This window comes from Burkholderia sp. 4NA327C6 (assembly GCF_005502655.1).
Lineage (GTDB): Bacteria > Pseudomonadota > Gammaproteobacteria > Burkholderiales > Burkholderiaceae > Burkholderia > Burkholderia contaminans.
On sequence record NZ_SCNZ01000005.1, the window covers coordinates 1 to 115,343 of the forward strand.

Annotated in this window: 90 protein-coding genes and 2 pseudogenes (1 of these 92 running past the window's edge); 52 read left to right on the forward strand and 40 right to left on the reverse strand. The window is 67.8% G+C overall.

Translation table 11 applies throughout. The features are described 5' to 3' along the window. On the reverse strand, positions 1–211 hold a 211-nt coding region (locus tag FFS49_RS06630; protein ID WP_171026727.1), incomplete at its 3' end, for an HPr family phosphocarrier protein. A 124-nt stretch (positions 212–335) separates the two neighbouring features. On the opposite strand from FFS49_RS06630, the gene FFS49_RS06635 reads away from it, so the two are divergent. The 3 genes from FFS49_RS06635 to FFS49_RS06645 are packed head-to-tail and all read left to right on the forward strand — an operon-like array spanning position 336 to position 1,799. Then, a complete protein-coding gene (locus FFS49_RS06635; RefSeq protein WP_137909721.1) occupies positions 336–578 on the forward strand; it encodes a hypothetical protein in 243 nt (80 codons plus the stop codon). Beyond that, positions 575–919: a zinc ribbon domain-containing protein YjdM gene (locus FFS49_RS06640; RefSeq protein ID WP_039371651.1), complete on the forward strand. Its 345-nt coding sequence runs from the start codon at positions 575–577 to the stop codon at positions 917–919. The genes FFS49_RS06635 and FFS49_RS06640 overlap by 4 nt, the downstream gene beginning before the upstream one ends. Before the next feature lie 43 nt (positions 920–962). Next, on the forward strand, positions 963–1,799 hold the full coding sequence (locus tag FFS49_RS06645; RefSeq protein ID WP_105816994.1) for a spermidine synthase: 837 nt from the start codon (positions 963–965) through the stop codon (positions 1,797–1,799). Positions 1,800–1,845: 46 nt separating this feature from the next. Here FFS49_RS06645 and FFS49_RS06650 read toward each other — a convergent pair whose 3' ends face one another. Both FFS49_RS06650 and FFS49_RS06655 read right to left on the reverse strand, forming a co-directional pair. Continuing rightward, on the reverse strand, positions 1,846–2,031 hold the full coding sequence (locus FFS49_RS06650) for a ribbon-helix-helix protein, CopG family (RefSeq protein ID WP_021158209.1): 186 nt from the start codon (positions 2,029–2,031) through the stop codon (positions 1,846–1,848). Between the two features lie 87 nt (positions 2,032–2,118). Next, the gene (locus tag FFS49_RS06655; RefSeq protein ID WP_039371660.1) at positions 2,119–2,877 is read right to left on the reverse strand and encodes a YoaK family protein; all 759 of its coding nucleotides are present in this window, start codon (positions 2,875–2,877) and stop codon (positions 2,119–2,121) included. 257 nt (positions 2,878–3,134) lie between these two features. Here FFS49_RS06655 and FFS49_RS06660 point away from each other — a divergent pair, with 257 nt between their 5' ends. From FFS49_RS06660 to FFS49_RS06670, 3 genes are all read left to right on the forward strand, one after another. Further along, positions 3,135–3,485: a hypothetical protein gene (locus FFS49_RS06660; protein ID WP_027792574.1), complete on the forward strand. Its 351-nt coding sequence runs from the start codon at positions 3,135–3,137 to the stop codon at positions 3,483–3,485. Next, positions 3,482–3,694: a twin transmembrane helix small protein gene (locus FFS49_RS06665; RefSeq protein WP_006489184.1), complete on the forward strand. Its 213-nt coding sequence runs from the start codon at positions 3,482–3,484 to the stop codon at positions 3,692–3,694. The genes FFS49_RS06660 and FFS49_RS06665 overlap by 4 nt, the downstream gene beginning before the upstream one ends. Before the next feature lie 272 nt (positions 3,695–3,966). Next, complete coding sequence (locus FFS49_RS06670; protein ID WP_105816995.1) at positions 3,967–5,409, forward strand: sensor histidine kinase; 1,443 nt, start codon at positions 3,967–3,969, stop codon at positions 5,407–5,409. Between the two features lie 13 nt (positions 5,410–5,422). Here the strand turns inward: FFS49_RS06670 and FFS49_RS06675 are convergent, their stop codons facing one another. Further along, positions 5,423–5,896 (reverse strand): thioesterase family protein, encoded by a 474-nt coding sequence (locus FFS49_RS06675; protein WP_039371669.1) that lies wholly within the window; start codon positions 5,894–5,896, stop codon positions 5,423–5,425. 231 nt (positions 5,897–6,127) lie between these two features. Here FFS49_RS06675 and FFS49_RS06680 point away from each other — a divergent pair, with 231 nt between their 5' ends. Further along, entirely contained in the window at positions 6,128–7,066 is a 939-nt protein-coding gene (locus tag FFS49_RS06680) for a response regulator (protein WP_071336134.1), read from the forward strand. 324 nt (positions 7,067–7,390) lie between these two features. On the opposite strand, the gene FFS49_RS06685 is transcribed toward FFS49_RS06680, so the two are convergent. Then, positions 7,391–8,311 (reverse strand): AraC family transcriptional regulator, encoded by a 921-nt coding sequence (locus FFS49_RS06685; protein ID WP_171026728.1) that lies wholly within the window; start codon positions 8,309–8,311, stop codon positions 7,391–7,393. 139 nt (positions 8,312–8,450) lie between these two features. On the opposite strand from FFS49_RS06685, the gene FFS49_RS06690 reads away from it, so the two are divergent. The 8 genes from FFS49_RS06690 (at position 8,451) to FFS49_RS06725 (ending at position 18,002) form a co-directional block, all read left to right on the forward strand. Then, positions 8,451–9,416 (forward strand): SDR family NAD(P)-dependent oxidoreductase, encoded by a 966-nt coding sequence (locus FFS49_RS06690; RefSeq protein ID WP_105816997.1) that lies wholly within the window; start codon positions 8,451–8,453, stop codon positions 9,414–9,416. Positions 9,417–9,842: 426 nt separating this feature from the next. Continuing rightward, positions 9,843–11,084, forward strand: a complete 1,242-nt coding sequence (locus FFS49_RS06695; RefSeq protein WP_105816999.1) for a hypothetical protein — start codon at positions 9,843–9,845, stop codon at positions 11,082–11,084. 171 nt (positions 11,085–11,255) lie between these two features. After that, complete coding sequence (locus tag FFS49_RS06700; protein WP_105817000.1) at positions 11,256–12,185, forward strand: TauD/TfdA family dioxygenase; 930 nt, start codon at positions 11,256–11,258, stop codon at positions 12,183–12,185. A gap of 49 nt (positions 12,186–12,234) precedes the next feature. Continuing rightward, positions 12,235–13,266 carry an ABC transporter substrate-binding protein gene (locus FFS49_RS06705; protein ID WP_105817001.1) on the forward strand — a complete coding sequence of 344 codons (1,032 nt, stop codon included), beginning with the start codon at positions 12,235–12,237 and terminating at the stop codon, positions 13,264–13,266. A gap of 64 nt (positions 13,267–13,330) precedes the next feature. Then, positions 13,331–14,320 carry an ABC transporter ATP-binding protein gene (locus FFS49_RS06710; protein ID WP_105817002.1) on the forward strand — a complete coding sequence of 330 codons (990 nt, stop codon included), beginning with the start codon at positions 13,331–13,333 and terminating at the stop codon, positions 14,318–14,320. Next, positions 14,317–15,204 (forward strand): ABC transporter permease, encoded by an 888-nt coding sequence (locus tag FFS49_RS06715; protein WP_105817003.1) that lies wholly within the window; start codon positions 14,317–14,319, stop codon positions 15,202–15,204. The genes FFS49_RS06710 and FFS49_RS06715 overlap by 4 nt, the downstream gene beginning before the upstream one ends. Before the next feature lie 167 nt (positions 15,205–15,371). Next, positions 15,372–16,589: an acyl-CoA dehydrogenase family protein gene (locus FFS49_RS06720; protein WP_105817004.1), complete on the forward strand. Its 1,218-nt coding sequence runs from the start codon at positions 15,372–15,374 to the stop codon at positions 16,587–16,589. A gap of 42 nt (positions 16,590–16,631) precedes the next feature. After that, on the forward strand, positions 16,632–18,002 hold the full coding sequence (locus FFS49_RS06725; protein WP_105817005.1) for an LLM class flavin-dependent oxidoreductase: 1,371 nt from the start codon (positions 16,632–16,634) through the stop codon (positions 18,000–18,002). A 2-nt stretch (positions 18,003–18,004) separates the two neighbouring features. Here the strand turns inward: FFS49_RS06725 and FFS49_RS06730 are convergent, their stop codons facing one another. The 4 genes from FFS49_RS06730 to FFS49_RS06745 form a co-directional block, all read right to left on the reverse strand. Continuing rightward, entirely contained in the window at positions 18,005–19,192 is a 1,188-nt protein-coding gene (locus tag FFS49_RS06730; RefSeq protein WP_071336126.1) for an LLM class flavin-dependent oxidoreductase, read from the reverse strand. Between the two features lie 109 nt (positions 19,193–19,301). Beyond that, complete coding sequence (locus FFS49_RS06735) at positions 19,302–19,826, reverse strand: cytochrome c (RefSeq protein ID WP_105817006.1); 525 nt, start codon at positions 19,824–19,826, stop codon at positions 19,302–19,304. Further along, positions 19,819–21,093, reverse strand: coding sequence for a sulfite dehydrogenase (soxC, locus tag FFS49_RS06740; RefSeq protein ID WP_105817007.1), 1,275 nt, complete (start codon positions 21,091–21,093; stop codon positions 19,819–19,821). The genes FFS49_RS06735 and soxC overlap by 8 nt, the downstream gene beginning before the upstream one ends. 143 nt (positions 21,094–21,236) lie before the next feature. Then, a complete protein-coding gene (locus FFS49_RS06745) occupies positions 21,237–22,421 on the reverse strand; it encodes a porin (RefSeq protein WP_039371708.1) in 1,185 nt (394 codons plus the stop codon). A 483-nt stretch (positions 22,422–22,904) separates the two neighbouring features. On the opposite strand from FFS49_RS06745, the gene FFS49_RS06755 reads away from it, so the two are divergent. Both FFS49_RS06755 and FFS49_RS06760 read left to right on the forward strand, forming a co-directional pair. Beyond that, positions 22,905–23,249 (forward strand): DUF3088 domain-containing protein, encoded by a 345-nt coding sequence (locus FFS49_RS06755; protein ID WP_046546845.1) that lies wholly within the window; start codon positions 22,905–22,907, stop codon positions 23,247–23,249. 46 nt (positions 23,250–23,295) lie between these two features. Then, on the forward strand, positions 23,296–24,294 hold the full coding sequence (locus FFS49_RS06760) for an ABC transporter substrate-binding protein (RefSeq protein WP_105817008.1): 999 nt from the start codon (positions 23,296–23,298) through the stop codon (positions 24,292–24,294). A 133-nt stretch (positions 24,295–24,427) separates the two neighbouring features. Here the strand turns inward: FFS49_RS06760 and FFS49_RS06765 are convergent, their stop codons facing one another. Beyond that, complete coding sequence (locus FFS49_RS06765) at positions 24,428–24,748, reverse strand: hypothetical protein (protein WP_039371720.1); 321 nt, start codon at positions 24,746–24,748, stop codon at positions 24,428–24,430. Between the two features lie 517 nt (positions 24,749–25,265). Between FFS49_RS06765 and FFS49_RS06770 the strand changes: the two genes are divergently transcribed. Beyond that, positions 25,266–26,387, forward strand: coding sequence for a DUF2827 domain-containing protein (locus tag FFS49_RS06770; protein WP_105817009.1), 1,122 nt, complete (start codon positions 25,266–25,268; stop codon positions 26,385–26,387). A 276-nt stretch (positions 26,388–26,663) separates the two neighbouring features. On the opposite strand, the gene FFS49_RS06775 is transcribed toward FFS49_RS06770, so the two are convergent. Both FFS49_RS06775 and FFS49_RS06780 read right to left on the reverse strand, forming a co-directional pair. After that, entirely contained in the window at positions 26,664–29,141 is a 2,478-nt protein-coding gene (locus FFS49_RS06775; protein WP_105817010.1) for a xanthine dehydrogenase family protein molybdopterin-binding subunit, read from the reverse strand. A 21-nt stretch (positions 29,142–29,162) separates the two neighbouring features. Continuing rightward, entirely contained in the window at positions 29,163–29,621 is a 459-nt protein-coding gene (locus FFS49_RS06780; protein WP_105817152.1) for a (2Fe-2S)-binding protein, read from the reverse strand. 736 nt (positions 29,622–30,357) lie between these two features. On the opposite strand from FFS49_RS06780, the gene FFS49_RS06785 reads away from it, so the two are divergent. The 3 genes and pseudogenes from FFS49_RS06785 to FFS49_RS06795 all read left to right on the forward strand — a co-directional run. Further along, positions 30,358–40,521 carry an autotransporter-associated beta strand repeat-containing protein gene (locus FFS49_RS06785; RefSeq protein ID WP_137950999.1) on the forward strand — a complete coding sequence of 3,388 codons (10,164 nt, stop codon included), beginning with the start codon at positions 30,358–30,360 and terminating at the stop codon, positions 40,519–40,521. Between the two features lie 294 nt (positions 40,522–40,815). Further along, positions 40,816–43,728 carry a hypothetical protein gene (locus tag FFS49_RS42895; RefSeq protein ID WP_105817153.1) on the forward strand — a complete coding sequence of 971 codons (2,913 nt, stop codon included), beginning with the start codon at positions 40,816–40,818 and terminating at the stop codon, positions 43,726–43,728. Between the two features lie 324 nt (positions 43,729–44,052). Then, positions 44,053–44,205: pseudogene (locus FFS49_RS06795) on the forward strand (ISNCY family transposase); the annotation flags it as partial. Positions 44,206–44,228: 23 nt separating this feature from the next. Here FFS49_RS06795 and FFS49_RS06800 read toward each other — a convergent pair. From FFS49_RS06800 to FFS49_RS06895, 20 genes are all read right to left on the reverse strand, one after another. Continuing rightward, positions 44,229–45,572 (reverse strand): LLM class flavin-dependent oxidoreductase, encoded by a 1,344-nt coding sequence (locus FFS49_RS06800; protein WP_105817012.1) that lies wholly within the window; start codon positions 45,570–45,572, stop codon positions 44,229–44,231. A gap of 141 nt (positions 45,573–45,713) precedes the next feature. Then, positions 45,714–46,145, reverse strand: coding sequence for a biopolymer transporter ExbD (locus FFS49_RS06805; protein ID WP_105817013.1), 432 nt, complete (start codon positions 46,143–46,145; stop codon positions 45,714–45,716). A gap of 12 nt (positions 46,146–46,157) precedes the next feature. Continuing rightward, complete coding sequence (locus FFS49_RS06810) at positions 46,158–46,580, reverse strand: biopolymer transporter ExbD (protein WP_039371790.1); 423 nt, start codon at positions 46,578–46,580, stop codon at positions 46,158–46,160. A gap of 12 nt (positions 46,581–46,592) precedes the next feature. Beyond that, positions 46,593–47,519 carry a MotA/TolQ/ExbB proton channel family protein gene (locus FFS49_RS06815; RefSeq protein WP_039371793.1) on the reverse strand — a complete coding sequence of 309 codons (927 nt, stop codon included), beginning with the start codon at positions 47,517–47,519 and terminating at the stop codon, positions 46,593–46,595. A 69-nt stretch (positions 47,520–47,588) separates the two neighbouring features. Further along, positions 47,589–48,284, reverse strand: a complete 696-nt coding sequence (locus tag FFS49_RS06820) for an energy transducer TonB (RefSeq protein WP_039371796.1) — start codon at positions 48,282–48,284, stop codon at positions 47,589–47,591. A gap of 162 nt (positions 48,285–48,446) precedes the next feature. Next, complete coding sequence (locus FFS49_RS06825; RefSeq protein WP_105817154.1) at positions 48,447–49,487, reverse strand: LLM class flavin-dependent oxidoreductase; 1,041 nt, start codon at positions 49,485–49,487, stop codon at positions 48,447–48,449. Positions 49,488–49,575: 88 nt separating this feature from the next. After that, positions 49,576–51,387 carry an amino acid ABC transporter permease/ATP-binding protein gene (locus FFS49_RS42900; protein ID WP_105817014.1) on the reverse strand — a complete coding sequence of 604 codons (1,812 nt, stop codon included), beginning with the start codon at positions 51,385–51,387 and terminating at the stop codon, positions 49,576–49,578. Beyond that, positions 51,387–52,709 carry an LLM class flavin-dependent oxidoreductase gene (locus tag FFS49_RS06835; RefSeq protein ID WP_039372021.1) on the reverse strand — a complete coding sequence of 441 codons (1,323 nt, stop codon included), beginning with the start codon at positions 52,707–52,709 and terminating at the stop codon, positions 51,387–51,389. The genes FFS49_RS42900 and FFS49_RS06835 overlap by 1 nt, the downstream gene beginning before the upstream one ends. Before the next feature lie 43 nt (positions 52,710–52,752). Next, positions 52,753–53,754, reverse strand: a complete 1,002-nt coding sequence (locus FFS49_RS06840; protein ID WP_105817015.1) for an LLM class flavin-dependent oxidoreductase — start codon at positions 53,752–53,754, stop codon at positions 52,753–52,755. A gap of 151 nt (positions 53,755–53,905) precedes the next feature. Then, positions 53,906–56,383: a TonB-dependent receptor gene (locus tag FFS49_RS06845; RefSeq protein WP_039371802.1), complete on the reverse strand. Its 2,478-nt coding sequence runs from the start codon at positions 56,381–56,383 to the stop codon at positions 53,906–53,908. A 118-nt stretch (positions 56,384–56,501) separates the two neighbouring features. Beyond that, positions 56,502–57,443 carry an ABC transporter substrate-binding protein gene (locus FFS49_RS06850; protein ID WP_105817016.1) on the reverse strand — a complete coding sequence of 314 codons (942 nt, stop codon included), beginning with the start codon at positions 57,441–57,443 and terminating at the stop codon, positions 56,502–56,504. Positions 57,444–57,473: 30 nt separating this feature from the next. Further along, complete coding sequence (locus FFS49_RS06855; RefSeq protein ID WP_171026730.1) at positions 57,474–58,031, reverse strand: GNAT family N-acetyltransferase; 558 nt, start codon at positions 58,029–58,031, stop codon at positions 57,474–57,476. 218 nt (positions 58,032–58,249) lie between these two features. Further along, the gene (locus FFS49_RS06860) at positions 58,250–59,782 is read right to left on the reverse strand and encodes an MFS transporter (protein WP_105817018.1); all 1,533 of its coding nucleotides are present in this window, start codon (positions 59,780–59,782) and stop codon (positions 58,250–58,252) included. Between the two features lie 4 nt (positions 59,783–59,786). Beyond that, on the reverse strand, positions 59,787–60,332 hold the full coding sequence (locus FFS49_RS06865) for a GNAT family N-acetyltransferase (protein ID WP_105817019.1): 546 nt from the start codon (positions 60,330–60,332) through the stop codon (positions 59,787–59,789). A gap of 78 nt (positions 60,333–60,410) precedes the next feature. Further along, a complete protein-coding gene (locus FFS49_RS06870; RefSeq protein WP_105817020.1) occupies positions 60,411–61,295 on the reverse strand; it encodes an alpha/beta fold hydrolase in 885 nt (294 codons plus the stop codon). After that, positions 61,292–62,989: an ABC transporter ATP-binding protein gene (locus FFS49_RS06875; protein WP_105817021.1), complete on the reverse strand. Its 1,698-nt coding sequence runs from the start codon at positions 62,987–62,989 to the stop codon at positions 61,292–61,294. Before FFS49_RS06875 ends, FFS49_RS06870 begins: the two co-directional genes overlap by 4 nt. After that, positions 62,986–63,816 carry an ABC transporter permease gene (locus FFS49_RS06880; RefSeq protein ID WP_039371818.1) on the reverse strand — a complete coding sequence of 277 codons (831 nt, stop codon included), beginning with the start codon at positions 63,814–63,816 and terminating at the stop codon, positions 62,986–62,988. The genes FFS49_RS06875 and FFS49_RS06880 overlap by 4 nt, the downstream gene beginning before the upstream one ends. Next, positions 63,813–64,814, reverse strand: a complete 1,002-nt coding sequence (locus FFS49_RS06885; protein WP_105817022.1) for an ABC transporter permease — start codon at positions 64,812–64,814, stop codon at positions 63,813–63,815. Before FFS49_RS06885 ends, FFS49_RS06880 begins: the two co-directional genes overlap by 4 nt. A gap of 4 nt (positions 64,815–64,818) precedes the next feature. After that, positions 64,819–66,447, reverse strand: coding sequence for an ABC transporter substrate-binding protein (locus FFS49_RS06890; RefSeq protein WP_223274278.1), 1,629 nt, complete (start codon positions 66,445–66,447; stop codon positions 64,819–64,821). Then, positions 66,447–67,688, reverse strand: coding sequence for an SfnB family sulfur acquisition oxidoreductase (locus tag FFS49_RS06895; RefSeq protein WP_105817023.1), 1,242 nt, complete (start codon positions 67,686–67,688; stop codon positions 66,447–66,449). Before FFS49_RS06895 ends, FFS49_RS06890 begins: the two co-directional genes overlap by 1 nt. Between FFS49_RS06895 and FFS49_RS06900 the strand changes: the two genes are divergently transcribed. From FFS49_RS06900 to FFS49_RS06930, 7 genes are read left to right on the forward strand one after another with little or no spacing between them, the layout of a single operon-like run. Further along, positions 67,687–68,037 carry a hypothetical protein gene (locus tag FFS49_RS06900; protein ID WP_137909722.1) on the forward strand — a complete coding sequence of 117 codons (351 nt, stop codon included), beginning with the start codon at positions 67,687–67,689 and terminating at the stop codon, positions 68,035–68,037. The two genes, FFS49_RS06895 and FFS49_RS06900, sit on opposite strands and share 2 nt — an antisense overlap. A gap of 38 nt (positions 68,038–68,075) precedes the next feature. Next, positions 68,076–70,433, forward strand: a complete 2,358-nt coding sequence (locus tag FFS49_RS06905) for a TonB-dependent receptor (RefSeq protein ID WP_137909723.1) — start codon at positions 68,076–68,078, stop codon at positions 70,431–70,433. Between the two features lie 13 nt (positions 70,434–70,446). After that, entirely contained in the window at positions 70,447–71,820 is a 1,374-nt protein-coding gene (locus FFS49_RS06910) for an LLM class flavin-dependent oxidoreductase (protein WP_105817026.1), read from the forward strand. Next, complete coding sequence (locus tag FFS49_RS06915) at positions 71,817–72,839, forward strand: LLM class flavin-dependent oxidoreductase (RefSeq protein ID WP_039371834.1); 1,023 nt, start codon at positions 71,817–71,819, stop codon at positions 72,837–72,839. Before FFS49_RS06910 ends, FFS49_RS06915 begins: the two co-directional genes overlap by 4 nt. Then, positions 72,836–73,891 carry an LLM class flavin-dependent oxidoreductase gene (locus FFS49_RS06920; RefSeq protein ID WP_046197104.1) on the forward strand — a complete coding sequence of 352 codons (1,056 nt, stop codon included), beginning with the start codon at positions 72,836–72,838 and terminating at the stop codon, positions 73,889–73,891. The genes FFS49_RS06915 and FFS49_RS06920 overlap by 4 nt, the downstream gene beginning before the upstream one ends. Then, the gene (locus tag FFS49_RS06925; protein WP_105817027.1) at positions 73,888–74,640 is read left to right on the forward strand and encodes an LLM class flavin-dependent oxidoreductase; all 753 of its coding nucleotides are present in this window, start codon (positions 73,888–73,890) and stop codon (positions 74,638–74,640) included. The genes FFS49_RS06920 and FFS49_RS06925 overlap by 4 nt, the downstream gene beginning before the upstream one ends. Beyond that, entirely contained in the window at positions 74,637–75,746 is a 1,110-nt protein-coding gene (locus FFS49_RS06930; RefSeq protein WP_137909724.1) for an LLM class flavin-dependent oxidoreductase, read from the forward strand. The genes FFS49_RS06925 and FFS49_RS06930 overlap by 4 nt, the downstream gene beginning before the upstream one ends. 88 nt (positions 75,747–75,834) lie before the next feature. Here FFS49_RS06930 and FFS49_RS06935 read toward each other — a convergent pair whose 3' ends face one another. The 3 genes from FFS49_RS06935 to FFS49_RS42905 all read right to left on the reverse strand — a co-directional run bounded on the left by FFS49_RS06935 (position 75,835) and on the right by FFS49_RS42905 (position 78,244). Further along, positions 75,835–76,923 carry a sigma-54 dependent transcriptional regulator gene (locus FFS49_RS06935; RefSeq protein ID WP_039371841.1) on the reverse strand — a complete coding sequence of 363 codons (1,089 nt, stop codon included), beginning with the start codon at positions 76,921–76,923 and terminating at the stop codon, positions 75,835–75,837. Positions 76,924–77,186: 263 nt separating this feature from the next. Next, positions 77,187–78,104, reverse strand: coding sequence for an AEC family transporter (locus tag FFS49_RS06940; RefSeq protein WP_105817029.1), 918 nt, complete (start codon positions 78,102–78,104; stop codon positions 77,187–77,189). 14 nt (positions 78,105–78,118) lie between these two features. Continuing rightward, positions 78,119–78,244 (reverse strand): hypothetical protein, encoded by a 126-nt coding sequence (locus tag FFS49_RS42905; RefSeq protein WP_258181723.1) that lies wholly within the window; start codon positions 78,242–78,244, stop codon positions 78,119–78,121. A 201-nt stretch (positions 78,245–78,445) separates the two neighbouring features. Between FFS49_RS42905 and FFS49_RS06945 the strand changes: the two genes are divergently transcribed. From FFS49_RS06945 to FFS49_RS06960, 4 genes are read left to right on the forward strand one after another with little or no spacing between them, the layout of a single operon-like run. After that, entirely contained in the window at positions 78,446–79,399 is a 954-nt protein-coding gene (locus FFS49_RS06945; protein ID WP_171026731.1) for a transporter substrate-binding domain-containing protein, read from the forward strand. Beyond that, complete coding sequence (locus FFS49_RS06950; protein ID WP_071336033.1) at positions 79,396–80,130, forward strand: amino acid ABC transporter permease; 735 nt, start codon at positions 79,396–79,398, stop codon at positions 80,128–80,130. The genes FFS49_RS06945 and FFS49_RS06950 overlap by 4 nt, the downstream gene beginning before the upstream one ends. Beyond that, complete coding sequence (locus tag FFS49_RS06955; protein WP_105817031.1) at positions 80,120–80,905, forward strand: amino acid ABC transporter permease; 786 nt, start codon at positions 80,120–80,122, stop codon at positions 80,903–80,905. Before FFS49_RS06950 ends, FFS49_RS06955 begins: the two co-directional genes overlap by 11 nt. Further along, complete coding sequence (locus tag FFS49_RS06960) at positions 80,892–81,731, forward strand: amino acid ABC transporter ATP-binding protein (protein WP_105817032.1); 840 nt, start codon at positions 80,892–80,894, stop codon at positions 81,729–81,731. The genes FFS49_RS06955 and FFS49_RS06960 overlap by 14 nt, the downstream gene beginning before the upstream one ends. 1 nt (position 81,732) lies before the next feature. Here FFS49_RS06960 and FFS49_RS06965 read toward each other — a convergent pair whose 3' ends face one another. The 3 genes from FFS49_RS06965 to FFS49_RS06975 all read right to left on the reverse strand — a co-directional run bounded on the left by FFS49_RS06965 (position 81,733) and on the right by FFS49_RS06975 (position 85,561). Then, a complete protein-coding gene (locus FFS49_RS06965; protein ID WP_071336325.1) occupies positions 81,733–83,064 on the reverse strand; it encodes an LLM class flavin-dependent oxidoreductase in 1,332 nt (443 codons plus the stop codon). Beyond that, positions 83,061–84,416 carry an MmgE/PrpD family protein gene (locus tag FFS49_RS06970; RefSeq protein ID WP_105817033.1) on the reverse strand — a complete coding sequence of 452 codons (1,356 nt, stop codon included), beginning with the start codon at positions 84,414–84,416 and terminating at the stop codon, positions 83,061–83,063. Before FFS49_RS06970 ends, FFS49_RS06965 begins: the two co-directional genes overlap by 4 nt. 359 nt (positions 84,417–84,775) lie before the next feature. Continuing rightward, positions 84,776–85,561 (reverse strand): GntR family transcriptional regulator, encoded by a 786-nt coding sequence (locus tag FFS49_RS06975; protein ID WP_105817034.1) that lies wholly within the window; start codon positions 85,559–85,561, stop codon positions 84,776–84,778. Between the two features lie 165 nt (positions 85,562–85,726). Here FFS49_RS06975 and FFS49_RS06980 point away from each other — a divergent pair, with 165 nt between their 5' ends. The 3 genes and pseudogenes from FFS49_RS06980 to FFS49_RS06990 all read left to right on the forward strand — a co-directional run. Beyond that, positions 85,727–87,289 carry a DASS family sodium-coupled anion symporter gene (locus FFS49_RS06980; protein WP_226285421.1) on the forward strand — a complete coding sequence of 521 codons (1,563 nt, stop codon included), beginning with the start codon at positions 85,727–85,729 and terminating at the stop codon, positions 87,287–87,289. Positions 87,290–87,328: 39 nt separating this feature from the next. Then, a complete protein-coding gene (locus FFS49_RS06985; protein ID WP_105817036.1) occupies positions 87,329–89,737 on the forward strand; it encodes a hypothetical protein in 2,409 nt (802 codons plus the stop codon). 251 nt (positions 89,738–89,988) lie between these two features. Beyond that, positions 89,989–90,246: pseudogene (locus FFS49_RS06990) on the forward strand (ISNCY family transposase); the annotation flags it as partial. 69 nt (positions 90,247–90,315) lie between these two features. On the opposite strand, the gene FFS49_RS06995 reads toward FFS49_RS06990, so the two are convergent. Beyond that, positions 90,316–91,014, reverse strand: a complete 699-nt coding sequence (locus FFS49_RS06995; protein WP_105817037.1) for a TetR/AcrR family transcriptional regulator — start codon at positions 91,012–91,014, stop codon at positions 90,316–90,318. Positions 91,015–91,508: 494 nt separating this feature from the next. On the opposite strand from FFS49_RS06995, the gene FFS49_RS07005 reads away from it, so the two are divergent. The 15 genes from FFS49_RS07005 (at position 91,509) to FFS49_RS07075 (ending at position 111,918) form a co-directional block, all read left to right on the forward strand. Continuing rightward, positions 91,509–92,675, forward strand: a complete 1,167-nt coding sequence (locus FFS49_RS07005; protein WP_105817039.1) for an efflux RND transporter periplasmic adaptor subunit — start codon at positions 91,509–91,511, stop codon at positions 92,673–92,675. Then, a complete protein-coding gene (locus tag FFS49_RS07010; RefSeq protein ID WP_105817040.1) occupies positions 92,672–95,842 on the forward strand; it encodes an efflux RND transporter permease subunit in 3,171 nt (1,056 codons plus the stop codon). Before FFS49_RS07005 ends, FFS49_RS07010 begins: the two co-directional genes overlap by 4 nt. Next, entirely contained in the window at positions 95,842–97,308 is a 1,467-nt protein-coding gene (locus FFS49_RS07015) for an efflux transporter outer membrane subunit (RefSeq protein WP_137951000.1), read from the forward strand. The genes FFS49_RS07010 and FFS49_RS07015 overlap by 1 nt, the downstream gene beginning before the upstream one ends. A 133-nt stretch (positions 97,309–97,441) precedes the next feature. Then, positions 97,442–98,812, forward strand: coding sequence for a paraquat-inducible protein A (locus tag FFS49_RS07020; protein ID WP_105817041.1), 1,371 nt, complete (start codon positions 97,442–97,444; stop codon positions 98,810–98,812). Positions 98,813–98,852: 40 nt separating this feature from the next. Next, complete coding sequence (locus tag FFS49_RS07025; RefSeq protein ID WP_105817042.1) at positions 98,853–100,448, forward strand: MlaD family protein; 1,596 nt, start codon at positions 98,853–98,855, stop codon at positions 100,446–100,448. Beyond that, positions 100,445–101,146 carry a PqiC family protein gene (locus FFS49_RS07030; RefSeq protein ID WP_105817043.1) on the forward strand — a complete coding sequence of 234 codons (702 nt, stop codon included), beginning with the start codon at positions 100,445–100,447 and terminating at the stop codon, positions 101,144–101,146. The genes FFS49_RS07025 and FFS49_RS07030 overlap by 4 nt, the downstream gene beginning before the upstream one ends. Then, positions 101,143–101,883 carry a TetR/AcrR family transcriptional regulator gene (locus FFS49_RS07035; RefSeq protein WP_249362355.1) on the forward strand — a complete coding sequence of 247 codons (741 nt, stop codon included), beginning with the start codon at positions 101,143–101,145 and terminating at the stop codon, positions 101,881–101,883. The genes FFS49_RS07030 and FFS49_RS07035 overlap by 4 nt, the downstream gene beginning before the upstream one ends. A gap of 77 nt (positions 101,884–101,960) precedes the next feature. Then, complete coding sequence (locus tag FFS49_RS07040; RefSeq protein WP_105817045.1) at positions 101,961–102,722, forward strand: response regulator transcription factor; 762 nt, start codon at positions 101,961–101,963, stop codon at positions 102,720–102,722. Positions 102,723–102,886: 164 nt separating this feature from the next. Further along, positions 102,887–104,581, forward strand: coding sequence for an ATP-binding protein (locus tag FFS49_RS07045; RefSeq protein WP_171026732.1), 1,695 nt, complete (start codon positions 102,887–102,889; stop codon positions 104,579–104,581). A gap of 159 nt (positions 104,582–104,740) precedes the next feature. Then, positions 104,741–106,156 (forward strand): cytochrome ubiquinol oxidase subunit I, encoded by a 1,416-nt coding sequence (locus FFS49_RS07050; protein ID WP_039371896.1) that lies wholly within the window; start codon positions 104,741–104,743, stop codon positions 106,154–106,156. Between the two features lie 11 nt (positions 106,157–106,167). Next, on the forward strand, positions 106,168–107,148 hold the full coding sequence (gene cydB, locus FFS49_RS07055) for a cytochrome d ubiquinol oxidase subunit II (protein WP_198113178.1): 981 nt from the start codon (positions 106,168–106,170) through the stop codon (positions 107,146–107,148). Between the two features lie 39 nt (positions 107,149–107,187). After that, on the forward strand, positions 107,188–107,931 hold the full coding sequence (locus tag FFS49_RS07060; protein WP_039371897.1) for a (Fe-S)-binding protein: 744 nt from the start codon (positions 107,188–107,190) through the stop codon (positions 107,929–107,931). Then, the gene (locus FFS49_RS07065) at positions 107,928–109,301 is read left to right on the forward strand and encodes a lactate utilization protein B (RefSeq protein WP_039371899.1); all 1,374 of its coding nucleotides are present in this window, start codon (positions 107,928–107,930) and stop codon (positions 109,299–109,301) included. Before FFS49_RS07060 ends, FFS49_RS07065 begins: the two co-directional genes overlap by 4 nt. Continuing rightward, positions 109,298–109,897: an LUD domain-containing protein gene (locus FFS49_RS07070; RefSeq protein ID WP_105817047.1), complete on the forward strand. Its 600-nt coding sequence runs from the start codon at positions 109,298–109,300 to the stop codon at positions 109,895–109,897. Before FFS49_RS07065 ends, FFS49_RS07070 begins: the two co-directional genes overlap by 4 nt. A gap of 14 nt (positions 109,898–109,911) precedes the next feature. Continuing rightward, entirely contained in the window at positions 109,912–111,918 is a 2,007-nt protein-coding gene (locus FFS49_RS07075; protein WP_105817048.1) for an FUSC family protein, read from the forward strand. A 212-nt stretch (positions 111,919–112,130) separates the two neighbouring features. Here FFS49_RS07075 and FFS49_RS07080 read toward each other — a convergent pair whose 3' ends face one another. Further along, entirely contained in the window at positions 112,131–112,895 is a 765-nt protein-coding gene (locus FFS49_RS07080) for a TetR/AcrR family transcriptional regulator (RefSeq protein ID WP_105817049.1), read from the reverse strand. 208 nt (positions 112,896–113,103) lie between these two features. On the opposite strand from FFS49_RS07080, the gene FFS49_RS07085 reads away from it, so the two are divergent. Together FFS49_RS07085 and FFS49_RS07090 are read left to right on the forward strand one after the other, a co-directional pair. Next, positions 113,104–114,723: a bifunctional 3-(3-hydroxy-phenyl)propionate/3-hydroxycinnamic acid hydroxylase gene (locus FFS49_RS07085; protein WP_224755662.1), complete on the forward strand. Its 1,620-nt coding sequence runs from the start codon at positions 113,104–113,106 to the stop codon at positions 114,721–114,723. 12 nt (positions 114,724–114,735) lie between these two features. Continuing rightward, positions 114,736–115,343: the 5' portion of a VOC family protein gene (locus tag FFS49_RS07090; protein WP_071336017.1), read on the forward strand. The gene runs 463 nt beyond the window's last position; 608 of the gene's 1,071 nt are visible here — the first part of the coding sequence; the start codon lies at positions 114,736–114,738; its stop codon lies off the right edge, out of view.

The window sequence follows — 115,343 nt, forward strand, 5'->3', positions numbered from 1 at the left end:
GGCCGGTGGCCAGCACCTGTGCGGACGTGCCGCCGTGCACCTGCAGCGCCGCGACGGCGGCGCTGTCCTTCGCATCGCTGCTGATCCCGTTCGCGATCAGCAGGATGTCGCTTGCGAAGCCGCGCGCCGCATCGACGGCTGCTTCTCGTGCGGCGTAGCCGCGGTTGCGGTTCCACGCGGCGCCGATTTCAACGTACACAACGGTTGCCACGATGTCGGAGAGCCTCTGGACGGAACGTCGGGATCGGTGTGCGGCGCCGTGCCGGCGGTGTGCCAGGCACGCGAGAAATGCACTTTTTCGCATGACTCCGGAAAGCCTGCAGCGCAGCCGGGGCATGGATATCCTGCGCGCATGTGCCGGCATTCTCGGCGAAACGGGCTACAAGTCCGGCGAACGGCGTGAAAACGCTGATTATAATACAACAACCAAGACATGTGTATTGCATTATAATGCCGTGTGCGCCGAAGGCGGGCCGCCGATCCGTCGGCGCGTGCCTTCAGGCCGGCCGGGCCGCGCTGCCAGCGCGCCCGGCCTTTTTATCGACGACTCAACTCCCCCTGAATGGAAGCTGCAATGAACGCCGCCCCCGCCTGCCCGCAATGCGCGATGGACAACACTTACCCCGACGGCACGCTGACCGTATGCGCGGACTGCGGCCATGAATGGTCGGCCGGCGCCGGCGCCGAAACGGGCGACGAACCGGCGGGCGACGTCGTCAAGGACGCCAACGGCAACGTGCTGTCGGATGGCGACTCGGTCGTGCTGATCAAGGATTTGCGTGTGAAGGGCTCGTCGATCACGCTTAAGATGGGCACCAAGGTCAAGAGCATCCGGCTCGTCGGCGGCGACCACGAGGTCGACTGCAAGACCGACATGGGCGGCTTCATGCTGAAGGCCTGCTACCTGAAGAAAGTCTGAGCGCGCACGCTCCAATCCACCGTCAGCAATCGACTGCCCGTTCATGGCCGAGGATCGAATTTCCTACGACGCGTTCATCAGGTTCCTGGCGACGCCGCTGAACGACGGCCGGCCGTTCGTGCTGGAGACGCAGCACGCGCTGTCGCTGCATTTCGACCATCTCGGCACGCAGAGCTTCATGTCGCTGCGGGATCCGGGCCGGCTCGAGCTCGGCTATACGCGCGTGATGATGGGCTTTCTGCTGCTGCAGCCCGAGCCCGCCCACATCTGCATGCTCGGGCTCGGCGGCGGTTCGCTGGCGAAGTACTGCTACCGGCACTTGCCCGGTGCGACGATCGACGCGGTCGAGATCAACCCGGACGTGATCGCGCTGCGTGACGTTTTCCGGATCCCCGCTGACGACGGCCGGTTCACGGTGGTGTGCGCCGACGGCGCGGATCATCTGGAACGGGCGGATGTCAGGACGGACGTGATCCTGCATGACGCGTTCGTCGCCGACGGCATGCGGGGCCGCTGTACGGGCGCCGCATTCCTCGCCGCATGTCACGCGCGCCTGAGCGAAAACGGCGTGCTGGCCATCAACTTCATGGACGACGATCCGGCGCTGCCCGAGCATCTCGAGCAGTTGCGAGCGATATTCGGTGTGTCGTATACGCTGGTGCCGTGCGGCGACGACAACAACTTCATCGCGTTCGCATGGAAGGGCGGCAACCGGCTGCCGTCGCTACGCATCCTGCTCGAACGCGCACTTGCGTGCGCACGGGCCGGCGAGCTCAAGCTGGCGGCAACGGCGAGGCGGATGAAGGCCGGGGAGGGCGTTGACCCGCAACGGCTGCTGATGCGTGCGCAGCCGCATGCGCGATGGGAAATCGGCGCGTAGCCGGCATGAGGGCGCCGCTGCCGGCGCGGGCCCCGTACGGCCACGCTTATTTCACGCGTTTGCCGAGCGCGCTCTTGGTCTTGTACGTCACGCCGTGGCGGTCGAGATACTCGCGGATCAGTTGCCGCACGACTTGCGAAGGCGTGAGGTCCTGCTCTGCGCAGAGCATCTCGAAGGCTTCTTTTTTCGCGGGGTCGATCAGGACGGTCAGGCGGGCGGTTTTCGTTTCCATTGCGAGGCGAGGGTGGTCGGTATGTTAATCAAATTATAATCGATCTGCCTTCGGCACCACCGCCGAAAGCGCTCTCCCGGTGCGCGATCAGCGCCTGCTGCGGATCAAGACGAGCAGGTCGTCGATCACCGGTACGATCGCGAGCGTGACGAGTACCGCGGCGAGCGGCACGGTCGATACGTAGCCGACATGCTTGAAGCCGATCGCGCCGGCCAGGCCGCCGATGAAGAACGACGCGAGCATCGTCGCGTGAATCCGCAGTTTCGAGCGGTTGGCGATGACCGCATGCGCGTCGACGTCGACTGCCGACCGGTTCCAGTAGAACAGCTTCCCGAGCTCGATGCCGAGGTCGGTCACGATGCCGGTCATGTGCGTCGTGCGGATCTCCGCGCCCGACAGCTTCGTGATCGTCGCGTTCTGCAGCCCCATGATGAAGCACAGCAGCGTCACGGTCACCGGCACGAAGAAGGTTTCCCACAGCGCGAGGTGGCTGCCGAGCAGCCCGAACAGGAGCAGCAGCGCGGCCTCGACCAGCAGCGGCAGCATGAACTGGCTGTGCAGCCCGCGGCGGCGGCCCCAGTTGACGAGGATCGCCGAGCAACTGGCGCCGATCAGGAACGATCCGAGCGAACTGATGCCGGCCAGCGCGAGCGGCACGTCGCCGAGCGCCATCTGGTCGGCGATCGCCGACACGATGCCGCTCATGTGCGACGTATATTGCTTGACCGCGAGGTAGCCGCCGGCATTGGCCGCGCCGGCGACGAACGCCAGCGAGAACCCGAGCTGACGGTTCGCGGTCGCGCTGCGGTGTTTTCCCGTCAGGTTTCGAAAGTACTGCGCTGGCATAGGGGCTCAGGGGTTTCGCTCAATCGCCGCGGATCGCGGGCACGGACATGACGACCGGCACCGGACTGCAGGGCGGGCACGCCGCCTGCGTACAGGTGCCGGGTCTCGAATCATGTGATGAACATGATAATGCCATTATCATACTCTGTTAGTCGAATAGGGCATTCAGTACAATGTCACCCGACGCGGCCGGCCTGCGGCTTCGCTGCCGCACGGCCGCGCCGACCGCCTTCGCGATCACTTCTGCCCACCGTTTCATGACCCCGATCAAGTTCATTCTGCGCTACACGGCGATCCCGTTCACGGCCATCGTGGCCGTGGTGATCTGGACTGTCATACCATCGTCGAAAGAGATCGATGCGAGACAATATGCGGCGCTGTCGCGCGCGTACGCGAGTTTCCCGCTGCCGTTCCGGCGCGAGATCTCGGAAACGATGGACCACGGCCGGATCAACGACCGGCGCTACCAGGCGCTCGTGCGCGATTCGCTGGGCAATGGCGTCGCGCTGGACTGGCCGGCGTCGGGCGTCGGCGCGCTCGCCGACGAGCGGCAAAAACTGGCCGAACTGATTCAGGCCGATTCCGATCTTCAAGGGCATCACCAATGAAAACTCTGCTGGTTTCCGTGGCATTCGCGATGATCATCGCGAGCCTGATCTTCGCGCTGTACTTCATGAATCACGACCGCGGCAAATCCAAGCGGATGGCATGGTCGCTCGCGGCACGCGTCGGGCTGTCGGTCACGCTGTTCCTGTCGCTGCTGATCGCTTACAAGCTGGGCTGGATCGAGCCGACCGGGTTGCCGATCGGGCGGTGAAAAGCGAACGCCTCGTTGCATGCGGGGCGTTTGCACAAATGCGAGTTCGGCTCTCCAATCGAGCTATTGTGATAAGAAAACTTATCGTAATGGCGCGATCTGCATGATCAAAATCGGGTTTCGCACAACGCGCGCAACGATGGTGATGCGCGGAGGCCCCGTGGACAAACCCGCCGCGCTCGCTCGCCTGCCGCGGCGTGCTACTCTCGCGAATGGCACCGGCCAGGACAGTTCAGTGGTGCGCGACCAGTAAACATTGTGGATTCACGCATATGTACTCGATCTTGCCTGCGTTTGTCTCTGCGTTGTTTCTCGGGTTTGGCCTCTACGTGCTGGCCACCAAGGGCCTCACGCGGGTATCCGTCCCGTTCGCCTTGATGTGCGCGACGACCTTCGTCTGGCAGGGAACGTGGGCCTTCCTGTTCCAGACGACCGACGCGGACGTCGCCAACGTGTTGGTCAAGGCTGGCTATCTGTTCATCCTTTTTCTGCCGACGACCTTCTATCATTTCGTGACGGAGGTCGTGTCGCGTCGGGGCGAGCGGCCGTTCATATTCGCGTCCTACGGACTCTGCGTCCTGCTGGCCGTGCTGCTGGTCACGAGCAACGCAGTCGTCGATGGATTCCGCCCGCATTTCTTTGGCCCGTATCCCAACGCGGGCCCACTGCATCCGTTGCACGTCGTGCAGACGGTACTCCTGGTCGTCCGCAGCGGTTGGCTCCTGATCGACGCAAGACGCGAGGGGCGGGCGCGCGACGTCCGGCAGTTGCTCACGCAATGTCTCGTCAGCCTCGGCCTCTACTCGCTCGCGGCGACCGACTATGCGGTGAACTACGGCGTCGAGTTCTATCCGGTGGGGGTGCTGTTTATCGCGATCAGCCTCGGGATTCTCGCGACGTCGATCGTCCGCTACGGCCTGATGGGCCCCTATCTGCTGGCCGCGACGGTCGCGCACGAAGTGGCCACGCCGCTGGCGGCGATCGGCCTGCACGCGGACGAGCTGCGCACCGTCCTGCCGGTGCTGCTGCGCGGGTATCGGCTGGCAGTGGAGCACCGGTTGTGCGCCGACGGTTTGTATCCGGGGCAGCTGGAGCGGCTACCGGCGCTCGCGTCGTCGATCCGGCGCCAGGTCGACACCACGAGTACGGTGGTCGAGATGTCCCTGGCGTCCTTTACGCTGGACCGACTCGATCGCCACAGCTTCGCGGCCTATCCGATACGGGCCTGTGTCGACGCCGCCGTGGATCGCTTTCCCTTCCGTCCGGGTGAGCGGGACCGCGTGTCGGTCGACGCGATCGATACGGACATCCAGTTTTTCGGATCCGACTCGCTCGTGATCTTCGTCATCTTCAATCTGCTGAAAAACGCCCTGTACGCGATCCATGCAAACGGCCGTGGGCAGATCGAGATCGACGCGCATCGCAGCAACGGTTACTGCGTGATGCGTTTCAGCGATACGGGCCCGGGCATCGCCCCCGATGTGCTCCCTCAAATCTTCGACGCCTTTTTCTCGACCAAGTCGCACGGGCGCGGCGCCGGCATGGGCCTGAGTTTTTGCCGCCGCGCATGTGAAGCGCTCGGTGGCACCATCACGTGTGAATCCGTCCCCGGCGTGCGGACCACGTTCACGATTCGGCTGCCGGAGCCCGGAGCGCCGGCGGACCATGCATTGCGCGATCCGCCGGCGCTCCCCCGGCGCTATCGCATCGGGTAGGTCGGTCTCACGTTCAGTTCGCGGCGGACGGCAGGATCAGTTCATACGCCTTGACCCGCTCGATGATGCCCGGCGGAAACCGGCGGATCCGCTTGTCGGGACCGGCAAACACGATTTGCTGATACCCCAGCGACACCTGCCGGCCGTCAACGTAGAAGCGAAACAGCAGGTAGGCCGAACATTGCCGGACCTCGAACGTATTGAGAAAGCAATCCACACGTTGGAACGGAAACGTCTCGTGGATGTATTCCTGATGCGCGCGCTTCGTCACGAATGCGCCGCCTGCCGCCATCAGGTTGTTGTGGATGCATTCGTGAAACCAGCGTTCACGGCACACGCCCTGCCATTCGAAATAGCGTGCGAAATAGGTATTCATGAAAGCATTGGAATCCTTGAGGTAAATGTCGACCACGTGGTGGAAGGTTTTCTCGGACAGATGTGCCGTTTCGTTGGAAAGGACGTGAAGAATCGCGTCTCGCGTCAACATGGATAACTCCTTGAATCGCTACTGGCGGTAGCTGCGCATTCCTTCAACGAGAAGGAATGGCCCGATTCTCCCCGTGCAATTCTGCTGCGCGGCGCGTTTGAAACGTGCAGAATTCACGGATGCGGATCAGTTGATGTGCGTCTCGTTTTCACCGGATAATTGCGGCGATAATCATTCGCGGTAAAGCGTCTCCGATACCGTTTCTTTTTCTGCTGATTTATCGAGACTCATATGCAACCCTTTGTTAGGCAGCCGGTGCTCTATCCCGTGTCCGTGGTATTTGTCGACGACAATCCGGATTTCCTGCAGGCGCTGCGGGGCGCATTTCCGGACGAACGCCTGAACCACTTCTTTACGCACCCCCAGGCGGCGCTCGACTTCGTGTCGTCGCGTGACACGGAGATGCCACCAACGGCCGCGGACTATTTCGGTGCGGAGAAAACAGGCGGGAATGCGATCGGCGAGGATGCGCTCGCCGATCCTGCCCGATTCGAGGCGGTGGGCGCGGTAGTCGTCGATTATTCGATGCCGGAGGTCGACGGCATCCAGTTTCTGACCTCCATCCGCAACGCGAACTGCACGAAAATCCTGCTCACCGGCATCGCCGACGAGCGCGAGGCGGTGGCCGCGTTCAACGCGGGGCTGATCGATTGCTATCTGAAGAAAACCGACGTCGAGATGGCGCGCAAGCTGGCCACCGCGCTGGACGACGCGAAACGCAAGTGCTGCGCGGCCCGCGGGCACATCAGCCTGCACGAGGCGGGGGCGACCTACCAGGATCCCCGGATCGTCAAACTGATCGACGAGGTGGCCGCGCGGGAAGGCATCGTCGAATACTACTGGCGCCCCAATCAGGACGCGGTGCTGATGTTCGATGCCGCCGGCGCGCCAAGTGTATTTCTCGCCTGGAGCGAAGAGGACTGGGCGTTTCACTGCGATATCGTGTCCGACGCGGGCGGACCGGCCGAATTGCGCCAAGGCATGGAAGCGCGCCGCATCATGCCGCTGTTCTGGCCATCGCAGGCCTATCGGCCGGGCCTCGCGGACATTCGCTGCGCGGCCCCGCTACCCGTTCCGGGATGGCACGGCACGTCTTACAGCTGGATCCGTCTGGATGATCCGGCCGCCGAGCGCGATCTGCCTACATTGGCAAAATGGCGTCACGCGTAAAAGCGCATCCGCCCATTTCCGGACGGAAAGGATCGGCGAGGCGGTACTGTCGTCGACCCGGCAGCCACTCGAATTGGAACAATCCCTGTCAATGTTGACAGTTATCAGCGGCGCGGGATTTTGTTCCAATTACACCTTGTTCCGAGGGCCGCCCACTTTTCCAATATTCCAATAGACGGCACATCCATTCAGTGCAGACCGTTGACCGACGGTCTGCACGCGCTTTCAATATCGATCGATTGTCGATCTGATATTGTCATCACGTTTCCCAAAAACTGCAGCGACAAACGATCCGCACATTTCCGACGGGTTTTCAACGGCCTGCTAACCGCGGGATTCGCTCGCAAAGTCATGGCGATACGCGCGGGGAGAGCAGCCCACGATGCGCTTGAAAGCATGTCCGAACGCGCTATCCGAGTCGTAGCCGAGCATCTGTGCGATCGCCGATATCGACGCGTTCGAGCGTCGTAGTTCCCGCATCGCGAGCTGCACGCGCCAGCGCAGGACGTACTCGAGCGGCCCGAATCCCAGCCGCCGCTTGAAATGCAGCGCGAACGTCGAACGCGATACGTGGCAGCAGGTCGCGAGTTCGTCGACGGTCCAGCGTCGCGCGGGCTCCGCATGAATGGCGACAAGTGCCGTGCTCACCCGGGAATCCGAGAACCCGGCAAGCCACCCGACATCACTGCTCGCGCCGTCGTCCACGTAGCGCCGCAGGATCTCGACCAGCATCATGTGACCGAGATGCCGAACCATCAACGATGCCCCTGGCGATGGCTTGCCGAATTCATGCGCGAGCCGCTGGAGCGCCCAGCGCAGCACCGCCGCCTGCTCGGAGTCCCCGCTCACGACGACTACGGGCGGCAGGCTGCCCAGCAGCAGCGGCATGCCTTCCTCGTACGAGAAGCGGCCACCGATCAGGAAGCAGTTCACCGGGGCGCCATGGTGCGCGATACCGCGTTCGACGTTCCGGTACACGTCGGCGGCAGGCACCGGCGTAACCGATGGATCGCTCGCCAGCCGGAATGCCCGCGGCGAGGCGAGCAGGAAGCAGTCTCCCGTGCGCAACTGGATGGGCGGTCCGGCGCCGTCGACGCTCAGCCAGCAGCTTCCTTCGACAACCGCATTGAACTTGATGCCCTCGGGCGGCGGAATGGCAACCGCCCACGCGCCGCCTGCTTTCAGGCCGGTGAAATACGAATCGCGCGTTTCCAGCAGCGACAGCACTTCCGATAGAGGATCCACGCTCACGCTCCGGACGATCTCGCCGAAAAACCGGATTCTATTGCATTCACAGTCCGGGGGCATCGCCGGAAAATGAATTCGTGCAGTGACGCGGCCGACAGGCGGGCGCGTGCTTCACGCATCGTTCCAGGAGCCTTCAATGACGAGCAGGCAACACCCCCTTCATTCCGGATTCGGCGCTGCATCGACGGCAAGCGACGTACTGGCCGATCTCGACCTTCATGGCAAGACCGCGATCGTCACGGGCGGCCATTCGGGTCTCGGCCTGGAAACGACGCGCGCACTGGCGGAAGCCGGTGCGACCGTCATCGTCGGCGCACGGAGCGTCGATGCCGCGCGCGAAGCAACGCGTGGCGTCGCCGGTGTGGAGGTTGCGGCGCTCGACCTCGCCGATCTCGCGAGCGTGGCCGCGTTCGCGGCGCGGTTCGTCGACGCGCACCGCGACGTGGACATCGTCATCAACAGCGCGGGCGTCATGGCGTGCCCGGAGACGCGGGTCGGCGATGGCCGCGAAGCGCAGATGGCCGTCAACCATCTTGGGCACTACGCGCTCGTCAACGGACTGTGGCCCGTGCTCGCGCAGGGTGACGGCGCCCGCGTGGTCGCGGTGTCGTCGCTTGGGCACCGGCTGTCACCGATTCGCTGGGATGACGTCCATTTCGCACACGGCTACGACAAATGGCTGGCGTACGGGCAGTCGAAGACCGCGAACGCGCTGTTCGCGGTTCAGCTCGACGCGCTCGGCGCCCCGTTTGGCGTACGCGCCTATTCGCTGCATCCGGGCAAGATCGCGACACCGCTGCAGCGTCACCTGACACGCGACGAGATGATGGCTCAGGGCTGGGTGGACGAGCACGGCGTGCCGATCGATCCGACCTTCAAGACGCCTGCCCAAGGGGCGGCAACCCAGGTCTGGGCGGCAACGTCGCCGCGCGTTGCCGGGATCGGCGGGGTCTATTGCGAGGATTGCGACATCGCGGTTGTCACGGAGGGAAACGAGGAGTCGGGCGTGCGGCCGCATGCGATCGATCCGGAGCAGGCGGTGCGTCTGTGGGCGTGGTCCGCGGAGGTGACAGGGATCGATGCCTTTGCGGCGCGCTGTTGATGCCCGGGCGCTCTTGCTGGAGTGCATGGGCATCGGCGGCGACAGCGCGTTCGAGTTCGTCGAGCAGAAGCCGTTGCATGCTGCCCTGTTCGTGCTCCGAGAGCAGCGTGAGCGCGCCGGCCGTGCCGGAGCGGTAGCTTTTGGCACGCAGGCCACGCGATACAGCTCGACCGGAATCCGGATGCAACGACGCGCTCAGGTTGTCGCCCGCAACCTGACAACGCCCATTCTGCGGGCCGGTACCGTCGACTCGCGATTCGTCTCCCGGCCCGGGTGGGCTTGAAGCCTTGCATGACAGACATCACCGGCTGGCCTGTGCAGCACGCGAATGTCATGAACGGGCCGGGTCGGCGCACGTCCGCATGGTTAGAATGACCGCCGCACCTCCGTTCATTCCGTGGCCCGTCACCGGGCCGGCACGAGCCCATGACCTTGCAAGAACTCGAAAAACTGATGCGGCGCCTGTTCGAGGATGAGAGCCTCGACATCGTCGGCGATACCGGCTACAGCCTTTCCTTCCTCGTGCCCTGCAAGGTCCGGGACGTGAAAGCCGCGCTGCAGGCACGCACCGGCCCGGCCGGGTGGGACGGCGAGGCAGTGCACTGGTTCTACCGGTGCGACGACGAGGACTGGGCGCTGTACCTGCGCTCGGTCCCGCATGCGGTGTACTGCATCGCATCCGTGCAGTCGCTGCATGCGCGCCACATGCAGCAGGTCGAGGAGGCGTCGAAGGTCACGCCGGAACAGCAGGCCCTCTACGACGCGGAGGAAGCGCAGCGCCGCGAGGCGGCTGCAGCACGGCGCCTGCGCGATACGCGCAACGAGCCGCTCGCGCCGCTCGGCGGGCCGTTCCATAGCGATGGCGAACGTGTCTGGGCGCGCACCGGCAGCGGGGATCAGTATTGCGCGCTCAACAATTTCGATCTCGCCAGCTTCCGGCACCTGGTCGACAACTTTGCCGTCGATGCATCGGGGCTGCGCTACTACGCGGCCGGCGCCGCGTTCAGCTACGACCACGCAGGCGAAGGCCTCATTGCCGACGGCGATGCCGCCACGCTGGAATCCGTGGGCGGCGACTGGTACCGCGATGCCCGGCAGGCTTACTACTTCGAGCGCGACCCTTACGATCCCGATCGCGGCCAATGCCATCTGACCGTCGTCAAGGCCGACGTAGCCACCCTGACGCACATCGGCGGCGCGTACGCGCGGGATGCGAAGCACCTGTTCTGCGCCGGCGTGCGCAAGCGCGGCATCGACGATCCGGCCGGCGTGGTCGGCCTCGGGTACCGGTACGCACGGCTCGGCGCGCAGATTCTTTACGACGGCAAGGTCGTGGACAAGCCCGGGCGGGTCGATGTCGAGACCGCGCGCGGCGTCTTTCACGACATGCTGATCGACGCCAGCGGGCACGTATTGTGGGGCAAGAACTACCGCAAGCCGTTGCCGGGAATCGACCCCGGAAGCCTGCGCTTCCTGAACTGGGCCTTCGCGGTCGACGACCAGCGCGTGTACTACCGGACGAACACGAACCTGGCCGTGTGCAAAGGCATCGACCGCGCGAGCGTGGAAGCCGTGCCGCCGCTACGCATCCGCGACAAGAATGGGCTGGTCGACATCCGGTATCCGGAAGGCGCCGTGCACGTATCCGACCCTTCGACGGAGTCGTGACAGCGGCCGCGACCGGCCGTTTTCGCACGAGAGCCTGCCGCCCGCTACTGCGTCGTATGCGGGAGCAGCGATCTTTATCAGCGCAGCAGATAAACGTATCGGAATCGCTTCGTTGACGCCATCCGGCACGCACTCGTAGATTCGCTTTTTGACCGAATCTGGGGCCGTGCCGTGACGACTACCGCCATCCGCGACGACGCATCGCTTTCCGCCGGGCATCCGCCCGCATCGCGGCCGCGCGTTGCGGCGCAGCACTTCGACATCGTGCCGTTCGATGCACCGCTCGGCGCCGAAGTGATCGGCCTCGACCTGTCGCAACCGCTCGGCGCCGACGATTTCGCGCGCATTCATCGCGCGCATCTCGATCACCACGTGCTGGTGTTTCGCGACCAGCGCATCACGCCGGACGAGCACATCGCGTTCAGCCGCCGCTTCGGCCCGCTGCAGATCCACGTGCTGCACCAGTTCGCGCTGGCCGGCCATCCGGAGGTGCTGATCGTGTCGAACATCGTCGAGAACGGCAAACCGGTCGGGCTCGGCGATGCGGGCCATTTCTGGCATTCCGACCTGTCGTACAAGGAAAAACCAAGCCTCGGCTCGCTGCTGCATGCGCAGGAGCTGCCGCCCGAAGGCGGCGACACGCTGTTCGCGAACATGCATCTCGCGTGGGACACGCTGCCCGCGCACCTGCGCCGCGCGGTGGAAGGGCGGCGCGCCGAGCATACGTATCTCGCACGCTATGCGGAGCTGCAGGCGCGCAGTCCATGGCGGCCGAACCTGTCGCCCGAGCAGATCGCGCAGGTTGCCGCGGTCGTGCATCCGGTCGTGCGCACGCATCCGGAAACGGGCCGCAAGGCGCTGTTCGTCAGCGAGCATTTCACGACGCGCATCGTCGGGCTGCCCGACGACGAAAGCCGCGCGCTGCTCGACGAGCTGTTCGCACACAGCGTGCGTGCCGAGCATGTGTACCGGCACCAGTGGCGCGAGCACGATCTCGTGTTCTGGGACAACCGTTCGCTGATGCATCTCGCCGCCGGCACGCCCGACCACCTGCGCCGCAAGCTGTACCGCACGACGATCGAAGGCGACGCGCCTTTCTGAGCCACGTGCCGCCGCGTCAATCTTCCGCCCCATCCTGACTGGAGTTCCGATGTCGTTTTCGTTTTTGCCGGCGCGCCGCGCGCTGGCGGCCACCCTGACCGCGGCGCTCGCGTTCGCCGGCGCAGTCGCCCCGCAAGCCGCGCACGCGGAAGGCCGCATCCGCATCGCCGAGCAGTTCGGCGTCGTCTACCTGATGCTGAACGTCGCGCGCGACCAGCAGTTGATCGAAAAGGAAGGGCGCAAGGCCGGCCTCGACATCAAGGTCGACTGGGTGCGGCTGTCGGGCGGCGCGGCCGTGAACGACGCGCTGTTGTCCGGCGCGGTCGACATCGCGGGCGCGGGCGTCGGGCCGCTGCTGACCGTGTGGGACCGCACGCGCGGCCGGCAGAACGTGAAGGGCGTCGCGTCGCTCGGCAATTTCCCGTACTACCTCGTCAGCAGCAATCCGAACGTGAAGACGATCGCCGACCTGAGCGCGAAGGACCGCATCGCGGTGCCGGCGGTCGGTGTGTCGGTGCAGTCGCGCGTGCTGCAGTACGCGGCCGCGAAGCAGTGGGGCGACAAGCAGTTCGACAAGCTCGATGCGCTCACGCAGGCGATTCCGCATCCGGACGCGACGGCCGCCATTCTGGCGAACAGCAGCGTGATTACCGGCCACTTCGGCAATCCGCCGTTTCAGGAGCAGGAACTCGCCGGCAACCCGAATGCGCACATCGTGCTGAATTCCTATGACGTGCTCGGCGGCCCGAGCTCCGCGACGGTGCTGTATGCCACCGAGAAATTCCGCGACGACAACCCGAAGACCTATCGCGCATTCGTTGCCGCGCTGGCCGATGCCGCGCGGCAGATCGCGGCCGATCCCGAGCGCGCGGCCGATACCTATATCCGCGTGAACGCATCGAAGATCGATCGCGCGCTGCTGCTGAAGATCCTGCGCAATCCGCAGGTGCAGTTCAAGACCGCGCCGCAGAACACGCTCGCGCTCGCGCAGTTCATGCATCGCACCGGCGCGATCCGCAACGAACCGAAGTCGTGGCGCGACTACTTCTTCGACGATCCGGCGACGGCCGGCGGCAGTTGACCGGAGCCGCTTCGACGCCGCAATCGACGCTTATGCGTCGGCGCGGTTTCGATATGTGGAATCGATGGTTGGTCCGCGACAGGGCTGGCCGCATGCTGATGCTTTACCCGCAAGAGATTCGATCGTGAACGCCACTTCTCCCCGAACCTGGCTGCCGCCGTATGCGGCACGCGGCGGCGCGGCGCCTGCCGCCCACCCCGTGCCCGACGCGCCGGTCGCCGGCCGGCCCGCGCCGGATGCCGCGCAGGCCGGCGCGCACAGTGAACGCCTGCTCGCGATCGACCGCGTGAACCTCGAATACCGCAGCGGCGCGCGGATCGTGCGCGCGACCCACCAGGTCAGCTTCGACGTGTACGGCAGCGACCGCTTCGTGCTGCTCGGCCCGTCGGGATGCGGAAAGTCGACGCTGCTGAAGGCGATTGCCGGCTTCATCGAGCCCGTATCGGGTTCGATCGCGCTCGACGGTCGGCCGGTGCGCGGGCCGGGGCCTGACCGCGTCGTGGTGTTCCAGGAATTCGACCAGTTGCCGCCGTGGAAGACGGTCGTCGAAAACGTCGCGTTTCCGTTGCGTGCCGCCGCAAAGTTGTCACGCACCGAAGCAAGGGAGCGCGCGCTGCATTATCTCGACAAGGTCGGGTTGAGCGGGTTCGCCGACGCCTATCCGCACACGCTGTCGGGCGGCATGAAGCAGCGCGTCGCGATCGCGCGCGCACTGGCGATGCAGCCGCGCGTGCTGCTGATGGACGAGCCGTTCGCCGCGCTCGACGCACTGACGCGCCGCAAGATGCAAGAGGAACTGCTGCGCCTGTGGGACGAGTTCCGCTTCACGCTGCTGTTCGTCACGCATTCGATCGAGGAAGCGCTCGTCGTCGGCAACCGGATCCTGCTGCTGTCGCCCCATCCGGGCCGCGTGCGTGCGGAACTCAACAGCCACGAGCATTCGCTCGACGACGTCGACACCGGCGACTTCCGCGACAACGTCGCGCGGATCCATCGCCTGCTGTTCGATACCGACACGACCAGCGCCCCAACGACGGAGGAAGCCGCATCATGAGCACGATCGATCCGGCCCTGCCGCCGCTACCGCCCGTGCGTGCCGAATACGAACGCACGCTCGACGCAGTGCCCGACGCCGAACGTGCCGTGCCGGCTCCGCTGTGGCGTCGCGTCGCCGGTGCGGGATGGTTTCGGCGCAGCGTCATCGCACTCGTGCTGATTGCCGGATGGGAGATCATCGCGCGCATCGTCGCGAACGATCTGCTCGTGCCGACCTTCGGCGCGACGCTGGCCGCGTTCGTGCAGGGCATCGAATCGGGCGAACTGCTGGTGAAGACGGGCATCTCGCTGTCGGTGCTGCTGCGCGGCTACGCGCTGGGCGTGTTCTTCGCATTTGCGCTGACGTCGCTCGCGGTGTCGACGCGCATCGGCCGCGACCTGCTGGCGATGCTGACGTCGATGTTCAATCCGCTGCCGTCGATCGCGTTGCTGCCGATTGCACTGCTGTGGTTCGGGCTCGGCACCGGCAGCCTGCTGTTCGTGCTCGTGCACGCGGTGCTGTGGCCGCTCGCGCTCAGCATGTATACAGGCTTTGCGGGCGTGCCGGCCACGCTGAAGATGGCGGGGCGCAACTACGGCCTCACGGGCCTGCGCCAGATCGCGCTGATCCTCGTGCCGGCCGCACTGCCGTCGATCCTGTCGGGCCTGCGCGTCGGCTGGGCATTTGCGTGGCGAACGCTGATCGCGGCCGAGCTGGTATTCGGTGCGAGCGCGGGCCAGGGCGGGCTCGGCTGGTACATCTTCCAGAACCGCAACGAGCTGTATACGGATCGCGTGTTCGCAGGCCTCGCGGCCGTCATCGTGATCGGCCTGCTCGTCGAGAACCTCGTGTTCGACACGCTCGAACGCGTGACCGTGCGGCGCTGGGGCATCCAGCATTGACGTAACCGCACGCGGCAATTCCCGGCGCACGCATAACGTAAGCTGAAATCGGCTTTTCACGCGCGCCGGGTGCGTCCCTATACTTTGCGATGCTGCGCACGCGGCGGTTCGCGAATGCCGCGATCGCGCGACGCAGCGTCCGATCTTCTCGAACAAGGACCTGCCGAATGACTGCCCGTGATGCCGTCGATCCGCGCGACGCGTTGCGCGACGCGCTTGCCGCGCTACCCGATCTCGCGAACGCGATCGGGCAGGATGCCGCGCAACGCGAGGCGCGTCGCGAACTGCCGTTCGAGGGTTTCGTGATCTTCCGGCGTTCCGCGCTGGGCGTGCTGCGGATTCCGGTCGCACGCGGCGGCCTCGGCGGCACGCTGGTCGACCTGTTCGACACGATCGCAACGCTGGCCGCCGCCGATTCGAATCTCGCGCACGCGCTGCGGATCCACTACGACCAGATCGAGACGCTGCGGCTTTCGCCGCGCACGCCGTTCAACGATGTGCAGCTCGAGCGCGCGCTGGCCGGTGCGATCTTCGGCGGCGCGTCGACCGAGCGCGGCACGTCGCGGCCCGGCGAGAACACCACGGTACTGCGCCGGGACGGCGATCACTATCGCGTGACGGGCCGCAAATACTATTCGACCGGCACCGCGTTTGCCGATTTCGCGCGCATCAACGTGGAGACCGAGCAGGGCGACGCGGTCGCCTTGATCATTCCCGTCACGCGCGACGGCGTGCAGGTGCTCGACGACTGGGACGGCATGGGCCAGCGCATGACCGCGAGCGGCAGCCTGTTGCTGAACGACGTGCAGGTGTTCGCGGATGAAGTAGCCGCGCGCGACGGCTCGACGCTCGTCGGCCGCCATTGCGGCGCGCTGCGGCAGCTGCATCTCGTCGCGACAGGCGCGGGCATCGTGCGCAACGTGGTTGCCGATGCGCGTCGCTACGTGCTCGCGCACGGCCGCCCGGTGCTGCACAGCCCGGCGCCGACCGCGCGCGACGATCATTTCATCCAGCAGGTCGTCGGCGAGCTGTCCGCGCACAGTCATGCAATCGATGCGCTCGTCCGCGAAAACGCGCGGGCGCTCGACCGTTCCGCCGACGCGATCGAAGCCGGCGATGCCGATGCGCATGCGCTGGTGCTCGACAGCGCACTCGCGACGGCACGCACGCAGCTCATCGTCAGCAAGCTGGCGCTGCATGCGGCGGAGCGGCTGTTCGAAGTCGGCGGCGCGTCGGCGACGGCGCGCGAACACAACCTCGACCGGCACTGGCGCAACCTGCGCACGATCTTCAGTCATAACCCGTTGCTGCACAAGGCACGCGTGATCGGCGACTACGAGCTGAACGGCGTGACGACGCACCTGACCGAAGGCCGCGTGTTCTGACCCGGCCGCGCGCGCGGCCCTCTTTACCGGAAACCCCTCCCGATGACGACCCGCACCGGACACCTGCATCTCGGCGCATTCCTGTACCCGACCGGCCATCACATCGCCGCGTGGCGTCATCCCGATTCGCAGGCCGACGCGGGCGTCGACTTCGGCCACTACGTGCGGCTCGCGCAGGCAGCCGAGGCCGCGAAGTTCGATCTCGTGTTCCTTGCCGACGGCGTCGGCACGCGCGGCGACGACGTCGAGTTCCTGAGCCGCACCGCGCACAGCTACGTCGCGCAGTTCGAGCCGCTGACGCTGCTGTCGGCGCTCGCGGCCGTCACCGAGCGGATCGGCCTCGTCGGCACCGCGTCGACGAGTTTCAACGAGCCGTTTCACATCGCGCGCAAGTTCGCTTCGCTCGACCACATCAGCGGCGGCCGCGCGGGCTGGAACCTCGTCACGTCGTCGAGTGCGCACGAGGCGCGCAACTTCAATCGCGACGCGCATTTCGATCATGCCGAACGCTATGCGCGCGCGGAGGAATTCGCGGATGTCGTGCGCGGCCTGTGGGATAGCTGGGACGACGATGCGTTCGTGCGCGATCGCGCATCGGGCCGTTTCTTCGATCCCCGCAAGCGCCACGTCCTCGACCATCGCGGCCGCTTCTTCCAGGTGCGCGGGCCCTTGAACGTCGCGCGGCCGCCGCAGGGACACCCGGTCGTCGTGCAGGCAGGCTCGTCGCCGGCCGGTACGCGGCTGGCCGCGCGCACGGCCGAGGTGATCTTCACCGCGCAGCAGACGCTCGACGACGCGGTCGCGTTTTATGCGGACGTGAAGGGCCAGCTCGCGGCGTTCGGCCGCGACCCCGATACGCTGAAGATCATGCCTGGCGTGTTTCCGGTGGTGGGCCGTACCGAAAGCGAAGCGAAGGAGAAATTCGACGCGCTGCAGTCGTTGATCGACCCGGCGGTCGGGCTCGCGCTCGTATCCGGCCTCACCGGCGGGTTCGACCTGTCCGCCTATCCGCTCGACGGCCCGATTCCGCCGCTGCCGGAGACCAACGCCAGCAAGAGCCGGCAGGCGCTGACGATCGAGCTCGCGCGCCGCGAGAACCTGACGATTCGCGAACTCTACTTGCGCGTTGCGGGTGCGCGCGGCCACTGGCAGCTCGTCGGCACGCCGGAGCAGATCGTCGACCAGCTCGAGGAGCGGTTCGTGCATTACGGCGCGGACGGCTACAACGTGATGGCGCCGACGTTGCCCGGCGGCCTCGACGATTTCATCGCGCTGGTGCTGCCCGAGTTGCGCCGCCGCGGGCTGTTTCGCCACGACTATGCCGGCCGTACGCTGCGCGAGCATCTGGGGCTGCGGCGGCCCGTGCGCCACGCCACCGCCGCTCACGCCGCTTACGCCGAAACTGCCGCCTGACGTCAGCGCCGCAAGCCGGCGTCGCGCAGCAGCGGAAGCACGCGCTCGCCGAAGAAGTCGAGATCGGGCTTGAAGTCGTAGAAGCTCAGCTGGATGCCGTCGATGCCCGCGCGGTGCAAGCGCACGATCGTATCGGCGACTTCCTCGGGCGAGCCCGTGATCGAGATATTGCCGCCGATCGCGCGCGAAGCCGCCTGCGAGCGCTGGTCGAAGCCGCCGCGCCACGCATGCGCATCGCTGTCGAAGCGATGAAAGCTGCCTTCATCCGCATGCGCGACGATTGCGTCGCGGTACGCGCGTGCTTCGGCCGCCGTTTCGCGGCAGATCACGAGCGGGTTGAGCAGCGTGCGGATCGCCCGGCCGCGGGCCGCGGCCGCCGCCTTCACACGCGCGGTATGCGCGGGCAGTGCATCGATCGCGCGTTCGGCGTCGGGGCCGGCCGGGCTCGTGACGAACACGATGTCCGAATAGCGTGCCGCGAAGTCGATGCCCGCGTCGGACCCGGTCGCGTTGATCAGCAGCGGGCGGCCGTAGCGCGGCTTCGGCGTCACGAAGGCTCCGCCCAGCCGCCAGCTCGACAGTTCGGGCGTGTAGCTGAAATTGTCCGGTTGCGCCCACAGCTGCTGGACCGCATCGACGAACTCGGCGGCCATTTCGTAGCGCCGGTCGTGTTCGATCCGGTTCCAGCCGAACATCTCGTGCTCGATCGCGCGGTGGCCGGTCACGACGTTGATGCCCCAGCGCCCGCGCGAGATGTGATCGAGCGTCGCGGTGAACTTCGCGAAATGCAGCGGATGCCATGGGCCGTAGAGCACGTGGCTCGTCGCGACGAGGATGATCCGTTCGGTACGCGCGGTCAGCGCGGCCAGCGTCATGAACGAGTCGAGCGCGTGGCCGTCGAACACGCCGCCGTAGCCGCCTTTCGGCAGCCACTGCGACAGCGCGAACACGAGATCGAAGCCGAGCGCCTCCGCGCGCGCGACCAGGTCGGCGTTGTAGTCGAAGGTCCAGTCGGTCGTGCGCGGCAGCGTCGACGCGCTCCAGCCGCCGGCCTGGATCGGCAGGAACAGCCCGAGCATCAGCGGCTGCGCGAGGACGCGCGACACCGGGCTGTCGGGGAAATCCGCCGGCGAGCGGACGTCGACGAACGGCGACGGCGCGACCGGAGCGGCGAGGGAGGTGTCGCTCATGATAGGTTCCTTGCGGATTGGGCACGTACCGGGCCACGACGGCGCGCACGGGCGGCGGCGAATCGCGCGGGTGCCGTGCACGACGGGCCTGCGAGTGGATCGAGCGGCGTCATAGCGTGCCGGGCCTCGGATCGGGCACGAAACCTTCGCGATTCGGCATCCGCACGCGTGGCAGCGTGCGCGAGTCGAGCCGTGCATCGCCGGGCACGATGCCGTTCAGATGGAGCACGTACGCGGTGACCGCATAGACGTCGTCCGCGCTCAGCGATTGCGGTGCGTTGTACGGCATCGCGCGGCGGATGTAGTCGAACAGCGTCGTCGCATACGGCCAGTAGCTGCCGACCGTCTTTTTCGGCTTGGCGCTCGCGAGCGAGCCGATGCCGCCGACGAGCGGATCGCCGACGCCGCCTTCGCCGCCGGCGCCGTGGCACATCGCGCATTTGTCCGCGAACACGTGAGCGCCGCGCGCGACCGTGCCTGCGCCGGGCGGCAGGCCGCTGCCGTCTGGCGCGATGTCGATGTCCCACGCGGCAAGCGCGGCACGGTCGACCGGCTGGCCGAGACCGTAGCCCGCGCCGAATGCGCTCGGAACCAGCAGGGATGCGGCGAGCAGGCAGGCAAGCGGCTTACGCATTGCGCACCTCGCCGTCCGCGCCGACGCGCCAGTTCTGGATGCCGTTGTAGTGGTACTGCGAGTTGACGCCGCGCACGGCGACGAGCGCCTCGCGGGTCGGCTGCACATAGCCGGTGTCGTCGGTGGCGCGGCTTTGCAGGTCGGCCGGCTCGCCGTTCCAGATCCAGTCGGCTTCGAAGCGCGTCAGCGCGCGATCGCGCACGTCGCCCGTGAGTCGCGCGGGCCGCCACGTGCGGCCGCCGTCGGTCGAGACGTCGACCGCGCGAATCCGGCCGCGTCCCGACCACGCGTAGCCGCCGATCGGGTAATAGCCGTGCGCGGTGAGCCGATGGCCGGCCGACGGCCGCGTGATGACCGACTTCGCATCCATCTCGAACACGAACTGGCGCGCGCAGCCGCCGGGCAGCAGGTTCGTGTATTTCGACGTTTCCTCGCGCGTCATCTCCGGCGCGCGCACCAGCTTCAGCCGCCGCAGCCACTTGATGTTCGTGTTGCCTTCGAAACCCGGCACGATCAGCCGCACCGGATAGCCGTTCTCGGGGCGCAGCCGTTCGCCGTTCTGCGCATAGACGACGAGCGCGCGCTCGAGGATCCGGTCGAGCGGCAGGCTGCGTGTCATCGCCGCGCCGTCGGCGCCTTCGGCAAGCAGCCAGCGTGCGTCAGGCTCGATGCCGGTTTCGTCGAGCAGCGTCGACAGCCGGACACCCGTCCATTCGCAGCACGACAGCAGCCCGTGCGTGAACTGAACGGGCAGCCCGCTCGGGCCGTTCCATTCGCTGCCGGTGTTGCCCGAGCATTCGAGGAAGTGGATCCGCGATTCGGACGGAAAGCGCAGCAGGTCATCGATCGTGAACACGCGCGGCTCGCGCACGAGGCCGTGCACGACGATGCGATGACGCTGCGCATCGATCTCGGGCACGCCCGCGTGATGACGCTCGTAGACGAGGCCGTTCGGCGTGATGTCGCCGAACAGGTCGGCGAGCGGCGTCATCGACGAGCCGGAGCCGGGCAACGCCGGCGTACGGGCGCTGCGGCGGATCACGTCGCGCTCGTGCGGCCCCGGCATGCCGTAGGGCGGCGACAGCAGCGGCGCGCCCGGACCGCGGGTCCATGGCGGCACGTCGAGCGCAGAGAGCGGGGCGAGCGGCTGGCTCGCCAGCGCGCCGCCGGCAGGCAGCATCGCTGCCGCCCAGCCGCCGGCGAGCCGGCGCAGTGCTGCGCGCCGGCCGCTGCGCGGTGGGCGGGGCGGGAAACGGGAGTCGGTCATGGTCGAACGCGTATCGCGCGCCGGGGCAGCGCGCGGGGAAACGCCCATTCTCGGCAACCGGACCCGGCGCGGCAAACAACGATTCCCGCTTTGCTTATCGCACCCCGCCGCCGCACGCCGCGCCGCGCCCGATGCGCGCACCGTCAGAACTTCACGCGCAGCCCGCTGACGAACGCGACCTGGCGGTTCGTCGACGAAGCACTCCCGATGTTCGAGATCGCCGCGATCCTGCGATAGCCGCCCGCCGTCGCCGTGCTCGGATCGCCGGCCGCGAGCTGGTAGATGCCGGACAGGTAGATATCCGTACGCTTCGACAACGCGTAGTCGAACCCGAGCGTGAACTGGTGCCAGCGCGGCTTCAGCGTCTGGCCGCCGGTGCCCGGCAGGCCGCTCGCGCGCCCGTCGGTGAACGTGTAGACACCGATCAGCGTGGCAGCCGGCGTGATCTGGTAACGCGCGTTCACGTCGTAGTTGTTGAACTTGCGTGACGAACGGTCGAGATAGTCGAGCTGCGTGTGGCTCCACGCGAAGCCCAGCGTCGTACGGCCGAGCGCGTAGTTCGCGCCCACCACGCCGATCTGCTGCTTGAGCACGCCGCCGTTCAGCCCGTAGAAGAATCCGCCGCTGTAATCGTTGCCGGTGGTGGAGGTCGCACCGCCCACCGCGCCGCTCGTATTCGACGTCGAATTCGGATGATTGATGCGGACATAGCCGGCGCCCACCGACAACGGGCCGTTCACGTAGTTCGCCGACGCGCCCCACGCGTTGTTGTTCGAGAACCCGGTGCCCGCGCCACCGTTGGCCTGGTTGCTGAACGCATAGAGCAGGTCGGCCGTGAAGCCGGCGATCGTGTCGCTGCGGAACTTCACCGCGTTGTTCAGGCGGAAGCTCTGGTTCATGTTGTCGTTGTCGCCCACGTGCGTGGCCGGCGACCAGAAGCCGGACCCCGAGTACTGCGCAACGAGGTCGGTGATCGGCTCGTACTGGCGGCCGAAGGTCAGCGTGCCGAGCCCCTTGCTGGCCAGGCCCACGTATGCGGAGCGGCCGAACAGGCGGCCGCCCTGGCCGAGCCCGCCGTCGCTCGGCCGGAACCCGCTTTCGAGCGTGAAGACCGCCTGCAGCCCGCCGCCGAGATCTTCCACGCCTTTCAAGCCCCAGCGGCTGCCGCTCAGCTTGCCGCTCGTCTGCTGGATGTTGCTTGCGCCACCCTGGTTGTTCGTATAAGCGAAACCGGCATCGACGACGCCGTACAACGTGACCGAACTCTGCGCATGCGCGCTGACCGAACCGATCGAAACCAAACCCAGGACTACCGATTTTCTGATCATGACTATCCTCTTTTTTATGGGTACATCTGCGAGGATCACGATCCTATTGATGACGGCGGTGCCGGCGAACGGTCGATCCGTGGTTTGCAAATCGCTGCGCGGCCGATTTGCAATAGGCGTTGCCGCAAGCCCTGCATGTGCGCCGCGATCGCGTCCGGCACCCATGCTGCGGCGAACGTATCGCGCGAACGGCGAACGTCGGGCACCGGATACACGCGGGCGCCGTCATATCGATCGCTGAAATCGTTCGATGTGCGCAATACCTGCGTCCCGGCGCGCGATGTTTTTACGCAACGCCCGCTGTGCGGCGGGCGCCCGATGCGCTACGCGCGGCCGCATATCGATTCCGCAAAACGTTGGTAGGGCCGTGCGACGCGTGACGGTAGAGTCGGGCATCCGGCCTCGGGCCGGCATGCTCCGGGAACAGAAGGGCGCCCAAGCGCATTCATCCCGGCTGAACAACGAACACGGGAGCTGTCTGTCATGAGTCGCGATGTGCTGTTTCTGCTGGAACCGGGCTTTGCCGATCCGAAGCATCCGGGCCAGCGCTTCGTCTGCCCGCATGGATTGTCGATCGAGGGGCTGCTGGCGAGCGCGCCCGATCGGGCGGGTCGAATCGACGTGAAACGTGTCGGCTTCGAGCGGCCGCGGCACGCGGTGATCGACGCGCTCGACGATGCGCACCAGGGGCTGCCGGTCCTCGTGCTCGGCCGCGACCAGCCGGCGCCGGACGACGCACAGACGCTCGGCGACGTGCGCTTCGTCACCGACGCGCGCCGCATCCTCGAACTGCTGGCCGAACGCCACGGATTTCCGGTGCTGCATTGACGCGGCGATTTTCACTTCCCGTTTGATCGACCGACAGGAGCATCCGATGTCGTCAATTTCGGCGGCGCGTCGCCGTTTGCTGTTTGCCGGCGCCGCGGTGGCGGCGGCGCCCTGGGCCGCGAAGATCGCGTTCGCCACGCCCGCTGCCAACACCGATCTCGCCGGCACCACGCTGCGCGTCGCAACCTACAAGGGCGGCTGGCGCGCGCTGCTGCAGGCGGCCGGGCTGGCCGACACACCGTACCGGATCGACTGGCGCGAGCTGAACAACGGTGTGCTGCATATCGAGGCGCTCAACGCGGATGCGCTCGACATCGGTTCGGGCAGCGAAATTCCGGCCGTATTCGCCGCGCGACAGAAGGCCAACGTGCGGCTCATCACCCGCGTGCGCGAAGACCTGAACAACCAGGTCACGCTCGCGCGCAAGGACACGCCGATCCGCAGCATTGCAGACCTGAAGGGCAAGCGTGTCGGGTACGTGCGTGCGACGACGTCGCACTACTTCCTGTATCGCCAGCTCACGGAGGCCGGCCTGAGCTTCGACGACATCCAGCCGATCAACCTGTCGCCCAGCGACGGCTTGTCTGCCTACGATCGCGGCGACATCGACGCGTGGGCGATCTACGGCTACAACGGCCAGCTCGCGCGCAATCGCTACGGTGCACGTGTGTTGAAGACGGGGAAGGGCTATCTGTCGGGCAACTTCCCGGTCTATGCGAACCCGCGCACGCTCGACGATGCGCGCCGTCGCGCGGCAACGGGCGATCTGCTGCTGCGGTTCCGGCGCGCGTATGCGTGGGCGAACGGGCATTTCCGCGACTATGCGCTCGCGCAGAACAGCGAGACGCGCGTGCCGGTCGCCGATCTCGTCGCGATGTTCGATCAGCGCAGCGAAGACTACGCGCTGCTGCCGGTGACGCCCGACGTGGTGGCGCAGCATCAGCAGGTCGCGGATGTGTTCGCGCGGATCGGTGTGCTGGACGGGTCGGCCAATGTTGCGCCGCTGTGGGATACGTCGTTCAATGCGCTGGTCGCGGCGACGTGATCGAGCGTAACGAGAAGGCGCCCGAGTGAGTGGGGGATGCGGATGAACACGTGCTCTCGAAGGCGCTGTTCACCGCGCGCGAACCCGGCATCACGCCTGCAGTGAGTCTCGTCACGAGATCCGGTCGACCGGATCAGGCGAACGTCGTCGCGACCATGATGCCGAACACGACGCCGATCGCAATCCCGCACAGCCGGCCGTAAATCGATGCGCGCACATTGTCGTCGAGCACGAACGGCGAGCGTTTGTGCTTCCATACCGTGCTGAATGCGACGGGGCGCGTCAGCAGGGTGACGCACGCGATCAGCACCGGCGTGGCGATGAGCATCGCGATGCGCGGCCCGTTCCAGTCGACGCCGTGCATCGCCAGCGAAACGATCGCGGCAAGCGGAACCTCGACGCACAAGCCCAGCAACGAACCGTTGACGAATGAATCTCCGGGGGACTGGAACATGATCGGTCCTGGCATTCAAATGAAATCGGCGCCCGGCTCGAGCTCCCGAAGTTGAAAAAACCGTGGCCATTGCCCAAGGTCGCTCGACCGCATTCGACATCAGCCAGGATGACGGGCGGATAGTACGGCAAATCATTCGCACGTTGGCGGTCGCTCAAGCTATTTAACAAACGTCCCGGGTAGGCGCGTGTTTTCATGCTGCGTCGGGATATCGCGCCGTGATGAAATCGGGCACCTTGTCGAGGTTGGCGCGCGTGGAGGCTGCGTGATCGACCTGGCTGCAGGGCATTGCCGTTCCGGCACGAAATATGATCCGTACGAGGCTATCGCGGTGTGGATCTCGCACGTTCGCCGATCCGGCGTACGCGCGGATTGATGGCGCCAACGGTCGCGGCCCGAGGAAGCAGGGTCAACCGTGCCGAGCCGCCTGTCATATTTTGACAGTTCTTGACAGCCCGGGACGAGTGCAGCGCTATGATCTAACTCCTTTTCGGATGGGCACCCTGGAGAACCTCCCATGAGTTTGGCACGCTCGCTCAGCATCGGTATCACAATTGGCCTTCACCACGCGGCGGAGAGTCTCTGGGTCAACGGCATCAAGCAGAATGCCTTGTATCTGATGAAGCTCTTTCAACACTCGCCGCTGGGCCATCAGGTAACCCTCGTCAATACCACGAACGTCAGGATCACGTCGGAACTTCCGTGGGATACCACGCAGTATCCGATCCGCTCGTTCGACGATGCGAAAGACTCGCTCGATGTGCTGATCGAACTCGGGGGACAAATTGACCAGCAGCAAACCGCGTATCTGCAGGCACGCGGTACAAAAGTCGTGAGTTACTGCTGCGGGCCGGAATACGTGCACATGATGCAGGCGATGATTTTCGGCAGACGCCATGCGGAAACGGTATTCATCAACCAGCGTTATGATCAGGTGTGGATCATCCCGCAAGTTGTCGATACCAGCGCGAGCTACTTCAGCGTATTACGGCGCCAGCCGGTTCGTGAAGTCCCGTTCGTCTGGGACCCGATGTGCGTCGAAGAGCGGTCGGCAGCACTCCCGCATCGCGGGGAGTATCGTCCAACCGGGCAGCCGAAGCGCCTCTCCATCATGGAGCCGAATATCGACGTGACGAAGTTCTGCCTCTATCCGCTCTTGATCGCAGAACTGGGCTATCGAAAATTTGGCGAAAAGATAGCTTATGTGCACGCGACGAACACCGAGCATCTTGCAAAAAGCAGCCCCGAATTCATCGGTATCGCGCACCACCTCGACCTGGTGCGAGATTCGAAAATAAGCTTTGTCGGCTATTACAACACCCCTCAATTTCTTTCCGAATTCACCGACATCGTAATATCCCATCAATCAGGGCTCGCACTGAATTACTTCTATTTCGATGTTTGCTGGAACGGGTATGCATTGATTCATAACGCATACCTCTGCCGTGAGCTTGGTTATTTTTATAACGAACAGGATGCGGAGGAGGGTGCGTTGCAACTCGGTCAGGCAATCGATTCGCACGATGAAAAATGGGTTGATTACAAGAACCGGCAGCGTGAATTCATCGGTGGATTTCTATCGACAAATTCAAATCAAATCGATTCATATGACAGGCTGCTGATCGGTCTTTTCGACTAAATTCACGGCATTTCATTGGGAAAACGGATAAGCCACTGACTGAAGCGAGTGATACTCGATTCGGAATGCGCATGTCGCTCTCGCCTCGAGATCGGGGTTGACTGCGCGCCGGTAGCCGCAAGCGGAGCGAGGTTCACCTTGCACGTTGAGTGCGCGATTCACTGATCAACGCATATCTCGAGCTGCACGCTCGCCGGCGATGTGTCGAGGGTCATGCGGCCGCCGGCCCGGCCCGGTGGAGCGGGCCAGGCGCGGGCGCTTGCCGGACCGTCTACGTCACACCGAGCCTTTCTTCAGATCCTCGATACAAGGAATCCCGGCGCGCCGCTTGGGCCGCAGGAATTTCGGTACCGCGGGCGCCTGGCCGACGCCCGCCTGGCTTTGGTCGGCCCTCGGCTTCAACGCGGCCGGCTTGACCTTGTGCGGCAGCCGGCAGCCGCCGGCCGGCAGGTCGCCGTACGGATCCTCGTCGGCCGACGCCGCGGGGGCCGACGGCATCACGGGGGCGGTCGATGCGACCAGCATCGGGGCGAACGGCAACGCATGCACCCGCTCGCCGGTCAGCACGAACGCACCGTTGGCCACCGCCGGCGCGATCGGCGGCACGCCGGCGTCGCTCAACCCGGTCGGCTGGGCGTCCGACGGCACGAAGAAGACATCCACCGGCGGCGCTTCCTGCATGCGTATCGGCGAATAGTCGGCGAAACCGGCGTTGCGGACCGCGCCATGGTCGACGTCGATCGCGAAGCCCGGCTTCGTCGTCGCGAGACCGAACAGCGCGCCGCCCTGGATCTGCGCTTGCGCGCCGGTCGGGTTGACGATGCGGCCCGCATACACGCCGGCCGTCACGCGATGCACGCGCGGTTGTTGCGCTTCGATCGACACTTCCGTCACGTACGCGACGACCGAGCCGGCCGTTTCGTGCATCGCGACGCCCCACGCGTGGCCGGCCGGCAGCGTGCGCGCGCCGTAGCCGGACTTGTCGACGGCCAGCGCGAGCGCCTGCCGATGCGCGGCGTGCTCGGGGCCGGCCAGCCGCGCCATCCGGTAGGCGACCGGATCCTGCCGCGCCGAGTGCGCGAGCTCGTCGACCAGCGTCTCCATCACGAACGCCGTATGCGAGTTGCCGCCCGAGCGCCACGTCTGGACCGGTACGTCGGCCTCGGTCTGATGAACCGATACCTGCATCGGGAAGCCGTACGGGCTGTTCGTCACGCCTTCGGTCAGGCTCGGATCGGTGCCGCGCTTGAGCATCGTCGTGCGCTCGAGCGGCGAGCCCTTCAGCACAGACTGGCCGACGACCACGTGCTGCCAGTCGCGCACGGCGCCGCTGCCGTCCACGCCGATGTCGACGCGATGCAGCACCATCGGGCGGTAATAGCCGCCGCGCAGATCGTCCTCGCGCGTCCAGATCGTCTTGACGGGGCCGAGATGGCCGGCCGCGAGGTACGCGGCGGACACGTGGGCGGCTTCGACCACGTAGTCCGACGTCGGCGTCGAGCGCCGGCCATAGTCGCCGCCCGTGGTCAGCGTGAAGATCTGGACTTTCTCCGGGGCGACGCCGAGCGCCTTCGCGACCGCCGCGCGGTCGGTCGTCTGCAGCGACGAGCCGCCCCAGATCTTGATCCCGCACGCGCAGCTCGCCGGCCCGACGTCGACCGTGCAGCTGAGCGGCTCCATCGCCGCATGCGCGAGATACGGAAATTCGTAATCCTGCCGAATGCGCGTGGCCGCCGGCGGCGCGCTGCCGGCGTCGGCCGTGCGCACGACGGTCCCCGGCGTGCCGGCGAGCTGCTTGTACGCCTGCATCTGTTCGGATGACGTGACGGTCGAGCCGGCATCCTTCCACGTGATCTTCAGCGCGTCGCGGCCGAGCTTGGCCGGCCAGTAGCCGTTCGCGATCACGGCCACGCCGGTGCCGCCGCGATCGGTCGGGATCTCGACGACCTCGACCACGCCCTTGACGGCACGGGCCGCCGCCGCGTCGTAGCTCGCGACCTTGCCGCCGAAGCGCGGCGGGCGCGCGACCACGGCCACCATCGTGTCCGGCAGGCGCCAGTCCATCCCGTACTTGAGCGTGCCGTCGAGCATTCCGCGCGCGTCGATGCGCGGCGTCGGCTTGCCGATGATGCGGAACTGGTCCGGCGACTTCAACGACACCTGCTGCGGCACCGGCATCGCCATCGCGGCCGGTGCGAGTTCGCCGTAGGTCGCGCGGTAGTTGCCGGAGGTCACGACACCGTTCGCCGTCCGGCACGTGGCGGGATCGACGTTCCAGCGCTGCGCGGCCGCCGCGACGAGCATCGCGCGGGCGGATGCGCCGAGTTCGCGGTATTGCGCGAACGAGTGATTGACCGACGTCGAACCGGCCGTCATCTGGATGCCCGTCACCGGATCCTTGTAAGGCTCGCCGGCCGGCGCGAGCACGGTGCGCACGTTGCGCCAGTCGGCATCGAGTTCGTCGGCCAGCGCCATCGGCAGCGCGGTGCTGACGCCCTGGCCGGACTCCGTCCGGTTGACGGCAACGGTCACGGTGTTGTCCGGCGCGATGATCAGGAATGCTTGCGGAGGCGAAGCCTGAAATGCTTTGCCGGCTTCGGCCGTGGCCCGGGTCGGCGCGATGCCCAGCGCAAGGCAGCCGCTCGCCGCCATCGTGAGCTTCAGGAAGCCACGCCGGCCGAGCTTCGGAGAACCTGTTCCGGCGACCGGTGAGGCGTCGGTGCTCGCCGGGCGCCCGGCTGTGCGAATACGCATGGTCAATGTCTCCCGGCAGGCTCAGGCAAGCGCGCCGGCCGCATCGTGAATCGCGGCGCGGATGCGCTGGTAGGTCGCGCAACGGCACAGGTTGCCGGCCATCGCGCGATCGATGTCGGCGTCGGTCGGCGCCTTGTTGCCGTGCAGCAGGCCGGCTGCGCTCATCATCTGGCCGCTCTGGCAGTAACCGCATTGCGCGACGTCGTGCCGGATCCAGGCGTCGAGGACGGCCTTGCCGACCGCATCGTCGGCGAGATGTTCGGACGTCGTGATGTGCGCGCTCCCCACTGCCGACAGCGCCAGCGTGCAGCTTCGGGCCGGCCGGCCGTCGACATGAACGGTGCAGGCGCCGCAGTCGCCGGTGCCGCATCCGAACTTGGTGCCGGTCAGCCCGAGGTTGTCGCGCAGCACCCAGAGCACCGGTGTCGAGGGATCGGCGTCGATCTCGGCCGGCCGGTTGTTGATGTTCAACGTCACCATCGTGAAGTTCTCCATTGGACACCTCGTCATGGTTCGCGAGGCCAAAGCGTAATGCGGCGGACGTGAATCAATTAAAGCAGATTCGAGAAAAACCCAGCATCTGCAAATTCGATTTTTTTGCCTTTCTTAATGATTTTCGGTCGAAGATTAAAATATAAAATTTACGTTTTCCGTACAAATCATCGAATCTTTTTGAAAGATTGTTGAGTTTTGACAAGATCTTTGCCGACCCGTGGCAAACGTTTGCCAGTCGAGCCTATATTTCACTCGCGATCAATGCGGAAGGCGTGCAAATCGGATAACAGAAACCGAAGATTCAATATCCCGGAAATCTGTACCTCACCGGGTTGACCGGATGATTGGCCTGTTCGTTTACCGGGCGGTCATCCCCGTCCCGTCTGGAGCAACGGGACGGGCGGTCGTTCGGGACGGAGACATCGAGACACGGGCGGGCATGGGTCGCCGGACGGTAATTTCGAATCGTCCGACACAGCCGCCTCCAAATGAAAATGGGAAAAATTACCGGGCAGGGGGTTCAAAAGTAAAAAATGCCAATTAAATAATTCTCGTTGATTAATTCTCGTTTGTTGCCAATTCAGCCATCCACTCGTGTTTGGTGACGGGAAGATATTTTCCAAAAAATATCGAATAACGCATTCCGGTATTTTCCTTCGGCATTCCGATGCGCGAAAGGGAGTTTCGGCGGCTTCGATTCTCTTTATGGGAAGGTGTGATTATGCGTATGCGCATGGGCTCGAACAAAAAACGCGCGAAAGCACGTCCGGCATTCCTTGTCCCGACCGGCATGCTGGTCGCGCTGGTCGGCGCCGGGATCGTCCCCGTCGACGCACTGGCTGCCTGCACCGGAACGACGACCGTCAGTTGTACCGGAGCCAGCACGTCCTATTCGAACGGCACGAACAATCTCAACCTGACCGTCCAGCCCGGCGCGACCGTTTCCGTGGTGCCGTTGCTCGGCGGCACGGCGCTGTCGCTGACGGGCAGCGGCGTCACGCTGATCAACAACGGCAGGATCGACCCCGCGTTGTCCGGGTTGAGCATCGTGTCGAACGGCACGGTGGTCGGCAATAGCGCGTCGGCGAGCATCGTCAACGTCACGAACGCCAGCTCGGGCGTGATGATGGGTTCGACGAGCTCGCTGCTCAACGGGCCGGCATTGACCGTATACAACGGCATCGGCGGCACGACGAACATCACCAATGCCGGCACGATCGGCACGACCGGCCTGCTGGGCTTCGGCGCGGGGCCCGCCGCGCAGGTCGTCACCACGTCGGGTGGCGCACAGGCCAACTTCACCAACGCGAGCGGCGGCGTGATCAACGGTTCGGTGGCGCTCGCGCCCAGCGGGACGCCGGGCGCCGGGAACACGTTCACCAACGCCGGCGCCGTCACGGGCAACGTGTCGCTGGGCGCGGCCGTCGGCACGTCCAACACGTTCAATGCGCTGACCGGGTCGTCAGTCGGGCTCGGCGTCGATGCGGGGCTGGGCGGCAACAACACGCTGAACCTGCAACTGAACACGGCCACCGGCGGCGCGACGAACGGCGCCATCGCGGTCGATACGTTCGGCAATTTCAACAACCTCGCCGTGCAGGGCGGCACGTGGGACATCACCGGCGCATCGACCGCAACGAACGCATCGCTGACCGGCGGCACCGCGATCGTCCACGGCGCGGGTGCGCTGGGCACCGGCACGATCGTCGGCGGCGGCGGCACGCTGGAAGCCGGCGCGGCCGGCATCAATCTGCTCAACAACGTGACGTTGACCGGCGGCCTGACGGTCGACGGCGCGAACGGGCTCGCGCTGTCGGGCGCGATCGGCGGCGGTGGCGCGCTGAACGTGAGCGGCACCGGCACGCTGGCGCTGAACGGCGTCAATTCATTCACGGGCGGAACGAATCTGACGGGCGGCGGCGGACTGCTCGTGGGCACGAGCGGGGCGCTCGGCGGCGGCGCGCTGAACGTGACGGGCGCGGGCGGCACGCTCGGCACGAGCATCGGCGGCACGGTGCTCGGCAATGCGGTCAATCTCGGCGCGGGCGTGACGCTGGGCTTGAACGGGTCGGCCAACCTCGGTCTGGGCGGCACGATCGCAGGTAACGGCGGTCTCGCGCAAACCGGCACGGGCACGACGACGCTGCTCGGCGTGAACACCTTCACGGGCGGGACGGCGCTCAGTGGTGGCGGGCTGATCGCCGGCAACGGCGCGGCGCTCGGCGCCGGCGAGCTGCACGTGACCGGCGCGGGCGGCTCGCTGGCGACGAACGTGGGCGGTACGCTGCTCGGCAATGCAGTGAATCTCGATGCAGGCGCCACGCTGGGCCTGAACGGTGCGGCCGGCCTGAGCCTCGGCGGCACGATCGCCGGAAACGGCGGCCTCGCGCAAAGCGGCACGGGCACGACGACGCTGCTCGGCGCGAACACGTTCTCGGGCGGCACGGCGCTGAGCGGCGGCGGGTTGATCGTCGGCAATGGCGCGGCGCTCGGCACGGGCTCGCTGAACGTGTCCGGCACGGGCGGCACGCTCGCGACGAACGTCGGCGGCACCGTGCTCGGCAATGCGGTGAATCTGGGCGCAGGCGCGACGCTCGGCCTGAACGGCACGGCCGACCTGGGCCTCGGCGGTGTGATAGGCGGGGGCGGCCACCTGGCGCAAACCGGCAGCGGCACGACGACGCTGCTCGGTGCGAATACGTTCACGGGCGGCACGGTGCTGAGCGGCGGCGGCCTCATCGCCGGCAACGGCGCGGCACTAGGCACGGGCGCGCTGAACGTGACCGGCATCGGGGGCACGCTTGCGACCAACGTCGGCGGCACCGTGCTCGGCAACGCGGTCAACCTGGGGGCGGGCGCCACACTCGGCCTGAACGGCGCGGCCGATCTCGGCCTGAACGGCACGATCTCGGGCGCGGGCGGCCTGGCGCTCGGCGGCACCGGCGCCACGACGCTGTCCGGCGCGAACACGTTCACCGGCGGCGCGAACCTGACGGGCGGCGGCAGCCTGATCGTCGAAGGCGGCACGGCGCTCGGCGTGGGCGGCGCGTTGAACGTGAGCGGCCTCGGCGGTTCGCTGAGCGCGGATCTGGCCGCGGGCGCGGCCCTCGCGAACGGCATCAACCTGAACGGCGCCTCGCTGACGCTGAATGGCGCGAACAACCTTGGCCTGAGCGGCACGATCGGCGGCAGCGGCGGCCTCGTGCTGAGCGGCACCGGCACGACGACGCTGTCCGGCGCGAACACCTTCGGCGGCGGCACGACGCTCAGCGCCGGGACGCTGCTGGCCGGCAGCAACACGGCGCTGGGCAGCGGCGCGCTGAACGTCGCGGGCGCGGGCGGCGCACTCGGCGCGAGCGTGAGCGGCACCGCGTTGGGCAACGCGGTCAACCTCGGCACGGGCGCGACGCTCGCGCTGACTGGCGCGAACGATCTCGGCCTGAACGGCGTGATCGCGGGTACCGGCGCTCTCGCGCAAATCGGCTCGGGCATCACGACGCTGACCGGTGCGAACACATTCTCGGGCGGCACGACGCTGAGCGGCGGCGGCATCCTCGCCGGCAACGGCGCCGCACTGGGCACGGGTGCGCTGAACGTGACGGGCGCGGGGGGCTCGCTCGGCACGACCGTCGGCGGCACGGTGCTCGGCAACGCGATCCAGCTCGGCGCAGGCGCGGCGCTGACGGTTGGCGGTACGAACGATCTCGGGCTGGGCGGGATCATTTCCGGTGCAGGCGGCCTCTCCGTGAACGGCCCGGGCACGACGACGCTCACCGCGGCCGAGACGTTCACCGGCGGCACCACGATCGGCAGCGGCACGCTGGCGATCGGTGCGGGCGGCAGCCTCGCCGCGTCGAGCCCCGTCAACCTGACGGGCGCGAGCGCGCAATTCAGCATCGCCGGCGCGACCACGCCGCAGTCGATCGGCACGCTGTCGGGTGTCGCGGGTTCGGCGATCGATCTCGGCGCGAACAACCTGACGCTGGCCGGTAGCGGCAACGGCGTCTTCGCCGGCAACATCGGCGGTGCGGGCGGGCTGACGCTTTCCGGCACCGGCTCGCAGGCGCTCACCGGCAACAACACGTATGCGGGCGGCACGGCGCTGACGGGCGGCAGCCTGCTCGTCGGCAGCGGCGCGGCGCTCGGCCTCGGCGCACTCGACGTCAACGGCTCGGCTTCGCTCGGCGCGAGCGTGCCGGGCGTGACGCTCGGCAACGCGGTCAATCTCGGTACCGGCGTCACGCTGGGATTCAACGGTACGAACGATCTCGGCCTGAGCGGCACGATCGCCGGCAACGGCAGCCTCGCGCAAACCGGCACCGGCACGACCACGCTGCTCGGGGCGAACACGTTCTCGGGCGGCACCACGCTGAGCGGCGGCGGGCTGATCGCCGGCAACGGCGCGGCGCTCGGCTCGGGCGCGCTGACCGTCGCCGGCACGGGCGGCACGCTGGCGACGAACGTCGCCGGTACGGTGCTCGGCAACGCCGTCAACCTCGGCGCGGGCGCGACGCTCGGCCTGAACGGCGCCGCCGATCTGAGCCTGGGCGGCGCGATCGCCGGCGGCGGCAGTCTTGCGCAAACCGGCACCGGCACGACCACGCTGCTCGGCGCGAATACGTTCACCGGCGGCACGACGCTGAGCGGCGGCGGCCTCATCGCCGGCAACGGCTCGGCGCTCGGCACGGGCGCGTTGAACGTGACGGGCGCGGGCGGCTCGCTCGGCACGAGCGTCGGCGGCACGGTGCTCGGCAATACGGTGAATCTCGGTGCGGGATCGACGCTGACGGTTGGTGGGGCGAACGATATCGGGCTGGGCGGCGGGATCTCGGGCAGCGGCGGCCTGTCGGTGAGCGGCCCGTCGACGACCACGCTCACGGGCGTGAACACCTATACCGGCAACACGACGATCGGCGGCGGCAGCACGCTGGCGGTCGGCGCGGGCGGCAGCCTGTCGGTGGGCAGCGCGCTCGACCTCGCCGGCACGGGCGCAAAGCTCGACATCAGCGCGGCGACCACGCCGCAAACGAGCGGGATGCTGTCCGGCGTGGCGGGCACGAACGTGAATCTCGGCGGCAACACGCTGACGCTCGCCGGCACGGGCAACGGCAGCTATGCCGGGACGATCGGCGGTACCGGCGGGCTGACGATGGCAGGCACCGGCACGGAGACGCTGACCGGCGCGAACACGTACACCGGCGCGACGACGATCAACAGCGGCACGCTGGCGATCGGCGCGGGCGGCAGCCTGTCCGCCAGCAGCCCGGTGAATCTGGCCGGCGCAGGCGCCACCTTCGACGTCAGCGGCGCGACCACGCCGCAGACGACGGGCACGCTGTCGGGCGTGGCCGGTTCGACGGTGAACCTCGGCGGCAATAACCTGACGCTCGGCGGCACGGGTAGCGGCACGTACGGCGGTACGATCGCCGGCGCGGGCGGCAGCCTCACGTTGTCGGGCACCGGTACCGAAACGCTGACGGGCAACAACACGTACACGGGCGGCACGACCCTGAGCGGCGGCGGCACGTTGATCGCGGGCAGCGGCTCGGCGCTCGGCACCGGCACGTTGAACACGAGCGGCGCAGGCGGCACGCTGGCCGCGAGCACGCCTGGCACGACGCTCGGCAACGCGGTGAATCTCGGCGCGGGTTCGACGCTGACGGTGGGCGGCACGAACAATCTGGGCCTCGGCGGCGGGATCTCGGGTGGCGGCAACCTCGCGGTGAGCGGCCCGTCGACGACGACGCTCACGGGGGCCAGCTCATACACCGGCAGCACGACGATCGGCAACGGCAGCACGCTGGCGGTCGGTGCGGGCGGCAGCCTGTCGGGCGGCAGCGCGATCGACCTCGCCGGCACCGGCGCCACGCTCGACCTGAGCGGGGCCACCTCCGCACAGACGACGGGCGCGCTGTCCGGCGGCGCGGGCACGAACGTCAACCTCGGCGGCAATACGCTCACGCTCGGCGGCGCAGGCAGCGGCACGTACGGCGGCGTGATCGGCGGCACGGGCGGGTTGACGCTGTCGGGCACCGGCACGGAAACGCTGACGGGCAACAACACGTACACCGGCGCGACGACGATCAACAGCGGCACGCTGGCGATCAGCGGCAACGGCAGCCTGTCGTCGAGCAGCCCGGTCAGCCTGACCGCGTCCGGCGCGACGCTCGACCTGAGCGGTGCGTCGTCGCCGCAATCGACCGGCGCGATCTCGGGCGTGGCCGGCTCGACGGTGAACCTGGGCAACAACAACCTGACGCTCGGCGGCACGAGCAGCGGCACCTATGCGGGCAACATCGCCGGCACCGGCGGCGTGACGATGAACGGCACGGGCACCGAAACGCTGACGGGCGCGAATTCCTACACGGGGGCGACGACGATCAACAGCGGCACGCTGGCGATCGGCGCGGGCGGCAGCCTGTCGGGGACGACGCCGGTGAGCCTGACGGGTGCGGGCGCAACCTTCGACCTGAGCGGCGCGACCACGCCGCAGACGACGGGCACGCTGTCGGGCGTCGCCGGTTCGACGGTGAATCTCGGCGGCAACAACCTGACGCTCGGCGGCACGGGTAGCGGCACGTATGGCGGCACGATCGCCGGCACGGGCGGCAGCCTGACACTGGCGGGCACGGGCACCGAAACGCTGAACGGGACGAACACGTACACGGGCGGCACGAGCCTGACGGGCGGCGGCACGCTGATCGCCGGCAACGGCTCGGCGTTCGGCTCCGGAGCGTTGAACACCAGCGGCGCAGGCGGCACGCTCGGCACCAGCGTGGCCGGCACGACGCTGGGCAACGCGGTGAATCTCGGTGCGGGTTCGACGCTGACGGTTGGCGGTGCGAACAATCTGGGCCTCGGTGGAGGGATCTCGGGCAGCGGTAATCTGGCGGTGAGCGGTCCGTCGACGACGACGCTCACGGGGGCCAGCTCGTACACCGGCAGCACGACGATCGGCAACGGCAGCACGCTCGCGGTCGGTGCGGGCGGCAGCCTGTCGGGCGGCAGCGCGGTCGATCTGGCCGGTGCCGGGGCGACGCTCGATCTGAGCGCCGCCACGACGCCGCAGTCGACTGGTGCGTTGTCGGGCGTGTCGGGCTCGACCGTGAACCTCGGCGGCAATGCGCTGACGCTCGGCGGTTCCGGCAGCGGCACATACGGCGGCACGATCGCCGGCACGGGCGGCAGCCTGACGCTGGCGGGCACCGGTACCGAAACGCTGAACGGGACGAACACGTACACGGGCGGCACGAACCTCACCGGCGGCGGCACGCTGCTCGCCGGCAACGGCTCGGCGCTCGGCACCGGTGCGTTGAACACCAGCGGCGCGGGCGGCTCGCTCGGCACCAGCGCGGCCGGCACGACGCTGACCAACGCGATCAATCTCGGCGCGGGTTCGACGCTGACGGTTGGCGGTGCGAACAATCTGGGCCTGGGCGGCGCGATCGGCGGCAGCGGCAACCTCGCGGTGAACGGCCCGTCGACGACGACGCTCACGGGGGCCAGCTCGTACACGGGCAGCACGACGATCGGCAACGGCAGCACGCTGGCGGTCGGCGCGGGCGGCAGCCTGTCGGCGGGCAGTGCGGTCGATCTGGCCGGTACGGGCGCCACGCTGGACCTGAGCGCCGCGACGACGCCGCAGACCACGGGCGCAATGTCGGGCGTGTCGGGTTCGACCGTGAATCTGGGCAGCAACACGCTGACGCTGGGTGGCCCCGCTAACGGCACGTACGGCGGCACCGTCGCGGGCACGGGTGGGTTGACGCTGTCAGGCACCGGCACCGAAACGCTGACGGGCAGCAACACGTACACCGGTGCGACGACGATCAACAGCGGCACGCTGGCGATCGGCGCGGGCGGCAGCCTCTCCGGCAGCAGCCCGCTGAACCTGGCTGGTGCGGGCGCAACCTTCGACGTCAGCGGCGCGACCACGCCGCAATCGACGACCGGGTTGTCGGGCGTGGCCGGTTCGACGGTCAACCTCGGCGGCAACAACCTGACGCTCGGCGGGGCGGGCAGCGGCACGTACGGCGGCACGATCGCCGGCACGGGCGGCAGCCTGACACTGGGCGGCACGGGCACCGAGACGCTGACCGGTTCGAACACGTATTCGGGCGGCACGAACCTGACCGGTGGCGGCACGCTGGTCGCAGGCAGCAACACGGCGCTCGGGTCCGGCACGCTGAACACCGGCGGCGCGGGCGGCACGCTGGCAGCCGGCACGCCGGGCACGACGCTCGCCAACGCGGTGAACCTCGGGACGGGTTCGACGCTGACGGTAAGCGGCCCGAACAGCCTCGGCCTGACCGGCGCGATTTCCGGTAACGGCAATCTGTCGGTCACCGGCCCGGCGACGACGACGCTGTCGGGTGCCAACACCTACACCGGCGGCACGAGCGTCACCGGCGGCGGCACGCTGGTCGCCGGCACCCCGACCGCCCTCGGCAGCGGCACGCTGAGTGTCGGCGGCAACGGCGGCACGCTCGGGACCAGCGTGGCCGGCACGACGCTCGGCAACGCCCTGACCCTCGGCACGGGTTCGACGCTGACGGTGGGCGGCGCCAACAACCTCGGCCTGAGCGGCCCGATCTCGGGCGGCGGCAACCTCGCGGTGAGCGGCCCGTCGACGACGACCCTCAGCGGCGCGAGTTCGTACACGGGCGGCACGACGATCGGCAACGGCAGCACGCTGGCGGTCGGCGGCAACGGTGGCCTGTCGGCGGGTAGCGCACTGACGCTGGCCGGCAACGGCGCGACGCTCGATGTCAGCGCGGCCAGGACGCCGCAGACGGCGAGCGCGCTGTCGGGCGCCGCCGGTTCGACCGTGAATCTCGGCGGCAATACGCTGACCGTGGCCGGTCCGACGGGCGGCAGCTTCGGCGGCACGATCGCGGGCACCGGCGGCTTCGCGGTGCAGGGCGGCGGCACGCAGACGCTGACGGGCGCCAACACGTACACCGGCAGCACGACGATCGGCAGCGGCAGCACGCTCGCGCTGGCCGGCTCAGGCAGCCTCGCGTCGACGAGCCCGGTGATGCTCGCGGGCAGCGGTGCGACGCTGAACCTGGCGGCTGCGAGCGCGCCGCAGTCGATCGGCACGCTGTCGGGTACGACGGGCTCGAACGTGAATCTCGGCAGCACGCCGCTGACGGTCAATACCGAGGGCACCAGCTCGTTCGCGGGCACGCTCGCGGGTACCGGCCCGCTGACGCTGGCCGGCACGGGCGCGCAGGTGCTGAGCGGGACGAACACGCTGTCCGGGCCGACGAACGTGACCGGCGGCACGCTCGCCGTCACCGGTTCGCTGGCCAGCTCGCCGGTGACCGTCGGCAGCGGCGCGACCGTCACCGGGACGGGCACGATCGGCGGCCTGGTCGTGTCGGGCGGCGGCACCGCGTCGGTCCTCCAGCTCGGGCAGCCGCTGAAGGTCGCGGGCAACGCGACCTTCCAGCCGGGCTCGACGCTGCAGGTCGGCGCCACGCCGCAGCAGAGCGGCGGCCTCGACGTAACCGGCTCCGCGACGCTTAACGGCGGGGCGGTGCAGGTCGTCGCGGCGACCGGGCAGTACCAGCCGGGCAAGCTCTACACGATCGTGAATGCCGGCGCGGGCGTGCAGGGGCAATTCAGTGCGGTGAACTCGACGTATGCGTTCCTCACGCCGACGCTCACGTACAACCCGGCGCAGGTGCTGATGTCGCTGACACCGAACGGCACGCCGTTCTCGTCGGTCGCGACGACGCCTGACGGGCAAGCGGTGGCGGGCGCGGTCGGCACGCTCGGCGCAGGAAACCCGCTGTTCGATACGGTGCTGACGTCGGATTCGACTACCGCGAACCGCGCGTTCACGCAGCTCGCCGGCGATCTGTATCCGAGTACGCGAAGCGTGCTGCTGTCGGATAGCCGCTACGTGCGCGATGCGGTGCTCGATCGCGCGCGGCTCGGTTCGCAGCCTGGCGGGGCGCTGTGCGGATGCGAGGCGCCGGTGTCGGCGGACGATCACGCGGCGGCGCTCGACCGGCGCATGGCCGCGGAGAACGGCTGCACGCCGGCCAAGTCGTTCAAGCCCGCGGTGTGGGGCCGTCTGTACGGCTCGCATAGCCGGTTCGACGGCGACGGCGTCGCTTCGATCGATCGCAACCTGTACGGCTTCATCGTCGGGACGGATGCGGAGGTCAGCAGCCACTGGCGCGTCGGTATCGCGGGCGGTGCGTCGCGCAGCCAGCTCAATACCGACCAGAACGAATCGGCGAAGGTCAACGGCGAGACGATCGCGCTGTACGCGAGCGGCCGATACGACGCGTGGAACGTGCGCGGTGGCGTGGCGCAGTCGTGGTACCGCGTGCATGGCGAGCGCAATCCGTCGTTCGGCGGCTTCTCCGATCACGACACCGCCAGCTACGACGCGAACGCGACGCAGGTGTTCACCGAGCTCGGTTACTCGACGGCGATTCGCAACGTCCAACTCGAGCCGTTCGTCGGGCTCGCGTTCGCGAGCCTGCACACCGGCGGCTTCAAGGAGAACGGCGGTGCGGCTGCCCTGCAGGGCGATTCCGACACGACGGGCCTCGGGTTCTCGACGCTCGGCCTGCGGGCTTCGACGGACGTCGCGGTCACGACGAAGGGCAAGGTCACGACCTTCGGCACGATCGGCTGGCGGCATGCGTTCGGCAACACGCAACCGGCTTCGACGTTGTCGTTCGCGAGCGGTGGCGCGCCGTTCAGCGTGGTCGGCGTGCCGATCGCGCGCGATGCGGCCGTGCTCGAGGTCGGTGTCGATGCGGCCGTGACGAAGAACCTGTCGCTCGGCCTGTCGTATAGCGGCCAGCTCGGCCGCCACATCAGCGACCACGCGCTGTACGGCAATCTGTTGTGGAAATTCTAAGGGGAGGGGTGGCGACCGCTCGCGATGGAGTCGTCGTGAGCGGCCGATTGGTTGACGACGGTTCGATGGTGGTTGGTTTTTGTATTCGCGTTGCAGAAGTTTCGTGATGCAGATCAATTTTCATGACGTGCGTCACGCGGTATCCGGTATCCCGTTGCATCGGCCTGTTTGAACCTGTTTCAACGCTTTGCCGTATCGGGCAATCCGCGAACGATTCGCGTCGCCTTCGGGCGACAGGATCCACGCGTCATCGCTCGAGCTGTCCGCGGTTGTCCAACCGAAATGAGGGTATTCATGAAAACGAAAACGAACGTGAAATTGACGGGCATCGCCTTGTCGGTCGCGGCTTTGTTCAGCTTTGCCGCCACGGCGTCCCAGGCGGGGGTACTGGCTTCCCCGCTGGGAAGTGTCAGCAAATCCGACGGCATCATCATCGGAGGCGGATCGCCGGCGCCCGGTGAACTCGTCGGCACCCTGACGGGATGGGGGAACGGGGTGGTGGCAGTCGGCAACCCGAATGCAGGCGGGATCTCGATCGGACTGGCAGGGACCGGGACGGGAAGCGCGACCATCGATATCGGTAACGGCTTGCTCGAGCCGGTCGCAGGGGTGGCCGGTGCGGTGACGGGGGCGTTGGGTGGTGTCGGCGGCGGCGGTGGCGGTGGGACCGGTGGTCTCGGTGGTGTGGTAGGCACGGTAACCGGCGCGCTGGGTGGCATCGGTGGTGGCAATCCGACTGGCGGCCTCGGTGGGGTGATCGGAACGGTGGGCAACGCGGCAAGCGGCGCAGTCGGAACGGTGACGGGCGCTTTGGGTGGTGTTGGTGATCCGACCGGTGGTCTTGGCGGTGTCGTTGGCACGGTAACCGGTGCACTGGGTGGCATCGGTGGCGGGACCGGCGGTCTCGGTGGGGTGATTGGCACGGTGGCGAATACGGCGACTGGCGCGGTCGGTGCTGTGACAGGTTCATTGGGTGGTGTCGGCGGTGGCGGCGGGACCGGCGGTCTCGGTGGTGTGATTGGCACGGTAACCGGTGCACTGGGTGGCATCGGTGGCGGTAATCCGACTGGCGGCCTCGGCGGCGTTGTCGGCACGGTAGTGAACACGGCAACGGGTGCGGTCGGGGCACTGACTGGGGCTCTGGGTGGTGTTGGCGGTGGCGGGACTGGCGGCCTCGGCGGTGTCGTCGGAACGGTAGCGAACACGGCAACAGGTGCGGTCGGAACGCTGAGTGGCGCATTGGGCGGTGTCGGTGGCGGGGCCGGCGGCCTCGGTGGCGTTGTCGGTACGGTAGCGAATACGGCAACAGGTGCGGTCGGAACGGTGACCGCTGCTCTGGGTGGCATCGGCGGCGGGACCGGCGGCCTCGGTGGCGTTGTCGGTACGGTAGCGAACACGGCAACGGGTGCAGTCGGAACCCTGACCGGCGCACTGGGCGGTGTCGGCGGTGGCGGGGCAGGTGGTCTTGGCGGTGTTGTCGGAACGGTGGGCAATGCGGCAGGCAGTGCAGTCGGAACGGTGACGGGCGCCTTAGGTGGTGTTGGTGATCCGGCTGGTGGTCTCGGTGGTGTCGTTGGCACGGTATCTGGTGCGCTGGGTGGCATCGGGGGCGGGGCTGGCGGCCTCGGCGGTGTTGTCGGCACGGTGGCGAACACGGCGACGGGTGCAATCGGAACACTGACTGGTGCGCTCGGCGGTGCTGGCGGTGGGACAGGCGGTCTCGGTGGCGTCGTCGGAACGGTGGGCAACGCGGCAACCGGGGCAGTGGGTACGGTAACTGGCGCATTGGGCGGTGTCGGCGGCGGAACCGGTGGCCTTGGCGGGGTCGTCGGCACGGTAGCGAATACGGCAACAGGTGCAGTCGGAACCCTGACCGGGGCGCTGGGCGGTGTCGGTGATCCGACTGGTGGTCTTGGTGGTGTGGTCGGAACGGTGACCGGTGCTCTGGGTGGCATCGGTGGCGGGACCGGCGGCCTCGGTGGGGTCGTCGGCACGGTAGCGAATACGGCAACCGGTGCGGTCGGAACGCTGACTGGCGCACTGGGTGGCGTCGGTGGTGGCGGGACCGGTGGTCTCGGTGGTGTCGTCGGAACAGTGGGCAATGCGGCAAGCGGCGCAGTGGGTACGGTTACGGGTGCCCTGGGTGGTGTCGGCGATCCGACCGGTGGTCTCACTGGTGTGGTCGGCACCGTAACCGGCGCGCTGGGTGGCATCGGTGGTGGGACTGGCGGTCTGGGCAGCGTTGTCGGGACAGTGGGCAACGCGGCAAGCGGCGCAGTCGGTACGGTAACCGGTGCTTTGGGAGGGGTTGGCGATCCAACTGGCGGCCTCGGCGGTGTCGTCGGAACGGTAGCGAACTCGGCAACCGGTGCGATCGGAACGCTGACTGGCGCACTGGGCGGTGTCGGCGGCGGAACTGGCGGCCTCGGCGGCGTTGTCGGCACAGTAGCGAACACGGCAACAGGTGCAGTCGGAACGCTGGCGGGCGTAGCGGGCGGTGCCGGAGGCGCGACCAGCGGTCTCGGTGGCATCGTGGGCACGGTCGCCAACGCCGGCTCTGGCGTCGTCAACGCCGTCACCGGTGTTGCGGGCAACGGCGGCGCGCTGATCACGCCGATCACGAGCATCGTCGGCAATCTCAGCGGCGCGTTGCCAGTCGGCGCAGCCACCGGTGCGATCGGCGCAGCGTCCGGCGCGGTAAGCAGCCTCGCCGGCAGCGGCACCGCGGCGATTGCACCGATCGCGTCGACCGTCACGTCGCTGATCGGATCCGCCGCGAGCGGCGCCGGCAACGTCGTCGGCTCGGGATCCGGCGCGCTCTCCGGCGCGACCGGTGTGGCGGGGTCGCTCGCGACGGTCACCACGGGCCTGGCGGGCTCGCTCGCGCACACGGTGACCGGTACCGCCGGCGCGGTCGCCGGAACGCTTCCGGCACTGAGCGTCGCGCTCAACGGCGGCACGGCAGCGGGCGCGGTCGGCAGTGTGACGAATGCCGCCGGGGCGCTCATCTCCGGTGGTGCGACGATCGCCAGTGCGGCGGTGCAATCGGTCGGTTCGGCCGCCGGCTCGGTGGCCGGCGTCGTTCCCGCACTGGCGGTTTCGCTGAACGGCAATTCCACGCAAGGAGGAGGTAGCGCGTCGGGCGGTCTGCTGGCACCCGTGACGTCGCTCGTCACCGCGCTCTCCGTCCCAGTGATCAAGAAGTAGGCGACGTCGATACCGCGGCCGCCGCATGCTCCGGGCGGCCGCGAATCTTCACGCGTCAGGCGCGTCACCTGTGACGCCAGCGGAACGACTAATTGTGTCGAATCGCGCGGCGTTGCGTCGGTGACGCGCCATTTTTCATTTCGAAAGTTCGCGGCGATTCCGGCTCAGATTTAACGTCAATTCTTTATTTGACATAATGCGGATGATCGCATTTTTGTTTGTAGTAGCTAAGTTCAAATGTCCGCTTCTGGCTAAGTTCAGATGTCCGTTTTTCGACCCATCGTAAGCTGACCGGCTGCCGGTTGTCCGGCGCCGGAGGCTGCGATGGCTGCAACGGAACGGATCACGATGACGATGTGCGAACTGGACCGATTCAAGGTCATTCAGGACGTAGCCGACGGGAAGCTCAAGCGATTGCGTGCAGCCGAACGACTGGCGTTGACGACACGCCAGGTTCGCCGACTGGTCGCCCGGCTGCCCCGAATCGCGTTTGCACCGAATCATGCAGTGGAATAGCGATTACTCGGATAGCGCACGCCCAGATGATCACGCAAGGTCGTGCCTTCGTACTCGCTACGAAACAGGCCTCGCTCCCGAAGGATCGGCACCACCTGCTCGACGAAGTCGGTGAATGCCCTTGGCGTACCGCCGCCGACGATGAAACCGTCCGCGGCGGCGGCGTCGAACCATTCCTGCAAGCCGTCCGCAATATGCTCGGGCGTACCGATGAAACGCGGCCGCGGTGCAGCGGCTTCGAGCGCGACCTGGCGCAACGTCAGTCCCCGCGCGCGCGCATTGCGCTTGATCTCGTCAGTCCCGCTGCGAAAACTGTTGCTGCCGAGTTCGCCCAACTCGGGAAACGGCTCGTCCAGCGCATACTGGCCGAAATCGTGATGTTCGAAAAATCGCCCCAGATGGTCGAGCGCGCTGCCGATCGTGATCAGTTTCAGGCTCTCCTGGTATTGCTGCTCCGCGTCCTCGGCTGTCCGCCCGACGATCACGCCGATCCCCTGAAAAATCTTCAGATCGGCAGGTTGACGCCCCTGCTCGATCACCTGCTGCTTGAGATCCGCATAGAACTCGCGCGCTTGAGCGAGCGTATCGTGATGGGTGAAAACCGCGTCCGCATGCGTGGCCGCGAGCTGCTTGCCGGCTTCGGACGCACCGGCCTGAAACAGGATCGGGCGAGCCTGGGGCGTACGCCCCACGTTCAGCGGCCCCTCGACCGAGAAATACTTGCCCTTGTGATCGAGCGTATGGAGCTTGGCCGGATCGAAGAACACCCCGCTCGCGCGGTCGCGCACGAAAGCGTCTTCCTCCCATGAATCCCAGAGCCCCTTCGTCACCTCGAGATATTCGTCGGCGATCCGGTAACGCTCATCATGTTCCGGATGCTCGGTGCGTGAGAAATTCCGTGCGGAGCCTTCGAGCGGCGACGTCACGACATTCCAGCCCGCTCGCCCGCGGCTCAGGTGATCGAGGCTCGCGAACTGTCGGGCAACCGTGAACGGCTCGCTGTACGACGTCGACAGCGTTCCCACCAGCCCCACCCGCTCGGTGACGGCCGACAGTGCCGACAGCAGCGTGAGCGGCTCGAAACGATTCAGGAAGTGCGGGATCGATTTCGCGTTGATATGCAGCCCGTCCGCGACGAACACGAAGTCGAACTTTGCCGCCTCGGCCTGGCGGGCCACGTTCTTCGCGAAATCCGGATTGATGCTCGCGTCGATAACGGCGTCGGGATGGCGCCACCCGGCGTAATGTCCGCCGGGACCGTGGATCGTCGCGCCAAGATGAATCCGCCTGGACCGACCGTTGGTTCGCTCTGTCTGCGTTTCGCTCATGATGTCATTTTCATTGGTTATACTGAATTTCAAGGTAATCGTGCTGTCGATTTCCGCGTCGCCTTCATCGGTGCGGCGGCATGGGACGCATTGCTGGCCCGAAGAACGACGCGCGGGCGCGCGACGAACCTGCCGCGCCATTCATTGCGTGAACTGTTCGCTACCGATCAACCCGATTTTCGTCGCCCCTTCGCGTTGAGCCGAGGCCAGCACTTCGGCAACGGCGCGGTACGGCGCCGCCTTGTCCGGGCGCAGGCGGATTTCGTCCTGGTCGGCTTCGGCCGCGACTGCGCGGAACTTCGCATCCAGCCCCGCTCCGCCGCGAACCGCCACGCCGTTCCAGTTGACAGATCCATCGGCGCCGACATCGATCTGCACCACCTGAGGCGGATGTGGCGGAACCGGCGGGTTCCCGACCGGCAGGTTCATCTTCACCGAATGCATCTGGATCGGGATCGTGATGATCAACATGATCAGCAGCACCAGCATCACGTCGATCAGCGGCGTGGTGTTGATGTCCACCATCACGTCTGGTTCGTCCCTGCCCGCGCGGGCACCTGAACTCCTGCTCATCGTTCGAACTCCCTAGCCGCCCCGTGCGGGCGGTTGCGTTATGAAGGCGACCTTGCCGATTCCAGCTCGCTCGCACGCGGTCACCACCTTGCCGATGTACTGATACGGCGTGGCCTGATCGCCCCGCACGTGCACGTCCGGCTGCGGCGTTTGCGCCGACACGTCTTTCAGCCGCGCCACCAGCGTCGGCTGGTCCACATGCTCCGTGCCCCAGAAAACGTCGCCCTCCCGGTTCACCGCGATCTCGACGCTTTTCGGCTGCGTCTGCAGCGGCTGGACGCGCTCCGCCGGCAATTGCACCTGGATCGTATGGGTCACCACCGGGATCGTGATCAGGAAGATGATCAGCAACACCAGCATCACGTCCACGAGCGGCGTCGTGTTGATCGCCGAGATGACCTCGTCGTTGTCGTCACTGCCGACACTGATTGCCATGGCGCGCCCCGCTTACGACTGAACCGCCAGCGCCTGCGGCGCCTGTGCCGCCGGCGTCGCGACGCTGCCCGCCGCGCGCCGGCCACCCGCGAGCAATACCGTGTGCAGCTGCGCGCCGAAATCGCGCACGCGCTCCATCACGGACTTGTTGCGGCGCACGAGGAAGTTGTAGCCGAGCACGGCCGGCACGGCGACGGCGAGGCCGATCGCCGTCATGATCAGCGCCTCGCCGACCGGGCCGGCGACCTTGTCGATCGACGCCTGGCCCGCGATGCCGATGGCGGTCAGCGCGTGATAAATGCCCCACACGGTGCCGAACAGGCCGACGAACGGCGCGGTGGAACCCACCGTGCCCAGGAAGGCCAGGCCGTCCTGCAGCCGGTTCGATACGCTGGTGATCGAACGCTCGATGTTCAGGTCGATCCAGGTATTGCGGTCGACCGAATCGAGCAGCGCGGTGTCGTGGTGTTCGCCCGCTTCGATCGCATTCTCGGCGATGAAGCGGAACGGCGACGCATCGTCGAGCTGGGCGGCACCCTCGGCCAGCGTCGGCGCATTCCAGACCTGCTCGTCGGCGGATTTCGCGCGGCCGTTGGCCCGCACCTGCTCGACGAACTTGGTGATCATGATGTACCAGCTGCCGAGCGACATGACCACGAGCAGCCCGAGCACGAAGCGGGCGACAAAATCGCCGTTTGCCCACAGCGCCCCCAGGCCGTACGGATTCTCGACTGTTGCCGACGTCGCGGGCTCGGGCGGCGGCACCGCACTTGCGGTAGCCGGCGCGGCGGAGGTCGGCGCCCCGCCGGAGGCCGCCTGGCTCGGCGCGGACGCCGCTGCTTGCTGTGCAAGCACGGCTTGCGGTGCGACCAGCGTGCCGCCGATGCCGGCCGTGATCATCAGACTTGCCGCGACCGCGGCGCGAAAGCGCTTGTTCATAAGGACTCCGTATGCGTCATGTATCGATGTGAAAAACCGGCCCGCTCGAACGGCTTGCCGTGGCCAGCGTCAATTCAGGTTGAAGGAAAACGGTACGCGCACGCGCACGGGCTCCCCCTGCGCAATGCAGTGAAACCGCTTGACCGCGTTGAGCGCCGCACGATTGAGCACCGGGTCGGCCGGCTGCGCGACCCGCAGGTTCGTGACGCGGCCGTCCGGGTCCACCGTGAATTCGACCGTGACATCGCCCGTGATGTTGTTGTCCTGCGCCTCCGACGGGTAGACGATCGACGACCGGACTTCGTCCGAATTCGGGCAGACCACGCCGATCTCGCGGTTCACCGGCTTCGCGACCGGCACCGGTGCCGGCGCGGGCGGCGCCTCGTGCACGGGAGCGCTCGGCGCCGGCACGTCCTGGTGCGTGATGGTCGGCTGCGGCGGCGCCTGCACGCGCACCTCGGGCGGCGGCACGAACGGCGGCGGCGGTGGCGCCACCCGCGGCTTCGACACGACCTTCTCGACCGGCTTCGGCGGAGGGGGTGGCGGAGGCGGCTTCACCGGCACGATGATTCGCGTTTCGATCGGTTGCTGGACGATCTGGACGACCCGGGTGGCGAGCCCGTTCACGAGCGCCCAGACCAGCACGAGATGCAGGACGATCGCAATCGCGATGCCGCCGAAGCGGCGCACCGGATGAGTCTGCTTGTTGCCGAAGCGGCGCGGGCGGCCGATTGTCGCGAGCTGTGATTGAGAAGCGGTTGTCATGTTCGGTCCAGTTGCAACGAGGTCGAAGGTGCGTCGCCGCCCGCTCGCCGTGCGTCACGCGGTATGCGTACGCGCCGGGCTCGCACGACGTGCCCGGCAGCATCCGGCGCATCGCCGGCTCCGATCACGGGCGGCATTCGATGGAAGGTCATGTCGAGCACCTCAGGCCGCTGCGGACGCTCTCCCGCCAACCGGCTGCCAGCCGAGTGCGGGAGCGATACGCGTGATGAAGTCCTCCAGGATCTGCCGGTAATTCTCGAACGGCAGGTCGTAAGGCAATTCGAGGCGCAACTCATGCACCTGTCCGACCACCGGGTCGGCAAGCAACTGCTCGACGATCTCGTCCGAAGTACCCACGAGATCCGGCGCGAACAGCGTGCGCCGCTCGCCCTGCGGCGCAAGCGTGCGCGCATGGCGGCCTTCGGCGAATGCGCGATAGCGTTCGCGCTCGCGAGCATTCGCACCGTCGGTCGGCACGATCACGCGCCCCAGCGCGATGCGCGGAGCGACGGCTTCGTTCCAATGAGCGCGGTACAGCTCGAGTTGCCGGAGTTGGGCGTCGACGTAACTGTCCGTCCCCTCGCCCGTCGTCAGATTGCCGATCAGCAGGTTGAAGCCGTTTTTGGCAGCCCACTCGATCGAGCGCCTCGAACCGCCTCCATACCAGAGCCGGCCCGTCAATCCGGGCGCATAAGGGCTCACGCGCGGCCGCACCTTGCCCGCGGCCGACTCCACGAACGTGTCGTCGTCGCCGAGCCAGTCGCCGGCGAGATTGCGGCGCAGGCGCGCCACACGCGCATGCGAGAAATCGACCAGATCCGGATCGGTATCGAACAGGCGCTCGCCGAGCAGCGCGCCGTGATTCGGCGCGCCCGCGCTGAGCCCGACATTGAGCCGACCGCGCGACAACACGTCCACGGTCGCGAGATCCTCGGCCAGCCGGAACGGATTCTCGTAGCCCATCTGGATCACCGCCGCGCCGAGCCCGATCCGGGTCGTCCGCTGGCTCGCCGCCGCGAGAAACGTGGCTGCCGACGATACGGCACGCTCGAGATGGCGCTGCCGAACCCACGCGCTGTCGTAACCCAGCGCCTCGCCCACGCGGAACAGTTCGAGCGTCCGCTCGAATCCCGCACGCGCGTCCTCGCCGGGATAATTGCCCGGCGTCAGGAACGCAATATGATCAATGCGTACGTTGCTCACCTTTTTCATCCTTCGTCATTTGCGGTGGTCGCGGCCCCTGTCGCCCACGCGATACGCCCGGCGGAACATGCGGCCATGCGCAGCCCCACTACGACAACACCTTCGACAGGAACTCGCGCGTGCGCGGATGCGCCGGGGCCGTCAGCACCGCCGACGGCGGCCCCGACTCCACGACGCGCCCGCCATCCATGAAAACGATCGTGTCCGCCACTTCCCGCGCGAAACCGATCTCGTGCGTCACGATGATCAGCGTGGTCCCGGATCGGGCAAGCTGACGAATCACGTCGAGCACTTCGTTCACGAGTTCCGGATCGAGCGCGGAAGTCGGCTCGTCGAACAGCAACACCTTGGGCTTCAGCGCAAGCGCGCGCGCAATCGCGACGCGCTGCTGCTGGCCGCCGGACAACTGACGCGGCCACGCGTCGGCCTTGCCGGCCAGGCCCACCCGAGCGAGCAGCGCGCGTGCTTCCGCTTCCGCCTGCACGCGCGGCAGGCCGGCCGCCACCGGCGCCTCGACGATGTTCTCGAGCACGGTCAGATGCGGGAACAGGTTGAAGCTCTGGAACACCATGCCGACTTCGGCGCGGCGGCGCAGGATGTCCTTTTCCTTGAGCTCGTACAACGTGCGCCCGTCGCGGCGATAACCGACCAGTTCGCCGTCGATGTCGATGAACCCCTCGTCCACGCGCTCCAGATGGTTGATCGTGCGCAACAACGTCGACTTGCCTGATCCCGACTGCCCGAGCACGACCGTCACGCTCCCGGACGGGATCGCCAGCGACACGTTGTCGAGCACCTTCAACAATCCGAAGCTCTTCGATACGCGGTGAATGCCGACCGCCGCGCCGATGCGCTGCTTCGCCCAGCCGGCCGTCTCCGCACTCGGCGCGGCAGCAGCGTCAGGCCGGGTGTGAGCCACCGAGCTACGGAGCAGCAATGCCTCGACCGCAAGACGGCTTTTGCGCAGGATTGCGAAGAGGCCCGGCACGGCGACCGCGTCACGCGTCGCACCGCGCGCATAGTGGCGCTCGATATGCACCTGGATCGCCGACAGCACGGTCAGGATCACCAGATACCAGACGGTCGCGACCATCAGCATCGGGATCACTTCGAGGTTGCGGTGGTAAATGATCTGCACCGTGTAGAACAGATCCGGCATCGCGAGGATATAGACGACCGCGGTGCCCTTCGCGAGGCCGATCACGTCGTTGAACGCGGCAGGCAGGATCGCGCGCATCGCCTGAGGCAACACGATGCGCCAGGTCTGTCGCGCGCGCGGCAGGCCGAGCGCAGCCGCGGCTTCGCGTTGCCCGTGATCGACCGACAGGATGCCGCCGCGGATCGCCTCTGCCGCAAACGCGGCCTGCGTCAGCGTGAGCCCGAGAACGGCCGCCATGAACGGCGTGATCAGATCCGTGGTCGGGCCGTGCAGGAACACGATGTCCGTGAACGGGATACCCAGCCTGACCGTGTCGTACAGGTAGCCGAGATTGTTCAGCAACAGCACCAGGACGATGGCTGGAATCGAGCGGAACAGCCAGATGTACGCCCATGAGCACGACGAGAGCAGCGGCGAACGCGAGAGCCGCGCGAGCGCGAGCGGAATCGCCAGCGCGAAGCCGAGCACCGCACCGAGGGCCGTCAACAGCAGCGTCTGCCCGAGACCCGCGAGCACGGCTTCCGAGAAAAACCAGTGGGCAAAGACGTTCCAGCCCCAGCGCGGATTGCCGAGCACCGAATAGAGGACGGCCGCGATCAGCACGATCGCCGCGACGGTGCCGGCCGTTCTCGCCGGATAGCGGGCGGGAACGACGCGGTAATCCGCGTAGTCGGGGCCCGCCGGCGCCGCGGTGTCGGGCACGAACGGTGCGCGGCCGGCAAGCCGGGAGAGGTCGTTCATCACGCGGTCTCTGCGGTTGCGTAGCGGCTCGCGCGACGCGGCAAGCCGAGATGGTCGCGCAGCGTGGCACCCGGTAACGCGCGGTCGTAGCGGCCTCGCGCTTCGAGTGCGGGAATCACGTAACGGACGAAATCGTCGAGCCCTTCCTTCTGCACCTGGAAGCCGAGGATGAAGCCGTCAGCCGCGCCTGCATCGAACCAGCGGATCAGTTCGTCCGCGACGTCCTCGCCGGTGCCGATGAACCCCGGTTTCGGCGTGGCGACTTCAAGCGCGACCTCCCTGAGCGTCGAGCCGTTTTTCCGGGCCTCTTCCTTGATGCGATCGGTCGTGGAGCGGAAACTGTTCCTGCCGAGTTCGCCCAGTTCGGGAAACGGCGCATCGAGCGGATACTGCGAAAAGTCGTGATGCTCGAAAAAGCGGCCGAGGTAGGCCAACGCCTCGTCGATCGTCAGCAGGTCGCGAATCGCGCGGTATTTCGCGTCGGCTTCCTCGCGCGTCGCGCCGACGATCGGCCCGATGCCGGGGAAGATCTTCACGTCGCTGCGCGCCCGGCCGTGCGCCACCGCGCTGTCGCGCACGCGCTCGGCAAATTCGCGCGTCTCGTCCAGCGACGGCGCGTGCGTGAACACCGCATCGGCATACTTGCCGGCCAGCCCGATGCCCGCATCCGACGAGCCGGCCTGGAAAATCACCGGTTGCCCCTGCGGCGAGCGCTGGATGTTGAGCGGCCCGGCGACCTCGAAAAAGCGGCCCTTGTGGTTCAGCGTGTGCAGTTTTTCGCGATCGAAGAAGCGGCCGTTTGCGCGGTCGCGCACGAAGGCATCATCGTCCCAGCTGTCCCACAGGCCTTGCACCGTTTCCAGATATTCATCGGCGATCTCGTAACGCAGCGCATGATCCGGATGTTCGCCGCCGTAGTTCTTCGCCGAACCCTCGAGCGGCGACGTCACGACGTTCCATCCGGCACGCCCGCCGCTGATCAGGTCGAGCGATGCGAACTGGCGGGCCACCGTGAACGGATGGCTGTACGACGTGGACAGCGTGCCGGCGAGCCCGATCTTCGAAGTCGCCGTCGCAAGCGCGGACAGGATCGAGATCGGCTCGAAGCGGTTCAGGAAATGCGGGATCGACTTCTCGTTGATGTAGAGGCCGTCCGCGACGAACACGAAGGCCACGCCGTTCGCTTCGGCCTTCTGCGCGATGCCGGTGACGAAATCGATATTGACGCTTGCGTCCGCCGGGCCGGCCGGATGCTTCCACGAATTCATGTGGCCGCCGGCGCCGTGAAGGATCAGTCCGAATGTCAGGTTACGTTGGGTCATGTTCAGATCCACATGCGAGGAATGGAAAAGGCGCGAATCGCAGTCAGACGACGATCGGCTGCTCGACGCGTGCCAGCGCTTCGACCGATGCAAGACGTTTCGCCGGGTCCGTCACCGGGTTGTCGATCACGAACTCGTCGATCCCGAAACGCTCGTGCAGCGCATCCAGTTCCCGGTGCACTTCTTGCGCGGTGCCGGCCAGCACCTGCGGATGCAGTTCGTCGATCCGGTAGTCGGTCACGCCGATCTGGCGCGCGAAATCGGCCGCCGCCTCCGCGCTTGGCAGGTTGACGCTCTGCCCGTCTCCGAAACGCAGCTTGAAGATTCTCAGCGCGCCGACCTGACGTTTCGCGTCTTCGGACGACTCCGCGGCGACCGCGAACAGTGCGAGCAGCGGCACGCGGCCCGTCGCGTCGCGATAGACGTCGATCGACCGCTCGATATTGGCAACGTCGCCGTTGAAGTGGCCCGCGTAGCAGAACTGCCAGCCGTGCCGCGCGGCCAGTTCGGCGCTTTCCGGGCTGCCACCCAGCAGGATCCGCTGCGGCGGCTCCGCAGGAGAAGGCAGCGCGAGCGCGCCGGCCAGCGGATGATCCGGCGCGACGCCGTCACCGAGAAACGCATCGAGCTCGGCGAGTTGTCCGGCGAAATCCGGCTTCTTCGACTTGTCGTGAAACCACTGCAATGCGCGCGTGGAGAGCGGCAGCCCGCCGGGCGCCTTGCCCACGCCGAGGTCGACGCGGCCGGGCGCGATGGACGCCAGCACGCGAAACGATTCGGCGACCTTGTAAGGGCTGTAATGTTGAAGCATCACGCCGCCCGATCCGACGCGAATTCGGGACGTGTGCGCGAGCAGATGCGACACGACGATTTCCGGTGCCGAGCTCGCGAGCCCGGGCGCGCCGTGGTGTTCCGCGATCCAGTAGCGCTTGTAGCCGAGCGCTTCGGCACGCTTCGCGAGCGCGATCGTGAAATTCAGTGCGTCGTGCGCGCTCGCCCCTTCTGCAATCGGGCTTTTGTCGAGAATCGAAAGGGAATAAGACATGAAGCTCAACCTTTTAGAACGGCTGACCCGCCGGCACGAAGCGGCGTCCGGCGGGTGCCGATACAGCGGAAAACACCGGGCAGACCAGTTATTATCGATAACGGATCAACGTCCCGTTACGGTCATTTCTGCTATGGATATGGTCGTTCGATCAGAACAGATAGCGCGCGCGCAGATAATAAAATCCGCCGTTGACGCCGATCGTGCTGCCGCCGCTGTACTGAATACCTTCCAGTTGCGTCTCGAAAGGCAGCTTGCTCGGGCGAACGTCGAACAGGTTTTGCGCGCCCGCCGCGATCTGGAACTGCTTGGTCACGTCGTAGCGCACTTCCAGGTCGGTCACGTACCGCGCGGCTTCCTCGTAGTGAACGAACTGCGACGTCGAGAATGCGTTCGGGCCGACGAAGTACGTCCCCTCGCCCGAGGTCTTCCCGTAGCGCGTTTCATGCAGCGTGACCGCCCACTTGTCGAGACGCCAGGTGCCGCCGATGATGATCTTGTTCTTCGGTGTCGTCGTGGACAGCGACGCGATCTGCTGTCCGTTCAGCGACGGCTTCCCGTTCGATCCGTTCGCCACGTGCGTGACCGACGTCGTATTCAGGTTCACGCCGAAATCCCAGTCCACCTGGCCGTAGCGACCGAACCCGGTGTGATAGGTGCCCGCGAGGTCGATCCCGCGCGTGCGCGTGTTCGCGCCGTTGGTGAAGTAACTTGCGCTGACCGCCGATGCCGGCACCGAGCCCGGCACGCTCAGGCCCGCCCCTTCGAGCGCGGCGATGGCCGCGGCGCCCGACGCGGTTCCGCCAAGAACGATCCGGTTGCGGATATTGATCTGGTACGCGTCGATCGTCAGCTGCAGGTTGCGAACGGGATTGAGCACCAATCCGAAGTTGTAGCTGGTCGACTGCTCGGGCTTCAGCGCCTGCGCGCCGATCAGGCGCGCGCCGGGCGACGTCGTTGCCAGGATGCCGCCCACGGAGGCCGGCGACGTCGTCACGCTGGTATAGGACTCCTGGGCCAGCGACGGCGCACGAAAGCCCGAACTCACGCTGCCGCGAACCGCGATGGCCGGCGAGAACTGGTAGCGGGTGGAAACCTTGCCGTTGGTCGTGTCGCCGACGTCGTTGTAGTGCTCGTAACGGCCCGCCAGGTTCACCTGCCATTTCGGCGTCAGGTACGTCGACAGATCGACGTACGTGCCGATCACGTTGCGCGAGATGTCGCTCGCGCTGACCGGCGCCAGGCCCGGCAACGCAGCCGACCCGCCATCGATCCACGATGCCTGCTCGCCATTGCGGATCGTATAGGTTTCGCGACGCTGCTCGACGCCCACGGCGACATTCAGCGGTGCGGGCAGCAGCGGGACATTGAATGCCCGCGACAGGTCGAGGTTGTTCGTCAACTGGGTGTTGCTGACGGTCGACAGATGGAAGGTGGTCGGCGTTGATCCCGTTGCCGCGTACAACCCCGTGTTGGCGGAATTGCGCATCCCGAACACGCTGTAGTCGCCGCCATAGGTCGTGCTCAGATCCCATGCCCAGCCGAACAGGTTCTTGCCCTTCACACCGGCCGTCACCGAGTAATCGTTCTCGTTGATCGTTTCGACCGGCACGAACCCGTTCGGGTAGACCTGCGGCAGGACCGACGGTGGACGATAGTTCTGGTACGCGTCGCCGTTGCGATGCGCATAGGTGCCGAACCCGTAGAGCTCGACGTCGTCGCCGAGGTAGTAGCCGGCGTTGAAGCCGACCGTCTCGCGCGAGCTGGACGGGTCGCCGAGGATCGGGTTGTAATAGCCCTGCCCCTGCGGAAACCGCCCGAAATAGTCGTCGGGCCCCGTGCGGATCGTATGGTTCTGCCGGTCGAATCCGGCGCTCAGATCGAGGAAACCCTTGTCGGCGATGTTCAGGCCGATCGTCGCGGATTCGCTGGTCTTGAAGCCGTCGCCCGAATACGTCTGTCCGTTGGTCGTCGCGAGTTCGCCGCCGTGCGTGTTGCGCTTCAGGATGATGTTGATCACGCCCGCGATCGCGTCGGAGCCGTACTGCGCGGAAGCACCGTCACGCAGCACTTCGATATGGTCGATCAGGCCCACCGGAATGGTATCGATATCCACGCCGGTCGAGCCCTGGTTCAGTCCCGGGTCGAGCGTGATGTTGGCCGTCGTGTGGCGGCGCTTGCCATTCACCAGCACGAGCACGTGGTCGGGTGTCAGGCCATGCAGCGACAGCGTGTCGGTCAATACGCCGGTATCGCCCGAGTACGACGTCCGCGTGATCGACGGCGACAGTTTCACCAACGCATCGCGCAGGTTGGTCTGCCCCGTCGCGCGCAACTGATCGCCGCCGATCACGTCGATCGGCGTCAGGCTCTTGCTCGCGCGCGTCTCGGTGCGCGAACCGGTGATCACGACCCGGTCCTGAACCTGTACCTTGCCGTCCGGCGCGGCCGAAGCCGACGATGCCGGTGCGACCGCGCTACTCGCCGGTGTCGCGACCGCTGCCGCTGCGTCCCCCGCTCCCGCTTCCTGCGCCCAGGCCGCGCCATGAAAAACGCCAGCCGCCACCGCCACCGATATCACCGTCCTGCGCGTCTTCGGCGAAACCCCTTCGCCCCGTTTGTGCTGCATGATTTCTCTGCCCCTTGTCGATTGAAGGCACGTAGCAAGCTGCCTTTCAGTAGTAGTACATATGATTTATAAAACGCCATTCTCAGCGGCGGCCCTTCTTCATCCGCTCAAGACCGAATCAGAGATCGGGAAGCCCCGGAGGATTGGTCGAGGCCTTGGTGATCGCCTCGCTGTCGAGATTCCATCGGCTCAGTACCTGGCGATATTTGCCGTTCTGAATGAGGTCGTTGATCGCATAGGTAATGGGCGCCGCGAGCCCGCTATCCTTGCGAGTCGTGACAGCGAGCTCTGCCGTGCGAGGCCACCCGCCGCTTACCGCGCCGACCTGCCTGATCTTCGCACCCTGGCTCACCTGGTAAGCCAACACCGCATTGACGCTGAAAATCGCGTCGGCGCGTCCCGATGCCAGCGCCAGCGTGCGCACGGAGGGATCCTCGTAATACAGCACGTGAATCGGCTTCAGCCCGTGTGCGACGTTTTCCTTGTCCCATGCCAACAGGATTTTTTCCTGGTTGGTGCCCGAGTCACCGATGACCCGCAGTCCGGCGATATCCTTCGGCTCGCGAATCTGCTTGATCGCGCTGTTCTGCTCGACGTAGAAGCCGAGCACGTCGCGTCGATAGGTCGAGAAGTCGAACTTCTGCTTGCGCGCCTCGGTCACGGTCACGTTCGACAGTACCGCGTCGACTTTCCCCGACGCGACGGCGAGCGGCCAGTCCGCCCACGCGAGCGGCACGAGCTTGAGCTTCAGGCCGAGTTCGTCCGCCACCAGTTGCGCGAGATCCGGATCGGCCCCGACGATCGTTTTCGCATCCGTGGCATACACACTGATCGGCGGAACACTCACCGAGATCCCGACCGTCAGCACACCCTTCTCGACGAAGCGGAAGTTCTCCGGAATCAGCTTGATGGCCGCGGCGTCCGGCGTGCCGCGCGGGCGATCTTGCTGATCGGGGCTCAGATTCAACGATGGCGCCGACTGTGCGAGGCCGGCCACCCCCATGACGACGAGGGCAAGCGCACCGGACACTGCCAGGCTGATTCCGCGACGACGATTCATGTTTCGATATCCCGTAGAAGTATTCATCCGTCATGCGCCGAACGGCCGACCCAACGGCCGGTCCGGCTTCAAATCCTGCAAACGATCGGTACGGCCAGGCTCGAGCAGATCCTTGGCGAACGGCAGCCGCCAATGCACTTCCGGTGCGATCGCCGGGTCGTATAGCGGTACATAGCCGGTGCCGGCATAGAGCGCGGAGGCCTCCGGTTGACGAAATCCGGTCGTGAGATAGACGCGCCGGTAGCCTTGCTGTAACGCACGGAGTTCCAGTTCGGCCACCACGCGGCGCGCAACGCCCTGGCGACGCACGCCGGAATGCGCCCAGATGCGCTTGAGCTCGGCGGTGGTTGCGTCGTAGCGCTGGAATGCGCCGCCGCCCACGACTTCGTCACCCCGGCGAATCAGCACGAAGGCGCCGTCGGGCGGTGCAAACAGTGCGGCCGGATACGCCAGGAGTTCATCACGCACGACTTCCGCGGGCACCGAGCGAAAGTCCTGATATCGCGTGGAATACTCGACCGACAACTCGTCGAACATGGGCAGCGCGAGCGGATCAAGCGGGGATGTGTCGATTACTTCGTCTGTCACTGATACGCCAGATGCTTCGAGTCATCTGCCTCTGATTTGCCGGATTGGATCGATTTGTTCGACACGGTTAATTTCCTGTGTCGCGAGGCCCAATAGTGCGCGTTAACCATTCATGCGCAAACCAAGCATTTTTGAAATCGTTATGCACACAGATACACATAATCAGGATGACATATCGTAAAGGTCGGAATGCAACAAAGGCATGGATCGTCTGCCGGTCACGTCGTCGGGCACTGTGCTCGCCTGCTTGCCCAGTCCGTGCATGCCGCCACGAACGCACCGGCGACCAACAGCAAGATCGGCATCAGCACTTCGACGAATGCATCGCGGTATGCCGTCAAACCGGCAGAAGACGATGCCTGCACCAGGAACACCCCCGTTCCCCACGACATGCCGATCGAGCACGCAAGCCGCTGCGATAACTGCAGAAACCCTGCAGCCAGCCCACGCCCCTCATCCTGGCCGATCTGCGCGAGCGTCATCGCCTGATTCGGCGCATGAATCAGGCCGCCGGCGACGCCCTGCAGCAACACGATCGCGGGATACGTGAGTACGATCCAGCGAATCTCGAAGAATTCGGCCGCGCAACCTTGCGCGGCCACGGCAAGCGCATGACACGCTATCGCGAACACGGTTCCGCCGCGGCCGAAACGCCGGACGAAACGCCAGCTCCACATCGCCGATGCGGTCGATGCCAGCGCGGCAGGAATCGACAGCGCCGCATAGAGCAGCGGGTCGACATGCAAGCCGTCGAGAAAGAACAACGCACTGACCATCCCGAGCGTAACGCCCGCTGCGAACTGGCACATCGCGACGATCGTACCGAGCACATAGCCGCGCGAGCCGACCAGACTGCGCGACAGGATCGGTGTGCCGCCGCGACGCTGATACGCGGCTTCCCACGCGAGAAACAACGGCAGCCCGGCCAACGCGACCGCGAGGCACACGCGCCGCGACGGCATCGCGGCACTCCCGACCAACGTGGCGAGCATGAGCGCAAGCGTGATCGCGGACAAAAGAATCAACCCGATCAGGTCGATCGAAAACCGGCGAGCCGACGGCCGGTGGCGCGGCAAATACCGAAGCGCCACGCAGAAGACGGCAACGCCGAACGGGGCATTGACGAGGAACAGCAGCCGCCAGCCGATGTCCGTCGGAACCGATGCAAGAACCAGCCCACCGAGAAGCGGGCCGACGAGCGCCGACAAGCCGCCGGCCATCGCGTATCGCCCGAGCGCCCTGGCTTGCGCCGTGCCGGTGAACAAGTCCTGGATCAAGCCGAATATCTGCGTATTGATCATCCCCGCGCCGAGCCCTTGCAGCACGCGTGCGGCGATCACCGTTCGCGCATCGTCCGCCAATCCGCCCAGTACGCTGAAACCGGTAAACATCGCGAGCCCGGCCAGAAACAGCAGGCGGCGACCGATCACGTCGCCCAGCCGGCCGGCCGGGACGAGCGCGATACCGAACGCGATGGAATAAACCGACGTGATCAGCTGTATTTCCGCTGTCGACGCGCGCAGTCCGCTCCTGAGCGCCGGCACCGCAAGCGTGAAGATCGCCTGATCGAGAAGCGTGGTGAAGCCCATCGCGACGCAGATGCCCAGCACGATGTCGGCACGGGTGTCGTGCGAAGCACCGCGCGCATCGAGCCGTCGCACGAGCCAGCCGAACCGGCCGGACGGTCGCGCGCGGGCAACGGCATCTGCAAGCTCGGTGTGCACGCAAGCGTGCGGCTCGTCCGGCGTCATCGACTCATTCCACGTTGCCGGTATGCACCGGCTGAACCGGCAGCAGATATTTCTCGAACAACACGCCGGGCGGCGCATCCTCGCCGAAATCGTGCGACGACAGCAGCGTATAGCCGGAGGACCGGTAAAGGCCGACCGCTTCGGGCTGCCGCGGCCCGGTTCCCAGATGCACGCGCGTGTAGCCTTGCCGGCCAGCCTGCGCTTCCAGCTCGGCCAGTACGCGCCGCGCCAACCCCTGACGCCGATGCGCGCGGCTGACCCAGATGCGCTTGAACTCCGCGGTGGCCGGCGTGTGATGACGCATGAACGCACCGCCCGCGATGGCCCGGCCCTCGCGCAACAGCAGCAGGAACGCGCCATGAGGCGGCGCGAAAGCTTCGACCGGATAGCGCACGAGCTCCCTGGCGAGTTCCTCCTCGGGGATATAAGCCGCGTAACGGCTGCTGTACTCGTACGCGAGCTCGTCGAACAGCGGCTGCGCGAGCGGGTCCCGGGCCGACACATAGACGAGCCGGTCCTGCCGATCCAACGAAACTTCGACTTCAGACATCAAACGCCTCCTCTTCCACCGTTATTCGAACCCCTGGCCGGTTTGACATGATCCATCGGCCGACGCATACATCGACGCTCACGCCGACGGCGCCGGCTGAACGGCGCGCTCGAGCAGCGCACGCAATGCGGCGCCGACCTGATCGGGCCGCTCGAGCATCAACTGATGTCCGCAGGCGGCCAGCACGTCGAACGTCGCATTCGGCAGCGCATCGGCCAGCGCACGCCCGCCGGCCGGCGGCGTCAGCCCATCGGCATCGCCGGCCAGCACGGCGACCGGCAAGTCGAGCGCGGCCAGCCGCGCCGCGTCGGGCCACGGCGCGTCGCGCAGCACGGCCTGGAACGTCGTCATCCGGTTGCGGCGCGCCACGCGCGACTCGTACGCGACCAGTGCCGGATCGGCTTGCGGATGCCATGCGAGCCGCCGAAACCGCCGTGCGAACACCGGCTTGATCCATTCGAGCAGCCAGCCCGGCAATGCCGGTGGCCGGGTCACCGGGCGCGCGAGCTGCGTGCCGAGCAGCAGCGCGCCGCTTGCTTCATGCAGCCGCCCGAGCACCGCGAGCCGATCGAGCAACGCGAGCGTGCTGCCCGTGCCGAGCGAATGCGCGACGAGCACGTTGTGCGCGCCCTTGTATCGGTCGAACAGCGCGAGATAGTCGAGCAGCGTTTCGTCGCCGTGATAAGCGCCGCTTCGCGCGGGTGGGCGCGGGCTGTCGCCGTGGCCGAGAAAATCCCATGCGACGAGTTCGTAGCCCGCATCGGCGAACGTGCGCCACTGCGCGCGCCACTGGTTCTTGTTGCCGCCGCCGCCGTGCGCGAAGAACAGCACCGTCCCCGCATGCGGCGAGCCGAGCGGCGCGGCGCGATGCGCGACACTCAGCGTGCGGCCCGCACGCACCTCGACCGGCACGCCGGCCACGACGGCCGAAGCATCGGCCGCGACGTTCGAAACGGAGGTCATGATTGTTCCTCGTTGATGCGATGAGCACGCGCGGCTGCGTCCGCGGTGCCGCTCGCTGCCGCACGCGCGGGCAATACCGGTATCGCGTCGAGCAACGCGCGCGTGTACGGATGGCGCGCAGCGCCGAACACCTGCGCGGTGTCGCCCAGCTCGACGATCCGCCCCGCCTGCATCACCGCGATCCGGTCGCAGATCTGCGCGGCGACGCGCAGGTCGTGCGTGACGAACACGATCGCCATCGCGCGGCGCCGCTGCACCGACGCGAGCAGATCGAGCACCTGCGCCTGCACCGACACGTCGAGCCCCGAGACCATTTCGTCGGCGACGAGAATCGACGGGTCGAGCGCCAGCGCGCGGGCGAGGCTGATCCGTTGTCGCTGCCCGCCGGAGAATTCGTGCGGATACCGGTCGAGTGCATCCGGCGGCAAGCCGACCTGCGCGAGCAGCTCGGCCGCCCGCCGATACGCGTCGCGGCGGCCGACACCGTGCGCGAGCGGGCCGGTCGCGACGATCTGCGCGATCGTCTGGCGCGTGTTCAGCGATGCGTACGGATCCTGGAACACCATCTGGACGTCCCGACGCAGCGGTCTCAACGCGGAGTCGGCCAGGCGCACGAGATCGTGCTCGCCGCGCAGCACGATCCGGCCCGCATCCACCCGCGCGAGCCGCACCAGCGCACGCGCGAGCGTCGACTTCCCCGAACCCGATTCGCCGACGATGCCGAGCGTCTCGCCGGCATGCAGCGTGAAACCGACGTCGATCAGCGCATCGACGCCGCTCCGGCCACGCACCGGCAGGAACGGCAACGCACGACGCGACGCATAACGCTTGTGCAGGCCGTTCACGTCCAGCAGCGGCACGCCGCTGCGAATGACGATGCGCGGCTCGACGCGGCCGTGCGGCACCGCATCGAGCAACGCGCGCGTGTAGGGATGACGCGGCGCACGCAGCACATCGGCCGCGCGGCCACTCTCGACCGGTTCGCCGTCGCGCAACACCACGACGCGATCGGCGACACGCGCGACCACGCCAAAGTCGTGCGTGATCAGCAGCACGCCGGTTCGCCGCGTGCGCGCCGCGTGCTCGATCAGCGCCAGGATGCGCGCCTGCGTGGTGACGTCGAGCGCCGTGGTCGGTTCGTCCGCGATCAGCAGCGCCGGTTCGAGCGCGAGCGCCATCGCGATCAGCACGCGCTGGCGCTGGCCGCCCGACAGCACATCGGGATACGCATGCCGCAGCCGCTCGGGCTCCGGCAGGCCGACGTCGCGCAACAGCGCCGTCACGCGCGCGGCGCGCGCCGCACCGTCGCCGCGACCGCCCAGCACACGGTGGATGCGCAACACTTCATCGACCTGCGCACCGACCGTCATCAACGGATTCAGCGCGGCGAGCGGTTCCTGGAAGATCATCGACACGTCGCGGCCGCGAATCGCGCGCCATTCGGCGTCGCTGCAATGCGCGAGGTCGCGGCCACGCAGTGCGATGCGCCCGCCCGCGTGCCGCACGCCGCGCGGCAGCAGGCCGGCGATCGCAGCCGCGAGCAGCGACTTGCCCGAGCCGGACGCGCCGACCACGCACAGCACCTCGCCGGGCGCGAGCGTCAGCGACACGTCGCGCACCGCGTCGCGGCGTTCCGCGCCGGCCGGCAACGCGAGCGTGAGCCGCTCGATCGACAACAGCGGCGCGCCGCTCATCGCCCGTGCTCCGCAAGCGCCGACGCGTGGCGCAACCCTTCGCCGACCCGGTTGACCGCGAGCGCGGTTGCGACGATCGCGAGCCCCGGCCAGATGCTCAGCCACCACGCGTCGCGCACCACGTTGCGCGCCGCGCCGATCATGAAGCCCCAGCTCATCTGCGACGGATCGCCGAGCCCGAGGAACGACAGCGCCGATTCGGTGAGGATCGCGGTCGCGACCATCAGCGCGGCCAGCACCGCCAGCGGCGGCCAGACGTGCGGCAGGATCTGGCGCCGCACGAGCGCGGCGGGCGACTCGCCCGCAAGCCGTGCGGCGAGCACGAACTCCCGTTGCGCGAGCCCGATGAATTCGCCGCGCACGAGCCGCGCGATCGCCGGCCACGATACGGCGGCGATCGCGACGATCGTCGATTCGAGCGACGCACCGAGCACGGCCGCGATCGTGACCGCGACCGCGAACTGCGGCACCGTCTGGAACAGCGTCGTGACCGCCATCAGCGCCCGGTCGACCGAGCCGCCGCACCAGCCAGCCAGCGCGCCGATCGACACGCCGAGCGCAAAGGTCGCGACGGTCGCCGCGAGCCCGACGAACAGCGACACGCGCGCGCTCCATAGCAGCGCGACCAGCACGTCCCGCCCGAGCATGTCGGTGCCGAGCGGATGGCCGGCCTGCAGCGGCCGCAGCAACGGCTCGCCGGCCATGCGCCACGGCGACGGCAGCCACAGCGGCGCACTCAACGCGACCAGCGCGACGACGGCAAGGAACAGCATGCCGGCCGCCGCACCGCGCGCGCGCACGAAACGGCGCAGGAAGCCGCGCGTCATCGCGCCCCCCGCCAGTCGATGCGCGGATCGACGATCCCGTACAGCAGATCGGTCAACGCGTTGAACAGCACCACGAGCGCCGCGACCACGGCGAGCAGCCCGAGCAGCACCGGATAGTCGCGCTGCAGCAGCGCGTCGTACATCAGTCCGCCGAGACCGGGCCATGCGAACACGATCTCGGTGACGAGCGCGCCGCCCGCGAGTTGCCCGAGCTGCAACCCGCCCAGCGTGACGACCGGCAACAGCGCATTGCGCAGCACGTGGCGAATCATCACGCGCCGCTCGGACGCGCCTTTCGCGCGCGCGGTGCGGACGAACTCGCGTTCGATCACCTCGAGCATCGCGGCGCGCGTGAGCTGCACGTAGATCGCGCCGTACACGAGCCCGAGCGTCGCGGCCGGCAGCACCAGGTGCGCGGCCACGTCGAGCGCCCGGCGCCAGCCCGTGTAGCCGGCGCCGACGCTTTCCATCCCGAACGACGGCAGCCAGCCGAGCACCACCGAGAACACGATCACGCTCATCAGCGACAGCCAGAACAACGGCGTCGCATAGACGATCACCGCGAGCGCGCCGATCGCGCGGGCGACGCGGCGCATCCATGGGCCGCCGCGCGACTCGCCATAGGCGGCAACCGCACCCGCCGTCACGCCCGTGACGACCGATACGGCAAACGCGGCCGCCATCAGCAGCAGCGTCGCGGGAAGGCGGTCCAGGACGAGCTGCAAGACCGGCAACTGGTTGCGGTACGAGAAGCCGAAATCGACGTGCGCAAGATCACGCAGATACAGCGCGAACTGCTCGACGAGCGGCCGGCTCAGCCCGAGCTGCGCACGCAGCCGCTCGACGTACGCGGCGTCGCCCGAGCCCGCGTCGCCGGCGAGCATCAACGCGGGGTCGCCCGGCGCGAGCCGGATCAGGAAGAAGTTCACGATCAACACGCCCAGCACGACCGCAAGGCCCCTGAGCACCGTCGACGTCAAACGCAGCGCCGTGTTCATCGCGTCATCCGATCCACGTGTCCTCGAGGCTGTCGTTCACGCTGGTGGCCGTGCGCAGCAGGTTGTGGACGTTGCGCCGGTACACCGTCGGGTTCACCATCTCGAAGATGTTCGCGATCGCCGCGTCGTTCGCGAGCGTGGTCTGGATCTGCGCGTAGCGCGCGCGGCGCGCGGCCGGATCGGTGTCCAGCGCGGCCGCGTCCCACAGCGCGTCGGCCTGCGGATTGCGATAGCCGGCGACGTTGCCGAACGGCGAGCCCTTCGAGATGCCGTCGATCCGGTACAGCGGCGCGACGCCGAAATCCGGGTCCGCGTTCTGGAACAGGAAGTTGTAGCTCAGGTCGAAATCCCAGTTCGCGACGCGCGCATACCAGCCGGCTGCATCGGTCGTCTGCACGCGCAGCCGGAAGCCGGCCTGGCCGAGCGCCTGCTGCGTGTATTCGGCCACCCGCTCCCACGCGCCGCCCTTCTCGCCATTGATCAGCACGAGCGGAAACTTGCCGACGTCGACGCCCGACTGCCGGATCAGCGCGCGCGCCCGCTCCGGGTCGTACGCGAAACGCGGCACGTTCGGATCGTAGAACGGCGACGACGACACGAACGGCCCGTTCGCGACCTTGCCGTAGCCGAAGAAGATCCGGTCGACGATGAACTGGCGATCGAGCGCGTGCAGCACCGCCTGGCGTACAAGCACGTTGTCGAACGGCGGCTTGCGCTGGTTCAGTTCGAGAAAGGCCATGCCGGTGAACAGTTCCCAGCCCTGCGTCGTGATCGCGACACCCGGCAGCTTCGCGAGCCGAGCGATGTCCGCGTAGTCGACGTCGCCCGCACGCAGCGCATGGATCTGCCCGCGCTCGAACGCGATCGAGCGCGCGGCCGCGTCGGGTACGACGTTGAACACGATCCCGTCGAGATACGGCAGCCCCTTCTTCCAGTAATCCGGGTTGCGCGCGACACGGATGTACGCGCCGCGCTTCCATTCGCGGAACACGAACGGGCCGGTGCCGACCGGATGCTGGTTCGCGGGATTGCCGCGCGGGTCCTTGCCCTGGTACAGGTGCGCCGGCAGGATCGGCAGCAGCCCGCTGCCGAGCAGGTTGATCAGCCCCGCGTACGGCTTCTTCAGGCGGATCGTCACCTGCAGCGGGCCGCTCGCATCGATCGACGCGACGTACTTGTCGAACGTCACCTTCGTGCGAGGCAGCGCCTGCGGCGCGATTTCCTTCAGCGTGACGACCACGTCCTGCGCGCCGAACGGCTGCCCGTCATGCCAGCGCACGCCCGGTTGCAGGTCGAACGTGTACGTCAGCGCGTCGGCCGACACACGCCAGCTGCGCGCGAGCACCGGCACCGCACGCAGTTGCGGGTCGAAGCCGAGCAGCCCCTGGAAGATCTTGCCGCCGACGTATTGCGATGCGACATGCGGCGTCAGCGCGTTGACGAGCGACGGCGGCTCCGGCTGCGCGAACAGCGACAGCGTGCCGCCGCGCACCGGCGCCCCTGCGGCGTCCGCCGCGAACACCCGCGCTGCGCCGCCGAGCCCGGCCGCGGCCCACGCGGCGGCGAGCGCATAACGGCGTCGCGCCGGGTCCGTCGGCGCGAACGGCGATGGAGTGGTGAGCGTGCCGGTCATCACAGGTAGCCGTGGCGCGGCGGGTTGACGTGGTTGAGCACGTAGTTGCCGATCGCGTGGTATTTCCAGCGCACCGGGTCGTGCAGCGTATGCGTGCGTGCATTGCGCCAGTGACGGTCGAGGTTGTATTCGCTCAGCACCGAGCGCGTGCCCGACAGTTCGAACAGCTTGTTGGTCGCGAGAATCGCGACCTCGGTGCTGAGCACCTTCGCGGCCGCGACCTGCACCGATGCATGCGCGACCTGCGCGTCGTCGAGGTCGGCCGGCAACGCGTCGAGCGCCGCGGCCGCGCGATCGAGCAGCGCTTCGGTCGCGAGCAGGCGAACCTGCACGTCCGCGACGTCGCGGATCACGTACGGATCGTCGGACGCGCGCGCGATCCCGCTGTCCGCCCACGGCCGGCTGCGCGTGCGCACGAAGTCGAGCGTGTCGGCCAGCGCCGCGCGCGCGATGCCGACGTCGATATTCGCGTGCAGGTACTGCGACACCGGGCCCGCGAGCGTCGGGCGCTCGAACGCGGCCTGGATCGACACCACGTCCTGCTCGTCGACCTCCACGCCCGACAACGTCAGCGTGCCGCTCGCCGTCGTGCGCTGCCCGAAGCCGCTCCAGTCGTCGACGATGTCGAGCCCCGGCCGGTCGCGCTCGACCAGCGCCTGCACGTAGCGGCCGTCGTCGTCGATCGCGAGCACCGCGATCCAGTCGGCGAACAGCGCACCCGTCGAATAGAACTTCTGGCCGTCGAGCACGAGCCGGCCGCCGCGCCGCGACAGCCGCGTGCCGATCTCGAGCGCGTTCTTCGTCCCGCGCTCGGACGCCGCATGGCCGATCCGCGCGCCGTCGAGCACGAGGCCGAAGAACTTGCGGCGCTGCGCGTCGTCGCCCGTCAGCCGGATCACGTCGAGCGCGTGGAAGTGATTCTTCGGCAACTGGCCGATCGACGGGTCCGCCTGCGCGATGGTCCGCACGACTTCGCCGAGCGTCGCGAGCGACACGTCCGCGCCGCCGAACGCGCGCGGCACCGTGATGCCCCACAACCCGCTGCCCGAGAACAGGTCGAGCTCCTCGAACGGCAGGCGCCGCTCGCGGTCGCGCAACGCCGCGTCGCGCGCCAGTTCGCCGGCGAGCCGGCGCGCGGTTTCAAGCGCATGCGCGTCGTCGGCGATGCGGCTCGCGGGCGGACGGGAGGACAGCGGGGACGACGCGCGGGCCGGCGTGTCGGCGGACGTGAAAGCGTTCATGAAGATCCTCGTGGACGGGTGCATGGCTTCCGTCGACAGCAAGCACCGTGCCAATGCCGTCCTGTCGGCCTGTGCGGCGATCGCACCGCATGCGGCGCGCTGGATTTCCAGCGAGATGCCGCAAATGCAGCACGGCGCGCGCTGCGCGGCGCCGCTGCTGGAAATCCAGCAAAACGACTGGAACGCATGTGCACGCGCCGTGTTGCCGAGGCGGTGCTTTAGGCGTCAGGCCTTTGCGGGGCGTGCTCGAGCGCCCATTGGCACGCCTGTTGCGAAGCCCCGCTCACGCACTGCCGAACTGCGCCGCCATCGATCCGATGCGCGGCACCGCGCCGGACCACACGCATAACAACGCTTCGATTTGGGGATATACGGATGAAATACACGATGTTGAGCGCCTCCCTCGGCGCATCGGCACTGCTGGCCGCCGCGCCGGCGCTGCATGCGCAGCAGCAGCCGGCCGTGACCGCGGCGCCGATCGCCGCGTCGTCGGCGGCGGCCGCACCGATCACACCGGCGGCACCCGCTGCATCGGCTGCATCGACCAGCCCGGCGGCGGCGGCCTCCGGCACGACCCCTGCGACCGGCAGCGCGCCGGTCGCCGAGGCCCAGCTCAAGGACGTGATCGTCACCGCGCAGCGGCGGCAGCAATCCGCGCAGCGCGTCGGCACGTCGATGTCGGTGCTATCGGGCAGCGACCTGAAGACGCTGAACGTCGAGACCGTCAACGACCTGCAGCACGCGACCGCGAGCGTCGAAGTCGAGCCCGCGTTCGGCGGCGGCCAGCCGCAGTTCCGGATTCGCGGCGTCGGCTTCACCGACTACACGTCGAACAACGCATCGACGGTCGGCATCAACGTCGACGACGTCGCGTACGCGCTGCCGATCCAGACCCAGGGGCAACTGTTCGACATCGCGCGCGTCGAAGTGTTGCGCGGCCCGCAGGGCACGCTGTACGGCCGCAACACGACGGGCGGCACGGTGAACTTCATCACGAACCAGCCGACCCGCGATTTCGAAGCCGGCGCGAGCGTCGAATACGGCACGCACAACCTGCTGACGACCGAAGGCTACGTGTCCGGGCCGCTGAGCGACCGCGTGCGCGGCCGCTTCGCGTTCACGACGCAGGACTTCGGCGCATGGCAGAACAACCGCGCGACCAACCAGACGCTCGGCAACCACGACAGCGCCGCCGCGCGCGCGCAGCTCGACTGGGACGTCGCCCGCGATTTCAAGCTGCACTTCGGCGCGCATGGCGGCTTCGACAAGTCCGACAACACGGGGCTCTACCTGTTTACGCCTTACACGTCGGCCAAGACCGGCGAGGTGATCCCGGCCGACGCCGACCACACGAAGACGGGCTGGGGCGTAAGCCCCGCGTTTTCGCGCGTGACGGGCCTGTCGACCGACGCGAAGCCGGGGCGCAACAACGTGAACGGCGGCGTCGACCTGACCGCGACGTGGAACCTCGGCCCGGTCGAACTGAAGAGCATCACCGCGTACAACTACCTGCACCGCCGCGAATATTCGGACTGGGACGCGACGCGATACCACGACTCCGACGAATACTTCGACGACACCGTCAACGAAGTCACGCAGGAGCTGCGCGCGTCGTCACGCGGCGATACGCGATTGCGCTGGGTCACCGGCCTGTTCTACTCGCACGACGACCTCGACGAGAAGTTCTATTCCGACTTCAGCGACCGGCTCGGCTTCATCGCGCTCACGCGCTACCGGCAGTCGGTCGATACGCTCGGCGTCTACGGCCAGGCGACCTACGACATCACGAAACGCCTGCGCGGCATCGTCGGCGTGCGCCAGGAACACGAGAAGCGTGAACTGCGCGGCTTCGCGTCGGGCATGCTGACGCCGTCGTTCGTGCCGTTCGCGGGCTTCCAGGGCGGCGACGCGAACCAGTCGCTGACGTCGAACGGCACGTCGGGCAAGGTCGGCCTCGAATTCGATCTCGCACCGGCGACCATGCTTTACGCGACCGTCAGCCGCGGCTACAAGTCGGGCGGCTTCACCGCGCACAACACCGGCAATTCGAATGCGCTCGCGCCGTTCAAGCCGGAATCGCTGACCGCATACGAAGTGGGCTTCAAGGCCGACCTCACGCGTACCCTGCGCTGGAACGCGTCGGCGTTCCATTACGACTATCGCGACCAGCAGGTGCTGTCGGCCACCTTCGACCCGAACTCGCAATCGCTGATCGGTACGTTCGTCAACGCGCCGAAATCGCGCATCGACGGCTTCGAGACCGACCTGAAATGGCAGCCGGTGCGCGGGCTGGAGATCTCGCAGTACGTCGGCTACAAGAGCGGCAAGTACACGTCGCCGTTCGTCACGTACAACACGCAGGCGTCGGCGGCCAGCGGCCACAACGTGTTCACCGACTACAACGGCAGCGCGCTCAGCTTCCCGCGCCTGAGCTACGGCGGACAAGTCGCGTACAGCTGGCTCGCCGGCGGCTACCGGCTGCGCGCGGAGACCAACTACAGCTACCGCGACGCGTATTCGCAATTGCTGCTGCTCGGCCCGAACTACACGGTCGACAGCTACTGGCTCGTCAACGCGAGCCTGACCGTCACGTCGCCCGACCGGCACTGGGACGTCGCGCTGTGGGCGCGCAACCTGTTCAACCGCCTGTACGACCTGACGAAGAACTTCTTCCTGCCCGGCACCAACGTCGCCGCGGCCGGCGAGCCGCGCACCGTCGGCGTGCGCGTGACCTACACGTATTGAGGGCTCCATCCTAATGACGCGCCGCACCGACACCTTGAAACTCAACGCGATGCTGAACGGCGGCGGCAGCCACGTGGTCGGCTGGCGCCATCCGCTCGCGCGGCCGAACGGCAACCGCGACTTCGCGCATTTCCGCCGGATGGCGCAGACGGCCGAACGCGGCAAGCTCGATGCGCTGTTCGTCGCGGACGTGGTCGCCACACAGGGCAGCCACATCGATTCGCTGCGCCGCAGTGCGCGCGCCGACACCTTCGAGCCGCTCACGCTGCTCGCCGCGCTCGCAGCCGTCACGCATCGCATCGGGCTGATCGCGACCGCGACGACGACCTACAACGCGCCGTACCACATCGCCCGCAAGTTCGCGTCGCTCGATCATCTGAGCGGCGGGCGCGCCGGGTGGAATCTCGTCACGTCGGTAGTGCCCGACGAAGCGGCGAACTTCGGCGCGGCGCCGCACCTCGCGCACGCCGATCGCTACGCGCGCGCCGACGAGTTCCAGCGCGTCGTGGCCGGGCTCTGGGACAGCTGGGAAGACGACGCATTCATCGAGGACAAGGCGGCCGGCCTGCATTTCGATCATCGCAAGCTGCACGTGCTCGATCATCACGGGCCGCACTTCAGCGTGCGCGGCCCGCTGAACGTCGCGCGCGCGCCGCAAGGGCACCCGGTGCTCGTACAGGCCGGCTCGTCGGAAGCGGGCCGCGAACTCGCGGCGCGCTGCGCGGAAGTGATCTTCACCGCGCAGCACCGGCTCGACGACGCGCAGGCGTTCTATGCGGACGTCAAGGGCCGCCTCGCGCAATACGGTCGCCGCCCGGAGCACCTGAAGATCCTGCCCGGCGTGATGCCGATCGTTGGCGCGACCGAGGCCGACGCGCGCGACAAGCTGCGCGCGCTGCAGGACCTGATCGACCCGGTGCTCGGGCTGCGGCTGCTCGCCGACAACGCGGGCGATTTCGACCTGTCCGGCTATCCGCTCGACGGCCCGCTGCCCGAGCTGCCGCCGAGCAATCGCAGCAAGAGCCGCCAGCAACTGATCGTCGATCTCGCGCGCCGCGAGAACCTGACGATCCGCCAGCTTTACGAGCGCTTTGCCAGCGCGGGTGTCGTGACCGGCACGCCGAAGACCATCGCCGATCGCTTCGAGGAATGGTTCCACTCGTACGGCGCCGACGGGTTCAACGTCGCATTCGCATGGGTACCCGGCGGCCTCGACGATTTCGTCGATCTCGTCGTGCCCGAACTGCAGCGCCGCGGGCTGTTCCGCACCGAGTACGAAGGCCCGACGCTGCGCGATCAGCTCGGGCTGCCGCGGCCGCCCTTCTTCCGTCGCCCGTCGTCGCTACGCGGCGATACGGTCGCGCCCGTCGGCGGAGGCGCCGCATGACACGCCCGTTTCGCCTCGGCGTGCTCACGCGCGTATACGCGCCCGACGCGTCACCGCGCGTGCTGCACGACACGCTCGCGCTGATCGACACGGCGGAAGCGCTCGGCTTCGATAGCGCGTGGGTCGCCCAGCACCATTTCGGCAGCGAAACGGGCCGCCTGCCGTCGCCGCTCGTGCTGCTCGCCGCCGCCGCGCGCCGTACGCGGCGCATCGCGCTCGGCACCGGCGTGATCGTGCTGCCGCTCGAATCGGTGCTGCGCGTCGCCGAGGATGCGGCCGTGCTCGACGCGTTGGCCGACGGCCGCCTGCAGCTCGGCGTCGGCGCCGGCTTCGAGCCGGACGTGTTCGCCGCGTTCGGTCGCGATTTCGCTGCGCGCGCGGCGCTGCAGGCCGACGCGCTCGCGTCGTTGCGGCGCGCGCTTGACGGCGCGCCGCTCGGCCCGGCCGGCGTGACGCTGCAGCCGGATGCGCGCACGCTGGCCGCGCGTTTGTGGCAAGCGACCGGCGATGCCGAGGCGGTCGCACGCAACGGCCACGGGCTGATCGTCGCGCGCACGCGCCCGGATCAGGACGGCGAAGCGGCGCTCGTCGCGCGCTATCGCGGCGCGTGGACGCATCCCGGCGCCCCGCGCGTCGCGCTCGTTCGGGCGGTCGTGCCCGGCGACGATGCGGCGAGCGTCGAAACCGCACTCGGCCCCGACATCCTGCGTTACGCCGAGCGGCTCGCGCGGGCCGCCAACGTACCGGCGCCTGCGGCGGCCGACGTCCCCGTGCTGCTGGACCGCTTCGGCGTGCTGCGCGGCACGACCGCCGACATCGTGTCGGCCTTGCAAGCCGATCCCGCGCTGCCCGGCACGACCGAACTCGTCGTGCAGGTGCAGACCGCCAGCACCTCGCACCGCGACGCGCTACGGCGACTCGAAACCGTCGCGGCAGCGATCGCACCGGCGCTCGGCTGGACGCCTGCCGTCGCCGGGCCCGAAGCTGCGTCGCTCACCTCCGATCCGATCCCGACATGACCCATTCGCTCTCTCCCGCACCGGCCGCCCGACGGCCGTTCAAGCTCGGCTTTCTCACGCACGTGCACGGTACCGGCGACGCGCGCCGCGTCTACGCGGATCTCGAGACGCTGTTCGTCGCCGCGGAACAGCTCGGCTTCGACGGCGGCTTCGTCGCGCAGCATCATTTCCGCGCGGAGTACGGCCGGCTGCCGTCGCCGCTTGTGCTGCTGGCCGCGGTCGCGCAACGCACCCGTCGTATCGAGCTCGGTACCGGCATCGTCACGCTGTCGCTCGAGGATCCGCTGCGGCTCGCCGAGGATGCGGCGGTACTCGATACGCTGGCCGGCGGCCGGCTGCAACTCGGGCTCGGCAGCGGCGGCGCGAACCTCGACGCGTTCGCCGCGTTCGGCTTCGACGTCGATACGCGCCAGGCGCGCTTTGCGTCCGCGCTCGAACGCCTGCAGGACGCACTCGCCGGCCAGCCGGTCGCGCACGGCCCCGCCGATACGCCGCCGCTCGTGCTGCAGCCCGCGGCGCCGGGCGTGCGCGCGCGCCTGTGGCATTCGCACGCGTCGCCCGACGGCGCGCGGTTCGCCGCGCGGCACGGCAACGGCCTGCTGCTCGGCACCGCCGTGCACGATCCCCGCACCGTGCAGCTGCCGCTCGCGCACGCGTATCTCGACGCATGGCGCGACCGTGCGCACACCGACGCGGCGCGGCCCCGCATCGGCGTGGTGCGCGCGGTGTTTCCCGCGCGGGACCGGCGCACTGCACTCGCCGCGCTGGCGCCCGATGTCGTGCGGCACATTCCGTGGCTCGCGGCGAGCGGCCATCCCGACGTGACCGAGCCCGAGCAGATCGTGCGGCTGCTGAACGTCCATTACGGGCATCCGGACGACGTGATCGAAAGCCTGCGCGGCGACCCGGCGCTGTTCCCGTTCGCCGACTATTTCCTGCCGGTCGTGCAATCGGAAAGCTCGTCGCTCGACGACGCGCTGGCCCGGCTGCGCACGCTCGCGGAAACGATTGCGCCGGCGCTCGGCTGGCAGCCGGCGCAGCCCGTTGCATGAGCGCGCCGCGTCTGCTGCTGCGGCTCGATACCGGCTACGACATCGGTAGCGACGCCGGCTGCCACGCCACGCGGCGCGACCTGGTCGCCGACTGGATCGCGATCGCCGAGGCCGGCGTGTCGGCCGGCTGCGATGCGATCCTGCTGCCCGTGCAGCGCACCGGCCCCGATCCGTGGATGGCGGCCTCGGCGCTCGTCGACGCGCTGCCGTCGCTGCGCGTGATGGTGACGCTGCAGGCCGGCGCGATGCTGCCCGTCGCCGCCGCGCATCTCGCGCAGAGCCTGCAGTCGCTGAGCCGCGGCCGCGCCTGGCTCGCACTCGAAGCCGATGCGCCGGACGTCGACTCGACCGACCGCGCGATGCACCTGAACCGCGACCAGCGGCTGGCGCGCAGTGCCGAGTTTCTGTCGATCCTGCGCGCGCTGTGGGCGACCGAGTCGCCGCTGCAGTATCGCGGCACCTACTACCGCGCCGAGCACGCGCGCCTGCCGGATCTCGCCGCTCGGCGGCCGCCCGTCTACTGGTCGGTGGCGCAGCGGCACGAGATCGCGTTCGCCGCGTCGTGGTGCGACGGGCTGCTGGTGCCCGCCAGTGCGCCGCCGCTCGCGGCGGCCGTCGAACATGCCTATCGCGCACGCGGCCTCGCGCCGCCGCCGGCCGGCATCGCGCTTCGGCGCACGATCCGGTTCGACGCTGCGCGCCGCGCGCGCGTCGCGCAGCGCGCAAGCCGGCGGCGAGGGGATGCATGAGCGTGGATTTCGCGTGGTTCCTGCCGACCAACGGCGACGGGCCGCATCTGGCCAACAGCGGCCTGCCGCGCCCGCCGACCTTCATGCAGGACTATCGGCCGGCGACGCCCGAATACCTGCGCGGCGTCGCCCGCGCGGCCGAGGCCGCCGGCTTCGACAGCCTGCTGCTGCCGATGGCCGCGGGCTTCGAGGATCCGTGGCTCGTCAGCGCGCAGCTCGTGCGCGCGACCCGGCGCATCGCGTTGATCGTCACGTTCCGGCCCGGACTCGAGCAGCCCGAGCAGATCGCACGCAGGGCCGCGACGCTGCAGCACATGAGCGGCGCGCGCCTGCGCCTGTTCGCGGTGAACGGCTCGAGCGCTTACGAGCAGCGCGCGCTCGGCGATTTTCTCGATCACGACGCGCGCTACCAGCGCACGTCCGAATACCTGCGGGTACTGCGGCGTCTGTGGCAAGGCGGCGGCCATTCCGTCGCCGGCCGCTACTACATGCTGAGCCCCGCGCACGCCGGCGTGCCGCTCGCGACCCCGCCCGCGCTCTATCTCGGCGGCGCGTCGACGCTCGCCGAGCAGGTGGCCGCAAGCCAGGCCGATACCTACCTGCTGTGGGGCGAGCCGCCCGACGCCGTGCGCGAGCGGCTCGCGCGGCTGCGCGCGCTGGCCGCGATGCACGGCCGCCGGCTGCGCTTCGGGCTGCGCGTGCACGTGATCGCCCGCGCGACCGAACGCGCCGCGTGGGCGCGCGCAGACGAATTGCTGAGCGAGATCTCCGACCAGACCTATGTCGACGCGCAGCGCAAGCTCGCCGCCTACGAATCGGTCGGCCAGCAACGGCAGACCGCGTTGAGCCGCGGCGCGCTGCGCTCGTTGCGCGAGCTGGAGGTGTATCCGAATCTGTGGGCGGGCGTCGGCCTGATTCGCGGCGGCGCGGGCACTGCGATCGTCGGCAGCTACGACCAGGTCGCCGCGCGTATCCACGAATACCGCGCGCTCGGCATCGAGACGTTCCTGCTGTCGTCCTATCCGAACCTCGAGGAGGCGGCACGCGTGGGCGAGGATGTATTGCCGCGCGTCCGCACGCGCCTGGCACGCACGAGTCTGCCGTAACCGACCGAAACCCCGCCGGCCGCGACGCGGGCCACCGGGACGCCGGACCGCCGGCCACCGGGATGCCGGCCACCGGGATGCCGGCCAGTCAGTTGTCGAACGCCGATTCCGGGCGCTGCTCGTTCAGCAGCCCGTAGCGCGCGAGCAACGTGCGCATCGTATTGCGCGTGACGCCGAGCAGCGCCGCGGTGCGCACCTGGCTGAACCGGCAGTGCTCGAACGCCTCGCACACGACCAGTTCCTCGATGTCGCGCAACAGGCTTTCGCCGGGCGCGCGAAACAGGCGGCGCACGCCCGCGCGGATGTCGTCCTGCGGCAGAGTCGCCGCGGCGGCGTCGGCTTGCGCATAGCCGGCGAGTGCCTCCGAGAACTTCAGGTGCTCCGGCCGGATCAGGTTGCCGTTCGACACGAGCAGCGCCAGATGCATGACGTTTTCCAGCTCGCGGATATTGCCGGGCCACGGATACGCGTGCAGCGCCTGGACGGTGCCCTCGGACAGCATCGGCTGCGGCCGCCTCAGCTGCGCGCAATAGCGCCCGCGGAAATGCTCGGCGAGCGGCAGGATGTCCTGCGGCCGCTCGCGCAGCGGCGGCAGGCGCACGCGCGCGAGATTGATCCGGTAGAACAGGTCCATCCGGAAATTGCCGGCCAGCACGGCCTGCTCGAGATCGACGTTGGTTGCCGCGACGACGCGCACGTCGACCGGCCGCCCACGCGTCGCGCCGACGCGGGTTACCTCGCCCTCCTGCAGCACGCGCAGCAGCTTCGCCTGCAGCGGGAGTGCGAGATCGCCGATCTCGTCGAGAAAGATCGTGCCGCCGTGCGCTTCCTCGAAATAGCCTGCGCGGCGCCCGTGCGCGCCCGTGAACGCGCCGGCCTCGTGGCCGAACAGTTCGCTCTCCGCAAGCTGCTGGCTGATCGCACCGCAGTTGACCGCGATGAACGCGCCGGAGCGGCCGCTGACGTGGTGGATATGGCGCGCGACCAGCTCCTTGCCGGTGCCCGTCTCGCCGAGGATCAGCGCGGGCGCCGCGCTGGGCCCGATCTGCTCGACGAAACGCAGCACGGCGCGTGACGCGGGATCGGCAAACACGAGCGCCTTCGCGCGCACCGAGAGTGGGCGGTGCTCGCTCTCAGGCAGGGAAATGAGCGGTGGGGAATCTGTGCGGTTGTCCATGATTCAGGCGTGGGCGGACCGGTTGGCGATACGGGCGTCCGCCCGAGGGCTTGATCTTAGTCAACCTCGGGCGCGCGCAAAATACCGATTGGTATGATGCTTCGCTGCCGCGCGCAGATATCGAATCCCGTATGCGTCGCGCACCGCGCGCGGCATCCGATGCGAAATGCGCGCCGCAGACGAGAAAGGCCAGCCAGGGCGACCCGACCGGCCTTTGCCTTTTTCATTGCGCCGCGCCGGCGCGGCCGCGGGCGCGAACCGGTTCAACCGTGCAACACGAGCAGCACCAGCGGCATCGTGACGGCCGCGAACGCCGTCTGAACGGTAATGATGCCGGCAGACAAACGATGATCGCCGCCGAGCAGCTTCGCCATGATGTAGGCGGACGGCGTGCACGGCAACGCATTGAACAGGACGATCGTCGTCAACGCCGGGCCGCGGATACCGAGGCTGAAACCGATCCAGAAGGTCAGCAGCGGCACGAGCAGCAACTTGACGACCGACGACTGGAACACCGGCCCGCGCGCCGCCTTCGCAGCCTTCACGTCGAGGCCCGCGCCCACCGCGAGCAGGCCGAGCGGCAGCGATGCCGCGCCGAGAATCGACAGCACGCTCGCCATCACGCCCGGCAAACGCAGCCCGCCGAGATTGAACGCGGCGCCAAGCACGACCGACATGATGACCGGGTTCCTCAGCAGCGCGCAGCCGATCTGCCGCGCCGACGGCGCGCCACCACGGCCGTGCTGCATCAGGACGACGATCGACGCAACGTTCAGCAGCGGAATCGCGACCGCTATGCTGATCGACGTGAGCGTGAGTCCGACGCTGCCGTACAACGCTGCCGCGGCGGCAACGCCCACATACGTATTGGGCCGCAGCGCGCCCTGGATCACCGACGAGAACACCGTCCCGGGCTGCCGGCTCCACGCGCGCCACGCGTACAGCAGCGCCGCGCTTGCCGCCACCGCGCCGAGGAGCGCGACCGCGATCGGCCGGACCGGAAACTGCGTCAGATTCGCTTTCGCGACCTGGCCGAACATCAGCGCGGGAAACATGTAGTAGTAGTTCAGCGTTTCACATGGCAGCCAGAATTCGTCCGGCAGCAGGCGGCGCTGCCGCAGCAGGAATCCCGTCAGGATCAGCACGAAAATCGGAACCAGCGCGGTCAGGACGTTCTGCATCGATCGGGCTCCCGTCACACGAAGACTCGCGTCTTCGCCGGCACGACCGCGCCATGGACGCCGATGAACGCGGTCGTTGCGCGCTCGTACAACGGCGCACCGGCCCACGCGAACGTCGCGATGAGGGTGGTCTTTGACATTTTTCTCGTCCGATGAATTCGTCGGACAGGAATATGACAGATCCATTAAATTCCTAAAAAGAATAAAAAATATGAAATCCAGATCCAAAGGTAATTTAGAAGACGTCGTCGCCGATGCGGCCGCAAGCCCTCCGCCACATCGCCATTCCGGTCGTGCGAGCGTCGTGTTCGTCTGCGTAAATCGGAGGACCAGATAACGGTATGAGAATTTCTTGGTTCTTGGATGCGTTCCGCATCCCGAAAATACACGCTCCCGACAACCGGGCGCGCGACGCGCCGCCCCGCTTCACCCAAACAACGTCTCTCTTTCCCATGTTCAGCAGATCGTTTCGTATTACGTCGGGCCACGCGTTGCTCGTCGCCGCCCTTCTTTCGGCTTTTTCCGGTGTGGCTCGCGCGGACAGCACACTCGATCGCATCCATCAACGTCACAAGATCACCATCGGCGTGATCCTGTCTGGCCCGCCGTTCGGCTCGCTCGATCCCGCGACGCAAAAACCGGTCGGCTTCAACGTCGATCTGGCGAACGACGTGGCGAAACGGCTCGGCGTCGACGTGGAACTGACGCCCGTGCAGCCGTCGAACCGCGTGCAGTTCCTGCAGCAGGGCAAGGTCGACGCGCTGATCGCCAACATGGAGCTGACGACGGAGCGCGCGGAAATCCTGTCGTATGCGCCGACGCCGTTCGAATTCATCGGCGGCGCACTGATCACGCGCAAGGACAGCGGCATCAAGACCTGGGCCGACGTGCGCGGCAAGCCGGTCTGCGTGTCGCAAGGCAGCAACTACACGAAGCCGCTCGCGACGGAATACGGTGCGCAGGTGAAGGCGTTCCGCGGCCAGCCCGAATCGCTGCTCGCACTTCGCGGCAACAATTGCGTGGCCGCCGTGCACGTCGCGCCGACGTTGCGCATGCTCGTCACCCACAATCCGGACTGGAAAGACTATGCAACGCCGCTGCCGACCGACCTGATTCCGTCGCCGTCGGTCATCTGGGTCCGCAAGGGCGAGACCGATACGCAGAACGCGCTCGACCGGATCGTCCAGGACTGGCATCGCAGCGGCTGGCTGCTCGACGTCGAGCGCAAGAACGGCATGACGCCATCGCAAGCCGTGCTCGACCTGCGCGCGAAGCTCAAGGCGCAACGCACATGACGGCGGCCGCCGCCGTCGAGGCGCTCCGCAAGCTCGGCCTCGACTACGGCTTCGTGCTCGCCCCCGACGAACGCGCGTCGTTCGTGCACGGGATGGGCGTGACGCTCGAACTGTCGGTCGCGACCGCGCTCGGCAGCCTCGCGTGCGGCGTCGTGCTCGCCGCGCTGCTGGTGTCGCCGCGCGCGGCACTGGCGCGCCCCGCGCGCGCATTCGTCGAGCTCACCCGCAACACGCCGACGCTCGTGCAATTGTTCTGCGCATTCCTCGTCGTCAACATGCTGATCAGCGCCGCACTGCGCGGTCTGGGCGGCAATCCGCTGACGCCGTTCATCTGGAGCGTGATCGTGATCTCGCTGCACAAGGGCGCGTTCCATGCGGAAGCGCTGCGCGCCGGCCTCGAAGCGGTGCCGCGCGCGACGCTCGAAGCCGCGCAGTCGCTCGGCTACAGCCGCCGCCAGCGGCTCTGGTACGTGCAGTTGCCGCTCGCGGTGCGCTTCGCGCTGCCCGCACTCGTCAACAACCTCGTCGACCTCGTGAAGATGACGACCGTTGCATCGGCGATCGCGGTGGGCGACGTCACCTATGCGTCGATCATGATCTGGACGCAGCGCGACAACGTGCTCGAGTTGATGATCCTGATCCTGCTCTTCTTCGGCGCGCTCACGTTCACGGTCAACCTCGCGGGGCGCTGGCTCGAACACCGCTTGAGGATACCCGGCTATGGCCATTGACTCGCTCGCTTCGCCCGCGCGCCTCGTGCGCTGGCCCGCGGCCGCGGCAATACTGGCCGCGCTGTCCGTCGTCGCGCTGGCTGTTGCCGGCCGGCACCATCCGACGCTCGTCGCGCTCGCCACATGGCTGCCCGCGCTCGGCAACGCGATGCTCGTCAACATCGGCATCAGCGCGCTGGCGATCGCGCTCGGCACGCTCGCCGGCCTCGTGCTCGGCCCGCTGACGCTGTCGCGGCTCGGCATCGCACGCGTTGCGGCGCGCGCGTACGTGCAGGTGTTCCGCAACGCGCCGCTGCTCGTGCTGATCTATTTCTCGACCTACGTATTCCCGTTCGAAATCAGGCTCGGCCACGCGTCGCTGCCGTTTCCGGACTGGTTCAAGGTGACGCTCGGCCTCGCGTTGCCGGCGAGCGCGAACTTCGCGGAAATCTTCCGCGGCGCGATCCAGTCGATTCCGCACGCGCAGTGGGACGCCGCGCGTTCGCTCGCGTTCAGCCGCGTGCAGGTGTTCCGCTGGATCATCCTGCCGCAATGCGTGCGCCGCATGCTGCCGCCGTGGATGAACCTGTACGCGAGCATCACGATGGCCACCGCGCTCGCGTCGCTCGTCGGCGTGCACGACCTGCTCGACACCGCGCAGGTCGCGAGCAACACCGTCGCGCGCGCCGACTTCACCGTCGTCGTCTATTTCACGGTACTCGGCCTGTTTTTCGCGTACTGCTATCCGATCGCCCGTTTCACCCGCTTTCTCGAACGACGTCATGCATTCCACTGAAACTCCGCGCGGCGCGGACGAGCCGCTCGTCCGCCTGCGCGACGTGCATCTGTCCTACGGCACGACGCCCGTGCTGCGCGGTATCGATCTCGACGTGCACCGCGGCCAGGCCGTGTCGATCATCGGGCCGTCCGGCTCCGGCAAATCGACGATCCTGCGCTGCATCACCGGGCTGTTGCGGCCGCAGCGCGGCCTGATCGACGTCGACGGCACGCGCGTCGACCGGCTCGCGTCCGAGCGCGACGAAATCGCGCTGCGCAAGCGCGTCGGCTTCGTGTTCCAGCAATACAACCTGTTTCCGCACCTGAGCGTGCTCGACAACCTCGTCGCCGCGCCGGTCAGGATTCTCGGCCGCGATCGCGCCGAAGCGGTGCGCATCGCGCACGCGCTGCTCGAACGCGTGCGCCTCGCCGACAAGGCGCATGCGTACCCCGGCGAGCTGTCGGGCGGCCAGCAGCAGCGCGTCGCGATCGCCCGCGCGCTCGCGATGCAGCCCGACCTGATCCTGTTCGACGAGGTGACGTCCGCACTCGATCCGGAAACCGTCGGCGACGTGCTGGCGGTGATTCGCGATCTCGTGCGCGACGGGATGACCTGCGTGCTCGTCACGCACGAGATGCGGTTCGCCGAGGAAATCAGCGACGTCGTCTACTTCACCGAGGCGGGCGTGATCGTCGAGCACGGGCCGGCCACGCAACTGTTCCGCGCGCCGCAAAGCGCGCGCACGCGGGCTTTCCTCGCGCATGCGCTCGGCCCGACCGGGAGCCCGCACCCCAGCCGCGACAGCGCGCCGATCGCACTCGACCTGACGCGCTTCGCGGTCTGAGTCAACGCGCTGCGTAGCGGCTCGGCGGGCGCGCGAGCCCGAGATGGTCACGCAGCGTCGTGCCCGCGTATTCGGTGCGGAACAGGCCGCGGCGTTGCAGTTCCGGCACGACATGCTCGACGAAATCGTCGAGTCCGCCCGGGAAATAAGGCGGCATGATGTTGAAGCCGTCCGCGGCGCCACCCTCGAACCACTCCTCCAGCGCGTCCGCGACTTGCGTCGGCGTGCCCCACACGATCCGGTGCCCGCGCGCGCCGGCGACGAGATAGTAGAGCTCGCGCAGCGTGAGGTTCTCGCGGCGTGCGAGATCGGTCAGCAGCTTCGCGCGGCTCTTCAACTGATCGGATTCGGGCAGGTCGGGCAGCGGACCGTCGAGCGGATACTTCGACACGTCATGGCCGAGACGGTCGGACAGCAGCGTCAGCGCGCCCGACGTATCCGTCCATTGCTGGAGCTGCGCATATTTGTCCTTGGCCTCCTGCTCGGTGCGGCCGATCACCGGAAATACGCCGGGCATCACGGCCAGTGCGTCCTCGGCGCGGCCGTATGCCGCAAGCCGCCCCTTCAGGTCGCGATAGAAGACCTGCGCTTCCTCGAGCGTCTGCTGCGCGGTGAACACCACTTCCGCGGTGCGGGCGGCAAGATCCTGGCCAGGGCCCGACGAGCCGGCCTGAATCACGACAGGATGGCCTTGCGGCGGGCGCGACGCGTTCAGCGGCCCCTTCACGTTGAAGAAGCGTCCTGTGTGATCGAGCGCGTGCACCTTAGCCGGGTCGAAATACACGCCGCGCGCCTTGTCCCTGACGACCGCGTCGTCGTCCCAGCTGTCCCACAGCCCCTTCACGACATCGACGAATTCGCCGGCCATCTCGTAGCGCTGCGCGTGATCGGGATGGTTGCCGCGCGTGAAGTTCGCGGCGGTGCGGTCGTACGAGGTCGTCACGACGTTCCATGCGGCGCGCCCGCCGCTCAGGTGGTCGAGCGACGCGAACACGCGCGCGATGTGGTAAGGCTCGCTGTACGTCGTCGACGCGGTGGCCGCCAGGCCGATGTGCCGCGTATGCATCGCGAGCGCCGACAGCAGGCTCAGCGGCTCGAAGCGCATCGCCATCGACGGATGCGCGTCCGGGCCGCTCGTCAGGCCGTCGGCGAGGAAGACCATGTCGAACTTCGCCCGCTCGGCGGTCTGCACGACACGGCGCAACAGGTCGAAATTCTCGCTGCCGGATTCGGCATCGGGGTGGCGCCAGCCGGCGACGTGGTGTCCGGCGCCCTGGAGAAACAGCCCCAGGCGCATCTGGCGGCGGGACGGTGTGCTGCGATCGGTGCTCATGATTGAAGCGACGTAAAGGTGTGGAAAAGGCGTGCGAGATCGGCCGTGCTGCGCATCGTGTCAATCAGTTCCGGGACGAACGCGAGCGCGGGATCGTGGGCAGTTGCATCCGCGAACTTCGCGGCGAGATCGTCGGTGCCGACGAGGCGTTCGGTGCGCTGCTGCAGCGTGACACCGTCGCGCAGCGCGATCTCGACGACCGAGAAGCGCGTCGCTGGATCGGTCGACGCGCGCGGCGCGGCAGCGTCGTGACGCCGCGTGACGCGGCCGGCAAGCGCGATCAGGTCGTCGCGCACGGGCACGTCGGCGAACGTCGCGACGCCGGGCGGCCCGTCCGTCAGTGCGGCGGCCACCGCGTACTCCACGCTGAAGCGCGCTTCGAGGCCGGTTACCGGCAGCCGGTTCGACAGCGGCGTGTCGCCGCCTGGCGGGACGGTGACCACGATGCCATCGATGTCCGCCGGCGCGATGCGGTGGCGAGCGCGCAGATCGAGCGCGGCCTGCACCGCGTAATGGGTTGCCGTGCAACATGGCCACGGCTTGAAGTACAGGCCGGGCGACACGATCTGCCACGGCGAGCCCCAGTCGGCCAGCACGCGCGCCGGCTGCGCCGCGCCGCCGCCGAACACGGCGAAGAATCCTTCCGGGCCGTCGAGTGCGCCCGGCGTGCCGGCCAGTCCCGCCTCGGCGAGCTCGGCGGCGAACAGCCCCGCGCGCGCTGCCAGGCCCGCGTGCAATGGCTTGACCTCGCTGCCGAACTGCAGCCGCAGCCCGGCCGACTGCGTCGCGGCGATGCCGAGCGCGTTGTCGGTGGCCGCCGCATCGAGCCCGAGCAGGCGTGCCGCGGCGGCGGCCGCGCCGAGCGTGCCGAGCGTCGCGGTGTTGTGGAAACCGAGTTCGTAGTGGCGGCTGCCGAGCGCGAGACCGATCCGCGCCATCGTCTCGACGCCGACGACGTATGCGTCGAGCAGTTCGAGCGCGCTGCGTGCGCGCACCTGCGCGAGCGCGAGCAGCGCCGGCAGCAGCACGGTGCCGGGATGGCCGCGCACGCTGCTGTGCACGTCGTCGTAGTCAAGCGCGTGGCCTGCATAACCGTTGAGCAGCGCCGCGTATTGCGGCGACGCCGGTGTCGCACTGCCGATGACCGCTGCTGCCCCGGCCGAATCGCGACTGCACACCGCCAGCAGCTTGCGGTAACCGTTGTCGCGCGCGCCGGCGAACGCCGCGGCAAGAAAATCGAGCAGGCCGCGCCGCGCGGCAGCGATGGCGGATGGATCACGCGAGGGCTCGGCGCACGCAATCGCGGCGGCCAGCCGGCGCGTGATGCCGTCGGGAATCGAGTGGGAAGACATGTCGGCAGTTGGGAAGTCGCGAAACGCCGCAACGGGCGGCGCAGCCGGAACCTTCCGGTTCCGGCTCCGATGGGAGCGTCGGATACTAGCGAAGCCTTCGTGCGGGCCCAACCAAGTATTCGAGCTTTCCATATCGCGTATTCAGCGTTGCCTGACGGGAGCCAGGCAACTTCGCTCCGTGCATGACGCCGTCGATGAACCGGGTCATTGCTGACGGGAAGCTTGCTGCTGCCGCGATGCGTCGGGCCGGCGCCGTGCCGCCCACATGACGGAGCGGCGAAATTCCAGGAAAGAATAAAAATCGGGAGGCTGAATCAGGACGGGATTTCCCAGGCGCCTGAACGATACGTCCAATCGATTTACCGCGCGGCGCCATCGTCGCGATCCCCGACGGAAGGCGTGCCATGGGCGACAAATCGCGCTTCGACACCGCTTCGCACCACCAGGTCGAAGCGCTCCGGCCGAATATGAAACAGCGTGGATTCACACGTGCGGCCGTCGGCCAGGCGAGACGTACGCCGCAACACCAGCAGCGGCGCCAGCTTGCCGGTCGTCAGCAGGGCGGCGATATCGTCCGGCGCGGCCACGGCCGTCACCGACATGTCGGCGTCGGCAATGCGCCAGCCGAGCAACTGCTCCAGCAGTTCGTAAGTCGGCATGCTGTCGGCCTGCGCATAAGCGACGTCACTTGCCTCAGGCAACAGACAGGTCTGCGCGAGCGCGATCGGCTCGTCGTCGACCCAGTGCAGGCGTTCGAGATAAATGCAGCGCGTGACGTCGGCGGCGAATACTTGCCGCAAGCCCGGCGGTACGTCACATGTTTCCATTCGCAGCAACTCCATTCGCGCGCGTGCGCCCTGCCCGGCAATCGAATCGTGCAGCCCGCGCAGCACATCGAGCCTGTGCCTCAGTCGCTGCTTCGCGGCGAACGTGCCCTTGCCCTGCTTGCGCTCGACGATACGCGCGTCGGCCAGCCGATCGAGCGCGAGCCGCACGGTCACGCGACTCACCTGAAAACGCTCGCTCAGTTGCGCCTCGGACGGCAGCTTGCCGGTCGGCTCGTACACCCCCTGCTCGATCTCGTCGCGCAGCGTCGTCGCAATCTGCTCGTAAAGCGACGTCGCGTCGTCACGCACCAGCGTCATCGAATGTTCCTCTCCGTGCTCGGCTCGCGCTATGCGCGATCCCCGATATCGATATGAAAAGCAATTGGATCGCTCAACTTGTATTAATACGTATTATGACATCTCGACAGACGGTCGGGGCTGCCGTTTCAGTTTCAGGGGGCCCGACGCACGGGGAGCATATCAGTGACTGAAAACGCAATCGGCACGCCGCCGCTCGACGGCGCGCAGGCAAGTCGCCCGCCACGGGCTGAAACGGCAGCACCCCGATCCGCCGATCCGCATCCGGCAGCCCGATCGCCCAGCGCACAGTGGCGCGCCGCGATCGGCTTCGCCGCCGCATGGATCGCGTTCTTCGCGATCGCGTGGTGGCTGCCTGCGCCCGCGCATCTGTCCGCCGAAGGCAAGGCGACGCTCGCCGTGGTCGCGTGGGTCGCGATCGTCTGGATCACCGAGGCGATTCCCGTCGGCGTGAGCGGCATCCTGCTGCCGATGCTGCTCGTGCTGTCGCACGCGAGCCCGTCGTTTCCGAAGGCGGCCAGCGGCTTCGCCGCGCCGGTCGTGTTCCTGTGTCTCGCCGCCTTCCTGTTCTCCGCGATCATGCAGGCGAGCGGGCTCGACCGCCGCATCGCGCTGCTCCTGCTCGACCGGCTGAAGGTGCGCACGGCCAACGGCGTGATCTGGGCGATGTTCGCGGTGAACTGCGTGATGGCGCTCGTCGTGCCGGCCGCGAACGCGCGTGCCGCGACGCTGCTGCCGGTCACGAACGGCATCGTCCGGCTGTTCGGCGAAACGCCGCGCGAACGCGCCGCACGCAAGGCGATCGTGATCCAGACGCTCGTATACGGCGCAATGATCAGCGGCATGTGCATCCTGACGGCCCATCTGCCGAACATGGTCGTGTCCGGTTTGCTCGAGAAACAGCTCGGTATCCGGATCTCGTACCTGACGTGGCTGAAGCTCCAGTGGCCGTACCTGGGGATGTTCGTGATCACGCAAGCGTGGGTGCAGTTCCATTTCCGCTCGCGTGCCGTCGCGATTCCCGGCGGCACCGGCGCGATCGCGGCGATGCGCGCCGCGCAGCCGCGCGCCGCGCGCAACGACTGGGCCGTGCTCGCACTGTTCGCGGCCGTCGCCGTGTTGTGGGCCACCGAGCCGCTGCATCACCTGCCGTCGGAAATCGTCGCGCTGATCGCGCTGGCGCTGTTGTTCGCTCCGGGCGTGTTGCGCTTCGGCTGGGCCGAAGTCGAACAGCGCACGATCTGGGGCACGCTGTTCCTGCTCGCCGGTGCGTTGTCGCTGTCGTCGGCGATCAGCGCGTCGGGGCTCGCGAACTGGGCCGCCGATCACGTTTACGTTGCCGCGCGCGGGCACGGCTGGTGGCTGGCGATCGCGATCGTGATGCTCGGCACGCACGTGATCCGCATCGGCATGCTGTCCAATGTCGCGGCCGTCACGATGATTGCGCCGATCGCGCTGGCGCTCGCACCGCGCCTCGGGCTGCATCCGGTCGCGTTCACGATGCTCGTCAGCGATACCGACAGCTTCGCGTATCTGCTGCCGACGCAGATCACCGCCGGCGTCATCGCTTACAGCAGCGGCGCGTTCTCGACGGCCGACTACGCAAAGGTCGGCTCGGTGGCGGTGCTGATCGCGATCGTCTACGGCCTCTGCGTGATCGCACCGTGGTACGCGTACATGGGCATTCCCGTCTGGGACGCAAGCGCGCCCTGGCCGTTCGCGCATTGACGCGCGGCGCCTTCCGTCGACATCATTTTGCATTCCACCATGAACGAATCCAACGACGCTCTCGATATCGTTGACGCGCGCGCCGCCGCGCTGCGCGACCGCCTGGGCCCGCACGTCGCGCCCCAAGGCTTGTACGAACGCCACAAACGCCTGCCGTTCGCCGGACGCGTGCAATGCAACGTCACGCGTCTCGAAGCCGGCGAGTGGAGCGAGATCGTGCTCGACTACGAGGTCGGCTCGTCCGGCATCGCCGACGGCGGCTGGCTGAAGGCGACCTTCAAGTTCTATTCGGACTGGGCGCTGTTCCAGACGAGCGACCCAAGTGCCGCGAACTACATCAGCGCCGAGTATCAGGCGGCGCCGCTCGTGCCCGGCCAAAGCCCGGCCACCGTGCAGGCGCTGAACGTGCGCTTCGACCAGAAGGGGCATGAGCGGCCGTTCCAGAAGGCCGTGATCGTCGACATCGTCGACGGCTACGTGAACGCCGGCGACCGGATCGTGATTCGCCTCGGCGACCGCCGCCGCGGCCCCGGCACGCGCGTGCAGACCTTCGCCGAAGACAACTTCCGCTTCCGGCTCTACGTCGATCCGCTCGGCACGTCGCGCTTCGTCGCGGTGCCCGGCGACGTATCGATCGACATCCGCGCCGGCGCGCCTTCCGACGTGCTGCTCAACGGCCCGCGCTTCGTGCAGCCCGGCACGCGCGCACCGTTCCGGCTGTCGCTGCAGGACCGCTGGGGCAACGCGTGCCGTGATGTCGGCGGTCACGCACGTGTCGTCGCGTATGACACCCGCGGCGAGATCGTCTACCGGCGCGAACACGCGCTGCCCGATACGGACTTTGCGAGCTGCGCGGTGGACGACCTGCCGGTCGACTCGGGCACGCTGCGCATCGTCGCCGACGTGCCGACACGCCCGGACGTGCGCGCGGCCGAAGCATGGCTGACGATCGACGCGTCGCTGCCCGCGCCGCGCGCGCTGTATGCGGATCTGCATGTGCACGCACATGACACGGTCGGCACCAACAGCCCCGAGTACAACGCGCGCTACGCCCGCGACATCGGCGGCATCGACGTACTCGGCTATACCGCGAACGACTTCCAGATCACCGACGAGAACTGGCAGCTTGGCGTCGACGCGGTCGAGCGCTTCAACGAACCGGGCCGCTTCGTCGTGTATCCGGTACAGGAATGGTGCGGCAGCTCGACCGCAGGCGGCGATCACAACGTGGTGTTCCTCGGCGACGCTCGACCGGATTTTCCGTACAACGCGCGCGGCGAGCACAATCGCACGCTCGTCTGGAACGAGGACATGAAGGGCACGGCGGTCGAGCTCGGCCGCTGGCCCGTCGAGGAACTGTGGGATGCGTATGCTGGCGATGCCGCGCAGCATCTCGTGATGCCGCATGTCGGCGGCCGCCGCTACATTCCGGACTGGCACCACCCCGAGCTTGAACGGCTCGCCGAGATCACATCGTCGTGGGGCCACTTCGGCTGGCTGTATCAGGATGTGATCGAACGCGGCTACCGGCTCGGCGTCGCGGCCAGCGGCGACGAACATCGCGGCCGGCCGGGCGGCGGCGCACCCGGCGTGCAGGTCTTCGGCGTCCATGGCGGGCTGACGGGCGTGCTCGCACCCGCGCTCGACCGCAAGCACGTCGGCGAAGCACTGCGTGCGCGCCGCACGTGGGCGACCACCGGTGAGCACAGTGCGCTGCTCGTGCGTTGCGGCGATCACTGGCAAGGCGACGCATTCGCGCACCATGGGCCGGCGCGGCTCGACTACCGGCTGCTCGGCCAGTCAGGGTGGGAATACGTGGCTGCTTACGATCACGACGGTCTGCTTTGGGAGCGCAACCTGCATGCGGAACTCGGCTACGCGGAGCGCCTCGTCCGGGTGCGCTGGGGCGGCGCCCGCATTCGCGATCGCTACCGCTGGGCTGCGTGGCGCGGCCGGATCCGGATCGTCAACGGCACGATCCACCGTTTCGGGTCCAACGGGTTCGAGCATGTCGAGGAATCGGCATGGCGCACCGGCGCGACCGACGTCGAATTCCACAGCGACACCTACGGCGACGCCGACAGCATCGAGCTCGACATCGGCAATCTCGCCGCCGCGACGATCGTGGTCGAAGGCACGATCGACAGCTTCGCGAAGGTCGGCGATCCGCTGCAGCGTAATCCATTCGTCCATGCGCCTGAATTCCGTTTCGAGATCAGCGGTGCGGAACTGCTCGCGCGTGGTACGGCGACGCATGCGCTTGGCGGAACGGAGCTGTTCGTCGCGGTCGAGCGGCTGACCGACCAGCCGCTGCCCGTCGATCTCTCCGGCAGCATCGAGGTGGCACCCGGCCATGCGGAATTCGGCTACCGCCCGGTCTATTTCTTTGGGCGGCAACGCAACGACAGCAAGGTGTGGTCGTCGGCGCAGTTCATCACGTTCGGCTAGGTTTTCAGCACCATCCTGCCGTGCTCGTTGCCGCCGTTCACCTGGAAGACATTCTTTGCCGGATCGATGCCAATAACCGCAGCCATCATGACGGGAGCGCCTGTTCGTGGACGTGGTGCACCCACAATCCCACTTTTGCACGACTGCGACGTTTCGGGTTGGGGGTCCATCCCATTGCTTTCGGGCCGCGTAAGCTAATCGGCCGCCGGGTGCCCGGCGCCGGAGGCTGCGATGCAACGGAGCGGATCACGATGACGATGCGGGAACTGAACAGGTTCAAGGTCATTCAGGACGTAGCCGACGGCAAGCTCAAGCCATGGCGTGCAGCAGAACGGCTGGCGTCAACGACGCCGCAGGTTCGCCGGCTGGCCGCCCGGCTACGTGAGCACGGTCCGGCAGGTTCGGTGTCGGGACACCGATCGAAGCTCGGCAACCGTCGTCTGGACCCAGGAGCCGCCGATCGTGCGCTGTCGATCATCCGCGACCGCTACGCCGATTTCGGCCCGACGCCACCTGCGAGAACCCGTCGCGACGCTTGACGGGACGCAGCCGCCCTGGCAACGGCATGCCGCGAACAGTCACGCGGTATCCGCCGTGGCGAAGTCGCCCGGGGGCAACGGTCGGGTCGCGACATCGTGCGCCTCGGCGCGCGTGAGGCCGAGCGTCTGCAACACCAGCGCCGCCACCCGCTCCGGCATGCCGCTCGCCGACGCAGCCGTCGCGTGACACTCCGCGGCGATCGCCGCGAGAATCGTTCCGGTCATCGCTAGCACGCTCATCAGCGGATCGTCGACGACGAAGCGGCGTGCGGCGATGCCGCGTTCGCTGTCCCGCCGCAACCGCCGGCCGAGCCCGTGGTCGAGCGCGCGTACCGAGAAGCCCTCGCGCATCAGGAACCGGGCCCACAGCCGCTCGCGGCGCGCACGCATCAGCGTGTGGCGTACGCAGACGGACACGACCTCGGCCGGATCGGACAAGCCGTTCGCGAGACGCTCGAGTCCGTCCGCAAAATCGTCGAACACCCACTCCGTCAGCGCGGCGAAGATGCCGTCCTTCGATTCGAAGTGGTAGTAGAACGAACCGAACCCCACATCCGCCGCCTCGGTGATCTCGCTGATCGCCACGTTGTCCGGCCCCTTTTCCGCCATCAGCCTGAACGCCGCGTGCAGCAGCCGCATGCGCGTGGCCGCCTTGCGCCGGGCGCCGCGCGGCTGGCGCGGCGCCGCTACACCGGCGCTGCCGGCCGGCCGACGGGGCCCGACTGTCCGATCGTCCATGAGCCCGCCTCCTCTTTCTCTATTCGATAGAACTTTCTGCATGGCGCAATTTTAGATTACTCACTCATACTTGACAACTTTATCAGTTATGAGTCTAATCTCGAAAATCACAGCATCCGGCTCCTGTCGAGGGGCTGTGCCCGACGCGCGGCAGCAAGCGAAATCGGCGCCAAAAGCGCCAAGCACGCCGTCACCGCCGCTTCGTCACCTGTCGTGTCGCGCGCGGCTTCGGCCGCAACGACGAGCGGTGCCGCTCGGCTTTGCGCGGCCGTCGGGCCGCCGAAGCGCTGCGTGCGCATCCGCACGTTCGCGTCTGCCCCGCACAGGAAATCGGCATGCCGGCAGCCGGAGCAAGCCGTAATGGAAACATCGCAGTACTGATTGATATGAAGAATCGGCGGCGACGAACGCGCCGCACCGCATGTGCATGAATCGGGGCGCCCCCGTGGTCGCCCAACCCTGTTCAGTTGACCCTCACTTGTCCTGGAAACATCGTGAAATCACCCGGTCTTGACGCGCGAACCTTCACGCGCCCGCTTCTGACACGCATCGTCCCGCCGGCCCGGCGGGCGCCCGTCGCCATCGCGTGTTGCGCGATTCTGCTGACGGCCTGCCATTCCCACGAGACGCCCGCGCCCGAACTGCAGCCGGTCGTCGCGCTGGCGGTGCACGAGGACAACGGCACGGCGCAACGCGTGCTGCCGGCGCAGGTTCAGGCACGCTATTCGACGCCGCTGTCGTTTCGCGTCGGCGGCAAGATCGTCGAGCGGCGCGTGCGAATCGGCGACACGGTGAAGGCCGGCCGGGCCCTCGCGACGCTCGACCCGGCCGATCTGCGCAACACGTTGCTGAATGCGCGTGCGCAGCTCGATGCGGCCGAGCACCGTGTCGCATACGCGAAACAGCAACTGGATCGCGATCGTGCGCAGGCGCAGGCCAACCTGATCGCGCCGGCGCAGCTCGAGACGACGCAGGACGCGTATGCGTCGGCGGTCGCGCAGCGCGATTCCGCGCTCGCGCAAATGGCGCTCGCCGGCGATCACCTGCGCTACGCGACGCTGACCGCCGATCACGACGGCGTGATCACGTCCGAAGATGCCGATACCGGGCAAAACGTCGAGCCCGGCCAGGCCGTGTTCCATCTCGACTGGAGCGGCGATCTCGACATCGTGTGCGACGTGTCGGAGCGCGACCTGCCCGATCTCGCGGTCGGTCGCCCCGCTCGTGTCAGCCTGACGGCCCTTCCGGGCAAGGTGCTCGATGCACGCGTGCGCGAAGTCGCCGCTGCCGCCGATCCGCAGAGCCGCACCTGGCGCGTGAAGCTGACGCTGCTCTCGCCGGGCCCGGACGTACGCTCCGGCATGACGGCGAACGTGACGTTCGATGCTGCCGCCGGGCCCGCCGCGGACCAAGCGATCACGCTGCCGGCCACCGCGCTCTTTCACCGCGGCGAAGCCCCGGCCGTGTGGGTCGTCCGCAAGGGCAGCGACACGCTCGAACTGCGCGCGGTGACGATCGGCCGCTACGACGAACGCACGGTCACCGTCACGTCCGGCCTCGCGAACGACGAGCGCGTCGTGATGCAGGGCGTCCACACGGTCAGTGCCGGCCAGCACGTGCGCATCGTGCCGCCGCTGCACGCGGAGGATCTCGCATCATGAACGCTCCGCAAACTCCGCACGGCACCGGCGACGGACATCGCGCCCAAGCCGGAGCCGCGTCGCGCGACGACGACCGCTTCAACCTGTCCGCATGGGCGTTGAAGCACCAACAACTGGTGATCTTCCTGATCGGCCTCGCGACGATCTTCGGCGTGATCGGCTATACGCGTCTCGCGCAATCGGAGGATCCGCCGTTCACGTTTCGCACGATGGTGATCCAGACCTACTGGCCCGGCGCGACGGCGCGCGACGTGCAGGAACAGGTCACGGACCGGATCGGCCGCCAGCTGCAGGCGGCGCCGTACGTCGACAACATCAAGAGCTATTCGCGCCCCGGCGAGTCGATGATCTTCTTCTCGATGAAGGATTCGGCGCCGGTCGACCAGGTACCGGAGACCTGGTACCAGGTGCGCAAGAAGGTCGGCGACATCCGCTCGACACTGCCCAAAGGCACCGTCGGCCCGTTCTTCAACGATGAATTCGGCGACGTGTACACCAATATCTACGCGCTGGAAGGCGACGGCTATTCGCCCGCGCAACTGCACGACTATGCGGACCGGCTGCGCGCCGCGCTGTTGCGTGTGCCGGGCGCCGCGAAGGTCGACTACTTCGGCGATCCCGCCCAGCACGTGTTCATCGAGATCTCGAACGCGCAGTTGACGCGCCTCGCGATCACGCCGCAGCAGCTCGCGCAGGCGATCGACGCACAGAATGCCGTCGCGCCGGCCGGCACCATCACGACCGCGGACGACCGTGTGTTCGTTCGGCCGAGCGGCGCGTTCAAGGACACGCAGGCGCTCGCCGACATGCTCGTCACCGTGAACGGCCGCACGTTCCGGCTGGGCGACGTCGCGACCGTCACGCGCGGCTACGACGATCCGCCCGTCACGCAGATGCGGACGAACGGCCACGCGGTGCTCGGCATCGGCGTCACGATGCAGAAAGGCGGCGACGTGATCGACCTCGGCAAGGCGCTCGACGCGAAAGCCGCCGAGCTGCAGGCGGGCCTGCCGGCCGGCCTGAAGCTGACGGCGGTGGCGAGCATGCCGCACGCGGTCAAGCACTCGGTGGACGACTTCGTCGAAGCGGTCGGCGAAGCCGTCGCGATCGTGCTCGTCGTGAGCCTCGTGTCGCTCGGCCTGCGCACCGGCATGGTCGTGGTCATCACGATTCCGATCGTGCTTGCGGTGACGGCGCTCTGCATGCACGTATTCGGCATCGGCCTGGACAAGGTGTCGCTCGGCACGCTGGTGCTCGCGCTCGGGCTGCTGGTGGACGACGCGATCATCGCCGTCGAAATGATGGCCGTGAAGCTCGAACAGGGCTGGAGCCGTACGCGCGCCGCGGCATTCGCGTACACGAGCACGGCGTTCCCGATGCTCACGGGCACGCTCGTCACCGTGTCGGGCTTCCTGCCGATCGCGCTCGCGAAATCGAGCACCGGCGAATACACGCGCTCGATCTTCGAGGTATCGGCGATCGCGCTGATCGTGTCGTGGTTCGCGGCCGTCGTGCTGGTGCCGCTGCTCGGCTACCACATGCTGCCCGAACGCGCGCATCACGACGGTCACGCGCATGGCGACGCGGTGTACGACACGGGCTTCTACCGGCGCCTGTCCGGATGGATCTCGGCCTGCATCGAGCGCCGCTGGGTCGTGCTCGGCGTGACGGCCGTGCTGTTCGCGATCGCGATGGCCGCGTTCACGCGCGTGCCGCAGCAGTTTTTCCCGAATTCGGAACGGCCGGAACTGCTGGTGGACATGCGCCTGCCGGAAGGCGCATCGTTCGACGCGACGCTGCGCGAGGCCAGGCGGCTCGAGAAAGTGCTCGACGGCCGGCCTGAAATCGCGCACGTCGTCGATTTCGTCGGCACCGGCGCGCCGCGTTTCTACCTGCCGCTCGACCAGCAGTTGCAGCAGCCGAATTTCGCGCAGTTCGTGATCACGGCGAAGGACATCGAATCGCGCGATCGCCTGTCGCACTGGCTCGAGTCGACGCTCGCGAGCGGCTTCCCGACCGTGCGCACGCGTGTCGCGCGGCTCGAGAACGGCCCGCCCGTCGGCTTCCCGATCAAGTTCCGCGTCAGCGGCGACGACATCGCGACCGTACGCGGCATCGCCGAGAAAGTCGCGGACAAGGTGCGTGCCGACGCCCGCACGCGCAACGTGCAGTTCGACTGGGACGAGCCGGCCGAGCGATCGGTGTCGTTCGACATCGACCAGCTCAAGGCACGCGAGCTCGGCGTGACGTCGGAAGACGTGTCGGGCTTCCTCGCGATGACGCTGTCGGGCTACACGGTCACGCAGTATCGCGAGCGCGACAAGCTGGTCGACGTCGACCTGCGCGCGCCGAAGCGCGAACGCATCGACCCGTCGAAGCTCGCGGGCCTGGCGATCCCGACGCCGCACGGCCCGGTGCCGCTCGGCACGATCGGCCACGTGCGCGACACGCTCGAATACGGCGTGATCTGGGAACGCGACCGCCAGCCGACCGTCACCGTGCAGGCCGACGTGCGCGGCGAAGCGCCGAGCATCGGCGTGACGCGCGACATCGACGCGGCGCTCGCGACGGTGCGCGCCACGCTGCCGGCCGGATACCGGATCGAGATCGGCGGCGCCGCCGAGGAAAGCATGAAGGGCCAGACGTCGATCAACGCGCAGATGCCGCTGATGATCATCGCGGTGCTGACGCTGCTGATGATCCAGCTCAAGCGCTTCTCGCGCACCTTCATCGTCGTGCTGACGGCGCCGCTCGGCCTGATCGGCGTGGTCGCCGCGCTGCTGCTGTTCGGCAAGCCGTTCGGCTTCGTCGCGCTGCTCGGCGTGATCGCGATGTTCGGGATCATCATGCGCAACTCGGTGATCCTCGTCGACCAGATCGACCAGGACATCGCCGCCGGGCAGCCGCGCTTCACCGCGATCGTCGGCGCGACCGTGCGCCGCTTCCGGCCGATCATGCTGACCGCCGCCGCCGCGGTGCTGGCGCTGATCCCGCTGCTGCGCTCCGGCTTCTTCGGCCCGATGGCCACCGCGCTGATGGGCGGCATCACGATCGCGACGGTGCTGACCGTCTTCTTCCTGCCGGCCCTCTATGCGACGTGCTTCAAAGTACGCAGCGACGAACGCGAGTCGCGCGCAATGGACGTCGCCTCCTCGGAGACATGCTGATGAATTTCCCTCGTATCACCTCGGTGCTCGCCGCGAGCGCCGCGCTCGGCCTGGGCGGCTGCGCGATGGCCCCGAGCAGCACGCCGCCCGCGATGCCGTCGCCGGCTCACTACGGCGAGACGCCGCAGGCACCGCGCACCGCCGAAGCGGCCGGGCTCGCGCAGCAATTCGACATCGGCGCCGCGCCCGTCCCGCAGTGGTGGCGGCTGTATCGCTCCAGCGCGCTCGACGCGCTGGTCGACGAAGGGCTGCGCGCGAATCCGACGCTCGCCGCGACGGAAAAGACGCTCGCCGCCGCGCAGGAGGAGCTGCGCGCGCAGGTTGGCGCGTCGACGCTGCCGTCGATCGATGCGAACGCGCAGGTGGCCCGCACGCGCACGCCGGACATTTCCGGCGCGGGCGCGCAAAACCTGCGCTACAACGTCTTCGTCGGACAACTGCAGGCGCATTACACGTTCGACCTGTTCGGCGCCACGCGGTATGCGAACGCGGCGAGCGCCGCGCGTGTCGACGTGCGCGGCTGCGAACTCGAAGCCGCGCGGCGCGCGCTGGCGGCCAACATCGTCGGCACCGCCATCGGCGCGGCGGCGCTCGACCGCCAGATCCTGTTGACCGAGCGCCTGGTCGCCGTGGCCGACGCGGCCGCGCGCGAGGACCAGCAGCGCTACGCGCTCGGCGCGATGTCGCACGTGCAGGCGCTGGCCTCGGCGCAGGATGCCGCGTCGCTTGCCGCGACGCTGCCGCCGTTGCGCCAGCAACGCGCACGCGCGGTTCACGCGCTGGCGATCCTGCTGGGCCGTACGCCTGACGCCACGCCGCCGATTCCGGCGTTCAGCGGCTTGTCGCTGCCGGCGCACGTGCCCGTGGCCGTGCCGTCCGATCTGCTGCAGGCGCGCCCGGACAGTCGCGCGGCCGCGGCAGCCGTGAAGGCCGCGTCGGCCGACGTCGGCGAAGCGACCGCGCAGTTGTTCCCGAGCCTGTCGCTCACCGCGACGATGGGGCGCGGCGGCTTCAGCTGGCCGGCGCTGCTGTCGGGTGCGGGCGGCCTGTGGGCGGTCGGCGCCGGGCTGTCGCAGCCGCTGTTCCACGGCGGCGCGCTGCTGGCTCACCGCCGCGCGACGCGCGATGCGTACGACGCGGCCGTGCTGCAGTACAAGGCGACGGTGCTGTCTGCATTCGGCGACGTTGCCGATTCGCTTGCCGCGCTGGAAAACGACGCCGAGGCGCTGGCTGCGAACGAACTCGCGGCGCGCGCGGCCGGCGAAGGCTTCGACGAAACGGTGCAGCGCCGCGCGCTCGGTGCCGTGCCGATGACCGCGCAACGGGCGAGCGAGCGGCAGTACCTGAATGCGGAGCTCGATTCGGTGCGCGCCGCGAGCCGCCGGATGACCGATACGGCGGCACTCCTGCAGGCGATGGGCGAATTGCCGCCCGACGCCCGCACGGCAGTCGCGGCCCGGCAATGACGGCTGCTTGCGTCGACGGATCGGCCGCGCGCTGTTCGGCCGGCGCCGGCCCGGACCTCGACGCCCGGCGCACCGCGCGTACCGCGAGTACCGCGCCGCCGGGCACTCCTTGACCCCGCATGACCGATTCCCGATGAAACCCGAAAACCTCGTCGCCTGCCACGAATGCGACCTGCTGTTTTGGCGGCCGCCGCGCCTGCGCGCGCTGGCTGCGCACTGCCCGAGGTGCCGTGCCCGCGTGGGCGGCAGCGCGCACGGCCGTCCGGCGCTCGACCGGCGGTGCGCGATCGCGCTCGCCGCGCTGTTCACGCTCTTCATCGCGCAGGCCTTTCCCATCGTCGCGCTCGACGCTGCCGGCATCGCATCGCACGCGACGCTGGCCGACGCGGTGGCCGAGTTGCGCTTGAACGGGCAACCGGCGGTGGCGGCGATCGTGTTCTGCACGACGATGTTGTTCCCGCTGCTGGAACTCGCCGCGTGGCTGTACGTGCTCGTACCGTTGCGCGCGGGCCGCGTACCGCCCCGCTTCGAGCCGGTCCTGCGCAACATGCAGCGGCTGCGCCCGTGGAGCATGGTCGAGGTGTTCCTGCTCGGCATCCTGGTCACGATCGTCAAGATGACGAGCCTCGCGCACGTGATACCGGGCCCCGCGCTGTTTGCGTTCGGCGCCCTCACCGTGTTGCTCGGCTTTCTCGCGTCATTCGACCCGGGCGGCCTGTGGGAAGCGCGTGACGAAATCATCGCGCTGCGCGGCGGCGGTACGTCCGCCGCGGTATCGCGCCGGCGGCACACGCCGCGACGCGCTGCACCAGTGACGCCCGACACAGCGGACGCAACGAACGCGACCAGCGCGACCGGGCGCCACCGCTCGGCAAGCGTCACGGCCCGCGCCGCGGGGCTGGTCGCATGTCATACCTGCGGACGCGTGCAACCGCATACCGAAGCCGCCGACGCGCGCTGCACGCGCTGCGGTTCGACGCTGCACGAACGCCGCCCGCGCAGCGCCGCACGCACGGGCGCGCTCGTCATCGCGGCCGCGCTTCTCTACATCCCGGCGAACCTGCTGCCCATCATGCATGCGACCTCGCTCGGCCGCGCCGAGGACGACACCATTCTCGCCGGCGTCGCGTACTTCTGGACGTCCGGCGACTGGCCGCTCGCCGTCGTCGTGTTCGTCGCGAGCGTGCTCGTGCCGATGCTCAAGCTCGCGATTCTCGCGTTGCAGGCCATCGCCGCGCATCGCGGCACGCCATGGCGCCCGCTGGAACGCGCGCGGCTCCATCGACTGGTGGAGCGCGTGGGCCGCTGGTCGATGCTCGACGTGTTCGTCGTCGCACTGACGATCGCGCTCGTGCATTTCGGTTCGTTCGCCGAGATCACGCCCGGCCCCGGCGCACTGGCATTCGGCGCAGTGGTCGTGCTCACCATGTGTGCGTCGATGCAGTTCGATCCGCGACTCATCTGGGACGGCGCGCACCGCTGCGCCGCCAGCCCTCGATCCTGAACGGGCGCAAGCCCGTCACAACGCTACGTCCATTCACAAGATGCTTCCCCTCGATTTGCCTGAACCCGAGATCCGGCCGCGCAGCCGCTGGATCCCGTCCCTCGTCTGGATCGTGCCGCTCGTGTGCGCGCTGATCGGGCTGGCGCTCGTGTACCGCGGCATTGCCGCGACCGGCCCGACGATCACCGTCACGTTCGCGAACGCAGAAGGCCTCGAAGCCGGAAAGACCAAGGTCCGTTACAAGGACGTCGATATCGGCTCGGTGCAGGCCATCACGCTCACGCCCGACTTCAAGCGCGTGGTCGTGCGCATCCAGCTCACCAAGGACGCCGCGCAGTTCGCGAACCGCGATACGCGATTCTGGGTCGTTCGGCCGCGTATCGGCGCCACCGGTATCTCCGGGCTCGGCACGCTGCTCTCCGGCGCGTACATCGGTGCGGACCTCGGCCGCTCGCCGCATGAACAGACCGACTTCGCCGGGCTCGAGACACCGCCCGCCGTCACCGCGGACCAGCAGGGCCGCCGCTACCTGCTGCACGGCGATTCGCTCGGCTCGATCGACATCGGCTCGCCGGTGTTTTATCGGCACCTGCAGGTCGGCCAGGTGGTCGGCTTCTCGCTCGACAAGGATGGCGCGGGCGTCGACGTGCAAGCGTTCGTGAAGGCGCCGTACGACAAATACGTCGGCACCCAAACGCGCTGGTGGCACGCAAGCGGCGTGGACCTGCGGCTCGATTCGAACGGCCTGAAGCTGAACACGCAATCGCTCGCGACGGTGGTCGTCGGCGGCCTCGCGTTTCAGTCGCCGCCCGGGCAAGCCGATGCACCGCCGGCGGCCGACAACGCGTCGTTCCGGCTCGCGCAGGACGAAGCCGATGCGATGCGCGACCCCGACGGCACGCCGCTGATGGTCGTCATGCGCTTCGACCAGTCGCTGCGCGGACTGTCCGTCGGCGCGCCGGTCGATTTGCGCGGCATCGCGCTCGGTCAGGTCACGAACATCGGGATCGAGTACAACGAGCACTCGCGCACGTTCAGCATGAAGGTCACGATGGCGCTGTATCCGTCGAGACTGAGCCGGCACAGCGACACCGCGCTGCCGGCCCCCGATACGGCCGGCGGCCACGACCTCCTCGAGCACCTGGTGCTGCAGGGGCTGCGCGGGCAGTTGCGCACCGGCAGCCTGCTCACGGGCCAGTTGTACGTGGCGCTCGACATGTTCCCGAAAGCGCCGCGCGCGAGCGTGGACGTGCACCGCACGCCGGTCGAGCTGCCGACCGTTCCGAACACGCTCGACGAACTGCAGGTTCAGCTCGCCGACATCGCTCGGAAGCTCGACAAGGTTCCATTCGACCAGATCGGCAACAGCCTGAACGGTGCGCTCGAGCATGCGAACCAGTTGTTCGGACACCTCGACGAGCAAGTCGTGCCGCAGGCGCGCGACACGCTGGCGGCGGCGCAACGCACGTTCGACGCCGCGCAGGCGACGCTGCGGCAGGATTCGCCGATGCAATCGGACGTTCATGACGCGATGCAATCGCTCACGCAGACGCTCCAGTCGCTCAATACGCTGGCCGACTATCTCGAGCGGCATCCGGAAGCGCTGCTCTTCGGCAAGAAAGGAGAACCGAAATGACGCCGCATTCGTTTCGCACGTTCCGGATGCCGATCCGCATCGCGACGTGCATCGCGCTGGCCGTGCTCGGCGCCTGTACGTCGCCGCCCGTACGGTTCCATACGCTCGGGATGGCGGATGGCGCGGGCGGCGACACCGACGCCTCGCGTCCCGCATGGCTGATCGACATGCAGCGCGTGCACGTGGCGGCGCCGGCGGACGGCAACCGGCTCGCGGTGCAGCGCGGCCCCGAACGGGTCGACATCCTGGAACAGGAGCGCTGGGTTGCGCCGCTCGGCGACGAGATGCGCGACGGACTGTCGACGCGCGTCACGTCCCGGCTGAATACGTTCGACGTTCACCGCGTCGCTCATCCGGATGGCACGCCGGTCTATCGGGTCGCCGTGGACGTCCAGCGTGTCGAATCGTGGCCGGCGTCTCACGTGCTGCTCGATGCGACGTGGACGGTGGACGCCGGCTCCGGACAGCCGGCACTGACGTGCCGCAGCATCGTTCGGGCCGGTGCGTCGGCGGGCTACGACGCGCTCGTCGACGCGCATCGCCATGCGCTCGACACGCTCGCGCTCGGCATCGCCGCCGGCATTCGCGCGGCGGCCACGCACGCGCCGCCGCCCGCCGGATGCCGCGCGGGAACACTCGGCCGACGGATCGCGCCAGCCACCGCCGAGCGCGGCGCGCCGGATTCGCTCAGCGATTGAATCGGGCTGGGAAAACGCGCGCGGCCGGGTCGGGTCGGGTTGGCCGATCGGCCTCGCGCCGGTGCCCTGCCCGACCCAGCGACATCGTCAGGCGAAACCGTCCCGACGAACAACGAATCGGCGCGGCGGCGTTCCCGCGTCGATCCGGTATTTCGCGCGGCGCGGTGTTGCGCCGCTTCGATCATTTCCACCTGCATGGACCACCCTGGATGAAACCCGCCCGACTCACGCGCGAGCAACGCAGGCTCGACACCCGCGAACGGCTCATCGCTACCGCTCGCGCACTATTCATCGCGAAAGGCTTTGCCGATACGAGCGTCGAACATATCGCCGAGGGCGCCGGGTACACGCGCGGCGCGTTCTATGCGCACTTCGAACACAAGCGCGAGCTGTTGATCGAGATCCTTCGCCGCGACCATGATCGAATGCTCACGAAAGGTCGGCTGGCGGCACCGGAGAGCGGCAGCGCCTGCACCACGGCCGACTACGCGGAGATTGCCGCCGGCTGGGAATGTTTCCCGCTGTGGGTCGAGGTTCATCTGTACGCGCTGCGCGATGCCGGGTTTCGGCACATCGTCGACTGCCTGCACACCGAACCCGCCGCGCTACCGGAGACGGCAAGCGGCACGGCGGGCGCCGCCGATCGGATGCCGTCCGCGGCCGGCTGGGCGGCCGCGCTCGGCGTCGCACTGCTGAGCACCGGCGCGCGGGATGCCCGGCGCGACGATCCGGCGTAGCAAGCAGCCACGCGAGCGCCCGTTCGCCCCATCGCCCCGGCTATAATTTCAATCGTTCCCCGACGAGTATCCGCACAATGACGGACGCCAATCTTCCTCACGTGCTGGTAGTCGACGACGATCCGGCAATCCGCGAACTGCTGTCCGGCTATCTGTCCGACAACGACATCCGCGTGACGGTGGCCGATTCCGGCCAGGAAATGGCGGGCGCGCTGGACACGTTTGCGATCGATCTCGTGATTCTCGACCTGCGCATGCCGGGAGAAGACGGCGTGCAGATCGCCCGCGAGCTGCGCGCGCGCTCGAACCTGCCGATCATCATCGTGTCCGGCAAACGGGACGAAGCCGACCGCGTGATGGCGCTCGAGCTCGGCGCCGACGACTACCTGACCAAGCCGTTCAGCAACCGCGAGCTGCTCGCGCGCATCCGCGCGTTGCTCCGGCGGGCCGGCGCGACCGCCCCGGCGACCGGGCGCAACAACGACGCCCGCGCGTATCGATTCGGCGGCTGGGAGTTGAACGTCGGCACCCGGCGGCTGACGGATCCGGACGGCGCCCCGGTCGAGCTCACCAACGGAGAATTCTGTCTGCTCAATGCGTTTCTCGCCGCACCCGGGCGCGTGCTGTCCCGCGACCGGTTGCTCGAGTCCAGCCGGATGTACGACGACGTGTACGACCGCTCGATCGACGTCCAGATCCTGCGCCTGCGCCGCAAGATCGAACCCGATCCGTCGCATCCGGTTTTCATCCGTACCGTGCGCGGCGCCGGCTACGTGATGGACGCGCCGGTTACCCGATTGAGCGCGGCGGCGGGCTGGACGAGCGCGAGCGCCGAATGAGCGGGCCGGCCGCGCCCCCCGAGCGGCCTGTCCTTCCCTGCGCCGTTTCAAGCAGCGGCGCCGCGCGTGACAGTCGAAACCCGCCGTCGATGCAGGACTGAACGCCAATGTCACACACGTCGCCCCATCACCGTACGCTTTGGCGAGCCAGGCGCCACCGGGCCATGATGCTGGCCGGCTGCCTCGCCCTCCTGCTCGTGCTCGCCGGGTTCGTTCACGACACGACGTTTCGCGTCGGCGCCATCGTCGTGTGCGTGATTCTGCTGATGTATGTGCTGACCGCGTACATGCGCCGGCTGGAACACGCGAGCCGGGCGATGCGCGCAAGCGAGCAGCACTGGCGCACCGTATTCGAGAACGCCCCCGTCGGGATCCTGGTGCTGCGCGCGCACGACCGCTACCTGATGGCCAACCCCGCCTTTCAGCAGATGGTCGGCTACAGCGACCGCGAGCTGGCTGAGCGGCGCGCATCGGACATCACGCATCCCGACGATCGGGCACTCACGCAGGATCATATCGACCAGTTGGTGCGCGGTCAGGATCGCGTCAGGTTTCAAAAGCGCTACGTGCACCGGGACGGCCGCGTCGTGTGGGCCGACATGAGCGTGGCGCGCGTGTTTTCCGCTCATCAGCCGGCCGATGCGGACGCGGAAGACCTGATCATCGCGACGATCGAGGACATCACGCAACGCCGGGCCGACGAAGAGGCGCGACATGGCCTCGAGCGCCAGTTGCGGCAGTCGCAGAAGCTCGAAGCGCTCGGCACCTTTGCCGGCGGTGTCGCGCACGACTTCAACAATATCCTTGCCGCGATTCTCGGCTTCGGCGATCGGGCGCTCGCCAGCGTCGCGCACGACGCACCGGCGCACCGCTACATCGAACAGGTGCTGAGGGCCGGTGAACGCGCGCGGCTGCTGGTCGAGCGCATCCTGACGTTCAGCCGCAGCGGCCGGACGGCCAGGGTGCCCGTCGATGTCGGCGCGGTGGTCGACGAGGCGATCGAGCTCGTGCGCGAGACGCTGCCGGCGCAGGTCGCACTCGACGTGCGCATGCCGGCGCACGATGCGTGCATTCTGGGCGACGCCACGCATCTGCATCAGGTCGTGATGAACCTGTGCAGCAACGCGATCCATGCCATGCCTTCAGGCGGCACGCTGCGCGTCGACCTCGACCTGGTCTGCATCGAGACACCGCGCTCGCTGTCGCATGGCGCGGTGAGCGCCGGCCGTTTCGTGCGTCTGTCGGTTGCGGACAGCGGCAACGGCATTCCGGCCGAGATCCTCGAGCGAATCTTCAATCCGTTCTTCACGACGCGCGCCGCCGGCGAGGGAACCGGTCTCGGCCTGTCACTCGTCGACGGCATCGTCCGCGAACACGGCGGGGCCGTCGACGTCCACTCCACACCCGGCGAAGGTGCGCGTTTCGACGTTTATCTGCCCGCCGCGGACGCGCGCCCGCCCCGGCAAGCCGAGACGATCCCGGTGCCTCACGGCGGCGGGCAGGTGGTCATGCTGGTCGACGACGAGGACGCGCTCGTCCGGCTCGGGGAAGAGGTGCTGGCCGATCTCGGCTACGAACCGGTCGGATTTTCATCGAGCGAGGCCGCCTGGGCTGCCTTGGATGCCGATCCAGCCCGCTTCGACGTCGTGGTGACCGACCATGCGATGCCGCACCTGACGGGCCTGCAGCTCGCGGCGCGCGTCGCGCGGCGGCGCAATGACCTTCCGGTCATCCTGTGCAGCGGTTTCAGCACACCGGCGCTCGAACGAAAGGCCGACGCGCTCGGCGTCAGGATGGTGCTGCGCAAACCGCTGAAGACGCCCGATCTCGCGCGCGCGCTCGCCGCGGTGCTGCGCTGACGGCCCGCCGGGCCGGCCGCGCATGACGCTCATGACGCGCCGTCACCGTCGACGGCCCGTTCGATTTCAGATGTAACACGGCAGCCGCAATCTGCAACGCACGAGAAATGCCGGACGCCGACACTCCATTGCAACGCAATCTCGCAATGGAGCGTACGCATGGAAGCAACGGCACTCCTGCTGTCCCGAATCCAGTTCGCGGCCACGGTCTCGTTTCACATCATCTTCCCGTCGTTCACCATCGGGCTCGCGGCGTGGCTCGCGGTGCTCGAGGCCATGTCCGTTGCGACCGGCAATCGCGTGTACCGCCGCGTGTTCGCGTTCTGGCTGAAGATTTTCGGCGTCGCGTTCGGCATGGGCGTGGTCTCGGGCATCGTGATGGCGTTCCAGTTCGGCACGAACTGGAGCGAGCTGTCCCGCGCGAGCGGCCCGATCCAGGGGCCGCTGCTCACTTACGAATCGTTTACCGCGTTCGCGCTGGAGGCCACGTTTTTCGGCGTGATGATGTTCGGCCGCGCCCGGGTGCGGCCGTGGTTCTATCTGACGTCGTGCATCCTCGTCGCCGCCGGCACGACGATGTCGGCGTTCTGGATTCTCGTCAACAACTCGTGGATGCAGCATCCGGTCGGATACGTCGTACAAAACGGCGTATTCGTGCCGACCGACTGGGCAGCGATCATCTTCAACCACGTCGTATGGGTTCGCTTCCCGCACATGCTGCTGGGTGCCTATCTGACGACCGCATTTTGCGTGGCTGCCGTCGGCGCCGCCTATCTGCTGAAGGATCGTTACCGGATCGAGGCCACCGTCATGGTACGGATGTCCGTGACCCTCGCCGCCGTACTCGTCCCGCTGCAGATCCTGTTCGGCCACCTCACCGGCGACTACCTGCACGACGATCAGCCGGCCAAATTCGCCGCGGTCGAAGGCCGATGGACCGACGAGCAGCCGGCCGCCGAAGTGATCTTCGCGATTCCCGATGCCGCGCATGAGCGCAATCGCCTCGAATGGAAAGTGCCCGTTCTCGGCAGCCTCGTGGCGTCAGGCACCGTCGACTCGCGTGAAGTCGGGCTGACCGATTTCGCCGCGGCCGACCGGCCGCCCGTGCTGATTCCGTTCTTCGCGTTCCGTGTCATGGCCGGGTGCGGGCTCGTCATGCTGGCGCTTGCGTGGGCAGGCACCGCCGTTGCCCGGCGCGGAAAGCTGGAGCAGCGACGCTGGCTGCTCTGGCCGCTCGCGCTCAGCTTCCCGCTCGGCTTCATCGCGATCCTGGCCGGCTGGTTCACGGCCGAAGTCGGGCGGCAGCCCTGGACCGTGTGGGGCGTGCTGCGCACCGCCGACGCGCTCACGCCCGGGCTCACCGCGCACTTCGCCGCCGCGACGCTCGCGCTGTTCGTCGCCATCTACGCGTTCATTTTCTGCTTCGGCGTGTACTACATCGTGCGAATCGTGCAGCGCGGCCTCGCCGACGGCAACGTGCTGACGGTCTGGAACGGCCATGTCATTGAACGGACGTATGCACTCGCGGCGCGGCCGGCGCGCGCACCGAAGCCGAACATCCACACGATTCGATAAGGAGAACTTCGATGATGAACTGGTTCTGGTTCGTCGAACTCGCGTTCGCGCTCGTCGCTTACCTGATGCTCGACGGGTTCGATCTCGGCGTCGGCATGCTGACGGCCTTCGCAGGCGATGCGCGCGACGAGATGATCGCGTCGATCGCGCCGGTGTGGGACGGCAACGGCACGTGGCTCGTCATTGCCGGCACGATCCTGTTCGGCGCATTTCCGTCGGTGTATTCGATCGTGCTGCCGGCGCTGTACGCGCCGCTCGGCATGATGCTGGCAGGCCTGATCATGCGCGGCGTCGCGATCGAGTTCCACCACAAGGCGGTCCGCTCGCGCCGAATCTGGGACGTACTGCTGTTCGCGGGTTCGCTGCTCGCAAGCGTCATGCAGGGCGTGTGCGTCGGCACCTACGCACAGGGGTTGCCGGTCGACCACCTGCGCTACGCCGGCAACGGGTTCGAATGGTGCTCGCCGTTCGCGCTGTGGTGCGGCGCGAGCCTCGCGCTCGGCTATGCGCTGCTCGGCTCGGGGTGGCTGGTATTGAAGGGGCGCGACGCATTGCAGCGCCTCGGTCGCGACGCGATCAACCGGCTCGCGCCGATCACCGCGCTGTTCGCCCTGTCGATCCTCGCGTCGACCCTGCTGACCGAAACTGCCGTCGAAACGCGCTGGCTCCTGCATCCGCTGCTGTTCGCGCTACCGATCGCCGCGTGCCTGACCTTCCTTTACGCGCCCACCGCGGCGCGACGCGAGGGTGCGTCGGCCTATCTGTTCGCCGCGGCCGGATGCATCGCGATGGTGCTGATGCTCGCCGCGTCGTATCTGCCGTTCATCGTGCCGTTCGACGTCACGCTCGACGCGGCTGCCGCGCCGCGTTCGAGCCAGACGTTCATGTTCTGGGGAGCCGGGCTGTTCGTCTTGCCGTTCATCGTGTTCTACACGTACGTCGCGTATTCGGTGTTCCGCGGCAAGGCGTCCAGCGTGCACGCGTACCACTGACGCATTCACTTCCAGCATTCGATTCAACCGAGGAATCCCATGAAAGTCGCCCTTTTCATTCCGTGTTTCATCGACGCGTTCTACCCGGAGGTCGGCATCGCCACGCTGCAGTTGCTCGAGCGCCTGGGCTGCGATGTCGACTATCCGCTCGACCAGACCTGCTGCGGCCAGCCGATGGGCAACAGCGGCTGCGAAAAGCAGGCCGCAGCGACCGAGAACCTGTTCGTGAAGAACTTCACCGGCTACGACTACATCGTCGCGCCGAGCGGCAGCTGCGTGCACCACGTGCGCGACCACCTCACGGCCGCCGACCAGACGCGCGACGCGGTCGCCGTGCGCAAGAACACGTACGAGCTCGTCGAATTTCTCCACGACGTGCTGCGTGTGCGCGAATTCCCGTGGGCCGAGTTCCCGCACAAGGTCGGGCTGCACAACAGTTGCGGCACGCTGCGCGGGCTGCGTACCGCGAAGATGTCGGAGATCGACGAGCCGTTCTTCTCGAAGCCGCTGGCGCTGCTCAAGGGCGTGCGCGGCATCGAATTCATCCAGCCCGACCGCCCCGACGAATGCTGCGGCTTCGGCGGCACCTTCTGCGTATCGGAGGCGCCCGTGTCGGCGCGCATGGGCGCGGACAAGGTTCGCGACCACCAGCGCAACGGCGCCGAGTACATCGTATCGGCCGATTCGTCGTGCCTGATGCACCAGAAAGGCTGCTCGGACCGCCTCGGGCTCGGCCTGAAATTCATCCATATCGCGCAGATCCTGAACGGAGCACGAGCATGAAACGCGTAGACCACGTCGGAGCGTCCGAGAAATTCATCGCGGACGAGAAACACATCCAGTTCCACGACAAGCGCTTGTGGGAGCTGCGCACGTCGCGCGACGCCGAAGTGCACGGCATCCCCGAATGGGAGGAGCTGCGTACGCTCGCGTCGGAGATCAAGGAACACACGCTCACGCACCTTCCCGAGTATCTCGAGGAATTCGAGCGCAACGCGACGGCCAACGGCGTCGTCGTCCACTGGGCGAAAGACGCCGAGGAACACAACCGGATCGTGTACGAGATCCTGGAGCGGCGCAACGCGAAGCTGCTCGTCAAGAGCAAGTCGATGCTGACCGAGGAATGCGAGATGCGCCCGTATCTGGAAGAGCGCGGCATCACGGTCGTCGAGACCGATCTCGGCGAGCAGATTCAGCAGCTCGACGATGAGCTGCCCTCGCACATCGTCGTGCCGGCCGTGCACAAGCTCGCGACCGACGTCGCCAGGATCTTCTCCGAGAAGATCGGCACCGATCCGAACGAAAGCAGCATTCCCAAACTGGCCGAAGCGCAGCGCAACGCCACGCGCCCGCTGATCCTGAACGCCGACGCAGGCATGACCGGATGCAACTTCGCGGTCGCGGAAACGGGCGGCATCACCGTGTGCACGAACGAAGGCAACGCGGACCTCAGCGCCAACGTGCCGCCGCTGCACATCGCGTCGATCGGCATCGAAAAACTGATTCCGAAGCTCGAACATCTCGGCGTGTTCATACGCATGCTGTCGCGCAACGCGATCGGCTCGCCGATCACGCAGTACACGTCGCACTTCCGCGGGCCGAAAAAAGGCGGAGAAATGCATTTCGTGCTGGTCGACAACGGCCGCTCGGAGCGACTCGGCATGGACGATTTCTGGTACTCGCTGAAGTGCATCCGCTGCGGCGCGTGCATGAACACGTGCCCGGTCTATCGTCGCAGCAGCGGCCTCAGCTATGGTGGCGTGTACTCGGGGCCGATCGGCGCGATCATCAACCCGACCTTCAACCTGCACAAGTACAGCTCGCTGCCGTTCGCGTCCACGATGAACGGCAGTTGCACCAGCGTGTGCCCGGTGAGGATCAACATCCACGAGCAAATCTACAAGTGGCGGCAGATCGTGGCCGAACAGCACGAACTGCCGTTCGTCAAGCAGGAGGCGATGAAAGTCGCCGGACAGGTGCTGTCGCGGCCCGCGCTGTACCGCGCGGCCGTCAAGACGGCGGGCACCGCGGTATCGGTGCTGCCGCGCGCCGTGCTCTACAACCCGCTCAACGTGTGGGGCAGGCAACGCGAAGTGCCCGACGCGCCCGAGCAGACTTTCCGTGACTGGTATCTGAAGAGGAACAAGAAATGAGCAGCCGAGACCTGATTCTGTCCCGTTTGCGCGAAGTGCGCCCCGCCCGCCGGCCGCTGCCGCAGGTGCCGATGTTCGACGCGAACCTGCCGCCTGCCGTCGACACGTTTCGCGCGTCGCTCGCGCGGCTCGGCGGCACGTGGTGCGCGTTGCCGGAGCGCACGTCGCTCGACGCATTCATCCGCTCCCGGTTTCCCGGCGCATCCGTGTTCTGCTCGGCGACCCCCGAGTTCGACGGCAACCGCGACCTCGCGGCGATCGACGATCCGCGCGCGCTGAACTATGTCGACGTCGGGATCGTGCGCCCCGCGTTCGCCGTCTCGGAGACAGGCTCGATATGGCTCAGCGAGACCGAATACAACGTCAACGCGCTCGGTTACCTGTCGCAGCACCTGGTCGCGCTGCTCGACCCCGCGGACATCGTCGGCAACCTGCATCACGCGTATCACCGCAACGAGTTCTTCGCGGCCAACTATGCGGTGCTGATGAGCGGACCGTCGGCGACCGCCGACATCGAGGGCGTACTGGTTCGCGGCGCGCAAGGCGTTCGGTCGCTCACCGTCATCCCGGTGCCGAGGCCCGTTACCACGCGATAACGCAGGAGCATGCGATGAGTGTCACCAAGCGCATCCGCGACACGATCGCCCGTGCACTGCGCGACGGGCGGCATCACCTGCCGCTCTCGGCAGCGCTCAAGGCCGGGCTGATCTGCGCGGCGCCCGCGCTGCTCGCCGCCATGCTGCACGCGCCGTTGCTGTGCTGGGCCGCGATCGCCACGTTCTGGACGTGTCTTGCGGACGATCCGTCGGAATCGATCCGCGCGCGGGCCGCTGCGGGGTTGTGGTTCGGTGCGATCGGTGCGCTCGCGTCCGTGTGCGCGACGACTGTCGCGGAGGTCGGGTGGCTCGCCGTCGCGCTGACGGGCGTCGCGGTCTACCTCGGCGGCCTCGCACGGCTCGGCGGCACGGTGACGGGCACGCGCGGGTTGCTGCTCGCCACCGCATGCGCGGTGTCGGCCGCGTTTCCCGCGCATCCATGGCCGGCGCCCGCCCAGTATGCCGCGAGCTTTGCCGGCGGAAGCCTGTGGGCGGTCGTCTGTCTCGTGGGCTTCTGGCGGGAAAGCCACGCAGCCCGCGCACGCAGGGCGGCCTTCGCCTACCTGTATGCGGCGAGTTCGTTCGTGCGCGCGCTGGTGCCGGTCGCACAGGATCCGCGGCGCGCGAGCGGCCCGAATCGCGCCGCGTTGCGAACGCGACTCGACGCGATGACGCGCACGGCCCAGGCCGAGCCGATGGGCGCCGGCACGGCCGCCGTGGCGTGGCAACTCGGCGGCGAAAGGTCGATCGCATTGCTGGCGGGCCTCGAAAGCCTGCTGGGCAACCGTCCCGCGGACTGCGCCACCGCGGCCACCCTGCTCGTTCCGTTGCTGCACCGGCTCGTCGCGTTGATCGATGCGCATGCCGATGCGGTGCTCGAACGGCCGGGCTGCGACGCCGCGCTCGCTCGGCTGCGCAACCGGCTCGCGGCCGACATGCGCAGCGCGACGCTGCGCGCGGACGGTTCGGCACTCGACGACCACGCGCGCGCATGGCTGCAATCGTGCATGACGCTCGTGACGGCGTTCACCGAGATCGGCGATATCCGCGCCGGCGATCGAAACCAGGCGCCGCCCGCCGCGCCCGAACGGCCGCGCCCATTCCAGGCGATCGGTTTCGCCATGGCGGCGGCGCTGACGGAAATTCGCGCAAACGGACGCGTCGCGCGATATGCGCTGCGGCTGGCGGTGGCGACCATGCTCTCCGCCGTCCTTGCCCGCGCGCTTGGCGTTCAGCAAGGTTACTGGATCGTGCTGACCACGTTGTTCGTCATGCAGCCCACCGTGCCGCACACCGTCAGAATTTCCGGCCTGCGGGTATTCGGAACGATCCTGGGCGCGATCGTCGCATCGGGCGTCGCGCTCGCGTCTCACAACATGGCGCTTCTCGCGCTGGCGATCGTCCCGCTCGCAACCGGGACCTTTTCCACGCGGCCGGTCAGCTACGTGTCGTACATCCTGTTCCTCACGCCGCATTTCATTCTCGTTGCGTATCTCGGCACGCCCGTCGCATCGCCCTGGCTGCTCGCCGGCATACGGGTCGCGAACAGCGTCGCGGGCGCGCTCGTTGCGCTCGGCGTGAGCGTGCTCGCATGGCCGGAGTGGGAGCGGGGCAAGCTCGACGCCGTATCGAACCGGGCGATCGCCGCGGTGGCCGAATACATCGAGCTCGTCCGTGCATTCGTGTCGAAGCGCGGCGTCGAAGCAGACGACCTGATTGCCGCGAGGCGGCGGGCATGCTGCGCGACCGACGAACTCGACGCGCTGTCGGCGGCCATGCGCCTGGAAACGGGCACGAAGCGATCGCGTATCGACGACGCTTGCGAGCTGGTCCGTCAGCTACGCAATGCGGTCGGCGGCGCCGCGCCGCTCGAATGCCTCGCCGCGAGCATGAGCGACGCGCGCCGCGAACGGCTCGCCACGGTGGATCTATCGGGCGTCGAGATGCCGGCCGATGCGGCCGCGCGCGCGTGCCGTTTCATTCCGTTCAGAACCGATCACCCACCGACGCGAACGTCGTGATCGGATCGATCTTGATCCGCGTCGCGCTGGTCGCGGTTGCGACCGGCGCCGCATCGACGTCGTCACCGGCCAACCGGCCGTTCAGCGACGCGTAAGAAAGGGCCACCCGGCCGGAATTCGCCAAACATCCGCCACATTCCGGCCCAGGCTGCCGTGTCGCCGCTCATGCGCAATTGACTCACCGGAGCCTGGCAGCGGGCGACGGCGCTGCGTCACTGCTCCGTCTCGGCCGCTTCCACGACCGGCAGCGGCCGGTTCGCGATCTTCTCGGCTTCCGCGCGCTTGAGCCCGAGCGTCTGCAGCAGCGTGGCCGCCGTGCGTTCCGGAAAATGCTCGCCGTTGAAGCCGAGCTCCTGCAGCACACCGGCCGCCGGCGCGCCCGGCGCGACGAAGTTGAGCTCAGCCGCAATTGCGGTCAGCACCGTACCGCCAACCGACAGGAAGCCGATGAACGGGTCGGCGACCACGAAGCGTTTCTCGGCGATGCCGCGCCCGATGTCCCGCAGCAGGCGCTGACCGAGGCCGAGCGTCAGCACCCGCGCGGAAAAACCTTCGCGTATCAGGAAGTGCCCCCATACGGGCTCCCGCCGTGCCCGCATCAGCGTGTGCCGGACCGCCACCGCAATGATCTCCGCGGGATCGGACAGGCCGCTCGCCAGGCGATCCAGCGAATCGGCGAACTCCTCGAATACCGTCTCGACGAGCGTCGTGTAGATCGCTTCCTTCGATTCGAAGTGGTTGTAGAACGACCCGAAGCCGACGTCGGCGGCTTCGGTGATCTCGTTGATGGCCACGCCTTCCATGCCTTTTTCAGCCATCAGCTTCAACGCCGCCTCGAGCAGACGGCCACGGGTTTCGCGCTTGCGCCGCGCCCCGCGCGGCTCGCGCTCTTCGGCAACCGGCGCGGCGACGTCAGCGGCGACGGCAGGCTCGGCGGCGGCACGTCTGGGTGCCCGGCGTTTAGGAGTGTTCGACATGACGGATCCGGTTCTGATATGGGTCGAGTATAGATTCAAATGTCTACATTGACAAAGTCATCATTTATGACTTTAATGTCACTCAACACATCCGGTCGCACGCGGCAGCCGAGATCGACAGACGAATGGAGACACGGTGGAGACATTTGAAGCAACGGGCGCGCATTCGCGCGCCGCGGGCAGCGCGGCGCAGTCCGACGCGCGCGGGCTGCCGTCGGCGGCCGACATCCTGATCGTCGGGTTCGGGCCGGTCGGCGCCGCGCTCGCGAACCTGCTGGCGCGTTACGGCGTGAAGGTCGTGGTGATCGACAAGGCAACCGGGATCTTCATGGCGCCGCGCGCCATCGCACTCGACAACGAAGCGCTGCGCATCCTGCAGATGGCGGGCGTCGACGAACGCGATTTCGACACGGTGCCGATCCCTTACGTCCGGATGCGCTCGCCCGCGCTCGGTGAATTCGCGCGGATCGATACGCTCGGCACGCTCGACGGCCATCCGAAACTCGTGACGTTCTACCAGCCCGATCTCGAACGCTGCCTGCGCGCGCGGCTGCGCGAGCGCGACAACGTGCACGTCGCACTCGGGATGACGTTCGAAGGTTTCGTCGACGAACGCGACGGCGTCGTTGCGTCGCTGACCGACGAGCATGGCCATGCGCACACGGTCCGTGCCCGCTACCTGGTCGGCGCGGACGGTGCAAGCTCGCAGGTGCGCCAGTTGATCGGCCAGCAATTCAACGGCAAGACCTACGCCGAGGACTGGCTCATCGTCGATGCGCGTCACGTGCCGCGGCCGATCGACCATGTCGAGTTCATTTGCGACCATCGGCGCCCGACGCCGCACATGGTCGCGCCCGGCGCGCGCGAGCGCTGGGAGTTCATGCTGCACCCGGGCGAGCGCCGCGACGAGATGGAGTCGGATGCCCGCATTCGCGAACTGCTCGCGCCATGGGGCAATGTCGACGAGCTCACCATCGAGCGCAAGGCGGTCTATCGCTTCCACGCGCGCACCGTGGACGCATTCTGCAACGGCCGGGTCTTTCTCGCGGGCGACGCCGCGCACATCACGCCGCCGTTCGTCGGCCAGGGGCTCGTCGCCGGGCTGCGCGACGCGGCCAACCTCGGCTGGAAGCTCGCATGGGTGGTGCTCGGCCGCGCCGAGCCGCGCATTCTCGATACGTACGACGCGGAACGCCGGCCACACGCACGCGCGATGATCCGGCTCGCGAAGCTCATGGGGCGCCTGGTGATGCCGCGCAACGCGGCCCTGGCGTACGCCACGCACGGGCTGATGCGCGCGCTGCGCTGCGTGCCGGTGCTGCGCGCGCAACTCGAGGAATTGCGCATCAAGCCGAAGAACGCGTTCCGCACCGGGCTCTTCGTGCGCGGCCGCTCGGGCGCGAAGCTCACGCGCGGCGCAACGCTCGCACAGGGATGGCTGAGGGGAGCCGACGGCACCGCGCGCCTGAGCGACGACGTGCTCGGCAACGGCTACACGCTGGTCGGCTTCGGCTGCGACCCGCGCGTCGGGCTCCCGGCGGACGCCGCGACCGCGCTGGCGGGCGCCGGCGGCACCATCGTGCAGATCGCGCAACGCGGCCAGCGCCCGGATCGCGGCGGCCGCGATTGCTGGGAAGACCTGGAAGGCACCTTCCTTCCCGGCGTGGCGCGCGTCGGCTGGGTGGCCGTCGTGCGCCCCGACAAGACCGTCGTCCACGACGGGCCGGCCGCCGACGTCGAGCGCATCGTGCTCGACAGCCTGTCGCTGCTCGGCGCGGCGCCGCGCGCCGTGCCCGTTCCCGTTTCATCCGTCGTCCGTCCCTCCTGAGCCTCCATCGCCATGAAACTCACCACCGCCCAGCCTGCCCGCCATCCGCGGCCCACGACGAGAGCCGCCGCCCTCGCCTACCTGGTCTTCGAGCGCCCGGATCTCGACGAAGCCGAACGTTTCCTGAATGACTTCGGATTGCGAACCACATCGCGCGATGCCGACCTGCTGCTGTTACGCGCCACCGGCGCGTCCGGCTTCTGCTACGTGGTGCGCCGCGCGCCCAAGCCGGCGTTTGCCGGGTTCGGGCTCGAGGTCGACAGCCGCGCGGACCTCCTCGCGCTGACCGCCGTGCCCGGTGCGTCGGGCATCGAGCCGTCGGCGTGGCCGGGCGGCGGCGAGCGCGTGCGGCTCGTCGATCCGGCCGGTTTTCGCGTCGATGCGGTGGCCGGCATGACGCGACTGCCGGCGCTGGCGCACCGCGCGCCGCTCGCGTTCAACTCCGTGGATGCGCGCGTTCGCATCAACGACACGCAGCGCCCGCCCGCCGCGCCGCCGGAGATCGTCAGGATCGGCCACGTGGTGCTCGAGATCGCCGATTTCCAGGAAACGTGCGCGTGGTACACGCGGCATTTCGGTTTCATCCCGAGCGATGTCCAGGTGCTGCCGGACGGTTCGCC

What these genes read in the sequence shown, in the direction of transcription:
- FFS49_RS06680 (WP_071336134.1), top strand. Translation starts at nt 6,128, where the DNA reads ATGCAACCCTTTGTTAGGCAGCCGGTGCTCTATCCCGTGTCCGTGGTA.
- FFS49_RS06725 (WP_105817005.1), top strand. Translation starts at nt 16,632, where the DNA reads ATGACGACCCGCACCGGACACCTGCATCTCGGCGCATTCCTGTACCCG.
- FFS49_RS06805 (WP_105817013.1), bottom strand. Translation starts at nt 46,145, where the DNA reads ATGAGCAGGAGTTCAGGTGCCCGCGCGGGCAGGGACGAACCAGACGTG.
- FFS49_RS07080 (WP_105817049.1), bottom strand. Translation starts at nt 112,895, where the DNA reads ATGTCGAACACTCCTAAACGCCGGGCACCCAGACGTGCCGCCGCCGAG.
- FFS49_RS06640 (WP_039371651.1), top strand. Translation starts at nt 575, where the DNA reads ATGAACGCCGCCCCCGCCTGCCCGCAATGCGCGATGGACAACACTTAC.
- FFS49_RS06920 (WP_046197104.1), top strand. Translation starts at nt 72,836, where the DNA reads ATGACCCATTCGCTCTCTCCCGCACCGGCCGCCCGACGGCCGTTCAAG.
- FFS49_RS06820 (WP_039371796.1), bottom strand. Translation starts at nt 48,284, where the DNA reads ATGACAACCGCTTCTCAATCACAGCTCGCGACAATCGGCCGCCCGCGC.
- FFS49_RS06960 (WP_105817032.1), top strand. Translation starts at nt 80,892, where the DNA reads ATGCATTCCACTGAAACTCCGCGCGGCGCGGACGAGCCGCTCGTCCGC.
- FFS49_RS06735 (WP_105817006.1), bottom strand. Translation starts at nt 19,826, where the DNA reads ATGCGTAAGCCGCTTGCCTGCCTGCTCGCCGCATCCCTGCTGGTTCCG.
- FFS49_RS07015 (WP_137951000.1), top strand. Translation starts at nt 95,842, where the DNA reads ATGAATTTCCCTCGTATCACCTCGGTGCTCGCCGCGAGCGCCGCGCTC.
- FFS49_RS06925 (WP_105817027.1), top strand. Translation starts at nt 73,888, where the DNA reads ATGAGCGCGCCGCGTCTGCTGCTGCGGCTCGATACCGGCTACGACATC.
- FFS49_RS42900 (WP_105817014.1), bottom strand. Translation starts at nt 51,387, where the DNA reads ATGAACGACCTCTCCCGGCTTGCCGGCCGCGCACCGTTCGTGCCCGAC.
- FFS49_RS06905 (WP_137909723.1), top strand. Translation starts at nt 68,076, where the DNA reads ATGTTGAGCGCCTCCCTCGGCGCATCGGCACTGCTGGCCGCCGCGCCG.
- FFS49_RS07060 (WP_039371897.1), top strand. Translation starts at nt 107,188, where the DNA reads ATGAAAGTCGCCCTTTTCATTCCGTGTTTCATCGACGCGTTCTACCCG.
- FFS49_RS07075 (WP_105817048.1), top strand. Translation starts at nt 109,912, where the DNA reads ATGAGTGTCACCAAGCGCATCCGCGACACGATCGCCCGTGCACTGCGC.
- FFS49_RS06860 (WP_105817018.1), bottom strand. Translation starts at nt 59,782, where the DNA reads ATGACGCCGGACGAGCCGCACGCTTGCGTGCACACCGAGCTTGCAGAT.
- FFS49_RS07050 (WP_039371896.1), top strand. Translation starts at nt 104,741, where the DNA reads ATGGAAGCAACGGCACTCCTGCTGTCCCGAATCCAGTTCGCGGCCACG.
- FFS49_RS06950 (WP_071336033.1), top strand. Translation starts at nt 79,396, where the DNA reads ATGACGGCGGCCGCCGCCGTCGAGGCGCTCCGCAAGCTCGGCCTCGAC.
- FFS49_RS06900 (WP_137909722.1), top strand. Translation starts at nt 67,687, where the DNA reads ATGAAGATCCTCGTGGACGGGTGCATGGCTTCCGTCGACAGCAAGCAC.
- FFS49_RS06780 (WP_105817152.1), bottom strand. Translation starts at nt 29,621, where the DNA reads ATGGTGACGTTGAACATCAACAACCGGCCGGCCGAGATCGACGCCGAT.
- FFS49_RS07065 (WP_039371899.1), top strand. Translation starts at nt 107,928, where the DNA reads ATGAAACGCGTAGACCACGTCGGAGCGTCCGAGAAATTCATCGCGGAC.
- FFS49_RS06765 (WP_039371720.1), bottom strand. Translation starts at nt 24,748, where the DNA reads ATGTTCCAGTCCCCCGGAGATTCATTCGTCAACGGTTCGTTGCTGGGC.
- FFS49_RS06690 (WP_105816997.1), top strand. Translation starts at nt 8,451, where the DNA reads ATGACGAGCAGGCAACACCCCCTTCATTCCGGATTCGGCGCTGCATCG.
- FFS49_RS07030 (WP_105817043.1), top strand. Translation starts at nt 100,445, where the DNA reads ATGACGCCGCATTCGTTTCGCACGTTCCGGATGCCGATCCGCATCGCG.
- FFS49_RS06845 (WP_039371802.1), bottom strand. Translation starts at nt 56,383, where the DNA reads ATGCAGCACAAACGGGGCGAAGGGGTTTCGCCGAAGACGCGCAGGACG.
- FFS49_RS06770 (WP_105817009.1), top strand. Translation starts at nt 25,266, where the DNA reads ATGAGTTTGGCACGCTCGCTCAGCATCGGTATCACAATTGGCCTTCAC.
- FFS49_RS06755 (WP_046546845.1), top strand. Translation starts at nt 22,905, where the DNA reads ATGAGTCGCGATGTGCTGTTTCTGCTGGAACCGGGCTTTGCCGATCCG.
- FFS49_RS07010 (WP_105817040.1), top strand. Translation starts at nt 92,672, where the DNA reads ATGAACGCTCCGCAAACTCCGCACGGCACCGGCGACGGACATCGCGCC.
- FFS49_RS06910 (WP_105817026.1), top strand. Translation starts at nt 70,447, where the DNA reads ATGACGCGCCGCACCGACACCTTGAAACTCAACGCGATGCTGAACGGC.
- FFS49_RS06660 (WP_027792574.1), top strand. Translation starts at nt 3,135, where the DNA reads ATGACCCCGATCAAGTTCATTCTGCGCTACACGGCGATCCCGTTCACG.
- FFS49_RS06865 (WP_105817019.1), bottom strand. Translation starts at nt 60,332, where the DNA reads ATGTCTGAAGTCGAAGTTTCGTTGGATCGGCAGGACCGGCTCGTCTAT.
- FFS49_RS06775 (WP_105817010.1), bottom strand. Translation starts at nt 29,141, where the DNA reads ATGCGTATTCGCACAGCCGGGCGCCCGGCGAGCACCGACGCCTCACCG.
- FFS49_RS42905 (WP_258181723.1), bottom strand. Translation starts at nt 78,244, where the DNA reads ATGTCAAAGACCACCCTCATCGCGACGTTCGCGTGGGCCGGTGCGCCG.
- FFS49_RS06890 (WP_223274278.1), bottom strand. Translation starts at nt 66,447, where the DNA reads ATGACCGGCACGCTCACCACTCCATCGCCGTTCGCGCCGACGGACCCG.
- FFS49_RS06840 (WP_105817015.1), bottom strand. Translation starts at nt 53,754, where the DNA reads ATGTCTTATTCCCTTTCGATTCTCGACAAAAGCCCGATTGCAGAAGGG.
- FFS49_RS06985 (WP_105817036.1), top strand. Translation starts at nt 87,329, where the DNA reads ATGAACGAATCCAACGACGCTCTCGATATCGTTGACGCGCGCGCCGCC.
- FFS49_RS06720 (WP_105817004.1), top strand. Translation starts at nt 15,372, where the DNA reads ATGACTGCCCGTGATGCCGTCGATCCGCGCGACGCGTTGCGCGACGCG.
- cydB (WP_198113178.1), top strand. Translation starts at nt 106,168, where the DNA reads ATGATGAACTGGTTCTGGTTCGTCGAACTCGCGTTCGCGCTCGTCGCT.
- FFS49_RS42895 (WP_105817153.1), top strand. Translation starts at nt 40,816, where the DNA reads ATGAAAACGAAAACGAACGTGAAATTGACGGGCATCGCCTTGTCGGTC.
- FFS49_RS06970 (WP_105817033.1), bottom strand. Translation starts at nt 84,416, where the DNA reads ATGTCTTCCCACTCGATTCCCGACGGCATCACGCGCCGGCTGGCCGCC.
- FFS49_RS06785 (WP_137950999.1), top strand. Translation starts at nt 30,358, where the DNA reads ATGCGTATGCGCATGGGCTCGAACAAAAAACGCGCGAAAGCACGTCCG.
- FFS49_RS06965 (WP_071336325.1), bottom strand. Translation starts at nt 83,064, where the DNA reads ATGAGCACCGATCGCAGCACACCGTCCCGCCGCCAGATGCGCCTGGGG.
- FFS49_RS06730 (WP_071336126.1), bottom strand. Translation starts at nt 19,192, where the DNA reads ATGAGCGACACCTCCCTCGCCGCTCCGGTCGCGCCGTCGCCGTTCGTC.
- FFS49_RS06705 (WP_105817001.1), top strand. Translation starts at nt 12,235, where the DNA reads ATGTCGTTTTCGTTTTTGCCGGCGCGCCGCGCGCTGGCGGCCACCCTG.
- FFS49_RS07020 (WP_105817041.1), top strand. Translation starts at nt 97,442, where the DNA reads ATGAAACCCGAAAACCTCGTCGCCTGCCACGAATGCGACCTGCTGTTT.
- FFS49_RS06945 (WP_171026731.1), top strand. Translation starts at nt 78,446, where the DNA reads ATGAGAATTTCTTGGTTCTTGGATGCGTTCCGCATCCCGAAAATACAC.
- soxC (WP_105817007.1), bottom strand. Translation starts at nt 21,093, where the DNA reads ATGACCGACTCCCGTTTCCCGCCCCGCCCACCGCGCAGCGGCCGGCGC.
- FFS49_RS06665 (WP_006489184.1), top strand. Translation starts at nt 3,482, where the DNA reads ATGAAAACTCTGCTGGTTTCCGTGGCATTCGCGATGATCATCGCGAGC.
- FFS49_RS06655 (WP_039371660.1), bottom strand. Translation starts at nt 2,877, where the DNA reads ATGCCAGCGCAGTACTTTCGAAACCTGACGGGAAAACACCGCAGCGCG.
- FFS49_RS06710 (WP_105817002.1), top strand. Translation starts at nt 13,331, where the DNA reads ATGGTTGGTCCGCGACAGGGCTGGCCGCATGCTGATGCTTTACCCGCA.
- FFS49_RS06940 (WP_105817029.1), bottom strand. Translation starts at nt 78,104, where the DNA reads ATGCAGAACGTCCTGACCGCGCTGGTTCCGATTTTCGTGCTGATCCTG.
- FFS49_RS06745 (WP_039371708.1), bottom strand. Translation starts at nt 22,421, where the DNA reads ATGATCAGAAAATCGGTAGTCCTGGGTTTGGTTTCGATCGGTTCGGTC.
- FFS49_RS06800 (WP_105817012.1), bottom strand. Translation starts at nt 45,572, where the DNA reads ATGAGCGAAACGCAGACAGAGCGAACCAACGGTCGGTCCAGGCGGATT.
- FFS49_RS06810 (WP_039371790.1), bottom strand. Translation starts at nt 46,580, where the DNA reads ATGGCAATCAGTGTCGGCAGTGACGACAACGACGAGGTCATCTCGGCG.
- FFS49_RS06645 (WP_105816994.1), top strand. Translation starts at nt 963, where the DNA reads ATGGCCGAGGATCGAATTTCCTACGACGCGTTCATCAGGTTCCTGGCG.
- FFS49_RS06850 (WP_105817016.1), bottom strand. Translation starts at nt 57,443, where the DNA reads ATGAATCGTCGTCGCGGAATCAGCCTGGCAGTGTCCGGTGCGCTTGCC.
- FFS49_RS06670 (WP_105816995.1), top strand. Translation starts at nt 3,967, where the DNA reads ATGTACTCGATCTTGCCTGCGTTTGTCTCTGCGTTGTTTCTCGGGTTT.
- FFS49_RS06635 (WP_137909721.1), top strand. Translation starts at nt 336, where the DNA reads ATGGATATCCTGCGCGCATGTGCCGGCATTCTCGGCGAAACGGGCTAC.
- FFS49_RS06955 (WP_105817031.1), top strand. Translation starts at nt 80,120, where the DNA reads ATGGCCATTGACTCGCTCGCTTCGCCCGCGCGCCTCGTGCGCTGGCCC.
- FFS49_RS06935 (WP_039371841.1), bottom strand. Translation starts at nt 76,923, where the DNA reads ATGGACAACCGCACAGATTCCCCACCGCTCATTTCCCTGCCTGAGAGC.
- FFS49_RS06695 (WP_105816999.1), top strand. Translation starts at nt 9,843, where the DNA reads ATGACCTTGCAAGAACTCGAAAAACTGATGCGGCGCCTGTTCGAGGAT.
- FFS49_RS07040 (WP_105817045.1), top strand. Translation starts at nt 101,961, where the DNA reads ATGACGGACGCCAATCTTCCTCACGTGCTGGTAGTCGACGACGATCCG.
- FFS49_RS06815 (WP_039371793.1), bottom strand. Translation starts at nt 47,519, where the DNA reads ATGAACAAGCGCTTTCGCGCCGCGGTCGCGGCAAGTCTGATGATCACG.
- FFS49_RS06835 (WP_039372021.1), bottom strand. Translation starts at nt 52,709, where the DNA reads ATGACCCAACGTAACCTGACATTCGGACTGATCCTTCACGGCGCCGGC.
- FFS49_RS07025 (WP_105817042.1), top strand. Translation starts at nt 98,853, where the DNA reads ATGCTTCCCCTCGATTTGCCTGAACCCGAGATCCGGCCGCGCAGCCGC.
- FFS49_RS06915 (WP_039371834.1), top strand. Translation starts at nt 71,817, where the DNA reads ATGACACGCCCGTTTCGCCTCGGCGTGCTCACGCGCGTATACGCGCCC.
- FFS49_RS06760 (WP_105817008.1), top strand. Translation starts at nt 23,296, where the DNA reads ATGTCGTCAATTTCGGCGGCGCGTCGCCGTTTGCTGTTTGCCGGCGCC.
- FFS49_RS06650 (WP_021158209.1), bottom strand. Translation starts at nt 2,031, where the DNA reads ATGGAAACGAAAACCGCCCGCCTGACCGTCCTGATCGACCCCGCGAAA.
- FFS49_RS06875 (WP_105817021.1), bottom strand. Translation starts at nt 62,989, where the DNA reads ATGAGCGGCGCGCCGCTGTTGTCGATCGAGCGGCTCACGCTCGCGTTG.
- FFS49_RS06885 (WP_105817022.1), bottom strand. Translation starts at nt 64,814, where the DNA reads ATGAACACGGCGCTGCGTTTGACGTCGACGGTGCTCAGGGGCCTTGCG.
- FFS49_RS06880 (WP_039371818.1), bottom strand. Translation starts at nt 63,816, where the DNA reads ATGACGCGCGGCTTCCTGCGCCGTTTCGTGCGCGCGCGCGGTGCGGCG.
- FFS49_RS06975 (WP_105817034.1), bottom strand. Translation starts at nt 85,561, where the DNA reads ATGACGCTGGTGCGTGACGACGCGACGTCGCTTTACGAGCAGATTGCG.
- FFS49_RS07045 (WP_171026732.1), top strand. Translation starts at nt 102,887, where the DNA reads ATGATGCTGGCCGGCTGCCTCGCCCTCCTGCTCGTGCTCGCCGGGTTC.
- FFS49_RS06870 (WP_105817020.1), bottom strand. Translation starts at nt 61,295, where the DNA reads ATGACCTCCGTTTCGAACGTCGCGGCCGATGCTTCGGCCGTCGTGGCC.
- FFS49_RS06715 (WP_105817003.1), top strand. Translation starts at nt 14,317, where the DNA reads ATGAGCACGATCGATCCGGCCCTGCCGCCGCTACCGCCCGTGCGTGCC.
- FFS49_RS07070 (WP_105817047.1), top strand. Translation starts at nt 109,298, where the DNA reads ATGAGCAGCCGAGACCTGATTCTGTCCCGTTTGCGCGAAGTGCGCCCC.
- FFS49_RS06995 (WP_105817037.1), bottom strand. Translation starts at nt 91,014, where the DNA reads ATGGACGATCGGACAGTCGGGCCCCGTCGGCCGGCCGGCAGCGCCGGT.
- FFS49_RS06895 (WP_105817023.1), bottom strand. Translation starts at nt 67,688, where the DNA reads ATGAACGCTTTCACGTCCGCCGACACGCCGGCCCGCGCGTCGTCCCCG.
- FFS49_RS06675 (WP_039371669.1), bottom strand. Translation starts at nt 5,896, where the DNA reads ATGTTGACGCGAGACGCGATTCTTCACGTCCTTTCCAACGAAACGGCA.
- FFS49_RS06930 (WP_137909724.1), top strand. Translation starts at nt 74,637, where the DNA reads ATGAGCGTGGATTTCGCGTGGTTCCTGCCGACCAACGGCGACGGGCCG.